Here is a 113,182-nt window from a genome sequence, read left to right as displayed (position 1 = left end):
GAATGTGGAAGAAAATCGCCCCCGCTCTCGTCGTCGCCGCGCTGACCGGCGCGACTGCGCTGCCGGCACTGGCAGGTGACATGAACAACGCGCTTGGCGGCGCGCTCGGCGGGGTAGCCGGCGCAGCGGTCGGCGGTGCGCTCGGCGGCAGCACGGGCTCGGTGATCGGCGGCGCCATCGGCGGCGGCGCGGGTGGCGCGGTGACGTCGAACCGTCGCGAGCGTACCGGCGCGATCATCGGCGGCGCCCTCGGCGGCGGCGCTGGCACGGCGGCAGGCAATGCGATGGGCGGCCGCACGGGCGGCCTGCTGGGTGCGGCGGTCGGCGGCGGCGCCGGCGCGGCGCTCGGCGGCAACATGTCGCGCAGCAACTCGTATGACGACGATCGCGGTGGCCGCCGTCACCACCACAAACATCATCGCCGCGACTGGGACTGATCGTCCCCGCGTGACACGCCGGCGTGAGCGGTGCGCGACCGGCGCGCCGCAATACGCGGCGGTCACGCTCGAGACCCGGCCGGGCGGCGCGCGCCGCCCGCGTCCGCCGGGCACTGCAGGTTTCCTCGCTGCACCCGATCTCCTGAATTTCTCCCGATCCGCACGCCGCGTGCGTGTGCCTGCCTGATTCCACGCATGTTTTTCGTACGCCGTTGCGCGCCGCGCGGGTAGTGGGAAATCGAATGGAATCCATCGCAACATTTAATTGGTGAATCGCGGGCGACTCCGATATCGTCAACCGTGCCCGTCGCCGTTGCGTCGCCGCAAGGCCGTGCGGGCCGGCGAGCGCAAGCCGAGCCGCTTTCACGTTTCCCCGGCAACGGCGTCACGCCGCCGCGGAACGGACCAACCCATTGCCTGGATGCACTATGTCTAAGACAACGTATTACGCGCCGCATGGCGGCCACCCGCCGCAGACCGATCTGCTGACCGATCGCGCGATGTTCACCGAGGCGTACGCGGTGATCCCGAAGGGGGTGATGCGCGACATCGTCACGAGCTGGCTGCCGTTCTGGACGAACACGCGCCTGTGGGTGATCGCCCGCCCGCTGTCGGGTTTCGCGGAAACCTTCTCGCAGTACATCGTCGAAGTGAACCCGGGCGGCGGCAGCGACAAGCCCGAGCAGGACAAGAACGCCGAAGCCGTGCTGTTCGTCGTCGAGGGCGAAGCCGAGCTGACGCTGCAGGGCACGAAGCACGTGCTGAAGCCGGGCGGCTACGCGTTCATTCCGCCGGGCGCGGACTGGACGCTGCACAACGTCAGCGATGCCGCGGTGCGTTTCCACTGGGTGCGCAAGCATTACCAGGCCGTCGACGGCATTCCGCTGCCGGAAGCATTCGTGACCAACGAGCAGGACGTCGAGCCGATCCCGATGCCGGGTACCGACGGCGCGTGGGTGACGACGCGCTTCGTCGACATGAGCGACATGCGCCACGACATGCACGTAAACATCGTGACGTTCCAGCCGGGCGGCGTGATTCCGTTCGCTGAAACGCACGTGATGGAGCACGGGCTGTACGTGCTCGAAGGCAAGGCGGTCTATCGCCTGAACCAGGACTGGGTCGAGGTCGAAGCGGGCGATTTCATGTGGCTGCGCGCGTTCTGCCCGCAGGCATGCTATTCGGGTGGCCCCGGCCGCTTCCGCTACCTGCTGTACAAGGACGTGAACCGTCACATGAACCTGACGCTGAACCCGGCGCGCTGAACGAAACGCGTGATCGCTGAATGGGCCCGCCGGTGCAAGCCGGCGGGCTTTTGATTGGGGCGTGGAGGATTGCCGGGGAACATGAAACGGAAGCGGAGAGTGACTTACTGAACGGCTGTTCGTTGGTCAACCGGATTGACAGGCTCGTTCTTCGCAGTATCCCAGTATCGAAGTGCGGCCGGAATCTTCTTCGGTTGCCTGAAGTGGTCCCAAGCCATAAGGGCCATTGATTCACCTACTGCCAAAGCCACCATTGAAAGCCAGTATGTCCAGTCTCTGGTGGGGAGGAAATGATCGCCCTTGAATAGGACGTCAATGGCTGCCATGGTTATGGCAGCCACCATCAACAGTCCTCCGACCCATAGTCTTACAACTGCAGATCGTCGCTGCCGTAGTCGATGCTGGCTGCTTTCAATATCCACTTCAAACAGGACTTGTTGCTGAATCGAGCGTCGCATCCCGTTCACTGGTCCTGAAAGGCTAAAACTCACCGGACCTCGTGCACTGTATTCGATCTCCACGGCCACACCGTGACCGGGTGCCATGTATGAAAACGCAATGGCTCTCTCTTTCGAGTGGTTTTTGGGTCGACGCAAAAACGTTCTTTCCCCTGTCAATCTGATGTCAGCGGTCTGGTCGCTTTCGAAACGCATGCTGACGTCATTCAGTTCGCCACTGCCTGAGAGGACTAGTCTGAGTGGTTTGGATTTGAACAGATCATCTGCCTTGAGTGGAACCTGCCCGCTGTTGAAGATGAAACCAATGGCCTTGTTTGTTGAAAGAACCCCATGTGTCGGCCGGTTGCCCCGACTCTGAAAACAGTTCCTGATCTTCGAGGCAACAAATCTTATCCAGCCAGGCAAATTGAGCGGACGTCGCTGTGGTCCGTACCAGCATACAAATGCAAGTCCCTTCACGCCGCGTCTTTCCTTTCGAACGCCGTCAAAAAAATCAAAGGCATATTTGAGAGGCACAGCAAGAACTGCTGGGGCAATGAGAAGTTGGGCAAGTGCGTCGATATTCATTTTCGATCCCGTTCTATTTCATCTATATCGTTTCGGGTGTGAATGCGAACAGGCAACCTATTTGCATGCACCTCGATTCATTTTCGCTCAGAACAGCGAGCTTCGTGGGTCTCGCACATAAACGAGTGCCGCAAGCTGGCCACACTCTCATCCCTAAATAAAATTTAGCCTGCCAAACTTTGGCTAAAGAATGTTCCGGTTTCGCGCAATCCCTTCGACAATGCGCGCCTTTCGCGACGAGCGGCGACAGGTCGCGCGCCGCGGATTCACGGCATCGAAGAAGGAGCCCGACATGACCGACCCCCCCGCTTCCCCACCTCCCGCGCCGCCGCGCCGCCGTCGCGCATGGCGCACGCTCGCGGGCGCGCTGCTGGGCCTGACGCTCGCGTGCGCGGGCATCGGCGCATGGACGATCCATCGCATCTGGACGCAGCTGCCGTCCGTCGAGCACCTGGCCGTCTATCGTCCCGCGCTGCCGCTGCGGATCTTCTCGCGCGACGGCGATCTGCTCGCCGAATACGGCGTCGAGCGGCGCGAGTTCGTGCCGCTCGAACGCATCCCGCCGCTGATGCGGCACGCGCTGCTCGCGGCCGAGGACGCGAAGTTCTACCAGCACGGCGCGGTGGATGTCGGCGGCCTCGCGCGCGCGACGTTCGCGAACGTCGTGACCGGGCAGCCGGGGCAGGGCGGCAGCACGATCACGATGCAGGTCGCGCGCAACTTCTACCTGACGCGCGACAAGGTGCTGAGCCGCAAGCTCGCCGAGATCCTGATGGCGGCGAAGCTCGAACGCGAATACAGCAAGGACAAGCTGCTCGAGCTGTACATGAACGAGATCTATCTGGGCGAGCGCGCGTACGGTTTCGCGGCGGCGGCGAACGTGTATTTCGGCAAGCCGCTCGACGCGCTGAACGCGGGCGAGGCGGCCGTGCTCGCGGGGCTGCCGAAGGCGCCGTCCGCGTTCAACCCGGTCGTCAATCCGGCGCGCGCGACCGCGCGGCGCAACTACGTGCTCGGGCGGATGCATGCACTCGGCCAGCTCGACGACGCGACTTATCGCACGGCCGTCGACGCGCCGATCGCGCTGGCGACCACGCCGCCGCCCGGGATCGTCGCCGCGCCGTACGTCGCCGAACGCGCGCGCCGCATGATGGTCGAGCGCTTTCACGACGACGCCTATACGCTCGGCCTCGACGTGACGACGACGATCTCGATGCGCGACCAGCGCGCGGCCGAAGCCGCGCTCGCGCGCGGGCTGCGGCGCCAGCCGGCGGCGCGCGACGCGAAGCCCGCGCTCGAAGGCGCGCTCGTGTCGCTCGATGCGGCCACCGGCGACATGCTCGCGCTCGTCGGCGGCGCGGATTTCAATCGCAACGTGTTCGACCATGCGCTGCAGGCGTATCGCCAGCCGGGCTCGAGCTTCAAGCCGTTCGTCTATTCGGCCGCGCTGGAGAAGGGCTACTTCCCGGGCGTGCTCGTCGACGATACGCAGCGCACGCTCACCCATGCGGAAACCGGCGCGCGGCCGTGGCGTCCGCGCAATTTCGGCAACCGCTACGAGGGTTTCATCCCGGTGCGGCGCGGTCTCGTGCGCTCGAAGAACCTGGTCGCGGTCAGTCTGATGCAGGCCACCGATGCGCATTACGTGCAGCAGCACGCGGTGCATTTCGGCTTCGACGCACAGCGCAATCCGGCATCGCTGCCGCTCGCGCTCGGCGCGGGCGCGGTGACGCCGCTCGAACTCGCGAGCGCGTACAGCGTGTTCGCGAACGGCGGGACGCGGATGGAGCCGCGCCTGATCCTGTCGGTGAAGCAGCGCCACGGCGGCGCGATGTACGAAGCGTCGCCCGCGGCCGGCACGCGCGTGATCTCCGCGCGCAACGCGTTCATGATGGACAGCATGCTGCGCGACGTCGTGAAGGCCGGCACCGCACGCGGCGCGCTCGCCCTGCGCCGCGACGACGCCGCCGGCAAGACGGGCACGTCGAACGGGTCGAAGGATGTGTGGTTCGCCGGCTACTCGTCGGGGATCGTCGCGGTCGCGTGGCTCGGCTACGACACGCCGCGCCCGATGGGGCGCGCAACCGGCGCGACGCTGGCGCTGCCGGTCTGGCTCGACTACATGAAGACGGCCGTCGACGGACGCACGCCGGTCGATGCGACGCCGCCGCAGGACGTCGCGCTCGTCGACGGCGATTTCGTCTACGCCGAATACACGCGCGGCACGTGCACGGCCGACGTGCCGCCGTTCGTGCGCAGCGACTTCGCGTGCGCGGCCGTGCCTGCGCCGGCGGGCGCGTCCGCCGTGGCCGGACATGACGCGGCGGCGGGCGTCGCGATGCCCGCGGCCGTCGACGCGGCCGAGCGCGAACGCGTGCTCGACCTGTTCCGTACCGACGACTGACGCGCACCATGCATACGCTTTATCTGATTGCGATCGTCGCGGAAGCGATGTCGGGTGCGCTGATGGGCATGCGGCGCGGGATGGACCGCTTCGGGCTCGCGCTCGTCGGCGCGGTGACGGCGCTCGGCGGCGGCACCGTGCGCGACGTGCTGCTCGGCCACTATCCGCTCGGCTGGATCGCGCATCCCGAATACCTGGTGATCACGCTCGTCGCGGCAACCGTCGCATCGTGGGCCGCCCGCCGTCTCGCGCGCATGAAGACGCTGTTCGTCACCGTCGACGCGATCGGCCTCGCCGCGTTCACGATCATCGGCTGCGACATCGGCGCGTCGACCGGCGCCGCGCCGATCATCGTCGTGCTGGCCGGCGCGATCACCGGCGTGTGCGGCGGGATGCTGCGCGACCTGCTGTGCAACGAGATGCCGCTGATCCTGCGCGAGGAACTGTACGCGAGCGTAGCGTTCGTGACGGGCGCGTTGTACGTCGGGATGCAGTACCTGGGCATCGGCGCCGACGTGGCGACCGCGGTCGCGCTGGTGGCCGGCTTCTCGATGCGGATGCTGGCCGTGCGGCTCGGGTGGAAGATGCGCACTTTCGGCGCGGCCGACGTCGAGCGTTGAAGGTGGCGAAGCGCCGGGCGACGCCGGCGGCCGGCGTTCAGTCCGGCTGCATCACCTGGAAGACATTGCCTTCCGGATCGAGGCCGTCGAGCAGCCGGTACGGGAATCCGTCGAAGCGCTTGACGTCGCGCACGGCGACGCCGTCGCGCGCGAGACGGTCGCGATGCGCGTCGATGCCCGATGTGATCGAGAAGACGAGCTTGACGCGCGTCGCGTGCGGAGGTTCGGGCGCGGCCGCGCGCCGAAACGCCGGGCCGGCCAGATGCAGCGCCAGCTCGATGTTGCCCGCGTCGAGCACCGCCCATTCACCGTCGATCTCCTCGACGACGGGCAGGTCGAAGTAGCGCAGGTAAAACGATTTGATGGAAGCGACGTCGTGCACGTAGAGCAGCACGCGGGTCATCGGAAGCGGCATGCGAGTCTCCTGTTTCCGAGCGAAAGATTGGTGGGCCGGCGCACGCTCGCGATCGGCATGAACGGACCCTAAGCCGGCACCATGACCGGCGGCGCACCGTCGCCGGTTTCCACCATCTTCACCGAAAACCCGTAGCACTGCGCGACATGCGCGGGCGTCATCACGTCGCGCGGCGTGCCGTGTGCGACGATCGTGCCGTCGGCGAGCATCGCGATCGTATCCGCGTGCCGCGCGGCGAGGTTCGGATCGTGGACGATCGCGAGCACGCCGAGCCGCCATTCGCGCGCGACCGAGCGCACGGTGTCGAGCAGCCGGTGCTGGTGCGCGAGGTCGAGCGCGGCGGTCGGCTCGTCGAGCAGCAGGTAGCGGGGCTGCGCGGCATCGTCGCCGCCGTCGTCCGGCCAGAGCTGCGCGAGCACGCGCGCGAACTGCACGCGCGCGAGTTCGCCGCCCGACAGCGTCGTGACGTCGCGGCCGACGAGCGCGTCGGCGCCCGCGCGTTCGAGCGCGCGCCACGCGATGTCGCGATCGCGATGCGACGTCGCGCCGCTGCGCCGCGCATGCGGATAACGGCCGAGCAGCACGATTTCGTCGACGCTGAACGGAAAGGCCGGCTGCGCGGCCTGCGGCAGCACCGCGCGCAGGCACGCGAGGCGCGGCGCGTCGATGCGCGCGAGCGGTTCGCCGTTCAGCGTGATGTCGCCGGTCACGCGTGTGCCGGCCGCCGAGCCGCGCCCGGTCAGCTCGCCGGCGAAGGTCTTCAGCAGCGTGCTCTTGCCCGCGCCGTTGCGGCCGAGCAGCGCGGTCACGCGGCCCGGTTCGATCGACAGCGACAGGTCGCGGAGGATGGCGTTGTGGCGGCGCGCGACGTCGAGATGGTGAGCGGTCAGCATGGTCGTCGTGAAGAAAGGGCTCGCTGGCGTGGCAAACGGCGCGGCGTCAAACCGCGCCGGGCGCGGCCTCGGAGATATGCCACAGCACGCCGGCCGGGTCGAACAGAAAAGCGACGCGTCGTCCCCACGGCTGCATCTTCGGCTCGATCGGCGCGTTGACGGCATAACGTTCGGTCAGCCTGAGCGCATCGATGTGCCGCCACCATGCATCGAGATCGCTGACGACCATCTGCAGCATGCTGTTGTTCGCATGGGCAGGCTCGTAGAAATCCTGCAGCAGGATGCTGTGCCGGCCGAAGTGCAGTTCGGCAATGGCATCGCCGTCGAAGGTCAGCGTGAAGCCGAGTTCGACATAGAAGCGCTTGCTCGTGTCGAAATCCCGGGACGGTACGAACGGGCGCAATGCGTTGATCGTCGATGCGAGTGATGACAAGGCAATCTCCAGCGAGGTGGGGCGGATCGATCCGGCAGGCCGTCGAACGTCCGGCGCGCTCATCCGCCGAGCGCGCCGCGGCTTTTCCACAGCAGCGCGAGAAAGAACGGCGCGCCGAGCAGCGCGGTCAGCACGCCGAGCGGAACTTCCGCCGGTGCCGCGACCGTGCGCGCGGCGAGATCGGCGGCGAGCGTCAGCAACGCGCCGAGCAGCGCGGCGCCGGGCAGCACGACGCGCTGGTCGGGGCCGCACGCGAGGCGCACGCAATGCGGCGCGACGAGCCCGATGAAGCCGATGATGCCGGCGCACGACACCAACGCGCCGACCGCGAGCGCGACCGCGACGAGCACGCGCCGCTTCAGCCGCTGCACCGGCACGCCGAGGTGCAGCGCCTCGGTTTCGCCGAGCTGCAACGCGTTCAGCGCGTCGCGTTCGCGTGCGAGCAGCACGCAGCCGATCGCGACGCACGGCGCGACGGCCGCCAGCGCGGACCATTGCGCGCCGCCGAGGCTGCCGAGGCTCCAGAAGGTCAGCGAACGCAGTTGCGCATCGTCGGCGACGAACGTGAGCAGCCCGATCGCCGCGCCGGCCAGCGCATTGATCGCGATGCCGGCGAGCAGCAGCAGCGGCAACGCGAGCCGGCCGCGCGACGCGGCGAGCCGGTAGACGAGCGCGGCGACCGCGAGCGCGCCCGCGAACGCGGCGACAGGCAACGCGGCGGCACTCACGTGCGCGGCGAACAGCGCGGGGCCGAGCACGATCATCGTGGTCGCGCCGAGTGCCGCGCCGCTCGACACGCCGACGAGCCCCGGATCGGCGAGCGGGTTGCGGAACAGCGCCTGCATCGCGGCGCCGGCCGCGCCGAAGCCGCTGCCGACCAGCAGTGCGAGCGCGACGCGCGGCGCGCGGATGTCGAGCAGTACCGCGCGCGCCTGCTGCGCGGCGGCGTCGCCGGTCAGCGCGGCCCAGGCTTGCGTGAGCGGAATGCGGTACGCGCCGACGCACAGCGCGACGACGGACATCGCGCACACGAGAACGGCGAGCGCGGCCAGCGCGAACGGCGCGAAGCGGCGCGACGTACCGATGCGCGCGGCGCCGGAGCGCGACGCGGGCGACGGTGCGGGGAAGGGCGAAGCGTGAGCGGGCATCGGGGCGATCCGGAATCAGGCGAGCGCATCCGACAGCCGTCGGTGCAGGGTCGTGACGGCGAGCGGCAGGCGCGGGCCGAAGCCGAGCAGGAACAGCGCATCCAGCGACACGACGCGCTGCGCGCGGCCGGCCGGCGTCGCGCCGAAGCCGGGCGTGGCGAGCAGCGCCGCGCGCCCGCCGACTGCCGCGAGCCCTTCGTCGGAGATCAGCACGACGTCGGGCGCGGCGGCGGCGAGCGCCTCGGTCGTCAGCGGCTTGTAGTGATCGAAACCCTGCATCGCGTTGCGTGCGCCCGCGTAGCGGATCATCGCGTCGGCGGCCGTGCGCTGGCCGGCGACGAGCGCCTGGTTGCCGGTATGGTTCAGCACGAACAGCACGCGCGGCGGCTGCGCGCCGCCGGGCGCGCGGGCGGCGACCGCGGCACGCGCGGCCTGCCAGTCGCGATCGAAACGTTGCAGCAGCTCGGCGCCTGCGTCGCGTACGTCGAGCGCCTGCGCGACACCCGCGATCTTCGCGCGCACCGATTCGACGTCGTGCCGTTCGTCGAATGTCGTCACCGCGACGCCCGCGCCCTTCACCTGCGCGATCGCGGTGGGCGGGCCGGCTTCCGCCGACGCGAGCACGAGATCGGGCCGCAGCGACAGCAGCCCCTCGGCCGACAGCGCGCGCTGGTAGCCGACTTTCGGCAAACGCTTCGCGGCATCGGGATACGTGCAGGTCGTGTCGGCGCCGACGAGCCGGTAGCGCGGCGTCGGCGCCGCCGAGCGCGAACGCGGTTTCCGCGAGCGCGCCGCCGATCACGACCACGCGCTTCGCCGGCGTCTGCGCGCGCCCCCGGCCCGGCAGCGCGCCCGCGAGCGCACCGACCGCCGCGCTCGCGAGCAGGATGCGGCGCTGCCGGCTGAGCGGCCCGCGGCTCACCGTGCGTCTCCGTGCTCCGCCGGCGGCAGGCCCGCCACCAGCGCCCGCCAGTCGTCGCGTTCGACCTTGCCGGGCTTGCGCTCGCCGAACAGCAGCGCGACGTGGTCGCCCTGCCGGTCGAACAGCTCGAGCGACGTGACGATGCCGTCGCTCGTCGGTTTCTTCACGACCCACGCGGCGGCGATCAGATCCTCGCGCACGTGCAGGTTGAAGCCCGGGTCGAGCACGTTGATCCACGCGCCGACCTCGCGCACGTTCGCCACCGGGCCCGTATGAATCTGGATCATCCCCGCGTTGCCGACGAACACCATGATCGGCTGGCCGCTGCCGGCCGCGCGTTCGAGCGCGTGACGCAGCGCACGCGTGCCGACCGGATACGCGTATTGCGGATCGGCGAGGCGCAGCGCCTGCATGCGGCTCACGCCGAAGCGCTGCGTGATGCCGAAGAACTGGTGCGTGTCGGTCATCGCGTCCCACGCGGCGCGAAAGCCGGTGACGTCGATCTCGGTGTCGGCGCGTTCGGGCGTCTTCGGCGCGGCGGGCGCGACCTCGAGGCCCGGCTCCTGCGACGGCGCGCGCCAGCGTTCGACGAACGCGTCGTACGCGGCGTGGTCGCTGTGCGCGCGCAGGTAGACCTTGTGGATCGCATGCCCTTGCGCGTCGAAGAACTGCAGGCTTTTCAGCGGGCCATGCGCGGTCTCGTCGCGCACCGCGAACGCCGACACCCAGTGACGATAGAAGATGCGCAGGTCGATATCGCCGAGCGCGAGGCCGACGGGCCCGTCGTGGCTCATCTGCGCATACTCGCCGTCCTTCTCGTGGACGGCCGTATCGTTGCGCGTGAGCGCCATCACGCGGCCGAGGCGCGGCATTTCCTCGAACATCGCCGGAAAGCGCGCGTCGAGCCGCACGACGTGCTCGCCGACGAACGCGGCGAGCGCCTCGCCTTCGCTGACGCCGAGCGCCTGCGCGACGTCGCGGTTGCGCAGCTGGCGCTCGGTCTTGAGCTTGAGGAACGCGTCGCGCAGCGCGGCGGCCGCACGGGCCGGCGTGGCCGGTTGACCGGGAAGGGCGGATTGCATCATGTCGGACTCCTTCAAGTAACGGTTGGGGTGGGAGCGCGGGCGGCGCGCATCAGAAATCCACTTTCATGCTGACGGCGACCGTGCGTCCGGACGACGTATACGCATCGAGCACCTGCGAATCGGCTGCGATCCCGCGCACGTCCGACCAGTTCCAGTATTTGCGGTCGAACAGGTTGCGGATGCCGATCGTCGCGCTCACGTGCTTGTTGAAGCGGTAGCCGCCGCGCAGGTCGACGACGAACGACGACGGCGGCGAGAAGCACGCCTTGTTCGAGCAGTCGGACTTGTCGATGTCCTTGTCGCGTTTCGCGGCCTGGAACAGCAGGTCGGTCTGCACGAACCAGCGTTCGGTCGGCTCGTAGCGCACGCCGAACACGGCGGAGAACGGGTTGACGGTGTTGAGCGGCTGGCTCGCCGCGCCGTCGTTCTGCGTCGAACCCTTGGTGAACGCCATCGCCGTCTTCAGCGTGATGCCGTTCGGCATCACCCATTCGGCGCGGCCTTCGAGGCCGTGAATGCGTGCGTCGGCGAAGTTAACGTACTGGAACACGAACGGGTCGGCCGGCCGGCCGCTGCCGGCGATCGTCGTGCGCGAGATGAAGTTGCGGTAGCGGCCCGTGAACGCGGCCGCGCTGTAGCGCACGACGCCGTAGCCGGTGCCGGCTTTGCCGCGCAGGCCGGCTTCGAACGTATCGCTCGTCTCGGGCTTCAGGTTCGGATTGCCGATCGACGTGTAGCCGTACACCGGGTTCGAGAAACTGCTGTTTACCTGATCGGGCGTCGGTGCGCGGAAGCCGTGCGCGTACTGCACGTACGGAATGACCGCGGGTGTGATCTCGTAGAGCACGGCGACGCGCGGCGACAGTTCGTTCGCGCTGGTCGACACGGCCTTGCCGGTGAACAGCGGATCGTTTTCGGTCGGGCTCAGCCGGTACGTGTCGAAGCGCAGGCCCGGCGTGACGAGCAGGCGGCCGTAGCCGATCTGGTCCTGCAGGAACGCGCCGAACAACGTGTAGTCGGTGTCGGGGAACGCCTTGTTCGGGAACGCCTCGCCGACGCCCGGCACCGTGCCGTCGCGCATGTTCGTCACGCGCGACACGCTGCCGTCGACGCCGTACAGCAGCTTGTGCGCGAACGGCCCGGTCGCGAAGCCGCTTTCGGCGAACGCCGAGCCGCCGAACGTGCGTTCCTGGTACTGGTTGTCGCGCGAACGCGAAGGCTGCTTGCCGCGCGTCTCGAACGCGTACTGGTCCTGCTTCGCGCCCTGGTAGTAGAACTGCACGTGCGCGGTCTGGAACCAGCGGAACGCGTCGTCGCGGAAGTCGTAGTCGACGCTGAAGCGGTTGCGCTCGAGCCGGTCGTAGGTCGTGAGGCCGAGCGTGGTCGGCGCATTGATCGCGGACAGCACGTCGGTGCTCACGCGCCGCTGCACCGTTTCGGCGGTGAACCTGATCGTGTCGCGCGTGGTCGGCGTCAGCACGAGCTTGCCGAGCAGCGATTCCGAATAGACGTCCTGCGGATTCGACGTCGTGCGCAACGTGCTCGCCGAGTTGTTGCTGCCGCGCGTGTCGACCTCGTGGCCGCGCCGGCCGTCGGCGATGAGCATCCCCTGGATACGATCGTTGCCGCCCGCGGCCGATACGGTCGCGCCGATGCTGCGGTCGGCCGAGTCGTAGCTCGGCCGGAACGACAAGTAGTAGGGCTTGTTGTAGATCGACAGCAGGTCGTGCGGATCCTTCGTGATGAAGTTCACCGCGCCGGTCAGGCCGTCGCTGCCGTAGAGCGCCGACGCCGGCCCGCGCAGGATCTCGATGCGCTTGAGCGTGTCGAGATCGGCGTAGTCGCCGCGCCCCGCTTCGAGCGGGCCGAACGAGAACGCGTTCGGCAGGCGGATGCCGTCTTCCATCAGCAGCACGCGATTGCCTTCGAGGCCCCGGATGTTGATGCTCGAATCGCCGTCGCGGCCGCCGCCGAGCGCGGCGCTGCCGGGCCGGTACGCGGTGCGGCGCACCGTGATGCCCGGCTCGTAGCGCAGCGCGTCCTTGATGTTGGCGGCCTGCTGTTCTTCCAGATCCGCGTCGGTGATCACCGAGACGGACGCAGCCGTGCGGCTCGCGGCCGTTGCGGTGCGGTTGGCCGTGACGGTGACCGGGTCGAGCAGCGCCGCATCGCCGCGCGTGGCCGCGGCGAGCATGGTGGCAGGCGGGGTGGCGCCTTGCGGCGACGAATCGGCGTGAGCCGTGGCGGCGGACAGGCCGAACGCGCCGAACAGCGCGGCACAGATCGGCCGCCGCGCCAGCGTATAGCAATGCACAGGTGGTCTCCCATTGACGAAAACAAGCCCGAAGGCTGGCTGGGTGACGCGTTCACCTGGCTGGCCCGTTCGCGCATGCGAGGCGGCGAACGGCTGGAGGAAAGGAAAAGGGTAAAACGTGCCGAATTGTAAATGAGAATTATTATCAATTCAAGGTGGTTGAGCGCGCCGGGTGCCGCGAGGCGGCAATGACGCGCGGACGCCGCAAGCGCGGACGCCGCGTTACGACAGCGATTCGATGCGGATCAGCAGGTTGCGCGCATGCGCGATGAATGCGTCGTGCGTGTCGCGCTCGCTGCGGCCCTCGAGGTGGTGCTCTTCCGCGAACGCGATCTGCTCTGCGAAGATCTCGCCGAGCGTGTGGCGTGCGTCAGGGGGAAGCGCGCGGATCATCGACACGATCAGCAGTTCCTGCGCGCGAAGCGTGCCGGACAGCGATTGAGCGTTCATGCGGACCCCCTTGGTCGATGCGGCGCCGGGCGCCGGTCTTTCCATACTAGGCGGTCGGCGCGTGGGCGTCGCGGTGCGGCGCATTCGCGGGAGGGTGGGGAGGCCCGCGTCCGTCACGCGTAACGGAGTGAAGACGACAGAATTGATATCACTGGATTTTTTTTAAAATCATGGAGTTAATGGATTTATTGAGCGTGTTTCTTGCAGTCAATCTCGTTATCACAATTGCGCCGTCAGAGCTTTTTTGCTTGATTGTTATTGACGTTGCTTGTGATGAGTTGGGTGTTGATGATGTCGTTGGGGTTGAAATGATTTTATTGGGTCAAAGGTTTCTGCCGACAAGAGGGAAATTCGGTGGAGCAGTCAAGGGAATATCGGTAGCTTCCAGAGTTTCCCGAAAATTGCTGCCTTATGAGGTCAAGCACAAGACTCTGCCAACGGTAACGTCGTTCAAGAGTCTCATGCTTCTTAGGGTTAAGTTTACGAGGGAACTTGGCGTTTTTGTTGGACGGGCGATCCTGGTAGTCGGTTGGGTTATTACCGCGGTCGACATATCGATCATAATGCATCGGTCTGGAGTCAAGTACAATGGCTTGGTTAAACCGGAGGATCGCCTTTAATGGATGCTCGTCTAATAGAGATGGTGAGGGATGAGGCGGATTCGCCGTTGTGGGGAGAGCTTGAAATCACCTCGGAGACAGATCTCTGCATTGATCTGGAAATTTCCGATAGAGCCATGCTGAGGCTGATGAAGAAGTTCTCGGAAACTTTTGATGTTGATATCAGTGATTTCGATATAAATTATTATTACCCGTCAAGAAATTTAAAATTTGGGCGATTTGTTTTGGAAACATTGAAGTCGCCATTTAGTGCAGGCGCCAGAGATAAAGTGCTGGAACGCCCTCTCACAGTTGGGATGATGGAAGTTGCAATTAAAACTGGGCGGTGGGAAATGTAACGAATCCATGCGCATGACATGTCTCTATGCTTCCCTGACTGAACGGAACGAATGAGCAACAATGCTTGGAAATATTGGCGAGAAGCCGTCGATTCGGGTGTCATAAAACAGAAACCCCGTTAAATCAATGATTTACGGGGTTTTGTGCCATATGCGGCGGAGAGGGAGGGGAAAGCGGCCGGAAGCACTCAGCCGGCAGTGGCGGCCGCCGCCTGCGCATCGCGCACGACCTGCGCGACGCGTTCGACGAACGCGACGTCGACGCTCGACAGCGCTTCGCGCTTGCCGTCGGGCATCTCGACCATCAGGCGATACGTGACGTCCTGCGTGGTCCACGCGAGATAGCCGACGACGGCGAGCATCACGCCGACGACGAGCGCGGCGCTCGATCCGGCGATGCCGCCCGCGACGGCGGCGGCCGCGCCGATCAGCGAGATCAGCGACGGCACGAGACGGTTCTTCGGAATCTTGACGACATCGACGTGGCGGATGTCACGCAGCGCGAATACCTGCCCGGCGGCCGACAGGCCGTTGCGCGTGATCGTCACGCCGCGTTCGTTGAATGCGTTTTCCATCGTGTGTTGCGTGGACGAAAACGCGCAGCGTAGCAGACTTCAATGCCTCCTCAAACGGGGCCGAGTGCCGCACGCGAGGCGGCAGCGCGTCAGAACTGCAGCCGGCCGTCGCCGTAAAGCCGGCCCGGCACGTGCGAGGCGACGACCTCGGCGATCTCTTCGTCGGTCGATTCGGCCGGCACGATCTGGCGCCGCGCGGGTGCGTCGAGATGCATCGTCCATTCGACGAGACGATACGGACGCCCCCACGGGCGCTGCATTTCGACCGATACGCGGCAGCTCTGGACCGGCATCGAGTGTTGGCACGTCAGAATCGCGTGCAGATGGCTGAAAACGGTATCTTCGATCATCATGGCCTCCGATCCTGTCTCATGGTGGCCGGCAGCCGCGCCGCCGGAATCAAAAAAAAAGCCGCCGATGTTCAGGCGGCCAACAGGGGGGGTGAGAGCATCCTCTCAGCCCAGAATTAAGCGAAACTTAAAAGCCCATAAAAAAGCGCCCCGCGTGGAGCGGGGCGCTTCTTGCCGTCGTGATCCGCGAGTTAAGCGGATGCTTTAGAACTTGTGACGGATACCGATACGTGCGGCGATCTGGTTCTTCGAACCCGTGCCCGACGTGTTGAAGTAGCTCGTGCTCGAGCCGATCTGCGCGGCGACGTTCGTGGTCCCCGTGTTGCCCGATGCCTGCTGGTACACGACCAGGCCGTACACGTCCGTACGCTTGCTGAGTGCGTAGTCGAGCGCGAGGTCGCCCTGGTTCCAGTGAGCCGAACCGCCGTTTTGCGTCGCGTTCGTGTACGTGTAGCCTACGCCGCCCGACAGGGCCGGCGTGAACGCGTACTTCGCGCCTGCTTCATACGCGTTGTAGAACGTGCCGCCCGCGCCCGACACGGTCGAGAACTGCGTACGCGTCCACAGCAGCCATGCCGTTGCCGGGCCCCAGACGTAGCGGCCGCCCACACCGTAGGTGCGCAGGTCGCGGACGTTGCCCGTCGAGATGTTCGCGAGGCTCAGGTTGAAGTTGGACGAGCCGTTCGGCGCGATCGACTGGCTCGGGAAGCGGATGTCCGTGTACGCTGCGCCGACCGAGACCGGGCCGTTCGCGTAGTTCAGGCCGAAGCTGTATGCGCGCGACGAGCCTGCCGTCGTCGTCGTGCCCGACGTCGTTGCCGGTGCGCCGGCGAAGTCCGTCGAGTTCGAGAAGCCGTACAACGCGCCGAACGTGAAGCCCGAGTAGTTCGCGCTCTGGAACTTCACGGCGTTGTTGATGCGGCTCGACGTGAGCTGGTCGATGTCGTTCACGTGGTACGCGTAGTTGCCCGCGACCGTGTTGCCGCCCGTCGAGTAGTTCGAGCCGAGGATGTCGGTCGAGAACGAGTACTGGCGGCCGAACGTGACCGTGCCGTATTGCGACTGGCTCAGGCCGACGTAAGCCTGGCGACCGAAGATCGCGCCGCCCTGGCCGATCGTGCCGTTACCGCTGTTGAAGCCGTTTTCGAGCACGAAGATCGCCTTCAGGCCGCCACCGAGGTCTTCGGTGCCGCGCAGGCCCCAACGGCTGCCCTGGGCAACGCCGTCGTCATACTTGAACAGGCGGTCATTGCCGGTTGCCGTCTTCGAATGGTTTGCGAAGCTGATACCGGCATCGATGACGCCGTACAGCGTCACGCTGCTTTGTGCGTGCGCCGTGCCGGCCGTTGCTGCCAGGGCGGCGATGGTCAACAGTTTCTTGTTCAAAGGATTCTCCGAGCGAATGAATGGCGTGTCCAGTTGCGGTTCCGGCGCTCTTCAGGCGCGTTTGCGGACCGGTGGCAACATTAACGGCCGGCGGCGTAATGAATATGACAGCGACTGTCATATGAAGAATGTGTGGCGCCGATGCGACACCCAATCATGCCCGGTTGCGATCGCAGCGGTTATGCCGATTTCGGCTGAGGTTCGACCCGGATCGGGAATATGCACATGAAATAAGCTTGGTTGGTGACGTTCCGGCCCCGTGCCACGATGCGCGCTCTTACAACGACACGCGACGGAGGACACCCACATGCGACGCTCGAACTGGTTGACCGGCCTTGCCGCGCTCGGCGCGGCCCTGATGTTCGCGGCGCCCGGCGCGCACGCCGACCCGCAAACGCTGAAGATCGGCACGATGAGCGGCCCCGACGCGCAGATCTGGACCGAGGTGACGAAGGTCGCCGCGCGCGAGGGCCTCGCGATCAAGGTCATCGAATTCAACGACTACGTGCAGCCGAACGCGGCGCTCGATGCCGGCGACCTGGACGCGAACGGCTTCCAGCACCAGCCGTTCCTCGACAGCCAGATCAAGCAGCGCGGCTACAAGATCGTCAACGTCGGGCTCACGTACACGGCGCCGATGGGTTTCTATTCGAAGAAGATCAAGTCGCTGAAGGATTTGCCGGCGGGCGCGAAGGTCGGGATCCAGAACGATCCGTCGAACGGCAACCGCGCGTTGCTGCTGCTGCAGAAATACGGCGTGATCAAGCTGAAGCCGGGCGTCGGCGCCAACGGCGTGAACGCGACGCCGCTCGACGTTGCCGAGAACCCGAAGAAGATCAAGATCGTCGAACTCGACTCCGCGCAGTTGCCGCGCGCGCTGCCCGATCTCGACGCCGCGTCGATCAACACCGACTACGCGGTAAAGGCCGGGCTCACGCCGGTGAAGGACGCGATCGCGATCGAGGACCTGCGCGGGCCGTACGCGAACCTGATCGCCGTGCGTGCGCAGGACAAGGACAAGCCGTGGGTGAAGAAGCTCGTCGCGGCCTATGAATCGGACGACGTGCGCAAGTTCATCGACCAGAAGTTCGGCGGCGCGATCGTGCCGGCGTTCTGACGCAAACGGCCGGCGCACGTAACGTGGCCGCCCTGTGAAAACGACATCGCCCGCGCAAGCGGGCGATTTCGTTTGAAGCAGACCGTCCGGGTGATCAGGCCGACAGCAGCGAACCCGTGCGGATCGCGGTCGCGCCGGCGATGCGCGCGACTTCCATGCCGGCCGTCGCGAAGCGCACGATCTGGCGCGCGTACAGCACGCCCGACACGCTGCTCTTCAGCGTGACGACGCGATCGGTCAGCGGATCGACGATGTCGGCCACGGCCTGGCCGGCCTCGATCATCACGCCGACCGGCGTGCGGAACACGATCACGCCCGACACGGGCGCGACGAGCGGGTCGGTGCCCGCGAGCGGCGTGGCCGGATGCGCGAGCGGCGGCAGCGGCGCCGGCGTGCCTTCGACGACACCGCGTTCGGTCAGGTATTCGACGATCGCCTGCGCGTCCTTTTCGGCGAACTCGTACGACACGTCGCGTTCGCTGCGCAGTTCGACCGTGACGGAAATCGCGCCGTTCGGGATCGGGAAGCGGTCGCCGAAACGGCTGCGCAGATCCGACCAGCAGAAGCTGTGGATTTCGTCGAACGGGTTGCCGACCGAATTCAGCGCGAGCAGCGACGCCTTTGCATCGAGATAGCGCGCCAGCGGCTCGACATCCGCCCACAGATCGGGATTCGTGTAGAGGTGCATCACCGCATCGCTGTCGCAGTGAAGGTCGAGCACGATATCGGCGTCGAACGACAGCTTCTGCAGCGCGAGGCGCTGCGAGTCGAGTTCGGTGCGCGGCTTCTGTTCGTCGAGCGCTTCGCGCATCGCGGCGCGCACGGCCGCGACGTTGCGCGCCCCGTCCTTCGTCAGGCGTGCTTCGACGCGCGGCAGCACGAGCGCCGCGAGATCGTAGAAATTGCGGTTGAAGTTCTGCATCGAGCCGAGCTCGAAGCGGCCGAGGTGATCGCCGAACACGTGCTGTGACAGGCCGATGGGGTTCGGCACGGGCACGATGACGACTTCGCCGCGCAGCTTGCCGGCCGTTTCGAGTGCGGCGATCTTGCGGCGCAGCAGCGTGGCGACCAGCATGCCGGGCAGTTCGTCCGCGTGCAGCGACGACTGGATGTAGACCTTCTTGCCGCCGCGCGGGCCGTAGTGAAAGCTCGTGATCTGGCGTTCGGTACCGACGGCGGGGGAAATCAGCGGATGGGTCTGCGTTTGCATGATGGGGGAGTGCGGCGCAGCCGCGAATGATCCGGTGTGCGTGGAAGGTCGATTGTACGTTGCCTTACGCGAACCCATCAAACCGCTTCCGCCGCGCTGGTTTTTCCGTTGAGAATCATCCGTTTAATGCGAAAAAAAACGTGCATCCCGCCATCGGCGCCGGCATGTTTCGCACGATTCGTTGCGCGCGCGCATAAAAAAACGGGCTCCTCGCGGAGCCCGTCTGCATGCGCGCAAATCGCGCGCTGCTTACTTGCCGTAGACGTCGAAATCGAAGTACTTCTTCGCGATCTTCGCGTACGTGCCGTCCTTGCGCATGCCGGCGATCGCGCCGTCGATCTTCGCCTTCAGGTCGGTGTCTTCCTTGCGCAGGCCGATACCGGCGCCTTCGCCGAGCGTCTTCGGATCGTCGAGATCCTTGCCGGCGAAGTCGAAGTTCGCGCCGCGCGGGGTCTTCAGGAAGCCGATTTCAGCCTGCACCGCGTCCTGCAGCGCGCCGTCCAGACGGCCGGAGATCAGGTCGGCGTAGACCTGGTCCTGGTTCTGGTAAGGCACGACCGTCGCGCCGGCCGGCGCCCAGTAGGTCTTCGCGTACGTTTCCTGGATCGTGCCCTGCTCGACGCCGATGCGGTGGCCCTTCACCGACTTCACGTCCGGCAGCAGCGACGAACCCTTCTTCGTGACGAGGCGCGTCGGCGTGTTGAACAGCTTCGCCGAGAAGGCGATCTGTTCCTGACGCGCCGGCGTCATCGACATCGACGACAGCACGCCGTCGAACTTGCGGGCCTTCAGCGCCGGAATCATCCCGTCGAAGTCGTTTTCGATCCACACGCACTTCGCGTTCATGCGGCGGCAGATTTCGTTGCCGAGGTCGACGTCGAACCCGACCACCTTGCCGTCAGCGCCTTTCGATTCGAAAGGCGGGTAGCTTGCGTCGACGCCGAACCGCACGGTCGTCCAGTCCTTCGCATACGCGCTGCCGGCCGAAACGGCGAGCAGGGCGACGGTCACAGCCGCAAGAATCTTTTTCACTCGGTGACTCCTCGTTTTGTTCGATGGGTGCGCGGTTGTGCCGCGCCGTAAGCCTTCGGCCTGCCGCGGCTTCGCGTCAGGCTGTCCGTTTCGCCCACCCGATGCGGGCGCGCGACGTGCGCAAAGATTATCAAGACAAAATACCGGCAGGGCGCCTAGGACAAGCCCCGATATCGGGCCCGGCGGCGGCGCGTTGCGTGCGCTGCCGTTTCAGACACAGGAACGATTCAGCCGAGCGTTTCGTTGACCGCACGCTGCAGGCACGTGACGAATTGCGTGACGGCGGGCGTGGGCAGCAGGTCGCGCCGCGCGATGATCGACAGGTCGAAGCGCGGCATGCGCTCGTCGAGTTCGGCCGTGCGGATGCCGAGCGGCGCGACCGTCGCGGCGAGCGGGCGCGTGAAGCAGCCGATCACGTCCGAGCGCGCGACGAGCCCGAGCGTCACCGCGAACGACATCGGCGAGCGCAGCAGGCGCTTCGGCAGCGGCAGCCCGTGCGCCTCGAACATCCCGACCATCACGCTGTGCGGAAACTGCTCGGCGCCGACGGTGACGATCCACTCGGCGTCGAGCAATTCCTCTAACCGGCGCGCGTGCGCGAGCGGGTGGCCTTCGCGCATCACGACCGTGAATTCGGTCGACAACAGCGGCAACTGCGTGAAATCGCGATCGAGCGCGGGCACGTGGTGCATCGCAGCGATGTCGAGCGTGCCGTTGCGCAACTGCGCGAGCGCGTCGGGCACCGTCACTTCCTCGAGATGCAGGCTCACGTCCGGCATCGACCGGCGGAATGCCGTCACCGCGCGCGGCAGCGCCGTCAGCGCGATCGACGGCATCGTGCCGACCGCGACGCGCCCCGACATCTCGCCCTTCACCTGTTCGACGGCCTCGACCGTGCGGCGGATGTCGCCGAGCAGCTGCTCGGCGCGCGGCAGCAGCGCATGGCCGCACGCGGTCAGCTCGACGCCGCGCACGCTGCGCGCGAGCAGCTCCGCGTTGAGCGCCGTCTCGAGCTCGCGGATCGTATGCGTGATCGCGGGCTGCGTGACGCCGAGTTCGCGCGCCGCGGCGCGCAGGCTCTTGTGATGTGCGGCGGAGACGAACGCCTGGAGCTGCGCGATGTTCAGGGGATTGCGGATGCGGGTCATGGGGCGGGTCCGGGTGCATGGGGTGATGCCGGCGAATTCGCTTAGCGGTTCTTATTTGCATCGCGAGGCCGGGTTTGCAAAGCGGGACGGATTTGCGACGCAAACCGGATCTTTATCCGACAAAATCCGGCGCCGTTCGGGCAAGATAGCGACCGGAAGGCCGCACGCGACATGAATTCGGCCAATTCAAAAAAATATCCGGGAAAAACCATTTGATGCGTGACTGGCTCGATCGTGTTTCGGGGAAGGTGACGTCGGGGCTGCCGGCGGTCTGGCCGCTGATGGCCGTGGTCGCGCTGCTCGCGGCGCTCGGCTGCACGCCGGCCGCCGAGACGCTGTTGTCGCCGCTCGACCGCCTGTATTGGCATCTCGTCGCGACCGGCATGAATCATGGCACGCGCGACAAGGTCGCGGTGATCGTGGTCGACAGGAAGACGATCGCGGAACTGGGCGGCGGCGTCAGCTACGCGCGCGCGTCCTATGCGCAGGTGCTGGACCGCCTCGGCGGCGCGTCGAGCGTCGTGCTGGACATGACGATGATCAGCGCCGCGCAGGGCGACGCCGCGCTCGCGGCCGCGATCGCCCGGCATGGGCGCGTCGTGCTGCCCGCGCACGTGTCGCCCGAAGCGGCGCGCGCCGACACCGTGATGCCGCCCGCGCCGCCCTTGCTGCGCGCGGCGGCGGCCATCGGCCAGCGCAGCGTCGTGCTCGGCAGCGACCATCTGGTGCAGGGCATCGTGCCGTACGTCGCGGTCGGCGGCGCGGGCGAGGAGATTCCGCACGTCGCGCTGCAGGCGATCCGCGTCGCCGGCGCGTCGCTGCCGAGCGGCGACGTGCGCGGCTACGCGCAGGATCATGTGTCGAGGCTCGGCCATGTCGCAGCCGGCACGCTTTCGCTGTTCCTGCCGACGCGCTTCGACCTCGACCGCTATTCGTACGTCGACGTGCTGAAAGGGCGCGTTCCCGCATCCGCGTGGCGCGGCCGCATCGTCTACGTCGGCGACGGGACGTCGGATCTGTCGGGCGTCTTCGACCTGTCGTCGTCGTACGAGGACCGGCTGCGGCGCGTCGAGGTCGACGCGCTCGTGACCGCGGCGCTGCTCGACGGGCGCATCCTGCAGCGCCCGCCCGCGGCGATGCAGGTGGCCGTCAACGTCGCCGTCGCGACGGGCATGCTGCTGATCTGCCTGTTCGTGCCGGGGTGGCGCATGGTCGCGTTCGCGCTCGCGTGGCTGGCGGCGTTCGTCGGCGTCGAACTGGCGCTGCTCGCGTATGCGTCGTACTGGACGCCGGTCGGGCCGCCGCTCGCCGTATGCGTGCTCGTTTTCGCGATATGCGGCTGGCGGCGCGCGGGCAGTTTGCGCGGATTCCTGATGAAGGAATACGGAATGCTGCGCGGGCTCATCGGCCAGCACGCGCTCGCCGGCTTCGAGCGCGCGCCGGACGCGGGCGGCCCGATGCCGGCCGGGGATGACGTCGCGGTGGCGATGCAGCGCATCCGCGAATGGCAGACCGCCTATGTCTCGATGATCGAGACGCTGCCGTATCCGATCTTCGTCGAGCAGAACGGCAAGCTGATGATGTGCAACGAGCGCGGCAGGGCGATGCTGGAATCGGTCGATGTCGACGGCGACGCCGCCGCCCGGCAGGTGCTGGCCATCGCATACGACGAGATCCTCGCCGCGAAGGCGAGCGGGAAGATTCGCTCGGCGGAGCTGACGCTGAACGCGCGCACGCAGATGATGATGGTGACGCCGTTCGGCGACGGGCACGGCGCCACGGCGAGCATGGTGTGTCTCGTTGACATCCACAACATCAAGGCGGCGGTCGAAAGCGACCGGCTGACCCTGCGCCACATGGCGCACGACCTGCGCAATCCGCTGTCGACGGTGCTGTCGCTGCTCGAGCAGCGCGGCCACGCGGACGGCGCGGCCGATCCGGATTTCCTCGCGGACCTGCACAAGCTCGTCGACTACAGCCTGCGCGTCGCGCAGGATTTCACGCAGCTCTCGCGCGCCGAGCATCTCGACACCGGCGCATACGTGGCGGTGTCGGTGAACGACCTGGCGACGGAGGCGGTCGATCAGGTCTGGCACGGCGCGAACGCGAAGCGCATCCGGGTCGAGGGCCCGCATTACGACGGCGACGACGTGTTCGTGCTCGGCAATCGCGACATGCTGATGCGCGCGTTGACCAACCTGCTCGACAACGCGATCAAGTATTCGGACGAGGGCACCGCCGTCGACGTATGGATCGACGCCGACGACCGGCAGGTCGCGGTGAGCGTGCAGGACCAGGGCATCGGGATTCCCGCCGCGGCGATGCCGCGCCTGTTCGAGCCGTTCTTCCAGGTCGACGGAACGTATCGCGACGCGAGCCGCGGCGTCGGGCTCGGGCTGCCGTTCGTGAAGGCGGTGAGCGAGCGTCACGGCGGCTCGATCGACGTGACGTCGACGCCGGGGCAGGGCAGCCGCTTCACCGTGCGGCTGCCGAGAACCGCCGCGCAGACGCTCGACGAAGCGTGACGGACGCGTAAACGAAAAGGCCCTCGCGCGAGGCGAGGGCCTGGCCGGCATCAGCGGATGCCGGACGCGTGAGACGCGGGTTTCATGCCGGCCGCGGCGCGGCCGGACGTCGGCTTATTCCTTGTGCACCTCCCATGCCTGGTCCCATGCGGTGCCCTTGCCCGGCTCGTAGGCCCACGCAGCCATCGAACACCAGTTGGTGTACGGGAACGGCTTGCAGCGGTACAGCTTGCCGTTGTTCGACACGATGTCGCCGGCGTTGTACTTCGTGCCTTCCTTGTACTGCGGGTGGTCGCCGCCGCCGTTGCCGCCTTCGCCGCCGTTGCCACCGCCGCCGTTGCCGCCGCCTTCGCCGCCGCCGTTGCCGCCGTCATCGCCATAGAGCGTCCATGCGTCGCTCCATGCGAAGCCCTTGCCGGGCTCGTACGCGCTCGGCGCGCCGGAGCACCATCCGCTGTACGGGAACGGCTTGCACTGGTAAAGCTTGCCAAGGTTCGACACGATATCGCCGGCGTTGTACTGCGTGCCGGCCTTGTACGCCGGGTACTTGCCGCCTTCGCCGCCGCCGTTGCCGCCGCCCGCATCCTTCGCCTTCACGAGGACCGTATGCGTCGCGCTGGACGACAGCTTGCCGTCGCTGGCCTTGACCGCGAACGTGAACGACTGGTCCTTCGCCAGTTCGGGCGCGGTGAAGCTCAGCGTCGCGCCGGCCGGCTTCGCGTCGATGCCGGCCGGCACCGTCCACTGGAACGTCAGCTTGTCGCCGTCCGGGTCCGTCGACTTCTCGGCCGACAGCACCACGCCCTGGCCGGCCGACGCGCTTGCCGGGCCGGTGACGCGCGCGACCGGCGGACGGTTTTCCGCCGGCGGCGGCTCGACCGCGCCGTCCGCCTTCGCGGTCACGACGACCTGCGCGGCGTCGTTCAGGCCCGCCGGATCGGTCACGGTCACGCGGAACGTGTACTTCGTGTCCTGCTTCACGCCCGGGACGTCGACGGTTGCCTTCGCGCTCGCCGGATTGGCGATCTTCAGCGGGTCGCCGCCGACCTGCTCCCACTTGAACGTGAGCTTGTCGCCGTCGGGGTCGCGCGATTTCGACGCGTCGAGCGTGACCGTCTGCGGCCCGGTGACCGTCATGTCGGCGCCGGCGTTCGCGACCGGCGCATGGTTCTCCGCGCCGCCGCCGCCGTTGTCGTCGTGGCCGAGACCCTTGTGCATCGCGTTCAGGATGTCGCCGTTGTCCGCGTCGATTTCCCACGAGAACAGGCCGCCGAGCTGATGCTTGCGCACGTAGTCGCCCTTCGCGACGACGGAGCGCGGATCGTCGAACGTGAGCAGGTCGCCCGTGCTCTTGTTGAACACGTACGGCGCTTCCGCGGTCTGGTCGTAGTGGTACTCGTAGCCGTTGATGCCGGCGTTGTTCGGGCCGATCATCTCCGCCTTGAGCTTCTTGTAGTCGAGGATGCCCGGCTCCCATTGACCCTTGTGCGGCCCCTTCGCGGTGCCCGTGAACGGGTTGCCGTCCGCGTAGCCCGACACGCCGGTCCAGCCGCGGCCATAGGCGGCCGCGCCGACCACGAGCTTCTTCGGATCGACGCCTTGGGCGAGCAGCGCGTTGATCGAGTTGTCGGTCGTGTACTTTGTGTCCGGCGCCCACTTCGGCGCGTAGACCGCCGCCTGATGACCCAGATCCGTCAGACTGAACGCACCGTAGAAGTCGTACGTCATGTCGAAGATGTAGTCCATGTACTTCGTGGCGTCCTTGTAGTTCACCACGTCGATCTTGTCCTTGCCCGCGCCGATCGCCGACGTCAGCTGATAGGTCTTGCCGGTTTCCTTCGACAGGCCGTCGAGCATCTGGCGCAGCTCCTTCATCAGCGTGACGTACAGCTGGCCGTCCTTCTGCGGATCGCCGAGGTTCGGGTTCACGCCCTTGCCGCCCGGGAATTCCCAGTCGATGTCCACGCCGTCGAAGAATTTCCACGTGCGCAGCAGTTGCCCGACCGAATCGACGAACACCTTGCGCTTGCCCGCGTCGTGCATGAAGAAGAACGGGTCGGACAGCGTCCAGCCGCCGATCGACGGCAGGATCTTGAGGTCGGGATTGCGCTTCTTCGCGGCCATCATCTGGCCGAGCACGCCCTTGAGCTTCGAGTTCGCGCCCTGTCCAGGCAGCTGCTTGGACATCTCGCCGTAGATGTCGTGAATCGTCACGCTGAAGTCGGGCAGGCCCGCGCAGCTCTGCTGCAGCGTGTTGAACGAACCCGGCAGGTCCTTCGCGAGCGACGCGTTCACGTCCTTGCCGCCGCAGATCGGAACGAAGCCGTACAGCATGTGCGTGAGGTTCTCAACCGGCACGTTGTCCACGCTGAAGTTGCGCTCGTAGATCGACCACGTCGCGAAGTACGTGCCGACCACCGAGCCCGACTTGTTCGCATAGGGCTTGTGGTTCTTGTCCGCGTTGTTCGGCAGGTTGTCGGCGAGCTCGGGGATCGTGTCGAACACCATCACGTCCAGCGGCGCGCTGTCGGACGACGCGCCTTTCTCGTCGATCACGCGCACCTGCATCTTCTTCGAGCCCGGCGTTTTCACGTTGGCGACGACCTTGCCGCTTTGCGTGCCGCCCGGGGTCATGCTGATCTCGGACGTCGGATCGACGACGCCGTCGACCACCGCGACGGCCTTCACCGCGGTGCCGTTGCTCCAGATGTCGAACGGCAGCGGCACGTCGACCTTCTTGTTCAGCTTGACGACGTCCTTGTACGTCGGGGCGCCGCCGTTGGCCTTCTGCAGATCGATCTCGACGAAGCCGTGCGGCTGCGACGTGATTTCGTACTGCTTCAGGCTCGGCTTGCCGGGCGCGGCGAATGCGGCGTTCGCGAAGCACAGCGCGCTGGCGGCGGCGAGGGTCGCAAAGGCGAGATGCTCACGACGCAAAGAGCGGCCATGCGCCGCGATGCCGGGAATGCGTTTGTTCGATTTCAATTTGATTGCCATCCATCCTTGTGTTTGAAGAGGGGTGCCGGAAAAGCTCGCACATTCTTTTTCAGCCGCGGATCGACGACAACGAATCTGAAGACAATCTCAAGACCCGCGCGCGGCGCCCGCCGTTTCGCGGCGGGCGAGCGGGTTTCTTTGAGAGATCGTTTAGGAAGATTCGCCAATGCGTCGCGCATCGCGATACTGCGATCCGCGTCTCGTCGGCAGCGCCGTGCGGCGCGCGATTCGCGGCGAAACGCTCGCGATCCGTCAGCTGAACGAATTTCCGATCAACCCTCAATCAAACTCAACCAGATGAGAACCAGAACAGCGAAAAAGACCCTCTTCACCCTGTCGCCGCTCGTCGCGTGCGCATCGATGTTCTTCGCCCAGCATGCGTTTGCGCACGGCTACCTCGCCGATCCGCCGTCGCGCAACCTGCTGTGCAGCTCGAAGCAAGGCGCGGCCCAGAACTTCAACTGCGGCTCGGTCACGTGGGAGCCGCAAAGCATCGAAGGCAAGCAAGGCTTCCCGCAGGCCGGCGCGCCGGACGGCCAGATCGCGAGCGGCGGCGTCACGCAGTTCAGCGAGCTCAACGAGCAGACCGTCGATCGCTGGAAGATCAACGACATCAAGCCGGGCGCGCAGAAATTCAAGTGGACGTTCACCGCGCCGCACGTGACGAAGGAATTCAAGTACTACCTGACGAAGCAGGGCTGGAACCCGAACCAGGCGCTCACCCGCGACCAGTTCGACCTGACGCCGTTCTGCACGATCGACGGCGGCATGAAGAAAGCTGACGAAATCGGCCCGCATAGCTGCACGATCCCGTCGGATCGCACCGGCCATCACGTGATGCTGACCACGTGGCACGTCGGCGACACGGCCGGCATGTTCTACAACGTCGCCGACCTGAACATCAAGTCGGACGGCGGCCCGACCGATCCGGGCAAGCCGAGCTGGTCGTCGGTCGGCAGCATCGCGCCGACGATGGACCTGAAGGCCGGCGACAAGGTCACGAACCGCGTGTTCAAGTCGGGCGGCGAAGTGCCGTCGATGAAGTCGACCGTGACGATCGCGACGGCCGAGCAGGGCGAACGCAACATGTGGCCGATGCTGCTCGCGAAGGAAATCAACCGCGTGCAGTCGGCGAACCTGCTGGCGGGCATCGAGCGCGACGGCCGCATCGAGCCGTCGCTCGGCAAGAACGACGTGTACGCGAAGAGCGGCAGCGGCATCGTGCGCACCGAAACGACGATCGAGCAGAAGCCCGAGGGCGGCATCGACGAAGGCTTCAGCATCACCAGCAACCCGGAGTTCAAGATCCAGAACGGCAAGGCGACCGCGAAGTTCTTCCTGAAGTTCAACCACTCGAAGGACACCAGCGTCACCGTGAAGGTGTATGACGCGGCGAATTCGCTCGTCGGCTCGAAGTCGATGACGATGCGGATGCAGGGCGACGTGAACGTCGACATCGCGAACGCGAAGGCGGGCTCGCACACGGCCGTGGCGACGTCGCAGATCGACGGCGGCACGCTGAAGCAGGAAACCGCGACGTTCAAGCTCGTCGGCGAATCCGGCGGCGGCGAAGGCGCGCAGTGCCAGGCGGCGTGGAAGCAGGGCACGGCCTATACGGGCGGCGCGAAGGTGCAGCACAACGGCCGCACCTACGAGGCGCGCTGGTGGACCCAGAACGAAGTGCCGGGCACGCCGGCGACGACGGGCGCCGACCACACCGGCAAGGTGTGGAAGGACCTGGGCGCATGTAGCAAGTAACGACGCGAGGAGGACGTCACGCGAGCCGCACGCCGCAAGGCGTGCGGCTCGATCGTTTACGGCGCGTGCGTGACGTGCGTCTCGACGCGCGTTGAGACTTCGTTTATGAAAATTGCGACGCTCTCCTCACATTCGGAAAATGACGTCATCGATCGGCGCTTTCCCGCAGTCGAACACGTAATCCGAAAGCGCCCCATTCACCCGCCGTCTGCGACACGACGGCCCCCGGCAGCGAAGCACGCCGGGATCTCTACCGAGGGCATACAACGTGAAACCGAACTATCCGACATGGACCAAGCGGCGCGGCCAGAAGGGCTTCACCCTGCTGGAGCTGCTGGTCGTGCTGCTGATCATCGCGCTGCTGGCCGGCTACGTCGGGCCGAAGCTGTTCTCGCAGGTCGACAAGGCAAAGGTCAGGTCGACCGAAGCGCAAATGAAGACGCTCGGCGACGCCGTCACGCAATTCCGGCTCGACACCGGCCGCTATCCGAGCGCCGACGAGGGGCTCGACGCGCTCGTCAAGCAGCCGCAGAACGCAGACGGCTGGAACGGGCCGTATCTCGCGAAGGCGGTGCCGAAGGACGGCTGGGGCCGCGCATATCAATGGAACGTGCCGGGCCGCGACAGCGAGGCGGAGATCGTGTCGCTCGGCAAGGACGGACGGGTTGGCGGGAGCGGCAACGATGCGGACCTCGTCTACGGTATGTAAGGGCCTGCGTCGCTGGCTCGCCGCGGCGGCGCTGTTCGCCGCCGGCGTGTCCGGCGCCGCAGCCCAGGATTGCTTCACGAAGGCGGGGGAGCGGCACGGCATCGATCCGCTGCTGCTCGCCGCGATCGCGAAGGTGGAGTCGGCGATGAATCCCCGCGCGATGAACCACAACCGCAACGGCACCTACGACATCGGGCTGATGCAGATCAACAGCTCGCATCTGCCGCGCCTCATCAAGGTCGGTGTCACGCACAAGCGCCTGATCGACGAACCCTGCACGTCGATCGACACCGGTGCATCGATTCTCGCCGGATTCATCGACCGGCATGGCTACACGTGGAATGCGGTCGGCGCGTACAACGCCGGCTCCTCGCCGAAACGCGAGCCGGCGCGCAAGGCCTACGCGACCAAGGTCTGGCGCGAGTACCGACAGCTGACGACCGATCGCGACGCCAGCATCGCCATGCTCGACGCATGGCGGAGGTGACGATGGAGACCTTTCGCATACGCATGCTGGCCGACGGCCGGATCGTGCAGCAGACGGTGGAAGGCGCGAGCGCGGCGGAAGTGCGCGCCCGGTTCGCCGTGCAAGGCATCGCCGTGCTGGAGATTCGCCGCGACGCGCGCCTCGGGCGCCGCGGCCGCGCGCCGAAATTCGCGCTCGCGCTGTTCCTGCAGGAGCTGTCGACGCTGCTCGACGCGGGCCTCGTGCTGATCGAGGCGCTCGAGGCGCTGCGCGACAAGGCGGACGCGGGCAAGGCGGCGAAGCACGTGATCGACCGGATTCTCGCGGTGATGGTCGAAGGGCAGCCGCTGTCGAAGGCGCTCGCGCAGCAGCCGGACGTCTTTCCGCCGCTGCTCGTCGCGACGGTCGAATCGTCGGAAGGCAGCGGCCAGCTGCCCGTCGCGCTGAAGCGCTATCAGCAATACGAAGTGCGAATCGAACAGATTCGCAAGCGGGTCATGGGCGCATTGATCTACCCGGCCGTCGTGATCGGCGTGGGCGTCGCGATCCTGCTGTTCATGGCGTTCTTCGTGATTCCGCGCTTCGCGGTGGTGTTCGAGTCGCTGACCACGCTGCCGGCGACCGCGCAGGCGATGCTCTGGTGGGCGACGCTGCTGCGCGAGAACGGGATGGCGGTCGGCGCGGCGGTCGCGGCGTCGTTCGCCGGCGCGGCGCTGGCGGTGCGCTCGACGGCCGTCAGGCGGGCGGCGCAGCGGCTGATGTGGCGCGCGCCGAAAGTGCGCGACGTCTGCGCGCTGTTCGCGCTCACGCGGTTCTATCGGACGGTCGGCCTGCTGATCGCGGGCGGCACGCCGGTGATCGCGGCGCTGGAGCTGTCCGGCAAGACGCTGCCCGAGCATTTCCGGGCGCGGCTCGGCGCCGCGCTGACCGAGCTGCGCGCCGGGCGTCCGGTCGCGTCCGTGCTCGCCGCGCATGCGCTCACGACGTCGGTCGCCGAGCGGCTGCTGCGCGTCGGCGAGCAAAGCGGCGACCTCGGCGGGATGTGCGAGCACATCGCCCAGTTTCACGACGGCGCGCTCGACCGCTCGATCGAAATGCTCAGCAAGGTGTTCGAGCCGGTGCTGATGCTCGCGGTGGGCGCGACGGTCGGCGCGGTGGTCCTGCTGCTCTACATGCCGATCTTCGAATTGGCCGGCAGCATCGGATAGCGATCCGAAGGCGTTCGCGATTCCGCAACTAGGGCCTGTTCACGCTAATAACGGGCTTGCGCTGGCCGCCAGAAGGGCCGAGCGCAAGGAATGGGACGCAGCGAATACCGGGCGTATTCGCAAGGAGCATGACGCGGCGATCGGCCCTTCTGGCGGCCAGCCCCGAGAATGAATTTTTAAGATCAGGGGAACGTGCCTTGCCGGCCGCATTGCGGCGTCGCGCGTCGCTTGTTTGGCTCGGCCAAACGGCGCTCCGTGCTCCTTGCACTGCGACCGGCAAGGCACGTTCGCAAGCCCGTTATTAGCGTGAACAGGCCCTAACAGGAGAGTCAACCTTGAAAACAGAAAACATCGCTCAACACTGGCTGTCGGAATCGGGCGCGTCGGGCATCGGCCTCGCGCAATACGTCGACGGCCTGATGCGCGCCGATGCGACGCCGCTGGCCGACGTGGCCGCCTGCCTCGGCATCGGCGCGCTCGACGCGGACGCGCTGCGCGGCGCGCCGACGCGCTTCGACCTGCTGCCGCTGCCCGAGGCGCTGACCTGGCGCGTGCTGCCAGTCGAGATCGGCGGCGCGCCGTGCATCGTGCTGGCCGATCCGTTCGCGCGGGCCGTGCGCGACGAGCTGCTCGCGCGCTTCGGCGCGCGGCCGGTCGAACTGGCGATGAGCGCGCCGGGCGAAGTCGAGCGGCTGCTCGGCGACATCGAGTCGAACGAGCGCCTGATGGACGACGTGACGATCGATGCGCAGGGCGATTCGCTCGCGCAGGCGATCGAATCGATTTCGCTCGCGAGCATCGCGAAGGACGAGAGCCCGATCATCCGGCTCGTCAATACGACGCTGTACGACGCGTTGCAGAGCCGCGCCAGCGACATTCACCTCGAAGCCGTGCCGGACGGCCTGTCGATCCGCTACCGGATCGACGGCGTGCTGCAGTCGATCCGTCATATTCCGGGCCTCGAGGCGGCCGCGCAGACGATGTCGCGGCTCAAGGTGCTGGCGACGCTCGACATCGCGGAAAAGCGCGTGCCGCAGGACGGCCGCTTCAAGGTCGTGATGCAGGGCCGCGAGGTCGATTTCCGGGTGTCGATCATTCCCGGCACCTATGGCGAGAACGCGGTGATGCGCGTGCTCGACAAGTCGCAGCGCGGCGAGAGCGTGAGCCTCGACGTGCTCGGCTTCGACGCGCATACCGCGCGGCGCGTGCGCGCGCTCGCGCATCGGCCTTACGGGCTGATGCTCGTGACGGGGCCGACCGGCAGCGGCAAGTCGACGACGCTGTATGCGGTGCTGTCGGAGGTGAACACCGGCGACGACAAGATCATCACGATCGAGGACCCGGTCGAATACGAGCTGAGCGGCGTGCTGCAGATTCCGGTCAACGAGCGCAAGGGGCTCACCTTCGCGCGCGGCCTGCGCGCGATCCTGCGTCACGATCCGGACACGGTGATGGTCGGCGAGATCCGCGACGAGGAGACCGCGTCGATCGCGGTGCAATCGGCGCTCACCGGCCACCGCGTGCTGTCGACCGTGCACGCGAACGACGGGTTCAGCGTGATCGACCGCTTCATCTACATGGGCGTCGAGCCGTCGACGTTTCTCGAGGCGCTGAACGGCGTCGTGTCGCAGCGCCTCGTGCGGCGGATCTGCCCGCACTGCGGCGGCGCGGACGGCGCGGATCTCGCCGACGCGCCGGCGGACGAGCTCAAGCGCGTCGTGACGCCCGGCACGGGCTGCGACACGTGCCGCGGCACCGGGTATCACGGCCGGATCGGGCTTGCCGAAGTGCTGACGCTCGATGCGGCGATGAAGGCCGCGCTGCTCGAGCGCTCGATCGAGAAGCGCGCGCAGGCGCTCGCGGCCAATGCCGACCACCGGTCGATGCGCGATGCGGGGCTCGCGGCGATTCGCGCGCGGCTGACCACGTTCCAGGAGGTGCAGCGTGCGATCGCCGTGGAATGACGTCATCGTCGTGCTCGACGCCGACGCGCTGCGCATGTGGAAGTGCGCGGGCTGGCGCGTGCGGCGCGCGGGCGAACCGCACGTCGTCGTCGAGCACGACGGCCGGCCCGGCGATGCGCTCGCGCACGTGCTCGGCGATCTGCCGAAAGCGCGCGTGCCGATGCTGAACCGCGTGCACGTCGTCGCCGGGCATCCGTGGACGCACGGCGTCGTGCTGCCCTGGCAGGACGGGCTGGTGTCGGACGCCGCGTGGGACGCGTATGCGCGCGCGCTGTTCACCGCCCGCGCCCAGCGCGGCGCGTCGCGGATTCGCATCGAGGACGGGCGGCACGGCCGCGCGCGGCTCGCGGTGGCCGCTTGCGACGCATTGCTTGCGACGCTAGCCAACGTGAGCCGCGCAGCCGGCTGGCGGCTCGTGGGCTTTCGCGATGCGCTGTCGGCGTCCCTGTGCGCGCACGCGGATCGCCTGACCGGCGACGACTTCCGCTACGCGCTGCTGGAGCCGCGCGTCGTGACGTGCGTGTTCCGCCGGGCGGGCGAATGGGCCGACGTGGTCACGTTGCCGCGTGCGGGCGGCCGCCGGCTCGACGACTGGTTCGCCGCCGCGGCGCTGATGGCCGCGCAGCCGGCGATCGGCGACGCCTATGCGAGTGCGCTCGGCGGCTCGATTGCGGCCGGGGACGCGGACGGCGGCGTCGTGCTGCTCGACGACGATCCCGCCGCGACGGCGAACGGGCAGGAGCACGGCGCATGAAGCGGCTGAACGAACTGGACTTTGCCGCGCCGCGCGCGCGCATCACGCCGTGGGCCGCCGTCGCGCTGTGCTGCGCGCTGCTGACCGGTGCATTCGTCGCGAGCGAGTGGTCGCGCGTCGATCAGCTGCGCGACGACGTCGAACAGGCCGAACGCCGCATCGAGCAGCGCAAGCGCGCGACCGAGCGCGAGCAGCGCAGGCAGAAGACCATGACGCCGGAACAGCGGCGCATCGAGCGCGTGCTCGCCGAGCAGCGGATGAGCGCGAACGGCTCGGGCCTGTCGGTCGTCGACTGGATCGAGCACGCGTGGACGCCGCAGATCGCGCTGAAGTCGCTGACGGTCGACAAGGCCGGCCGCGAGGCGCGCATCGAGGGCGGCGCGGCGGACCTGTCGCACGTGTACATCTTCGTCGATCGCCTGAACGACCGGCATCCGGATCGCAAGATCGGCCTGCTGCAGCACCGGACCAAGGCCGAAGACGGCCGGAACATCTTTCATTTCAGCCTGAGCATCGAACATCCATGACACACCTGAAAGCAATCGACATGGCGTCGCTCGCCGCGCGGCTGCGCTGGGGCGCCTATGCGGCGGCTCGCAGGCTTGGCGTGCCGGGGCTGCTGGCGGGCGGGCTCGTCTGCGGGCTGCTCGGGGCGCATGCGTTGCACCTGCAGCCGGAGGGCGAGCGCCTCGACGCCGAGCGCGCGGCTCGCGCGCAGGAGCTGGCCGCGTTGCCGAAGCCGGGCGCGAAGACGCGCGACGGCGGCATGACCCTGCAGGAAGTCCAGCAATTGCGCAGCAGCGAGCAGGCGTATTCGGTGTTCCAGATCCTGGCGCAGCACGGCATGGAGCGCAAGCACGCGACCTACCGCCGCGAAGTCGAGGCGAAAGGCAAGCTGCGGCGGCTCACGATCGGCATCGCGATGACCGGCACCTATGCCGGGCTGCGCGAAGCGATGCGCGCGATCGCGAACCAGCCGATGGCGCGCATCGAGAGCGTGACGATCGAGCGCGAGCGGATCGACAGCCCGAACGTGAACGTCGAGTTGCGGGTCAGCCTGCTGGGGCCGGACACATGATGCGCGCGCCCATGATCCCGATCGCCGCGGCGCTGGCGTTGGCGGCCGCGGGCTTCGCGGGCGGCAGCGCCGCGCAGGAAGGCGCCGCGCCCCCGGCCGCGGAAGCGCCGCGCATCGTCGACGTCTTTCCCGCGCAGAACTGGGCGTCGCTCGGCGCCGAGGATGCGGGCGCGGCCGAGCCGGCGCCCGTCGCGGCGCCCGAGCCCGAACCCGAGCCGCCGGCGCTCGACGCGCCGATCGATGCGCGCCCGGTCGAGCCGATGCCGTTCGACATCGCCGGCGAATGGCGCGAGAACGGCAAGCGCATCGTCTTGCTGGAAGGCGGCGGCCGGACGTTCCTGCTGTGCGAATCCCGCTGCGGCGTGCGCGACGCGGTGCTGCCGGGCGGCGAGGTCGCCGACGGCTACCGGCTGAAGACGCTGGGCGCGCAAGGCCCGGTGATCGTGTCCCGCGGCAGCACGGATCACGAGCTGATCGTGCCCGCCGCGAATCCCTGAATCCCGAACCGAACATGTGCCGAAACCCATCATGAAACGTACCGTCAGTCTTTTGCTCGTGCTCTCGGCGCTCGCGCTGGCAGGATGCGCGAGCACCCCGTTCCAGGCCGCGCCGGCCGACGCCGGCGCGACGCCCGCCGAACGCCTCGAAACGCTGCAGCAGAAGCAGCAGGCCGCGCCGCGGGACATCCAGCTCACGACCGCCGTCGAATTCAGCCGGCAGGAGTACGTGCGCGCGGAACTCAAGGAAGCCGAGCGCCAGAGCGCGCAGGGCAACCATTCCGCCGCGATCGATCACCTGAACAACGTGCTCGCCGAGGACGCCGGCAACTTCAAGGCCAGCCAGGCGCTCGAGCAGGTCAAGCGCCGTCAGCAGATGGCGGTCGAGCTGGCGCGCGCGCAGCGCATCCGCGCCGAGAAGCCGCAGGAAGCGCTCGAGATTGCGCGGCGCATTCTCGCCGAGCAGCCGAACCACGCCGAGGCCGGCCGCTTGCGCGACACGCTGCTGCGCGAATCGCAGGCGAGCCGCCCGGTGCGTCCGCAACTGTCCGACGCGCTGCGCAAGCCGGTGTCGCTCAACTTCAAGCAGCAGCCGCTCTCGAACCTGTTCGACGTGATCTCGCGCGTGTCGGGCGTGAACTTCGTGTTCGACCGCGACGTCGACACGAGCCAGAGCGCGACGCTGCTCGCCGAGAAGACGACGGCCGAGGATGCGATCAACCTGCTGCTGCGCACGAACCAGCTCGAGAAGAAGGTGCTCGACCGGCACACGCTGCTCATTTATCCGTCGCAGCCGGACAAGGCGCGCAACTACACCGAGTTCGCGATCCGCACGTTCTTCCTGTCGCACGCGGACGCGAAGTCGGTGATGGCCGCGCTGCGCCAGATGATCAAGCCGAAGGACGTGTACGTGGACGAGCGCGTGAACGCCGTCGTGATGCGCGACACGCCGGAGACGATCCAGGTCGCGGAGCGCGTCGTGATGGGCCTCGACATTCCGCAGTCCGAGGTGACGCTCGACGTGCAGGTGCTCGAAGTCAACATGAACGACAGCCTCGATCTCGGCGTCCAGTATCCGGGCAAGGTGCAGTTCAGCGCGCTCGGCGGCGTCGAAGGCGGCGCGCTGACGCTCGGCGACCTGCTGCGCCTGAACCGCGACCGGGTCGGCGTATCCAGCGAATCGGGCGGGCTCGCGCTCGCGATCGACATGCTGCAGAAGCAGGGCAAGACCAAGACGCTCGCGAATCCGAAGATCCGCGTGCGCAACATGGAGAAGGCGAACATCAAGATCGGCGAGCGGGTGCCGATCGTCACCACGACCAACGCGAACGGCGTCGTGACCGAATCGGTCAGCTACCAGGACGTGGGCCTGATGCTGAAGGTCGAGCCGCGCATCAGCCTGAACGAGGAGGTGAGCGTCAAGGTGAACATGGAGGTCAGCAGCATCCTGTCGAAGGAGACCACGAAGACCGGGCTCGTCGCCTATGCGCTCGGCACGCGCAACGCCGAAACGCTGATGACCGCGAAGAACGGCGAAACGCAGATCCTCGCCGGCCTCGTCAAGCGCAACGAGAGCGAGAACATCGCGGGGCTGCCGGGCATGTCGGGCCTGCCGGTGATCGGCCGGCTGTTCGGCTCGAACGGCCGCAGCAACGAGCGCACCGAAATCGTGCTGCTGATCACGCCGCATATCGAGCGCAATCTCGACCTGCCGACGTCGGCGGTGACGACGTTCCTGTCGGGCACCGAATCGCGCGTGACGACCGAGGCGCTGACGCTCGAATCCGCCCGGGCCGTGCCGGCGCGGGCGGACTCGAAGGACGGCCCCGACCTCGACGCGCCGATCGAGCCCGCCACGCCCGCCGCGCCCGCGGCACGCGCGGAAGCGGCCGACGCAGCGGACGCAGCCGACGGCGCGCCGCAGACGGACGCCGAGGCGCCGAAGGCGGCGGGGAATCCGGCGGGCGGCGGCAACGCGCGCGGTGCAGGGATGATGCGCACGCATGCGGACGCAGGCCGCGAGCCGGCCGCGGCGATGAAGGCCGCGGCTGCGGTGGTCGCGCCGGCTGCCCGCCAGGTGCTTGCGGACATCGCGGCTGAGCGGATCGACCTGGACCGGGCAAGCGGCCGGGGCGAGGCGGCGCCGGTTGCGCGATCCGCTGCGCCGGTGACGGTTGCCGACGCCCGGGCGCCGGAATCGCGCGGCGCGCGACCGGACGGGCGCGGCCTGACCGCGATGGTGCGCTCGCTGTTCGGCGCGCTGCTGGCGTTTGCCGGCGGCGACGCGAGCGGGCGCCAGTCCGAGCCGCGCATGCACGCGGATGCGCCGCTGCTGTTCCCGCGCGGCCGGGGTTTCGCATGAGCGCGCGCAGGCCGATTCCGAACGGGCGCTTCCTGCGGAGTAGCGCCTTCGGCGCGCGCGGCTTCACGCTGATCGAGCTGCTGGTCGCGCTGACGCTGCTGGCGCTGCTGGCGACCGTCGCGCTGCCGCTGACCGATCTCGTCAAGCGCCGCAGCGACGAGGCCGAATTGCGGCGCGCGCTGGTCGTGATCCGCTCGGCGCTCGACGCGTACAAGGCGGCGTCCGACGACGGACGGGTCGAGCGCAGCGTCGACGCGAGCGGCTATCCGCCGGATTTGCGCACGCTCGTCGACGGCGTCGAGGACAAGAAGTCGCCGGACGGCGCGCGCCTCTATTTCCTGCGCAAGATTCCTGCCGATCCGATGTGCGAATGCGACGGCAAGGCGCCGGAGGACATGTGGGAGACGCGCAGCTACGCGAGCGACGCGGCGTCCTTCTCGTCCGGCGACGACGTATTCGACATCCGTTCGACCAACCGCAAGGAGGGCCTCGATGGCGTCCCGTACAACCAGTGGTAAACGCATGCGCCGCGCCGCCGGCTTCACGCTCGTCGAACTGCTCGTCGTGATGGCGATCATCGCGGCGCTCACCGCGTTCGTCGCGCCCGGCTACCTGAAGCAGGGCGACCGCGCGAAGGAGACGGTGCTGCGGCACAACCTGAACACGCTGCGGCAGTCGATCGACGACTATCGCGCGGATCATGGCCGCAATCCGGAATCGCTCGACGCGCTCGTCGAGCGCCGCTATCTGCGCGAGATGCCGCTCGACCCGGTGACGGGCAAGCGCGGCTCGTGGCTGCCGCGGGCGGACGAGGCGGGCGGCGTCGGCGACGTGAAAAGCGGCGCGAAAGGGCGTGCACTCGATGGGACCGCTTATGAGACGTGGTGACAGGCGGCGCGGCCCGCGCGCGCAGCGCGGCGTCGCGTATCTCGGCGTGCTGATGCTCGTCGCGGCGCTCGGCATCGGGATGACCCAGGCCGCGCGCATCTGGAAGACGGTTCAGCAACGCGATCGCGAGGCGCAGTTGCTGTTCGTCGGCGACCAGTTCCGCGCGGCGATCGCAAGCTACTACAATGCCGCGGGGGGCAGCCGTTATCCCGAGTCGCTCGACGCGCTGCTCGAGGATCGCCGGGCGCTGCCGACGCTGCGTCACCTGCGGCGCCTGTATGCCGACCCGCTGACCGGATCGGCGTCCTGGGGCCTCGTGAAAGCGCCGGACGGCGGGATCATGGGCGTATACAGCGAAGCGCCCGGGCGACCGCTGAAGCGCGGGAATTTCCCCGCGCGATACGATGCGTTCGAGGACAGCGCCGCGTACGGCGAATGGGCTTTCGTGTACCTGCCCCCGGCGCCGGCCGACGCAGCGGCGAACGCAGCGAATGCGCCGACGTCCGGCGCGGCACACTGACAGAGGAAGCGAACATGATCGTTGGAATTCTGGAAGACATCGTGACCCAGGCGGGCGTCGTCGCCGGCTGGCTCGGCAAGGCGGGCTACGACACCGAGGTGCGCCACGACGGCGCAAGCTTCGTCGAACTGGTGCGCACGCAGCGCGTCGACGTGCTGCTGCTCGACTGGGACGTGCCCGGGATGTCGGGGATCGACGTGATGCGCTGGGCGCGCGAGTCGTTCGCCGACGCGCTGCCGATCATCATGATGACGCAGCATGACGGCGAGGACGACATCGTGTTCGGTCTCAACAACGGCGCCGACGACTACCTGATCAAGCCGCTGCGCGAACGCGAGCTGATCGCGCGCGTGAACGCGCAGGCGCGCAAGTACTACCCTGAGACGCAGCGCGCGAAGATCGTCGAGGTCGGCAAGTTCGCGCTCGATGCGAGCGCGCACGTCGCGACCGTGGACGGGGTGCCGGTCGAACTGTCGCAGCGCGAGTTCGATCTCGCGCTGATGCTGTTCGAGAGCGTCGGGCGGATCGTGTCGAAGGACATGATGATCAAGCGCATCTGGGGCGTGGTCGACCGGAAGTACGACGCGACGCTCGCCACCTACGTGAGCAAGCTGCGCTCGAGCCTCGGGCTGCGGCCGAAGAACGGGCTCGCGATCACGACGATCTACAACTACGGGTATCGGCTCGAGCGGGCCTGACCGGTCGGCGCCGGGCGACGCGCATTTGGAAATCCTTGAGATTGCTTAGGAAAACGGAGTGCCGCTTCGATAATTTCATCCTCTTATCCCTGTCAATAATGAATCGACGATCGATAAAGGATGAATCATGGATGTGGCTTCGCGAATAAATTCACAAGGACCTTCTCCGGGCGGTGACCGATACGACCGCTGTTCCCGCGCACTGCACTGGATCTTCGCAGGCGTGATCCTGTACACGATGGCGGCGGGATTCTCGCTGCACTTCATCACGCATCAGGGCCTCTGGCGCTTCGTGTCGACGCTCAACATGTCGCTCGCGAGCTGCCTGATCGTGCTGTTTCCGCTGCGCTACGTCTGGTCGTTCTTTCGCCGCACGCCGCCCGACATCCAGTCGATTCCGCCGAAGCAGCGATCGATCGCGCACCTCGCGCATTCGCTGATCTACGCGCTCGTCGCATTCGTGCTGTTCAGCGGCTACGTGATGGTGCCGGACGGCTACTGGCTGTTCTGGGTGATTTACGTGAAGACGCCGTTCAGCGCGGGCCCGGTTACCGAGCACTGGTTCGCACTTCATCGGATCGCCTGCTATGCGCTGGCTTTCCTGGTGGCGGCGCATGTTGCCGCCGCACTCAAGCATCATTTCGTGTCGAGGAACGGCGTGCTGAAGCGGATGCTTTGACGATTGGTGGCGCAGACACCAACGGTGGGAAGCGTCGCAGCCGCTCCCGTGCTACGCGAGCGCCCGCAACTGGTCGCGCAGCCGATCCACCTCGTCCGGGGAGAACGGCTGCTCGATCTCGGCATGCGTCTGCTGCCACAGCGGAAACGCCTCGGCCAGCAGGTCGTGGCCGGCCTGCGTCAGTTCGAGCAGGCGGCTGCGCCGGTCGTCCGGATCCTGCGCGATCGTGACGAGGCCGCGCCGCTCGAGCGGCTTGAGCGCGGCCGTGAGCGTGGTGCGATCCATCGCGAGCAGCGACGCCACGTCCTTCATCGCGGGCGGATGAGGGCGATTGAGCGACATCAGCAGCGAAAACTGGCCGTTGGTGAGGTCCAGCGGGCGCAGCACGTCGTCGAAGATCCGCGCAAGGTTGCGCGCCGCGCGCTGCATGTGCAGGCACAGGCAGCAATCGCGCACCATCAGCGTCGTTTCGAAAGGGAGCTTTTCTTTTCGTGCCATGTTGCAATTGTGTTGATATCAACCTATCGTGTCAAGGGCGGGGAGCGACATCCCGTTGCTCCCTTCATCGGACGGAGGCGTCATGAGCGATCAACAGTTGTTTCTCGCGGTTTTCCTCGCCGGCAAGGACAGCCCGCGCATGAAGGCGTGGCAGGCGATGACGGAGCAGGAGCGGCATGCCAGGGAGCGGGAAGGCATCGCGGCCTGGAAGGCGTGGGTTGAAAGGCACCAGGCGTCGATTGTCGAGCTCGGCGGGCCGCTCGGCAAGACGAAGACGATCGGCGAGCATGGCATCGCCGATACGGCCAACGCGCTGACGGCCTTTACGGTCGTGCGCGCCGCTTCGCACGAAGACGCGGCCAGGATGTTCGAAGGCCATCCGCATTTCACGCTGTTCCCGGGCGTGGCGATCGACGTGATGCCGGTGCTGGCGATTCCCGCCGCGTGAACGTCGCCGGCAGGAGCTTTCCCCGACACTTTGGAGATTCGCCATGAAACTCTACGGATTTGCCGGCACCCGCTCGCAACGCGCGCTGTGGGGGCTGAAGGAGCTGGATGCCGACTTCGAGTTCGTCTCGGTGAACCTGCTCCAGGGCGAGCACAAGCGGCCCGAATTCCTGCGCCTCAATCCGGCCGGCAAGGTGCCCGTGCTGGTGGACGGCGACCTCGTGATTCCCGAATCGGCCGCGATCGTGCTGTATCTCGCGGACAAGTACCCGGAGAAGGCGTTGCTGCCGGTCGATCCGGCGCTGCGCGCGCAGGCCTACCGGTGGGTGATGTTCGCGGTGACGGAGCTCGAGCAGCCGCTGTGGCGGATCACGCGGCATTCGTTCCTCTATCCGCCGGAGAAGCGCTCGCCGGCCGACATCGAGCTGGCGCGCGAGGATTTCGTGAACATGGCGGCGATCCTCGACAGGCATCTCGACGGGCGTGCGTTCATCGTCGGCGACACGCTGACGGTGGCCGATTGCGTGACGGCTTACCTGATCGACTGGGCCAACGAACTCAAGCTGATCGACGCATTTCCGCAATTGCAGGCGTACCTCGAACGGCTGTATGCGCGGCCGAAGGCGCCGCAGCGGATCGCGGACGCGCGCAAGGCGGCGTGACGAAGCGGGCTGGCCGCCGGGGAGGGGGGCGATCCTGCGACGATTGCCCCCTTGTCGGCGCTTGCGTTGCGGAGAATGACATCGTGTCAGCCGAAACCGATACTGTCCGACGCGAGCACGGATACGCCGTACTGTGTCATCGCGGCCTCCCATGCGACATCGCGATGCGAGGCCATCACCTGTACATCGCGCCAATGACGCTGTACGGGGTTGCTCGAGGTGAATGCCGAAGCCCCGGCGCGCTGCACAATACGGGACATCACGTCGACGCACTGACTGGCCAGATAGGCACGGTCGCGTCGCAATGTACGAAGATGGAGCTCGTCGAGTGTGCGACCGGCAACGCCTGCTTCATGAAGGCGACCGATGAGCGATTGGTATAGAAGTCGGGTGGACGCCAGTTGCGCATCGATATGCGCGAGCCGTTCCGCCATGCGTGTTGTGCTGGCAGGATCAGCGGCTGCCTTCGTTCTTTGCTCGGCAAGCCACGCATCTCGGGCGCCTTCCGTCGCACCGATGAGCGGGCCGATGATAGACGTCGTGATGTACGGGACAATTGGAACATGGCGCAAGTAGTCCTTGTCCGCAGATGCTGGCCTCGCTTCAAACAATTCGGACAACGGCGTTGCACAGGGCAACGGCGCGATATGATCGATGTCGACATCGTGCGATCCGGTCGCGCACATGCCGCTCGCTTGCCACGACCCCAGTGGCAACACGTAGCGACGTTCGACGAGCACCAGCACTCGCTCGTCCGGTCCCAGACCCGGATAACCTTCGCAGGCGGCATTCACCATCAGCCACGTGGCATCTTCGATGCCCGAACTGAAGCGCCACCGGCCGTAGACATGTATGCCATCGGAAGTCCATCTCAGCCGGCTTTGTGGTCCCGCCGATGCGGACGCGAAACGCTGCTCCGGCCCGTTTGCGTACAGCGTACGCTTGCACGAATCGCTCGTGCGCATGGCGATTGCCGCGTGCCCACCGAGCATTGCAATGGCCCAGCCGGTCGACGCACAGCCACGTGCTGCGATCCGCGAAGCCTCGACAAGTGTGGGCCACGCAGAGGATCTCGGTGTCGTCGTACGGAACGGAGCAAAGAGATTCAGAGCGCCGCATGCGTGCAACTCGGCGTACGTATCGGAGCCGAGACGTCGAGCGGATTCGGCCGCCTGCGCTCTCTGCGTCCATGCAGTAGCGTACCGTTGGACGGCAGCACAAATCGACCAATGCTCGTCGCCGAGATAGGGCCATGATTCCGGTTCGCCCATGTCGACTCCTAGCAGATACGCTTGCCGATGCGTGCTGCTTCGAAGCAGTACACCGATGGCTGGTTGATGGGCCCGAGTTCGGCAACGAAGCGCTCGATCGTGTCCTGCGCGTTCGACGCAACGAATTCGTAGAAGTTGGTGCTGTTCCAGAGCAGATAGACATGCTCGAAGTGTTGGTGAAGTGCCGTTACAAAGGCATCGAAGGTAGTCTGGCCGTTTTCCATCTGTTCGAGCATCTGATGCCGCTTCCACGCGATCTCCTCCGGCGTGAAGTATTGCGACTTGAACAGATCGTCCTTGACATGTTCGCGGCGATCGTACTCGTTGATATCCGGCTGATTCAGCTTTTCCAGAAAAAACGCAAGGCCGTCCGGTTTCAGGAAGCGCTTTACATGTGCGATTTGATTGACACGGTCCTTCGTATAGAACTGGAAAGCGGCCATTTCATAGAGCCAGTCGAATCCGTCGTCGAAGAGCGTGCCCGCATGAGTGGACAGTGCCTCATCGTCGAGCGCGAATATCGATTCCGGAAAGAATCGGGATGATGCGCGGTCTGCGTCTCGGTCGAAATGTGGTCGATTCGCCGGATTGGGTGACGTCGTAAGCGTGCGGATTCTGCCGTTCGACAATCGGGCCAGCGTCCTGGCATTTGTACCGTCGAACGCATCGACTTCGAGCAGGCTGAAAATCCGGCCTTCGGGAGCGCGGCGTGCGATGCGGCTGAGTGCGACGCCGATCCTGGCTAGCTCGTCCAGCACGTGAGGTACGCTACCGGCGAAATGGCGAAACAGCGATCCTGCAGATTCGACCATCGCGTCGTGGTATGCCACCACATCAGGGTCTGCGATCTGATCGCGAATGGGACTCGCGATGGATTGCGATGGTACCTGTGTCGCGCCGGTAGCCAGCAGGTGGAAATGCTCGGCGAGCCGAATCATCGCGGTCTGTCGCCAGTCTCCGACGTCCCGCCGCGAGTTCGCGTCACGTTGGTCTGACATTTTGTTCTCCTGTATGGTGTTTATGCCAAGCCCTTGCGGGTCGATTTCCCGGACTGAGATCGGGGTAGTTGCCCGACAATCTCGAAGGCGATCGGAACCATATGCCAGTCGATGCGTTGGCGGCAATAGTCGGCGAGCTCGCCATCAGAAACTGACTGGCCCGGTTCGAGTACGACAAACGCCTTGGGCAGATGTCCGGCGCTCTCGTCGGGTACGGGCACGACGATCGCTTCCGCGACAGCGGGATGAGAAGCAAGACAGTGCTCGATATCGCGCGGGCTCACGTTCCATGCGCTTCGCACGAAGATGTCGTCACGTCGCGCGACATAGTGAAGGTCGCCGTCGGTGTCGAACCGGAACAGATCTCCCGTCCTGAGCATGGTCTGTCCGTCAGGTGCGACCGAAAATACCGCTGCCGTTTCGTCAGGCATTGCCCAGTATTCGAGCATGGTGAACGGTGCGCTTACCCAGAGTTCGCCGGGCCTATCGGCCTCGACGATCGGCGATCCGTTGTCGTCAACCAGGAGCACGGAAACGCCCGGTAGCGGCTTGCCAACCGATGTGGGTTTGCGAAGCAGTTCCTGCGGCGGCAGGAAGCTGATTCGCTTGCATTCCGTCATCCCGTAGTTGGAGTAGAAGAGCACGTTCGGCAGTGCGGCCCGAATCTTGTCGATATGTTTTGGATGGAGTGCCTGACCGCTGCTCGACAGATAACGAAGAGATTTGACGCGCGGGGCCCATGCCGGAGCCGCTCGGGATAGCACAAAAATGACGGGGGGAAAGACATGCAGGGCGGTTACCTCCTCGCGTTCGATTACGGCGAGCACGTCTTCCGGTGACTCCGGAGCCTTGAGCTCGACGACCGATGTCCCACCGCAATAAAGTGGCATCAACACGTTGTAAACGCCATAGTCCGAGGCGAGTGTCGAATAGCTCATGACGACGTCGTCGGAACCCATCTGCAGGTAGGAAGTCACGGCAGCACATGCCGACATCATGATCCGGTGGTTGACCAGGACACCCTTCGGAGCAGAGGTTGAACCGGTAGTGTAGAAAATCGATGTAGCTTGCTCAACGGAAAAGTCACGATCGGGTAGTGCGACATGTGACGGATCGATCGCATCGAAGCTCACGAGCCGTGCGTCTCGTTCTCGAGTTGAAGCGAGTGCGACCACGTGTGCTAGTGCGGCCGCGTCGGCGATTGAGGCGAGATTGTCGATGCGATCAGTCACCAGTACTCGAGCGCCGGCGTGCCGCAACTGATGAATCAGCTTGTCGTCGCTTAGCGTGTGATGCGTCGCTGCCGTAATTGCGCCGATGCGGAGGCACCCCAGATAGACTGCGACGATAGTCGGCGAGAACGACGCGAACAGGCCGACGCGATCCCCTGCACGAATACCCAGCGCAACGAGTATTCGGGCGGCATGGTCGACTTGCCGTTCGAGCACCTCGTACGATGTCGACTGCCCGTCGACGACGAGGGCGGACTTGTCGGGAAACCGCTGCGCTTGTTGCGTGATTGCTTCATCCAGGAACGTCGGCGCCATTTACCGGACCTCCCGTGTGCGCTTGTGTGCGCAAACCGATACGTAGGTGCCTTGCCATACATACGGGGGTATTGGCATGTCGATGGCGTCGGTCAGCGGCCAAGTTTGCTGGTCGAAGAAATGGCGCGTCCACGAAACATCGAAGTCCGTAAGCCATCGCTTGAAGAGGGTCTCTGCCTCCGGAACGGAAATTCCGGCTTCCTTGTCCCAAACGAAAGGTTCGCCCGTAGCGGCGAAGTGGCGTGTCAAATCGGACAGAAGATCGACAAACAACAAGCCGCCCGGCTTCACGGCATCGAGGATCTTCGGCATGACCTGAGCAAGCTCGTTCTTCGTGAAGAAGTGCAAGACCTCGGAACAGACAACAACATCGAACGCTTCACGTTCGGGCTCGTAGTCGAGGATGTCCGTCTGCACGAAGGTCATGTCCGACAATGCGCTAATCGACCTTCTCGTGACGGCGAGACTGTCTACCATGTCGACTCCCGTGAGGCGCAGTCCTTTGCCGGCCAGTGCCGCAAGATTGCGACCGTCGCCGCACCCCAGTTCAAGGGCACTTTCGGCGTCAGCGGGAATTGCATCAAGGAACGCAGCCATTTCGCGGCGTAATGAGCCGAATACGGGTTTTTCCCGGCCTGCACCGTATTCTTTGCTGTACCACTGTTTCAGTAACGACGTGTCGACTATCTTCATAAGCGATCCTGAATTAATGGGACAACTTCAACGCGTTGAATCACGTTGTGGCAGGCGACTTACTCGATCGAACGGGCTGTTGAGCGCGCTCGGGCTGCACTGGCACAGGCGACTATCGCTCCGAGAACTGCCATGGCGGCGGAAACTGCTGACACGACGAGGGCGACGCGCCCATGACCGGAAAAAAGTCCCACCAGCAATCCGGCGAGCGGCTGCGTTGCGTTATTCAGCAGGACGATGACGCCGGTCGTTTTTCCATAGTCATGTGGCGGAATGATCGCCTGTCGCGCGCTGCGGATGTACACATTGAACATCTTGTCGAACCCGATCACCGCCAGGAACCCTACTGCATATATCGCTATCGAGTTGGCCATTCCCATGCAGAGTCCGCCGATCGCGATTGTCGAGAATGAGAAGATTCCGAGCCGCACGCGCGATACCTCGATGCGGGCGATCAGCAGCAGGATAGTCACGGTCGCGATCGCGCCAGCAACCTGCAGTCCTGCATAGAAGCCGTCGGACTGCCCGAATTCGCCGGTCACCATTGCAGCCGATGTCGAGAGCGTCGTGCCGATCACGAGATTCTCTGCCGCCGCGAGGAGAACGAGGCGTGCAAGCCCCGGTAGGGTGGCGACGTGCGTGAGTGCTATCTTGAACGGCATATAAAACGGCCCGGCCGTATGCACAGGCGGCAGGATGCGTGCTGTTGTAGTGCGCTGCCACAGTACCGTTAGTCCGTCAGCTGCAGTAAACAGCAGTGCTGCGACGCCCACCGCCCATTCCCAATTGCGCCATCCGAGCAACCACGCAGCGACGATCGGCCCGAGCACCATGCCGAGTTGGTCCGCCAGTTGCGTATGCGACAAAACTCGTTCGAAACGCTGACCGGGAAAGATTTGCGGCAACAGGACTTCGCGAGCGACTAGTCCCTGACTCGTGAGTGCGCCGCATACCGCCGATAGCAAGATGAGCCATCCGATTCCGCTCCATGTGAGATAGCTGGCGATGCCGATCAGGCAGGCGAGGGCCCGGCTCGTCTGGCTGATGCGCAAGATCCGCACGGGCGACATGCGATCGCTCAGCGCGCCGCAGATCGGAAAAGCGAGAAATCGGGGCAGCGCCTCGACGAAAAAGGCGATGCCCGACCATGTCGCTTTCTGCGTGGTCTGAAAAACGACGAGCGGGACCAGGAAGAGCAGCATCTGGTCCGCGAGCCGCGACAGGAAAAGGGAACCGAAAAAGGCCGGCTGGTCGGCGCGCATCGCGCTGATGTCCTCGCAACGGTGAACGGAAGGCCTACAGGAAAGCGCCTGCTGCTGGCGTTCAGTATGCCGATCCCGACGCACCGTCGAGCTTATGCCGCTCGGTGCCTCGTAGTGGCGGATTGAACACGCTGACGAGTACGAGATCCGTATCCTTGCCGCCTCTCAAATAGTGCAGATCGTGCTGGTCAAGCGCATACATATCGCCGGGGCGAATTGGATACACATTTCCGTTTGCGTCTTCCACTTCACCGTAGCCGGCAATGCAATAGCACGCTTCGAGGTGGTTTTGGTATTGCAGCAGCGATTCGGTGCCAGCTCGCACCACGGTATGGCAGATCGTGTAACCAAAGCCGTCGCGTTCGGTCAGGAGACGATGACTCGTTCCCGCTCCCCATTCGACGAAGTACTCCGTTTTCTCGACGTCCGACAGACTGCGTACAAACATGATCACTCCATTTTCACGACGTGTTGGAAAAGCGACATGCGCGCAACGATCCACCGATCCCGACAGTAGTTGGGCGGCCCTCGTTTGTAGTTTTAGTACATTCGTCTCTCAACATTGAATGCTGGGCGAGAATTGGTGTGTAGTATAAGTACAAGTTGACGCGTATATCAACAGATTTTCCCGCGAATTTCCAATTATTTGCTACCTGGAAGCGGGGCGGGATTGTAGTTTGACTACTTGTCGACGGAGGGTAAATCAACCCGCAGCCAAGGAGGATGTGTAGTTTATCTACAGTTCGCGTGCGAACTTTCAACCCCATATCTCCGCTCGTCTGGCGCTTTCGTCGAGCCGGTTGAATTCGTCTCGAACTAATCGAAAGCTACACGTGCGGGGCTCACCCGGGATAACCCTGATTAAAAAACCTTATCGCGGTGAAAAATTCCGCATCTTATTGAACCGATATCGGCTCGATATAGTGGCTCGCCTTCATCGCCCCATCGACGCGGGCGCCACACAGGAACACGAGCCGGAGCCCGTTCATGACCGCCCCCCGCTTTACCGAAATCGAGGATCTGATGCCCGCCGCCGGCGGGTTGCGCGAGATCCGTCACCATATCCACCACCATCCCGAACTCGCGTACGAGGAAATCGAAACCGCCGGGCTCGTCGCCGAGAAGCTCGAACAGTGGGGCTGGCAGGTGACGCGCGGGGTCGGCAGGACGGGCGTGGTCGGCACGCTGCGGGTGGGCGACGGCACGCGCAGCATCGGCATTCGCGCGGACATGGATGCGCTGCCGATCGTCGAGGCGACGGGGCTGCCTTACGCGAGCGGCACGCACGGCAAGATGCACGCCTGCGGCCACGATGGCCACACGACGATGCTGCTCGGCGCCGCGCAGCATCTCGCGAAGACACGCAACTTCTCCGGCACCGTGCACCTGTATTTCCAGCCGGCGGAAGAGCACGGCGTCGACAGCGGCGCGAAGAAGATGATCGACGACGGCCTGTTCGAACGCTTCCCGTGCGACGCCGTGTTCGGCATGCACAACCATCCGGGCGCGGCGCCGGGCGTGTTCCTCACGCGGCGCGGCCCGTTCATGTCGGCCGGCGACAAGGCGATCGTCACGATCGAAGGCGTCGGCGGACACGCGGCACGGCCGCACCTGACGGTCGACCCGGTGGTCGTCGCGGCGAGCATCGTGATGGCGCTGCAGACGATCGTCGCGCGCAACGTCGACCCCGCGCAGCCGGCGGTCGTCACGGTCGGCTCGATGCACGCGGGCACCGCGAACAACGTGATCCCGAACGGCGCGCGCCTCGAACTCAGCGTGCGCTCGTTCAGCCCCGAAGTCCGCGCGCTGCTCAGGCGCCGCATCACCGAGCTGGCCGAATCGCAGGCCGCGAGCTACGGCGCGACGGCCAACGTCGAGTACATCGAAGGTTATCCGGTCGTCGTCAATACGGATGCCGAAACGGATTTCGCCGCGCAGGTGGCGCGTGAACTCGTCGGCGACGCGCACGTGGTCGAGCAGACCGACCTGCTGATGGGCAGCGAGGATTTCGCGTTCATGCTGCAGCAGCGGCCGGGCTCGTTCGTGCGCCTCGGCAACGGCGAAGGCGAGGACGGCTGCATGGTGCACAACCCGAAATACGACTTCAACGATCGCAACCTGCCGATCGGCGCCGCGTTCTGGACGCGTCTCGTGGAGCGTTTTCTGGGCCGCTGACACCGGCAGCGCGCGGCCGGCGGTTCCGGCCGATTCGATCGGAGACCTGAACGATGCAGAAAGATCCTCTCGCATTGCCCGCCGCCGCGTCTGCCGCCATCGCGGCCGACGCCCCGCCCGATTCCCCTGCGGTCACGCGGCGCGGCGCGATCGCGGCGGCCGTGATCGGCAACTGGCTGGAATTCTTCGATTTCACCGTGTACGGCTTCTTCGCGGTGCTGATCGGCAAGCTGTTCTTCCCGTCGAGCGAGGCGACCACGTCGCTGTTGCTGTCGGTCGCGACGTTCGCCGCCGGCTTCTTCACGCGGCCGCTCGGCAGCGTCGTGCTCGGCGTCTACGCGGACCGCAAGGGGCGCAAGGCCGCGCTGAACCTGACGATCATGCTGATGGCGCTCGGCACGGGCCTGATCGCGATCGCGCCGACGTATGCGCAGGTCGGCGTGGCCGCACCGCTGCTGGTCGTGTTCGCGCGGCTGATGCAGGGCTTCTCGCAGGGCGGCGAATTCGGTGCGGCGACGTCGACGCTGCTCGAACAGGGCGGCACATCGCGTCGCGCGTTCCGCGCGAGCTGGCAGCTTGCGACGCAGGGCGGCGCCGCGCTGATGGGCTCAGGGTTCGCGGCGTTGCTGTCGAACACGATGACGAAGGATGCGCTCGAAAGCTGGGGTTGGCGGCTGCCATTCTTCGTCGGCGTGCTGATTGCGCCGGTCGGCATGTACCTGCGCCGCCGGCTCGCCGACGATGCGCCCGGCGACACCCATCACGGGATCGAACGCGGCGTGCTGCACGAACTGTTCTCGAAGCACGCGCGCACGGTGCTGCTGCTGATGCTCACGGTGATGGGCGGCACGGTGTCGACCTACATCCTGACGTTCTACATGCCGACCTACGCGATCCATACGCTCGGCCTGCCGATGAAGCTGTCGATGTTCGTCGGCGTCGCATCGGGCTGCGTGATGCTGGTCACGTGCCCGCTGTTCGGCTGGCTGTCGGACCGGCTCGGCAGCCGGCGCCTGCCGATCTTCGTCGGCCGCGGCGTACTGGTCGCATTGCTGTTTCCGGCGTTCTGGCTGATGAACCACCACCCGACGCTGTCGGTGATCCTGCCGCTGACCGCGCTGATGCTGCTGTTCTATTCGCTCGGCTCGGCGTCGGAAATGGCGCTGATGTGCGAGTCGCTGCCGCGCCACGTGCGCGCGACCGGCATCTCGATCGCGTATGCGCTCGCGGTGACGCTCTTCGGCGGCACCGCGCAGCTGATCGCGACCTGGCTCGTGAAGACGACCGGCAGCAAGCTCGCACCGGCGGGTTACGTCGCGGTGTGCGTGCTGGTGTCGCTGGCGGCAGTGGCGATGCTGCGGGAGACGGCGGGGGAGCGGGGCGACTGACGGCGCAACGGCGCGTCCGATTTGCCGGTTGCCGACCCGTCACCCGCGCCGCGCCACCAGTTCCGACACCGTCTGCGCGGCCTGCTGCAGCGGCTCGAGAAACTCCTTCACCATCTGCTTCGCGGTGTGCCGCTGCGCGTTGCCGCTGATGTTCATCGCCGCGATGATCTGCCCGCGCCGGTTGCGAATCGGCGCCGACAGCGACATCAGGCCCACTTCGAGTTCCTGGTCGACCACGGCCCAGCCCTGCTGGCGCACCTGTGCGATTGCCGCCTTCAGTTCGCCGAGGTCGGTGATCGTGCGCGGCGTATGCGCGCGGATGCTGCTTTGCGCGAGCGTTTCGTCGAGCGCGGCGTCGTCGAGTGCGGACAGCAGCACGCGGCCCATCGACGTGCAGTACGCGGGCAGCCGGCTGCCGATCGACAGGTTGATCGTCATGATCTTGCGGGTCGGCACGCGCAGCACGTAGACGATCTCGGTGCGGTCGAGCACGGCCGCCGAGCAGCTTTCGTGGATCTGCTCGGACAGTTGCTCCATCACGGGATCGGCGAGATTCCAGAACGGCATCGACGTGAGGTACGCGAAGCCGAGCTCGAGGATCTTCGGCGTGAGCCGGAACAGCCGGCCGTCGGCCTCGACGTAGCCGAGCGTCTGCAGCGTGAGCAGGATCCGGCGCGCGCCCGCGCGCGTGAGGCCGGTGGCCGACGCGACCTCGGTGAGCGTCTGCTCCGGACGGGCCGCGTCGAACGCGCGGATCACCGCGAGGCCGCGCGCGAACGACTGGACGTAGGAGTCGCCGGGTTTCGTCTGAGTGTCTTCGGTTGTCATGAGCGCCTGGAATTTCGTGCAGCCGAGAAGATAGCGCATGGGGCCCGACACGCCAACCGCACGGCGGACCGGGCGCTTGACAGGTCGTCCCCGCACTCCCTATGATGCGTTGAACGTTCGATACACGATCTTATGTTCGTATATAGAACATTTAAGCGCATCCCGGCGGGCAATGCAAGGGGCGCGCCCATATCATTTCCTCCCGGAGACACTGATGACCGAAGCTTTTCTGTGTGATGCGATCCGTACGCCGATCGGGCGTTACGGCGGTGCACTGTCCGGCGTGCGCGCCGACGATCTGGGCGCGGTGCCGCTCAAGGCGCTCGTGGAGCGCAACCGCGACGTCGACTGGACGGCGATCGACGACGTGATCTACGGCTGCGCGAACCAGGCCGGCGAGGACAACCGCAACGTCGCGCGCATGTCGGCGCTGCTCGCGGGGCTGCCGCAGGGCGTGCCGGGTTCGACGATCAACCGCCTGTGCGGCTCCGGGATGGATGCGGTCGGCGTGGCCGCCCGTGCGATCAAGTCCGGCGAGGCCGCGCTGATGATCGCGGGCGGTGTCGAGAGCATGACGCGCGCGCCGTTCGTGATGGGCAAGGCCGCGAGCGCGTTCGCGCGCCAGGCCGACATCCACGATACGACGATCGGCTGGCGCTTCGTCAATCCGCTGATGAAACAGCTGTACGGCGTCGATTCGATGCCGGAGACGGCCGAGAACGTCGCGGTCGACTACAACATCAGCCGTGCCGACCAGGACCTGTTCGCGCTGCGCAGCCAGCAGAAGGCCGCGCGTGCGCAGCAGGACGGCACGCTCGCCGAGGAAATCGTCGCGGTCACGATTCCGCAGAAGAAGGGCGACCCGGTGGTCGTGTCGCGCGACGAGCATCCGCGCGAGACGTCGCTCGAAACGCTCGCGAAGCTGAAGGGCGTCGTGCGCCCGGACGGCACGGTGACGGCCGGCAACGCGTCGGGCGTCAACGACGGTGCCGCCGCGCTGCTGCTCGCGAACGAGGAAACCGCGAAGCGCTTCGGCCTGACGCCGCGCGCCCGCGTGCTGGGCATCGCGACGGCCGGCGTCGCGCCGCGCGTGATGGGCATCGGGCCCGCGCCCGCCACGCAGAAGCTGCTGGCGCGGCTCGGCATGACGATCGACCAGTTCGACGTGATCGAGCTGAACGAGGCATTCGCATCGCAAGGTCTCGCGGTGCTGCGCATGCTCGGCGTCGCCGACGACGATCCGCGCGTGAACCCGAACGGCGGCGCGATCGCACTGGGCCATCCGCTCGGCGCATCGGGCGCGCGGCTCGTGACGACCGCGATGTACCAGCTGCATCGCACGAACGGCCGCTTCGCGCTGTGCACGATGTGCATCGGCGTCGGCCAGGGCATCGCGATCGCGATCGAACGCGTCTGACGCCGCGGGTGCGGCGCGGCCGCACCCATCCCTTCCTTTCCGGTTGGCAACCGCCCGGTTCGCGCGCCTGTCGCGTGAAGCCGGGCGGTTTTGCTTTTGGGGCGGGCAACGCCGAAACCGAATTGCGGCGTCGTGCCGCTTCCTCGCGCTTCATGCCGGGAAATATCCGCAGGTTCATCGCAATTTATTTGTTGTTTCAAATACTGGAATAATCGCATTGATATTCAATTCGTTCGTGCCATTCATCGCGAGCCGGCATCGTCGACTTGACTGGCATGGATTTGCTTTGTCGCAAACGATCTTGTTGATTTAAATCATTGCGCGAGCTTTTTTGACATATTTTTTACACGCGGGGGGTAATGTTTTAGAGGGGTTTGTCGAAAATGGCAGAGGCACGATCATTCGCGAGCGGTGAAACCGGGCGCGAATGATCCGAGTCGTCAATCCTGAAGCGGGCGCAAGACCCGCCATTCGGAGCTCTGCTTGATGCGCAACAACCAGCCCGTTACCCAACACGAATTCGATTTTCCCGACGACGCGACGCTGATGTCGACCACCGACGCAGACAGCATCATCACCTATGCGAATGCGACGTTCATTCATATCAGCGGCTATTCCCGCGAGGAGATACAAGGCCAGCCGCACAACGTCGTGCGGCACCCGGACATGCCGAAGGAGGCGTTCGCCGACATGTGGGCGACGCTCAAGGGCGGCGAGCCGTGGACCGCGCTCGTGAAGAACCGCCGCAAGAACGGCGATCATTACTGGGTGCGCGCGAACGCGATACCGGTGATGCGCAACGGCCGCACGAAGGGCTACATGTCGGTGCGCACGAAGGCGCCGCGCGACGAGATCGCGGCCGCCGAGGCGCTGTATCGCGACTTTCGCGAAGGGCGGGCCGGCAACCGGCATTTTCACAAGGGGTTGATCGTCCGCAAGGGCGTGGTCGGTTTCACGTCGCTGTTCCAGACGATGTCGGTGCGCTGGCGTCTTCATTCGACGCTGCTCGCGCTTGCACCGGCGGTCGTCGGCGCGGGCTGGGCGTGCGGGCTCGCCGGTGGCGGGCTCGCGGCGTTCGCCGCGGTGACGGCCGGCGCCGCGGCGGCGGCCGGCCTGTGGCTCGATGCGCAGATCGCGCGTCCGCTGAAGCAGTTGCGCGACCAGGCGCTGAACGTCGCGACCGGCGAAAGCCGGCGCGGCGTGCGGATGAACCGCGTCGACGAGATCGGCATGACGCTGCGCACGATCAACCAGCTCGGGCTGATGTTCCGCTGGCTCGTCGACGACGTCAGCGAGCAGGTGCTCAACGTGCAGCGCGCGAGCAACGAGATCGCGCAGGGCAACAACGACCTGAGCGCGCGCACCGAGCAGGCGGCGTCGAGCGTGCAGCAGACGGCCGCATCGATGGCCGAGATGACGGCGACCGTCGACAGCAACGCGGAGACCGCGCTGCAGGCGAACCAGTTGTCCGTCTCGGCCAGCGAGGCGGCGGAACGCGGCGGGCACGCGATGTCCGAGATCGTCAATACGATGAACGACATCACGGCCAGCTCGCGGAAGATCTCGGACATCATCGGCGTGATCGACGGCATCGCGTTCCAGACCAACATCCTCGCGCTGAACGCGGCGGTGGAGGCGGCACGCGCCGGCGATCAGGGGCGCGGCTTCGCGGTGGTTGCCGGCGAGGTGCGGGCGCTCGCGCAGCGCAGCGCGAATGCGGCGAAGGAGATCAAGACGCTGATCGAGAACAGCGTGGCGCGCATTTCATCGGGCGCGCGGATCGTCGACGGCGCGGGCAAGACGATGGAGGACATCGTCACGCAGGTGAAGCGCGTGTCGGATCTGATCGCGGAGATCAGCTCGTCGACGGCCGAGCAGAGCACGGGCGTCGCGCAGGTCGATCAGGCGGTGGTGCATCTGGACAACATCACGCAGCAGAACGCGGCACTGGTCGAGCAGAGCACGGCGGCGTCGGAGAGCCTGAAGCAGCAGGCGACGCGGCTCGTGGAGGCGGTGAACGTGTTCCGGTGATTGGCCGGGCGCTGTCGTCGTCCGGCGCGCGTCCTCAGATGCGGAAATTGGCCGGGACATGGCGGACGTTCGCGGCCCGATGACGCCTCGGGCCGCGCGCCGCCTGTCAAAGCAGGGATGATTGCAGCGGCGCCCGGTGCTCGTGCACCTTGATGATGCGGTATTCGTTCTTGAGCCCGTCATCGCCGATGATCTGAATTTGACGAAGATCGACCACCAGCACGTCCCCTTTTCCGAATCGTTCGCCGGCATTGACCTTTGCAAGGAATTCCTCGTCATCCAGGGCAGCGAAGAACGGATATGTTCCATCGTGTACGCGCCACTTATTGCCGTCCTTGAACACAACGGATTCGAGGAGGAGTACCTTTCGGCCCACCACGTCCGAAACGACTTCGCCCGCTTCTTCGAAGATGGCGAATGTGCCGAGTTCATCGTTCTCGATTGCGAGTTCGACCTTGGTGCCTCGAACAATACCGAAGCTGGTAATTCCGTCCCGCTCCAATGGGGACAGGGTCTTCTGCAAACTGACCCGCACCGTTTTGCTTCGATAGAGGCGATATACCGCTTCTTCGACCTCGAGCGATTCCTTTTCCGTCACCCAGATTCTTACGTTCGAACCCGTCGGCTCGATTCGATGCGGTCGGTTGCCTCGCAATTTGCGAATGAGACCGATCAGTCCTCCGCTGCCGACGATGCCAAGTGCGCCAAGGATGGCAAGCGCATTGCTGAAGGCAGCGGCGTTTGGTCCAGCGAAGATGTCGCGAATCTGGTTGGCTAACGACTGGATGAAAATCAGCTCGGAATGAAACGAACCAGCTTTGAAGCTTCCTTTGACCTCCAGCCGAACCTCGGTATTGTCGCCATTGAGTTCCTTGTTGGCGAACGAGAATAGATCAGCGATCGCGACCAGCGCCGGGGCAAGGTCGCGCACATCCATGCGGTGCTCGGTCAGCGCTGGCCCGTCGTAGACGACATTGAACTGTTCGTGATTGCTCATATCGGCGAAGTGTACATCGGGCGGCCGCATTCCGTGATCGGTCGTTCGTGTCATTTCGAAGAAGGGAAGGTGATTGAATTGCGCGAGCCGGATGGGCGCCTGGGGTCCATTGTTGACCGACGCAAAGGGAATTCGAAAGGCGGGAGATTCATTCGTTGGCGATCAAGGTTGAGTAAGGACTATCAACCTAAATGGTTCCAACGATCAAAGGAATGAGACGTGACCGAAAATTGCGCGAAAGCCTGACAAAATCTCAAGCAGCGGGTAACGCGTCGCGTGAATGCGGTGAACGCGTTCAGGTGACGCGGGCGCGGCTGGAGGAGAGGATGCCGGCCCGCGTCGGACCGCCCGGTTCCGGCCGGGCGGTCAGGGCCTGTCACCGAAGCGGTGCCAAGCCCTGACCCGTCAGACGGCGAGGCAGAGGTACTTGATCACGACGTAGTCGTCGATGCCGTAGTGCGAGCCTTCGCGGCCGAGGCCCGATTGCTTCACGCCGCCGAACGGTGCGACTTCGTTCGAGATCAGGCCCGTGTTCACGCCGACCATCCCGTATTCGAGCGCTTCGGCGACCTTCCACACGCGGCCGATGTCGCGGCTGTAGAAGTAGGCGGCGAGGCCGAACTCGGTGTCGTTCGCGAGACGGATCACTTCATCGTCGCTGCCGAACTTGAACAGCGGCGCGAGCGGCCCGAACGTCTCTTCCTTCGCGACCTTCATCGCCGGCGTGACGCCCGTCAGCACGGTCGGCTCGAAGAAGCCGTGGCCGAGCGCGTGGCGCTTGCCGCCCGTCACGACGGTCGCGCCCTTCGCGAGCGCGTCCTCGATGTGCGCCTCGACCTTCAGCACCGCTGCTTCGTTGATCAGCGGGCCTTGCGTGACGCCCGGCTCGGTGCCGCGGCCCACCTTCAACTGGCCGACGGCCGCCGCGAGCTTCTGCGCGAACTGGTCGTACACGGCTTCATGCACGTAGAAGCGGTTCGTGCACACGCAGGTCTGGCCGCTGTTGCGGTACTTCGACGCGATCGCGCCCTGCACGGCCGCGTCGAGATCGGCGTCGTCGAACACGATGAACGGCGCGTTGCCGCCCAGCTCCAGCGACACCTTCTTGACCGTCGCCGCGCATTGCGACATCAGCAGGCGGCCGACCGGCGTCGAGCCGGTGAACGACAGCTTGCGCACGATCGGGTTCGACGTCAGCTCGCCGCCGATCGCCTTCGGGTCGCCCGTGACGACGCTGAACACGCCGGCCGGCACGCCCGCACGCTCGGCCAGCACGGCCATCGCGAGTGCCGAGAAAGGCGTCGCCTCGGCCGGCTTCACGACGATCGGACAGCCTGCGGCGAGCGCGGGGCCGACCTTGCGCGTGATCATCGCCGCCGGGAAGTTCCACGGCGTGATCGCCGCGCATACGCCGATCGCTTCCTTCGTCACGACGATGCGCTTGTCGCTCGCCGGCGTCGGGATCGTGTCGCCGTACACGCGCTTGCCTTCCTCCGCGAACCATTCGAGGAACGAGGCGGCATAGCCGATCTCGCCCTTCGCTTCAGCCAGCGACTTGCCCTGCTCGGTCGTGAGGATCAGCGCGAGGTCGTCGGCGTTTTCCATCATCAGGTCGTGCCACTTGCGCAGGACGACCGCGCGTTCCTTCGCGGTCTTCTTGCGCCACGCCGGCCATGCGGCGTTCGCGGCTTCGATCGCGTGACGCGTCTCGGCCGCGCCCATCGCCGGCACGGTGCCGAGCAGGCCGCCCGTCGCCGGGTTGCGGACTTCGAACGTCTCGCCGTTCGTCGCGCCTTGCCATTCGCCGTTGACGTACGCCTGCTGGCGGAACAGCGACGGATCTTTCAGTGCCAGGGTTTCCTGAACAGTGCTCATATGAATCGCCTGCTTTGAAGATGACGGATAAAAAGGCCGCCGCCGTCGTGACGACGGCGGCGGCGCATTCGGAAGGCAGGAACTCAGGCCGGCACGCCGACCGTTTCCTTCAGCACTTCCTCGAGGATCACGAGCGCTTCGTCGAACACGGCCTGCGGGATCGTCAGCGGGAACAGGAAGCGCACGACGTTCGAGTACACGCCGCACACGAGCAGCAGCAGGCCGCGCTCGAGCGCACGCGTCTGCACGCGCTTCGTGAACTCGGCATCCGGCTCGCCCGAACCCGGCTTCAGGAACTCGACCGCGATCATCGCGCCCGGGCCGCGCACGTCGGCGATCTGCGGCACGTCGGCCTGCAGCGCGTTCAGCTTCGCCTTCAGCACGTCGCCGAGTTGCGTTGCACGCTCGCACAGCTTCTCTTCGTCGATGATCTCGAGCACTGCATGCGCCGATGCGACGGCCAGCGGGTTGCCCGCATACGTGCCGCCGAGGCCGCCGGGCGCGGCCGCGTCCATCAGGTCGGCACGGCCGACGACGCCCGACAGCGGCATGCCGCCCGCGAGGCTCTTCGCCATCGTGATCAGGTCGGCCAGCACGTCGTAGTGCTGCATCGCGAACAGCTTGCCGGTACGCGCGAAGCCCGTCTGCACTTCGTCGGCGATCAGCAGGATGCCGTGTTCGTTACAGATCTTGCGCAGCGCACGCACGAATTCGGCCGGCGCCGGGTTGAAGCCGCCTTCGCCCTGGACCGGTTCGAAGATGATCGCGGCAACGCGCTTCGGATCGATGTCGGCCTTGAACAGCATCTCGATCGCCTTGATCGAGTCGGCCGTCGTCACGCCGTGCACGGCGTTCGGGTACGGCGCGTGGAACACGTCGCCCGGGAACGGGCCGAAGTTCAGCTTGTACGGGGCGACCTTGCCGGTCAGCGCCATGCCCATCATCGTGCGGCCGTGGAAACCGCCCGAGAAGGCGATGACGCCCGGCCGGCCGGTGGCCGCGCGTGCGATCTTGATCGCGTTCTCGACGGCTTCCGCGCCGGTCGTGAAGAACGCGGTCTTCTTCGGGAAATCGCCCGGCGCGCGTGCGTTGATCTTCTCGGCCAGCTCGACGTACGACGCGTACGGGACGATCTGGTAAGCGGTGTGCGTGAAGTTGTTCAGCTGATCCGCGATCGCCTTGACGATCTTCGGGTGGCGGTGGCCGGTGTTCAGCACCGCGATGCCGGCGGCGAAATCGATGAAGCGGCGGCCTTCGACGTCCCACAGCTCCGCGTTCTCGGCGCGGGCTGCGTAGAAATCGCACATCACGCCGACGCCGCGCGGGGTGGCGGCGTTCTTGCGGGCCTGCAGGTCGGCATTCTTCACGGTCATCTCCTTGATGTTCTTTCCGGTGAGGTGAAAATCGGGCGCTTCGACAGCCCATGGAGGCGACTATAATCACATTTGGCTCTGGCAATCAGAGCCATTTCAATAAATATTCAGGAGCCAATCATGCGCGCGAGCGTGTTGTCGGACTGGCTGGCGCAGCGTCTCGTGCGCGGCGGCGAACAGCCGATTTACCGGCAGCTTCACCGCCTGCTGCAACAGGCGATCCTGTCGCGCGAACTGCCGGCCGGCACGCGCGTGCCGTCGTCGCGGCTCCTCGCGGCCGAGCTCGGGATCGCGCGCAACACGGTCACGCAGGTTTACGAACAGCTTGCGCTCGAAGGTTATGTGAATTCGGCGACCGGCCGCGGCACGTTCGTGGCCGACAGCGCGCCGGACGAGATCGTCGGCGCGCCGCCCGACGCGGCCGCCGCCCACCCGGCGCTCGTGCAGCCGTCCGCGCGGCGGCTGTCGGCGCGCGGTACGCGGCTCGTCGAAGGGGCCGGTGTGTCGAAACGGCAGGGCGGCGCGTTCATGCCGGGCGTGCCCGATGTGTCGCGATTTCCCGCGCGCGTGTGGACACGGCTGCACAACAAATACTGGCGGCGGCTGCGCCCCGACCTGCTGACCTACGCACCCGGCGGCGGGCTCGCGCTGCTGCGCGAGGCGCTGGCCGACTACCTGCGCACGTCGCGCTCGGTGCGCTGCACGCCCGAGCAGATCGTGATCACGACCGGCATCCACCAGTCGATCGACCTCGCGGTACGGCTGCTGACCGACCCGGGCGACGCGATCTGGACCGAGGACCCGTGCTACTGGGGCGTGCGCAGCGTGCTGAACGTGTCGGGGCTGACGACGCGGCCGATCCCGGTCGACGACGAAGGCATCGCGCCGTCGGCCGCCGATCTCGCCGAACCGCCGAAGCTGATGCTCGTCACGCCGTCGCACCAGTATCCGCTGGGGATGGTGATGAGCCTCGCGCGGCGGCGGATGCTGCTCGAATACGCACGCCAGCACGGTTGCTGGATCATCGAGGACGACTACGACAGCGAATTCCGCTACGGCAGCCGCCCGCTTGCGTCGCTGCAGGGGCTCGACACGGCCGGTCAGGTGATCTATGTCGGCAGTTTCGGCAAGACGCTGTTCCCGGGGCTGCGGGTCGGCTACCTGGTCGCGCCCGAGCCGCTCGCGGAAAGTTTCGCGACCGCGAGCGCGGAGTTGTACCGCGAAGGTCAGTTGCTGCAGCAGGCGGTGCTGGCCGAATTCATCGCGGAAGGGCACTTCGTGTCGCATATCCGCAAGATGCGCACGCTGTACGGACAGCGCCGCGAGGTGCTGCTCGACGCGGTCGCGCAGCGCTATGGCGACACGCTGCACGCGCTCGGCAGCGATGCCGGGCTGCATCTGGTCACGCAGTTGCCGGACGGCGTCGACGATCGTGCGGTCGCGCAGGCCGCGCTCGAACGCAATATCGTCGTGCGACCGCTGTCGGGTTATTACGCGGATCGCGAACGCGCGGCGTCGGGGCTGCTGCTCGGTTATGCGTGCGTGCCGGAGGACGAGATCGCGACGGCGTTCGCGACGCTCGCCGAGGCGATCGACGAGCGGGCATTCGGGCGGACGGCGGTCGCGGCCGCGTGATTGTCGTGTTGCCCCGAATGAATCTCTCCGCATGGCGGAGAGAATTCCCGCGCGTGACCCGCTCGTTTCGTCAGGCGGCCGCGCGCGTGACGGCGGCGAGCGGCGCAGCCCCGGTCAATACCCGATCCACACCGCGAACGTCAGCACCACGCACGACAGCGCGAGCAGCGTCAGGAACAGCGGCAACACGAAGCGGATCCACGCGCCGAAATCGACGCGCGCCGTTGCCAGATACGCGAGCAGCATGCCGGACGTCGGCGTGACGAGGTTCGTCAGCCCGCCGCCGAGCACGAACGCGAGCACCGACGTCTGGCCGCTCACACCGGAGAGCTGGGCGATCGGCCCGATGATCGGCATGCTGACCGCGGCCTTGCCCGACACCGACGGAATGAACACGTCGAGCACCATCTGCACGCCCATCAGGCCGTTCGCGACCCACACCGGCGATTGCCCGTCCGCGAGCCGCGTGAAGAAGTTGATCAGCGTGTCGAGCACGAGGCTGTTCTGCAGCAGCAGCTCGACGGAAGCGGCGAGCCCCATCAGCAGCGCCGCGAGCATCATGTTCTTCATCCCGTCGACGAACGCGTCGGCCGCGCTGCGCGAATCGAGCCCGCCGATCGCCGCGGTGACGAGGCTGACGAACGCGTAGAACGCCGCCAGTTCGACGTTGCCCCACTTCAGTTCGCGCGTGCCGTAGATCAGCATCGCGACCGCCGCGGCGAACACGAGCAGCGTTGCCTTGTGGCGCGGCGGCAGCTTCGCGGGCGCATGCGCGCCCGCCGTGGTCTGCCCGGCCCGATAGCCGGTGTTGCGCACGTAGCGCAGCAGGTACAGGATGCCGATCGTCAGGAATGCGACGAATACGGCCGCGCGCAGCGCGACGCCGCTGAACAGCGGCACGCCGACGAGCGGCTGCGCGACCGCTAGCGCGAGCGGGTTCGTGACCGACGCGATATAGCCGATCTTCGCGGCGAGCGCGACGAGCGCGACCGCGAACAGGTCGGACAGGCCGAGGCGCCGGGCGATCACGACCACCATCGGAATGATCACGAGATACTCGGAGATGAAGCCGAGCAGCGTGCTGCCGAGCCCGATCAGGATCATCAGCAGCGGCGTCAGCAGGTATGCGTTGTTGCCGGTGAGTTGCAGCAGCCGGTCGATGCCCGCATCGACGACACCCGTGCGGCGCATCACGCCGAACATCCCGCCGACGAACATCACCATCACGATCAGCGGCGCGTTCTTCAGCAGCCCTTGCGGCACCGCGACGAACGCGGAGACGAGGCTCGCGGGCGTCGCTTTGTCGGGCGTGCTCCTGCTGACGGCCGGCGCGACGAGCGTCGTGAGCGCGGTCGCCTTCGGTACCACGTGATAGGTGCCGGGCACGACGAGTCGGCCGTTGCGCGCGAACTGGCCCGAGTCGACGAGCCACGTGAGCGCGATCGCGGCGGCGAGCACCCACAGCATCATCACGACCGGGTGCAGCATCTTGCCGTGCGGATGCGGCTCGCGGTTGGCGGGCTCGACGGCGGACCGCGCGTCGTCGTTCGGCGCGTGTGCGGCCGGGCCGTCGACGGGGGATTCGGCAGCGCGCGCGCTGGACGGATTCGGAATGGAAGCGGGCATCGGTTCCTCGCGGGTGACGGGGCCGTCAGGCCGGTTGCAGCGCGTCGCGCGCCGGGACGTAGCCGAGTTCGGCGGAAATGGCGAGGCTGCATGCCTGCAGGCGTTCGAGATAGTCGGGAATGTCGGCATGGCTTACGCGCACTTCCGGCCCCGTCACGCTCACCGAGGCGACCGTCGCGCCCGTCAGGTCGCGCACCGGCACCGCGATCCCGACCGCGCCGGGCGTTACCTCGCCACTGCTCACCGCGTAGCCCTTGCGCGCGACCGCATCGAGCTCGTCGGCGAACTTCGGCTGATCGGCCGCCTGCCCGCGCTTGCGCATCTGCACGAAAAACTCGTCGCGCACGGCATCCGGCGCGAACGCGAGCAGCACCTTGCCCGATGCGCCGAAATGGATCGGCCGGCGGTTGCCGACCGCGCCGACGGTGCGCACCGCGTGCGTGGTTTCGCAACGCGCGACGCACACCGATTCGAGCCCTTCGCGCACGCGCAGCACGACGGTCTCGTTGATCGCCTGGTTGAGCGCGAGCATGTGCCGGTGCGCGGCGCGCACGAGCGCGTTCTGCTGCGAAGCGGCCACACCGATCACGAACGCCTGCGGGCCGAGCGCATAGGTGGACGTGCGTGGGTCCTGCACGACGAAGCGGTGCAGTTCGAGCGTGCACAGCATCCGGTACGTGCGCGACTTGTTGATGCCGAGTTGCGACGCCAGTTCGGTCACGCCGAGGTTCGGGTGCTCGGCCACGTAGGTCAGCAGCTTCAGCGCGCTGTCGACGGCGTCGACGATGTACGTCATCGAGGGTCTCCGGATGGGGCGAGCTGCGTGCGCACGTAGCCGGCGAGCGCGTCGAGATACGCGTCGACCGTGCGCTTCAGCACGGCGAAGCCCGCGTGTTTCGCGAACGCGGCCTCGTCCATGTACAGCGCGCGGTTGAATTCGATCTGAATGCTGTGGCGTTGCCGTGCGGGATCGGCGAGCGCGGTCAACAGGTCGCCGCCCTGGTACGGATCGTTGACCTGCACGCGATAGCCGGCGCCGGCGAACCACTGCGCGGTCCACGCGGTGAAGGCCGGATCCGCGGTCGTGCCGCGCCGGTCGCTGACGACGACGTCCGGCCGCAACGCACCCGCGTCGACGTTCATCGCGTTGCCGCGCGACTTCATCGAGTGGCAGTCGATGTGCCACAGCGTGCCGTGCGCGGCATGCAGCGGCTCGGCCGCGTCGGCCAACGCGCGGCGGTACGGCAGGTAGTACGCGTCGATGCGCCGGCGCACCGCGTCGAGCGGCAGCTTGCGGTCGTACAGCGGCACGCCGGGCAGCGCGTCGCGCCGGATCAGCCCCATCCCGCGCTGCGTATACGGCTGCGGTGCAAGCGGCTCGGGCCACGGCTCGGCAAGCAGCGTTTCGTCGATGTCGGTTTCCGCGCGGTTCGGATCGATGTACGCGCGTGGAAACGCCGCGGCGAGCAGCGTGCCGCCGCGCGCGGGGGCGCCGGCCCACAGTTCGTCGATGTACGCGTCCCACGTCGTGCGGATCGCGTCGTCGGGCGCGACGGTGGCGAAGTCCGGCGGATACGCGATGCCGCTGTGCGGCGAGTCGACGACGATCGGCAGCGCGCCGGCCGACGGCTGCGCAACGAAGTACGCGGACGGTTCGCCGACGGCGCCGGTGTTGCAATTAAACGTCGGCATGGGGATCAGGTTCTTTACCTAGTTTCTCGATTTATTTTCGGTCGCTCGTTTTAATCATTAAAACATCGTATCAATATTTCACAACGACTGAAAATCACGGTCAAGCGCTTTTTTCGGCTTCGCGATTGAATCGCTGAATCCGGCGCTTTCCCTTGTCTGTATTGGGTTTGTTTCATTCATTGAAACGTCGTCGGAACGGGCTTTGGCGCGAGTATTCGTGTGATCTTTTGTCCATATTGACGCCAAAAACATCCGAAATCAAAAATTAATAAGACGATGTTTTATTCAATAAAACACGTTTGGGGCGAAATAAATCGCTCCCCATATACAACCGACAAAGGGGTCAGAGATATGAAACGGACGGAAATGGCGGCGGCGCTGATGGGAGTCGCGATCGGCGCGGGCGCGTCGCACGCGTGCGCGCAATCGAGCGTGACGCTGTATGGCGTGGTCGATTCAGGGATCACGTACACGAACAACCAGAACGGCCACGCTGCGTGGCAGGCGACCGGCGGCAACGAGCAGGGCACGCGATTCGGGCTGCTCGGCAAGGAGGAACTCGGTGGCGGCACGCGCGCGGTGTTCCGGCTCGAGAACGGCTTCAACATCGAGAGCGGCGCCGCGAGCCAGGGCGGACGGCTGTTCGGGCGCCGCGCATACGTGGGGTTGGAAAACGACCGCTGGGGCACGCTGACGATGGGCCGCCAGTACAACGCGGCGCAGGAGGTGCTGGAGCCGCTGCAGATCGGCGCGACCACCGCGCTCACGCAGTACGCGCTGCATCCGTTCGACACCGACGACCTGAACAACACGTTCCGCACCAACAACTCGGTGCAGTACCAGACGCCCACGTGGTACGGGCTGCGCGCCGTCGGCCTGTATGGCTTCTCGAATTCCACGTCGTTCGCGGAAAACCGCGTGTGGAGCCTCGGCGCGAGCTACGAGAACGGGCCGCTGCAACTGGGCGCAGCGTACGTGCGCGTCGATCATCCGGCACTCGACACGACCGGCGCGGCGGCGTCCGACAACTACTACACGTTCATCAAGGGCGTGACGCGCCAGCAGATCTGGGGCGCGGGCGGCGCGTATGCATGGGGCGCCGCGACGTTCGGGCTGCTGTACACGAGCTCGCTGTTCAACCTGCAGACGGGCGGCGCGATGCGCTTCAACAACTTCGAGGGCAGCGTGCGCTACCTGATGACGCCCGCGCTGCAGTTCTCGCTCGGCGAAACCTATACGCAGGTGCTCGCGTCGCAGGGGCCGAAGCCGAGTTCGCATTACCTGCAGACGAGCGTCGGCGCGCAGTATTTCCTGTCGAAGCGCGCCGACATCTACGTGAATGCGTTCTACCAGCGCGCTTCATCGAACACGGTGGCGGCGATCGAAGGGATCTCGAATCCGTCGAGCACGCGCACGCAGATCGTCGCGGTGACGGGCATCCGCCACCGGTTCTGATGCGGCGGGCGGCGCGCGCGTCCGGTTACAGGCGGATCAGTGCCGCGCCCGCGACCACCAGCGCGCACGCGGCGAGCCGCTGCGCGCCGGGCCGCTCGCGCATCACGAGCCAGCCGATCGCGACCGCGAAGATCGAACTCGTTTCACGCAGCGCCGACACCGTCCCGACCGGCAGGATCCGGTACGCGAGGATCACGATCCCGTAAGCGGCGAGGGAGATCGTGCCGGCCACGACGCCCTGCCGCACCGCGTCGCGCGACCCGAACACGCTGCGCGGGCCGCCACGCAGCGCGCAGACCAGCACGAACTGCGGCACGCTCCACAGCACGTACACCCACGCGATGTAGCCGAGCGCGCTGCCGGACACGCGCGAGCCGATGCCGTCGCAGATCGAATACGCGGCGATGAACACGCCCGTGAGCAGCGCGAACGGCACGCCTTCGCCGGAGAACCGGAAGCCGCGCCGCAGCGCGAGCGACATGATGCCGAACGACACGAGCGCGATGCCCGCGAAGCCGAACGGGGTCGGCTGCTCGTGGAGGAAGGCGAGCGCGAGCGCCGACACGAGCAGCGGCGAGATCCCGCGCGCGATCGGATAGATCTGCCCGAACTCGCCGCTGCGGTAGGCGCGCGCCAGCGTGAAGCAGTACGCGACCTCGAGCGCGGCCGACGCGGCGATGTACGGCCACGCGGCGCGCTCGGGCGCCGGCAGCAGCCACGCGCCGGCGACGCCGAACGCGAAATAGGGCAACGACATCGTGCCGAGCTGTACGAGGCGGTCTTCGCTGACGTGGAGGAAGGCATTCCAGATGGCGTGCAGCAACGCGGAGCACAGCACGAGGCCGATGAAGAGGTGATCCATGGCAGACGGTCAGGCGGTCGAGGGGGAGGGCGGATGCGGACGGCGCCGTCATTATGTGGGCGGCGGGCACGCCGGCGTGGAATTGTCGATAATGGCGTGTTGTTATTCACCGGATGCCGACGATGACCGAAGCCACCCAAGCCCAGCCTGCCGTTCCGCGCCTCACGAGCCTGTCGCACGGCGGCGGCTGCGGCTGCAAGATTGCGCCGGGCGTGCTGTCCGAGCTGCTGAAGCGCGCGACGCCGCCCGCGCTGTTCCCGGATCTGCTGGTCGGTACCGAGACGTCCGACGACGCGGCCGTCTACCGCCTCAACGACGAGCAGGCGATCGTCGCGACCACCGACTTCTTCATGCCGATCGTCGACGATCCGTTCGACTTCGGCCGCATCGCCGCGACCAACGCGCTGTCCGACGTCTACGCGATGGGCGGCAAGCCGATCCTCGCGCTCGCGCTGGTCGGGATGCCGATCAACGTGCTGCCGCACGAGACGATCGCGGCCGTGCTGCGCGGTGGCGAATCGGTGTGCGCGGATGCCGGCATTCCGGTGGCGGGCGGCCACTCGATCGATTCGGTCGAGCCGATCTACGGGCTCGCGGCGATCGGCGTCGTGCATCCGTCGCGCGTGAAGCGCAACGCGGCCGCGCGCGCGGGCGACGTGCTCGTGCTCGGCAAGCCGCTCGGCGTCGGCGTGCTGTCGGCCGCGCTGAAGAAGAACCAGCTCGACGCTGCCGGCTACGCGCAGATGGTGGCGACAACCACCAAGTTGAACCGGCCGGGCGCCGAACTCGCCGCGCTGCCGGGCGTGCATGCGCTGACCGACGTCACGGGCTTTGGGCTGCTCGGCCACACGCTCGAGCTCGCACGTGGCGCTCACCTCACCGCGCGTGTGCACTACGCGTCGCTGCCGTGGCTCGCGGGCGTCGAGGCGTTCGTGGCCGACGGCGTGTTCACCGGTGCGTCGGGCCGCAACTGGGCCGCGTACGGCGCGGACGTTCGACTGGCCGACACGCTGCCGCCGGTCGCGCAGGCGCTGCTGACCGATCCGCAGACGTCGGGCGGCCTGCTGGTCGCGTGCGCGCCCGAGGCCGTCGACGACGTGCTCGCGTGCTTCCGTGCCGACGGTTTCGACCGCGCGGGCGTGATCGGCGAGATGGTGGACGGGCCTGCGCGCGTCGATGTCGCCTGACGTACTTTCCCCGGACATTTTTGCGGTCGCTAGAATCGGCGTTTTCCATCGAAGACGTCGATTCCCGATGAACGATTTCCTGTTCGGGCTGATGATCGCGCTGTCGGTCGGGCCCGTTGCACTGATGATCGCGAACTACGGGATGCGCGCCGGCACCGCGAGCGGCGTGCGCGCGGCGGTGGGTGTTGCGGCGGCCGACGGCTGCTATGCGGTCGTCGCATTCACGCTCGGCGCGATGCTCGCGAGTACGCTCGCGGCGCATCTGCCGCTGTTTCGTCTGGTGGGTGCGCTCGTGCTGCTGGCGATGGGGACGCGGATGCTGTGGCAGGCGCTGCGGGATCGCCGCCGCACGCTCGACGGCGATGCGCGGCCGCCGGGCAGCCGCCCGTTTGCGTCGATGTTCTTCGTCACGCTGGCGAACCCGCTGACGATCCTGTTGTTCTACGGCTATGCAACGGCCGCCGCCGGCGCGCAGCGGCACTGGCTGCTCGGCGCCGCGTGCGTGTTTGCCGGCAGCCTCGCGGGGCAGCTCGTGTTCGCCTTCGGCGGCAGCGTGATCGGCCGGATCGTGAAGTCGCCGAGGCTGCTCGCGGCGAGCCACGTGGTCGCGGCGCTTGTCGTGCTGGGGTACGGGGTTGCGGGGCTCGCACGGTTGTAGCCGACACTCGCCTCGATAGCATTCCTCACGTTCTCGCGGAACCGGTCGCGCTGCGTCGGCGCGTGTTCGCCCCGCCATCGCGCATCGCAATCGGGTTCCGCATCGGGCACGCCCGTTCTATACTCCGTCGCGCAGTCTACGAGAGCCGTTCTCACCCAACATCATCGAAACAAGGAACGCCGATGCTGACTCGCTCGATTCTTTCCGCCGCTGCCTTCTCGCTCGCAGCCTGTGCGACCGCGCCGTCGATCGCGCAGGGCAACAATGCGGACCAGTCGTTTGCCGACGCCGGTGCACAGGGCCGCCCGGTCAAGGTCATGATCATCACGATGTTCGGTCCGGAGGGCCAGGCATGGCTCGACCGGCTCGGCCCGTGGCGCGACATCGCCGTGCCCGGCCTGTCGCCCGACTACCCGAACGTTCATTGCAACAAGCAGGACGTATGCGTGGTCACGACCGGCATGGGCTATGCGAACGCGTCGGCGACGATCATGGCGCTCACGTTCTCGCAGCGCTTCGATCTGCGCCGCACGTATTTCCTGATCTCCGGCATCGCGGGCGTCGACCCCGCGCAAGGCACCGTCGGCTCGGCCGCGTGGTCGAAGTACCTCGTCGATTTCAGCCTGCAGTGGGAGCTCGATGCACGCGAGATTCCGGCCGGCTGGAATACCGGCTTTCTCGGCATCAACACGAAGAGCCCGAACGACAAGCCGCCGCTCGACTATCGCACCGAGGTGTTCCAGCTCAACCCGCAGCTGACCGACGCCGCTGTCGCGCTGTCGCGCAACGTCGTGCTGGCCGACAGCGCGCAGGCGCAGGCCGCGCGCGCGAAGTTCACGTACGCGCCGGCGAACCGGCCGCCGACGGTGATCCAGTGCGATACGTCATCGGGCAACACGTGGTTCTCGGGCACGCTGATCGGCGAGCGCGCGCGCCAGTGGACGAAGATCCTGACCGACGGCAAGGGTACCTACTGCATGACCGCACAGGAAGACAACGCGACGTATGAAGCGCTCAAGCGTGCGGCGAGCGTGAAGCGGGTCGACCTGTCGCGCGTCGCGGTGCTGCGTACCGGGTCGGATTTCGACCGGCCGTACGCGGGGCAGACGAGTGCCGACAACCTGCTGAACTACGCGGACCAGGGCGGCTTCGCCCCGGCGACCGAAAACCTGTACCGCGCGGGCAATCCGCTGGTTCAGGACATCGTGACGCACTGGGGCGAATGGCGCGACGGGGTGCCGCGCCGTTGACCGTGCGTCAGCGCGATTGCGGGCGGAACGGCGTCCAGACCGGCGTATCGCTGTTCCAGTGATCGAGCGGCGAGGGCAGTTGATCGTTCATGATGCGCAACTCCTGCAAATAACCGATTGATGTGATTCATGACGCCGCGCACGGGGCAACCCGCTGCGCGGCGTTGTGCGTTTACCGGCCCCCGCCGGCGAGCTGGTTGCTTTCCGGCATCGAGCGATACGGGCGCGGCACGAGGTCGAGCCCTTGCGCGTATGACGTGGCCTTGCGGATGTACGCGACGGTCCCGTCGCGCTGCGCCTGTTCGAGTTCCGCGCGGACTTCGGCGCGCGTGCGCGGGCCGTTGCTTTGTGCGTACAGCGACGTATTGCCGTAATCGCCTGCGTGGCCCGTGTCGGTGTCGGCGAAGGCCGGCGCGGACACGACGAGTGCGAGGGCAAGGGTGGAGAGCAGACCGCGGCGTTTCATGATGGGACTCCTGTCGATTCGATGCGCATGCTGCTGCGCGACAGGATCTACTCTAAGAGCGCGAGCGCGGTCGATAAATGGCGTTGCGGTGAATTGAATTGTCGCCTCAATGGAACAATCGGAAGCCGCACCCTCGATAGGGATTTCGCTCGACGCCTTGCAGCGCGGGGCCAAGCAGGACAACGCACATGCCGTTTCGGGGGCGCCGCGTGCGCCGCGCAATTCGATTGGTGCTATCGGCGCAATGGTCTTCTGCGAATCATGGAGGGACGGCGCATGCTGCGATGCGCCGTCGTCAGTCGCTTCCGGGCGTATCAGCGCGTCGCGCGGCCTGATGCGCCCCTTATGCGACCCATTCGTTGATGACCGGCGTGTCGAGCACCGGCGCGCGTTCGGCTTCCTCGAACGTACGCTTGCTGCACGTCGCGTCGAGGCTGCCCTTGCCGCTCAGCAGCGGGCAACGATCGAACACCTCGGCGATCCAGTCGACGAAGACGCGCACTTTCGGCGACAGATGGCGGCTGTGCGGATACACGACGGAGATCGGCATCGGCAGCGGCTTGACGCCTGGCAGCACTTCCTTGAGCCGGCCTTCGCGCAGATGCGGCAGCACCATGAAGAGCGGCGGCTGGATCAGCCCGAAGCCTTCGATCCCGCAGGTCACGTAAGCATCCGCGTCGTTCACCGACAGGATGCCCTCCATCTTCATCTCGACTTCCTGGCCGTCGGTCAGGAACGTCCAGTCGATCGTGCGGCCGGTGCGGCTCGAGAAGTAGTTGACGGCCTTGTGCTGGCTCAGGTCGTCGATCGTCTTCGGCTCGCCGTGGCGCTCGAGATAGTCGGGCGACGCGACCGTCACGCATTCGAACAGGCCGACCCGCCGCGCGACGAGCGACGAGTCCTGCAGTGCGCCGACGCGGATCACGCAATCGACCCCTTCCTGCAGCAGGTCGACCGGCCGGTCGGACAGGCCGAGCTGCAGGTCGATGTCCGGGTAGCGCGTATGAAATTCGCACAGCGACGGAATCACGAGCAGCCGCCCGATCGAACCCGGCATGTCGATACGCAACTTTCCGTGCGGCTTCCGGTTGTTCGCCTGGAAGCTCGCCTCGGTTTCCTCGACGTCCGCGAGGATCCGCACGCATCGTTCGTAGTACGCGGCGCCGTCCGGCGTGAGCGACAGCCGGCGCGTGGTCCGGTGCATCAGCCGTACACCGAGGAAAGCCTCGAGATTCTGGATGATCGTCGTGACGGACGCCCGCGGCAAGCTGAGCGTTTCCGCTGCCTTGGTGAAGCTGCTCGTATCGACGACGCGAGTAAACACCTGCATGGCCTGAAGCCGGTCCATCACAACCTCCGCAATCTAATTTGCCGCCGGAACAAGAAGGCTGCGCTACCTCGTGGGTAAACGCAGCCTCGGATTGTTCGGGGGCGTTGAATTGTGTTGCCGGATTATAGGCATTTATCCCAATGTCTGCCGGACCCAGAATTCGTTCCATCTCGAAATGGATGCTGCATCGTCATGGACGCTTCTGAATTCAGCAAATTCCTGAAGGCCGCGTTGCCCGTGCAAGCCACGGCGGGCGCGGCGCTGACGGTCGCCGAAGTGGAAATTCCCGGCTACGCGCAGGACATCGTGCTGCGCCTGTACCGGCGCGCGGACAAGACCGGGTTGCCAGTAGTGCTTTATTTCCACGGCGGCGGCTTCGTCCGCGGTTCGCTCGAAGACGCCGATTTCGCCGCGCGCTTTTTAGCAGAACGCTTACCAGCGCTCGTAGTGTCGGTCGACTATTCGCTCGCGCCGGCCTTTCCCTTTCCGGCCGCGCCGGAGGATGCGTATCGCGCCGCCGTGTGGGCCGCGACGCGCGCCCGCGCGTTCGGCGGCAACCCGAAGAAGATCGGTGTCGCGGGGCACGACGCGGGTGGCCAGCTCGCGAACTGCCTCGCGTTCATCGCGCGCGATCGCGGCGAAGTGTCGATCGTCGCGCAGGCGCTGTTCGGGCCGATGCTCGACCCGAGCATGACGCGCATCGGCGACGCCGAGCGCCTCGCATCCGACATCACCGCGCGCGAATGCGCGGCCTGTTATCGCGCGTATCTGCCGCAGGCCGCGCAACGCATGCACCCGTATGCGGCTCCGCTCGAATCGGTGCGCCTCGCGGGCCTGCCGCCGACGCTCGTCGTCACCGCGCAGAACGACGTGCTGCACGTCGAGGCGGAGAAATATGCGGGCTGCCTGATCTCGTCGGGCGTGCTCACGCAGGTGATCCGCTATCCGGACATCACGCACGCCGCGCTCGCGACGCACGAAGCCGCCTTCGAGGAAGCCGTGCGCTTCTTCCAGTGCCGCTTCCAGGCGCGCCAGCCCAACCGTTCCGAATAACCAGAACCAATCCACGTTTACCTGGAGATCCACATGGCCATCCTACGCACCTCCCGTTCCCGAATCGCGACGACAGCGGCGATCGTGACGCTTGCCGTCGTCGGCCTCGGAACGTTCGGCGCGATGCGCGTGAACGCGAACGCACCCGAGAAGGCGGCCGCGCCGCTGCCCGAAGTCGATGTCGCGACCGTCGTGCCGCAGACCGTCACCGACTGGCAGAGTTATTCGGGCCGCCTCGAGGCGGTCGAGAAAGTCGACGTGCGCCCGCAGGTGTCCGGCACGATCGTCGCGGTGAACTTCAAGGACGGCGCGCTCGTGAAGAAGGGCGACGTGCTGTTCGTGATCGACCCGCGCCCGTACCAGGCCGAAACCGATCGCGCGGCCGCGCAGCTCGCGGCCGCGCAGGCGCGCAACGGCTATGCGCAGACCGACTGGCAGCGCGCGCAGCGGCTGATCGGCGACAACGCGATCGCGAAGCGCGATTACGACGAGAAGCAGAACGCCGCGCGCGAAGCGACCGCGAACCTGAAGGCCGCCGAAGCCGCGCTCGAAACGGCGCGCATCAACCTCGGCTATACGCGAATCACCGCGCCGGTGTCGGGCCGCGTGTCGCGTGCGGAAATCACGCTCGGCAACGTCGTGTCGGCCGGTGCGTCGGCCGCGCCGCTCACCACGCTGGTGTCGGTGTCGCCGATCTACGCGTCGTTCGACGCAGATGAACAGACCTACCTGCAATACATCAACGGCGCGCGCAACGGCCGCAAGGTGCCGGTCGAGCTCGGCCTCGCGAACGAAACCGGCTACTCGCGCAGCGGCGAGATCGACTCGGTCGACAACCGGCTCGACACGTCGTCGGGCACGATCCGGGTGCGCGCACGCTTCGACAACGCGGACGGTGCGCTCGTCCCGGGCCTGTACGCACGCGTGAAGGTGGGCGGCAGCGCGCCGCACGAGGCATTGCTCGTCGACGACGCGGCGATCAACACCGACCAGGACAAGAAGTTCGTGTTCGTCGTCGACCAGCAAGGCCGCGTGTCGTACCGCGAAGTGCAGCAGGGGCTGCAGCACGGCAACCGGCGCGTGATCGTGAGCGGCCTCGCGGCAGGCGATCGCGTGGTCGTGAACGGCACGCAGCGCGTGCGCCCCGGCGAACAGGTGAAGCCGCACATGGTCCCGATGACGGGCGGTGACGCGCCGTCCGCGCCGCTGGCGGACAACGCGAAGCCGGCCGCCCCGGCGAAGGCGGATTCGTAAGCGGGCCGCCGCTTCGTATCCGCGTTCAACCAGACAGAGCCACACATGAACATTTCAAAATTCTTTATCGACCGGCCGATCTTTGCAGGAGTCCTATCGGTGATCGTCCTGCTCGGCGGGGTGATCGCGATGTTCCTGCTGCCGATCTCGGAATATCCGGAAGTCGTGCCGCCTTCCGTGATCGTGAAGGCGCAGTATCCGGGCGCGAACCCGAAAGTGATCGCCGAGACGGTCGCATCGCCGCTCGAGGAGCAGATCAACGGCGTCGAGGACATGCTCTACATGCAGTCGCAGGCGAACAGCGACGGCAACATGACGATCACCGTCACGTTCAAGCTGGGTACCGATCCGGACAAGGCCACGCAGCTGGTGCAGAACCGCGTGAACCAGGCGCTGCCGCGCCTGCCGGAAGACGTGCAGCGGCTCGGCATCACGACGGTAAAGAGCTCGCCGACGCTGACGATGGTGGTCCACCTGATCTCGCCGGACAACCGCTACGACATGACCTACCTGCGCAACTACGCGCTGATCAACGTGAAGGATCGCCTGTCGCGGATCCAGGGCGTCGGCCAGGTGCAGCTGTGGGGTTCGGGCGACTACGCGATGCGCGTGTGGCTCGATCCGCAGAAGGTCGCGCAGCGCGGGCTGTCGGCCGAGGACGTCGTGCAGGCGATCCGCGAGCAGAACGTGCAGGTCGCGGCCGGCGTGATCGGCGCGTCGCCGTCGCTGCCCGGCACGCCGCTGCAGCTGTCGGTGAACGCGCGCGGCCGCCTGCAGACGGAAGACGAGTTCGGCGACATCGTCGTGAAGACCACGCCGGACGGCGGCGTCACGCACCTGCGCGACATCGCGCGCATCGAGCTCGACGCATCTGAATACGGGCTGCGCTCGCTGCTCGACAACAAGCCGGCCGTCGCGATGGCGATCAACCAGTCGCCGGGCGCGAACTCGCTGCAGATCTCGGACGAAGTGCGCAAGACGATGGCCGAGCTGAAGCAGGACATGCCGGCGGGCGTCGACTACAAGATCGTCTACGACCCGACGCAGTTCGTGCGTTCGTCGATCAAGGCCGTCGTGCACACGCTGCTCGAAGCGATCGCGCTGGTCGTGATCGTCGTGATCGTGTTCCTGCAGACCTGGCGCGCGTCGCTGATTCCGCTGATCGCGGTGCCGGTGTCGATCATCGGCACGTTCTCGCTGCTGCTCGCATTCGGCTACTCGATCAATGCGTTGTCACTGTTCGGGATGGTGCTCGCGATCGGGATCGTGGTTGACGATGCGATCGTGGTGGTCGAGAACGTCGAGCGCAACATCGAAAGCGGGATGAACGCGCGGCAGGCGACCTACAAGGCGATGCAGGAAGTGAGCGGGCCGATCATCGCGATCGCGCTGACGCTCGTCGCCGTGTTCGTGCCGCTCGCGTTCATGTCGGGCCTGACCGGCCAGTTCTACAAGCAGTTCGCGATGACCATCGCGATCTCGACGGTGATCTCGGCGTTCAACTCGCTGACGCTGTCGCCGGCGCTGTCCGCGATCCTGCTGAAAGGGCATGGCGACAAGGAAGACTGGCTCACGCGCGTGATGAACCGCGTGCTGGGCGGTTTCTTCAGGCGCTTCAACAAGGTGTTCCATCGCGGCGCGGAGAACTACGGCCGCGGCGTGCGCGGCGTGCTGTCGCGCAAGACGCTGATGCTCGGCGTGTACCTCGTGCTGGTGGGCGCGACCGTGCTGGTGTCGAAGGTCGTGCCGGGCGGCTTCGTGCCCGCGCAGGACAAGGAATACCTGATCGCGTTCGCGCAGCTGCCGAACGGTGCGTCGCTCGACCGCACCGAGAAGGTGATCCGCGACATGGGCTCGATCGCGCTGAAGCAGCCGGGCGTCGAGAGCGCGGTCGCGTTCCCGGGGCTGTCGGTGAACGGCTTCACGAACAGCTCGAGCGCGGGCATCGTGTTCGTCACGCTGAAGCCGTTCTCGGAGCGGCACGGCAAGGCGCTGTCGGCGGGCGCGATCGCGGGTGCGTTGAACCAGCAGTACGGTGCGATCAAGGATTCGTTCGTCGCGGTGTTCCCGCCGCCGCCGGTGCTCGGCCTCGGCACGCTCGGCGGGTTCAAGATGCAGATCGAGGATCGCGGCGCGGTCGGCTACGCGCGGCTCGCGGATGCGTCCAACGACTTCATCAAGCGCGCGCAGCAGGCGCCGGAACTCGGCCCGTTGTTCACGAGCTACCAGATCAACGTGCCGCAGCTCAACGTCGATCTCGATCGCGTGAAGGCGAAGCAGCTCGGCGTGCCGGTGACCGACGTGTTCAACACGATGCAGGTGTATCTCGGCTCGCTGTACGTGAACGACTTCAACCGCTTCGGGCGCGTGTACCAGGTGCGCGTGCAGGCCGATGCGCCGTTCCGCCAGCGCGCGGACGACATCCTGCAGTTGAAGACGCGTAACGACAAGGGCGAGATGGTGCCGCTGTCGTCGCTCGTCACGGTGACGCCGACGTTCGGCCCCGAAATGGTCGTGCGCTACAACGGCTACACGGCGGCCGACATCAACGGCGGCCCGGCGCCGGGCTTCTCGTCGGGCCAGGCGCAGGCCGCGATCGAGCGCATCGCGCACGAGACGCTGCCGCGCGGCGTGCGGTTCGAATGGACCGACCTCACGTACCAGCAGATCCTTGCCGGCGATTCGGCGATGTATGTGTTCCCGATCAGCGTGCTGCTCGTGTTCCTCGTGCTCGCCGCGCTGTATGAAAGCCTGACGCTGCCGCTCGCGGTGATCCTGATCGTGCCGATGAGCATTCTGTCGGCGCTGACGGGCGTGTGGCTCACGCAGGGCGACAACAACATCTTCACGCAGATCGGCTTGATGGTGCTGGTGGGGCTGTCGGCGAAGAACGCGATCCTGATCGTCGAATTCGCGCGTGAGCTCGAACACGACGGCAGGACGCCGCTCGAGGCGGCGATCGAGGCGAGCCGGCTGCGGCTGCGCCCGATCCTGATGACGTCGATCGCGTTCATCATGGGTGTCGTGCCGCTCGTCACGTCGACGGGGGCCGGTTCGGAAATGCGCCATGCGATGGGTGTCGCGGTGTTCTTCGGGATGCTCGGCGTGACGCTGTTCGGGCTGATGCTGACGCCGGTGTTCTACGTCGTGTTGCGTACGCTGGCAGGCGGCAAGATCCACGTCGCCGGCAAGGACTCGGCCGGCTACGGCGTGCCTGCGCCCGATGCTTGAGGACTACAAAATGGATAACTCGAAGACTCAATCCGGTTTGATGCGCGTGGCGAGGCTCGCGGCGGCGAGCGGCCTGCTCGTGTCTCTGCTCGCCGCGTGCGCGGTGGGCCCCGACTACAAGCGCCCGGATGCAGCGGCGCCCGCCGCGTTCAAGGAAGCGCCGACGCTCGCCGCCGGCGAGCAGGCCGGAACATGGAAGACGGCCGAGCCGGCGGACGGCGAACATCGCGGCGAATGGTGGAAGGTGTTCGGCGATCCGGTGCTCGATTCGCTCGAGACCCAGGCGCTCGCCGCGAACCAGAACCTGAAGGCCGCGGCGGCGCGGGTCGAGGAAGCACGCGCGGCGACGCGTTCGGCGCGTTCGCAATGGTTCCCGCAGGTCGGCGCCGGGTTCGGGCCGACGCGCGAAGGGCTGTCGTCGGCGTCGCAGTTCCAGCCGCAGGGCACGGGCCCGACCAACGCGACACTGTGGCGCGCGCAGGGGACGGTGTCGTACGAAGCCGACCTGTTCGGCCGTGTCGGCCGCAACGTCGAGGCGTCGCGTGCCGACCAGGCGCAGAGCGAAGCGCTGTTCCGTTCGGTGCAGCTCGCGCTGCAGGCGGACGTCGCACAGAACTACTTCGAACTGCGCCAGCTCGATTCCGACCAGGACCTGTACCGCCGCACGGTGGAGTTGCGCGAGCAGGCACTGAAGCTCGTGCAGCGCCGCTTCAACGAAGGCGACATCAGCGAGCTCGACGTGTCGCGCGCGAAGAACGAGCTGGCCAGCGCGCAGGCCGATGCGGTCGGTGTCGCGCGCCGGCGCGCGGCATCCGAGCATGCGCTCGCGATCCTGCTCGGCAAGGCCCCCGCGGATTTCGCGTTCAAGGAAACGCCGATCGTCCCGGTCGCGGTGAAGGTGCCGCCGGGCCTGCCGTCCGCGTTGCTCGAACGCCGTCCGGACGTATCGGCGGCCGAGCGCGCGATGGCGGCCGCGAACGCGCGGATCGGCCTCGCGAAGTCGGCGTACTTCCCGAAGCTCGACATCACGGGATCGTTCGGCTATGAGGCGTCGACGCTCGGCAACCTGTTCCTGTGGTCGAGCCGCACGTTCCTGCTCGGGCCGTTCGCGGGCACCGCGCTGACGCTGCCGCTGTTCGACGGCGGGCGTCGCGCGGCCGGCGTGCAGCAGGCGCGCGCGCAGTACGACGAGCAGGTCGCGAATTACCGGCAGCAGGTGCTCGTCGCGTTCCGCGAGGTCGAGGACAATCTCGCCGACCTGCGCCTGCTCGACGACCAGATCCGCGCGCAGGATGCGGCCGTCAATGCGTCACGGCGCGCGGCGACGTTGTCGCGCACGCAGTATCAGGAAGGTGAGGTCGCCTATCTCGACGTGATCGACAGCGAGCGCTCGGTGCTGCAGTCGCAACTGCAGGCGAATCAGCTCACCGGCGCGCAGGCCGTGTCGACCGTCAACCTGATCCGTGCGCTCGGCGGCGGATGGGGTGATGTGCCGGCGGCGGTGGGTGATGCGGCGCGCAAGGAGGATGTTGCGGCGCGTTGAGCGGCGATACGCGTAGCGGCTCGTGACGGGCCGCCGCGGCTGGTGCGTACCGAAGAACCCCGATTCGTGGCGACGCGGATCGGGGCTTTTTGTCGGGTCGTCGAGGATTAGCGGGGAATGCGGGGCAGGCTGTCGGCGTTCGGCTGCGGATTCAACCGGCCACTCGAGTGCTCGAACTGCACTTGCGTGGACCGTTATCGTTTATTGGGCCATTCACCAGACGACTCGAGTGTTTGGCAAGGCCGCTTTGAGCTCATCGACGTTGCTGGCCATGGTGCCATAGAGAACGAGCTCTCGCAGTCCGGTCAGGCCTTTCAGTACTTCGACGTTCTGGACCGGCGTGTTCGCGAGATAGAGCTCTTGCAGACCGGTCAGACCCTTTAGCGCGTCGATATTCCGAACCCTGGTGCGAAAGAGATTGAGCATCTGGAGCCCCGTCAGGCCGCTCAGCGCATCGATGTTTTCGACCCTGGTGTCGGCGAGGTTGAGTCTTCTCAGGCCCGTCAGGCTCTTCAGCGCATCGATGTTCGTGACTTGCGTGCGCGCAAGAACGAGTGTTTCCAGTTGAACCAATCCCCGCGTCGCAGCGACGTTCTCGACTTTGGAGCCGTCGAGCACGAGCGTGGTCAGCTTGGGCATTTCCCTTAGCAAATCGATGTTCCGGACGGGCGTGTTTGCCAGATAGAGTGCTTGCAGATCGTGCAACTTCTTCAACGCATCGATGCTCTCGACCTGGGTCTCGTTAAGGTCGAGCGTCTTAAGGGTGGTGAGCCGGCCGAGTGGCTCGATGTCGCGGACGTTCCTGGCACCGCCCAGTTTGAGTGTTTCCAGGTGAGGCAATTTCCCGAGCGCGTCGAGATCCCGAACCTGCGTGCCGCGAATGTCGAGTTGCCGCAGGTCGGTCAGGTTCTTCAACGCATCGAGATTGGAGATCCGGGTCTCCCAGAGATTGAGCGATTGCAGGCCGGTCAATCCTTTTAGCGCATCGATGTTCTCGACTTTGGTGCGGTGGAGTACAAGATTCTTAAGGGAATGCATTCCCTTCAGCGCCTCGATGTTCCAGACCGGGGTGCCCGTGAGGTCGAGAGATTCCAGGCGATTCAGTCCATTCAGCGAGTCGATGCTGTCGACCTCGGTGTCTGCCAGATTCAGCTCGAGCCTCAGGCCGAGCTTTCTTAGACGTGGCATCGCGGCCGCGACCTGCGCCGTCGTCAATTCCGGTTTTGCCCGCAAAGCCAGGCAGCCTGAATCGGGTGTGATACCTGAACCATTGCTGTCATTGCAGGTGCCCCTGGAAAATCCCAGGTCGGTCAGCGCCCGTTCATCCGCTTTTTCCCGCAAAGGGCTTAAGACCGCCAGCAAGCTTGCGAGCAGAAGGCCGATGCCGCCGCCGATGGCCCATGGCCTGGCACGACGCCAACCCGATTTGCGCAAGCCTTCCGCAGCCGGCTTTGTATTCGAGGGTGGGGTTTCGGCCACACCGGCCTCCGCATGTCCAAGGTGCCTCCTTTATACACGAACAGCGAGGCCGTCCTGCGATGCAGGCATCTACAGGGAGCACCGCACTGCCAGGTCGACGTAGAGGCGGCGCCAAGTCGACGCCCGGCGTGGGGCAACCGCGGAAGTCGGCGATCGAGGCGTCAGCGCACGACCGGTAGTCGGTTTCGAGCTTCCGGGTTCGGCCACAAAGAGACATTCGACGATTTTGCTCGGATCGTCGACAATTGCATATATTTTAGGCAACTGAACAGGCCCATTTATGCGGACAACCGTGTGGATTCTTCTCGCGCTAGCCATCGCCTCATGGGGAGCATGCGTGGCACATCTAACCGATACCATCCACTTCGGATGGATCGGAACGTTGTTTGCGTCAGCAGCCGGCTTGGTGGCAACGCTGTCGAGCTATTTGACGGAAGACGAAGTCTGTACTCGTGGTGGAGCGACCATATACAAAGCCGAATCGCCCATCAAATTTCTCTCCGCCTACGCATTGGTCGGGGGGCTTCTCGCCGTTGTTGCGCTGATAAGCATCTTTGGCTGTCTGGGCCGATTTGGCCAGTGACAGCCTCGGCCAGGAGCGGACGGTCGACATAGGGGCGTAGACGTAGATTGTTGTTAATCCGAGCTATCGCTAGCGCGGAGTTGTACGCACTTACGGACCGTCATATCGGTTAAGAGAATCGCTCACTATCTATCGATAGCGACGCTGAGTTGCCCGAACCTGTTGCGGACGACGTACACGTGATACGGATCAGGTAATTCTGGTAGCAACACAGGTTCTTCGTTCCAGTAATCGTCCTTGAAAAAAGTCGGTGACGAATAATCGAAGTTGTAATTGCGAGAAATATCGAACCACGCCTCCCCAAGGTCAGGCGTAATGGTTATACCCCACACGTCCAAGCGAGTCCCTTCCCGTTTAGACATATCGTGCATACTCCAGAAGTCGGGGATCTTTGTCCTGGAATAGTCCTCGGCGATGGCGATGGTATGGGGCATAGTGGCCCATATATCGGGCAAGATTTCGTCGGCCTTACCTATGCATTCCAAGCAATCGAGGCGATGACGGCATCTCACCCAGATCAACCTCATGCCGATCTGATATTCCGACCGAAAGTAGCCTCCACCATCGGAAAAGACGCCTAGTGGCCGGTGGTCCCTTAGTTTCTCCATGCAAATTATCGTTCCTGGATTCCGGTCGCCGCATCTAGCGGATGGGGGAAGTGCCATGGTAGCAAGTCTGCGTCGCATGTTCGAATGGCTGTTTCGGAGAATGCCGAGCGACCGCTTAGGGTCGGCAAGCGACACCCACGGAATTCCACGAATCCCCTTTTTGTCCGCAGTCCACTATTCCCGCCGCTTCTCCGGCTGCACCTCCATGCATTCCGCAATCACCACCGCATACTGCCCGACCGCATCGGCGATGCGTTGCGCCAGGTCGGGATCGCGCACCGCGCGCGCAAGCGTGACGCCGCCCGACAGCAATGCGAGAAATGCGATCGCGCGGTCGTCGTCGGGCGTGTCGCCGAGCCCGGAGGACACTTCGTCGACGATCTGCCGCAACGCCTGTTCATACGCGTCGCGCGTGTCGTCGTCGGCGCGCATCACCTCGGGCGACAGGCTCGGCAGCGCACAGCTCTCGCCGAGTGCGCAGGTGCGCCGCGGACCGAGGTAGAACGACACGAACGGGCGGCGCCAGCGCGCGCCATGCTCGGCCTTGAACGTCGCGACGCCTTGCCGGAGCTGGTCGAGGCCGTCGAGCACGACGCTGCGGAACGCCTCGCCTTTCGATTTGAAATGCCCGTAGAACGCGCCGTTGGTGACGCCGGCCGCCTTCGTCAGTGGACCGATGCCGGAGCCGCCATAGCCCTCCTGGCGGAACAGGCGGCTCGCGGCCTCGAGGATGCGCGTGCGGGTTTCGTGCTTGTGCTCGACGGAATAACGCATGACAGGCTCGCTTCAGAGCGATCGCTCTTTATCGCTTGCATAGAGAGCGATCGGTGTCTAATGTATAGAGAGTGACTGATCTTTATATCACGTCACGATTCCGATGACCTGACCAGGAGAACGTGCGATGCCGATTACGCTGACAGTATCCGAAGGGGTTTTCACGCCGGACGACGAAGGGCCGGTGTTTGCCGAGTTGACCGATGCGCTGCTGGATGTCGAAGGATTGACCGGGAACGGGTTCCTGGCGCCGAACGTGGTCGGCACGCTCAACGTGCTGCCGCGGCACCGGACTTTCGTGCAGGGTCGTGCGGAGCCCGCCGCGTTCGTGGAGCTGAAGCTGCCGGCGGTGGCGCTCGCGGCGCCCGACAAGCAGCGGCAATTCGTCGAACGGGCGACCGAGATCGTGCTGCATCGAGCGGGCGGGCGGCTGACGCCCGCGCAAGTGTGGGTGAACGTCGTGCATGCGGTCGATGGCGGATGGGGCATTGCCGGGCGGCGGTACGACAACGCGTCGCTCGTCGATTCGATCCGGAGCGCCGCGGCGGCGCCGTGACCGCAACTAACGGTCAGCCCCGTCCGGCCCCGACCGATGGTGCGGCTGTATCCCGCCGCACCGGTTACACCTCGTCGCCGGCAGCCCGCAGTGCGCGCACCAGTTCGCTCGCCGCCTTGCCGAGCCCCGTGTGTTTCGGCCGGCGCAGGTACACGGGCAGCGGCAGCCCGTTGCGGATGTTGGCGAACGTCAGCGGCGCAAGTTCGCCGTCGGCAACCTGACGCCCGATGACGGAGGCCGGCAGGTTCGCCCAGCCGTGCCCGGCCTTCACCAGCGCGATCGCGGTGGCCATGTCGGTCACCTTCCAAGTGCGGTTGCCGATCAGCGGCCGCATGTCGGTGAGCGGCCGCTCGGGATCGGCGATCACGATCTGGCGGAAGCCCGACAGCCGCTCGATCGCCCCGGGTTGCGCGCATTCGGCGATCGCCGGATGGCTCGGCGCGGCGACCGCGACGAGCGTCTCGGTCCACAGCGCGTGGATCTGTTCCTGCGGATGAAGATCGAGCCCGCCGTACGCGACACAGAGATCGATGGCGCCGCGATGCAGCGCGTCGACGGTCACGTCCTGTGGCGCGGTGACGATGCTGATCGCGAGCGCCGGATATTTCGCCGCGACCGCGGTGAGCGCCCGCGCGACGGGGCCGCCGTCGATCTCGGCCGCGAGCCCGAGCCGCAACGTATCTTCGACGCCTTCCGACAAATGCTGCGCATGCGCGCGCAGCGCGTGCAGCCGCTCGGCGATCGAGCGCGCATCGGGCAGCAGCGCGGCCATCGCGGCGGTCGGCGTCGGCTCGCGCGTGCCGCGGTCGAACAGCACGAGGTCGAGTTCGGCCTCGAGGTTCGCGATCGCCATGCTGATCGCCGACGGCGTGCGACCGAGCGCGCGCGCGGCCGCCGAGAACGAGCCCTGGTCGACGACGGTCAGCAGCATGTCGATGTGGTCGCTGGTCAGCATGCGCCGCCTCCTGTCAGAAAAATTGAAAGGACCTGACTTTTGCGGACCGCGGGGCCGCTGCTAGTCTCGACGCCTTGTCAGATTCGAAGGTGGATGGTCATGCAAGGGTGGAAGAGACGCATAGTCTACGTCGTGATGTTCGAGGTGCTCGGCATCCTGATCGCGTCCGCGACGCTGGGCGTGCTGAGCGGCGCGGACGCCGCGAAAAGCGGCGTGCTGGGGGTGATGATCTCGACGACGGGCGTCACCGTCAATTTCCTGTACAACCTCGCGTTCGAGGCGTGGGAGCGGCGCAGCGCGGCGACGACGCGCACGGTCGGCCGCCGCGTGCTGCATGCGGTCGGCTTCCAGGTCGCGCTCGTGACGTTCCTGATCCCGCTGATCGCGTGGCGGCTCGACGTGTCGCTGCTGCAGGCGTTCCTGTACGACGCGGTGCTGATCGTGTTCTTCCCGATCTTCACGTTCGCGTACAACTGGGCGTTCGACAGCGTGTTCGGGCTGCCGGATGCGGTCACGCGGAAGGTCGAGCCGCAGGTGTAGGCGGCGTATCTCCGGTGGGCCGCGTGCCAGCCGGCCGGCCGAACTGCGCAAGCAGATCTACAGGACCGCGGCACCGGCGCCGCATGGCGGGAGAGAGAGCGGGCGCGCCGTTCGAACGCGCCGCCCGAACGATTACGCCGCGATGAACTCGTGAACGTAGCGATTGAACGCGCCGGGCGCCGCGGCATTCATCCCGTGCGATGCGCCGGCGACGGTCTGCCGTTGCGCATTGCCGATCCACTGCGTCAGCGTATCGACGTTGTGGCGGAACATCTTCGGGCTGCGCTGGCCGTCGATCAGCAGCGTGGGGCATGCGACATCCGCAGCCGCATCGCGCGAATACGCGGGCAGCGGGTCGCGCAGCTGCTTCGGCAGCGTGCTTGCGTTGTCGATCGCCATCGTGCGGAAACGCGACGTGCTTTTCTTCCACGCGCCGGGCAGGCTCACGGAATCGACGAACATCTCGAGGCCCGCTTCGACGTCGCCTTGCCCGATCAGGCTCACGGCCTTCGTGCGCAGTGCGATCGCGGCGGCCGGCAGCGCGGCTTCGCGCACGCCCGGCTGTTGCAGCGGGCCGCCCGGATCGGCGAGCGTCAGCGATTCGACGAGGTGCGGATGCTGGCGCGCGACGTTGAACGCGACGCTGCCGCCGCGCGAATGGCCGACCAGATGCACGGGCCCCAGATCGAGCGCGTCGATGAACTCGGCGAGCTCGTCGACGTGGTTCTGCCAGCTGAACTCGTCCTGGATGCCCGCTTCGACGGCCGGCCAGTAATGGCTGAGGCTCGGCGCGATGCAGCGGTAGTGGGCCGACAGCGACGCGAGCTGCGGATCCCAGTAGCGGTAGTCGCACAGCGAGCCGTGCACGAACACCATCGGCGCGCCGCTGCCCCGCTCGACATACGGCAGGCTGATGCCTGACGAAAGCGTCGCAAATTGCAGGTCGGGGTTCGCGAGCACGGACGGCTCGATTCGCATGTTCATGACTGAAAGACTCGAAGGTGCGTCAACACGACGCAACTATGCCCGACCGCGGCGTTTAAGCAAAACGCATAATTTTCATCGTGACGATCAATTTTATTGATGGCGAGCCCGCAAAGCCCGATCAGGGCGAGCGCGCTCGATCGGGCGGGGCATTTGTCCGATGGTTGTATGCGAAACGAAAGGCGGGGCGCCGCCCGCCGTCAGCGCACCGCGAAGCCGGGTGCCGAGCGTACGTCGACCGGCAGGTCGTTGTCGTCGGCGAACCGCATCGCGAACTCGAATGCGTCGGGGCACACGGCCCGCAATTCGTCCGACACGAACAGGCATTTGACGCCGCCGTCGACGACCGGCATCGCGAGCCGCGACAGCGCGCTCGGGAAGCCCGGCCGCTTTTCGCCGACGAACAGCGTGATGACGCCCGCGAGGCGCTCGGGCCAGTCGCTCGGGCGGAAGGTTTTCCGCGCGCGCGTGACGCCGCGGATCAGATAGCCGTCGGTCACGCCCTGCTCGGTGAGGTTGAAGCGATCCATGCCTGTACGATCCTCGTTCGCCGTCCGTATGCCGCCGTCCATATGCATTACGCGTTGCCGCCTTCAGCCGGCGCATCGCCGCGCAGGTTGCGCAGCTTGTGATAGAGCGTCTTCTTCGGCATGCCGAGCGCTTCGCTCGCGTCCGCGACGTTGCCGTTGTGACGCTGCAGCATGTCCTCGATCAGCATCCGCTCGAAGTACGCGAGCTGTTCCGCGAGCGTGCCGCCCGCGGCCGGCGTGCCGCCGGACGACAGCAGGCTGTCGCCGGTCAGCCCGAGCACGAAGCGGTCGGCCACGTTCTGCAGCTCGCGCACGTTGCCGGGCCATGCGTGCGTCATCAGTTCGGATACCTGCGCAGCCGTGACGACCGGCGCCGGCTGCCCGAAGCGCCGCGCGGCCGCGAGCACGAAATGCTCGAACAGCAGCGGCACGTCTTCGCGCCGCTCGCGCAGCGGCGGCAGTTCGATCTGCGCGACGTTGAGGCGATACAGAAGGTCGGCGCGAAAGCGGCCGTCGGCCGCGAGCTCGGCAAGATCGGCCTTCGACGCGGCGATCACGCGGCAGTCCACCGGAATCAGCTCGTTTGCGCCGAGCCGTTCGACCACGCGCTCCTGCAGCACGCGCAGCATCTTGACCTGCAGCGGAACCGGCATCGTCTCGATCTCGTCGAGGAACAGCGTGCCGCCGTCCGCCCATTCGATCTTGCCGATGCGTTTCTTGATCGCGCCGGTGAACGCGCCGGCCTCGTGGCCGAACAGCTCGCTCTCGAACACCTGCTCGGGCAGGCCGCCACAGTTCAGCGCGACGAAATGCGCGTCGCGCCGGCCGCCGAAGTCGTGCAGGCTGCGCGCGATCAGTTCCTTGCCGGTGCCCGTTTCGCCGGTGATCAGCACCGACACCGACGTATCGGCCAGACGCAGGATCTTCTTGCGCACGTCGGCCATCGCGGGCGACTTGCCGAGCACGAACGCCTCGATGCCCTGCCAGTTGTTCAGCGCCGCGCGCAGGCCCTGCACCTCGAGCGTCAGGCGGCGCTTCTCGACCGCGCGCGCGACACGCCCCGCGATCACGTCCGACGAGAACGGCTTCTCGATGAAATCGTACGCGCCGACCTGCATCGCGCCGACGGCCGTCGAGATATCGGCATGGCCGCTGATCAGCACGACCGGGATCTGCGCGTCGATGGCCATCACGCGATCGAGCAGCTGCAGCCCGTCGATGCCCGGCATCCGCACGTCCGACACGATCACGACCGGCGCGCCGGGCGCGACGTGGTGAAGCGCGTCGGCGGCCGACGCGAAGGCATCGACCGCGAAGCCGGCCAGCGCCACCGCCTGCTCGACGCCGATCCGGACGTTTTCATCGTCCTCGACGACCAGCACCCGAATCTCATCTTCCATGCTCTGTCCTTTGCAGCGTTGCCGCCGCGAATTCGATACTGAACTGCGCGCCGCCTTCGTCGCCGTCGCGGCGATCTTCGCGCCGAACGCCTCGACGATGCGCGACGTGATCGCGAGGCCGAGCCCGAGGCCCTGGCCGCGCGGCTTGGTCGTGACGAACGGCTCGAACAGGTGCGGCAGCACCTCGGGCGCGATGCCCGCGCCGCTGTCGGCGACCGTGAAGCGCACGCGGCCTTGCGGATCGGGCTCGCCGGCTTCGATGACGATCGTGCGCGCGGCGGCGTCGTGCACCGCGTCGAGCGCGTTGCCGAGCAGGTTCACGATCACCTGCTGCAACTGGCTCGATTCCGCGTACACGGTCGTGCCGGGCGGAATCCGCACGTCGAGCGTCACGCCTTCGTCGCGGATCCGCGCATCGTAGATGAGCCGCGCATGCGCGACGGCCTCGTTCAGCGAGACCGCGACGCGCTCGACGTCGGGCTTGCGCGCGAAGGTCTTCAGCTCGCCGGTGAGCACGGCCATGCTGTCGACGAGCTTGCCGATCCGTTCGAGATTGGCGAGCGCCGGTGCCGGCTGGCCGCGCTCGAAGAACGTGCGCGCGTTGTCGCACAGCGTGCGGATCGCGACGAGCGGCTGGTTCAGCTCGTGCGTCAGGCCGGCGGCCATCTGCCCGAGCACCGCGAGCTTGCCCGCATGCACGACCTCCTGCTGCGACGCGCGCAGCCGCTGCTCGGTGCGCTCGCGCTCGACGATCTCGCGCTGCATCCGTTCGTTCGCGGCCGTCAGCGCGGCCGTGCGCTGCGCGACGGTCAGCTCGAGCCGGTCGTTCGCGCGCCGCAGCGCGTCCTGCGCGTTCAGCCGCGCGACGATCGCGCGGCGGCGCTGGATCGCGTAACCGGCCAGCAGCGCGGCGATCAGGAACGCGCCGGTGACGAACACGAAGGCCGTCTGCTGCTGGCGCCGCGCTCCCGCGATGTCGAGCAGCACCATCAGCGAATCGCCGGCCTGCGGCGCGGGGCGCGACATCACGAGATAGCGCGTGGTGCGTCCCGGGCGATGCAGGTCGGGAAACTCGCCGAGCCACGCGGCGGCGTTCCAGCCGCCGATGCGGCGGTACGGCAGCGCGTCGACCGTGCGGCCCGCATACTGTCGCGACGCCTGGATGTCGCGCTGCTGCTGCGCGGTGATCGGGCGCAGCGCGGTGAATTTCCAGGCGGGTTCGGTCGAGATCACGACCACGCCGTTGCCGTCGACGACCATCGCGGCGACGCCCGGCGCGCGCCACGCCGATTCGAGCGGATCGACGCTGACCTTGACGGCTGCAGCTCCAAGCGTCCGGCCGTCGTCGCGGACCGCGCTCGCGAAATACAGCCCGGGAATGCCGGTATTGGTGCCGATGCCGAAGAAGCGGCCGCTGCCGCGCGCGAGCGCGTCCTTGAAATACGGCCGGTACGACACGTTGGTGCCGACGAAGCTGAGCGTTTCGTTCCAGTTGCTGGCGGCGATCACGTCGCCCTGCAGGTCGATCACGTCGACCGCGCCGCTGCCCGCGTCGCGGTTCACGGCTTCGAGGTAGGTGTCGACCGTGTGCAGCAGGTCGGGAGATTCATCCGGCGCCGCTTTCAGCATCGTGCGCACGCGGTCCTGCCGCGCGACCAGGCCGGGCAGGATCTCGAAGCGGCCGAGCTCGCTCTTCAGGCTCGATGCATACAGGTCGAGCCGGTGCGCGCCGGTTTCCTCGAGCGCGTCGATCGCGCGTTCCCATGCGAAATCGACGGCCGCGGCCGCCACGCCGACATACAGCGCGACCGCCGCCGCCCAGCCCCACCACGGGATTCCCTTGAAGCTCTTCTGCACGTTCGCCCTCATCGAAGCCCGCCGCCGGCGCTACCGGATGCACGCGCGCCGCGCGCCGGGCGAACCGGCGGCGGCGCTGCGCATCACGTGGCCGTCGCGAGCGGACGCGCGGCGGCGCGTCATCCGAAGTGTGCGATCAGGATCAGCGTGACCGTGACGACGATCGCGCCGCCGATGCGCGTCGCGATCTGCGCGAACGGCATCAGCTGCATCCGGTTCGCGGCAGTCAGGATCGCGACGTCGCCGGTGCCGCCTTGCCCGCTGTGGCACGCGTTCACGATTGCGGTGTCGATAGGGTACATCTTCATCAGGCGGCCGACCACGAAACCGGTGCCCATCAGCGTCGCGACGGTCGACACGATCGTGACGACATTGACGATCGTGAACGCGGCGGTCAGCTTGTCCCACGGCGTCATCGCGACGCCGATCGCGAACAGCAGCGGATACGTGACGGCGGTCGAGAAGAACTTGTAGACGACGAACGCGCCTTCCTGCAGCGGCGGCGACACCGCGCGCGCGAGCTTCACGAGCACCGCGAGGAACAGCATCGCGACCGGCGCGGGCAGGCCGAACAGCTTGTGCGCCATCAGGCCGACCAGGTACAGCGTGATCGCCGTGATGCCGGCGCCCGCGATGTGCGACACGTCGACGTGGCCGCGGATTTCCTCGTTCTCGGGCGTCATGTCGCCCGATTCGCCGACCTGCAGGCGGCCGTTGCCCGTCAGGTGCGGGAAGCGCTTGCCGAGCATGTCGAGCGCGCCCGACAGGATGATCGCGGTCAGGCTGCCGAGCATCACCGGCGGCAGCACCATCGCGAACATCTCGCCCTGCGGCAGGTGCATCAGTTCCGAATAGCCGATCGACAGCGGAATCGCGCCTTCGCCGACGCCGCCCGCCATGATCGGCACGACGATGTACAGCAGCGTGTGGCGTGCGCCGAGGCCGAGCGCGGTGCCGACCGCCGTGCCGACGATCGCGGCCGCGACCGAGCCGGCCGCGAGCGGGATGAAGATCTTCACGAAGCCCTGGATCAGCACGCGCCGGTCCATGCTCAGGATGCTGCCGACGATGATCGACGCGATGAACAGGTACAGGAAGTTGGTCGACTTCGTGAACTCGACCGTCAGGTTCAGCACCGGCTTCGGCAGCACGTGGTAGTACGTGAGCGCCGACGGCACGAAGGTCGCGAAGATCGCGGCCGCGCCGATGTTGCGCAGCAGCGGCAGGCGCTTGCCCAGTTCCGCGCAGGTGAAGCCGAAGAACGCGAGCACCGCGATCGCCATCGAGATCTCGCCGGGCACCTTGCCGGTGACGGAGAAGCCGACGATCAGCGCGAGCAGGATGAAGTAGACGGGCAGCGGAATGATGCCGATGCGGATTTCCATCAGCTTCCACCAGCCTTGCGGCCAGAAACGGGTGCGCGTGTCGGAACGGGGCGCGGCGCTCGGCTCCGCGTGGATCGGGGTGGACGTAGAGGTCTGCAAGACGTGTCTCCTTGGATTTGGAATGCCGGCGCTGCTTCGCGGCATGTGTGCGGACTATTACGCAACGTCCGTGCCAGAAACGGGACTGCCGGCGCGTCTGCAGATCATTGATTTTTAAAGGAATTGTTTTGTCTGCGGAAAGGGGTGCAGGGTGGTCGTTCCGATGTTTCGGAATTCCGCCAGTCGGCCGGGCCGAGATTTCAGCCTGATGTCGGTCGCCGCTATGGCGTCGCTTGCCACGGATACGTAGCCCCCGGCATGAATGAGGCGACAACTACCTTGGGGCGCGGCAGTTCATCGTGCTTGTTTTTTTGAGAGGCATCTCATATCAGATCAGATAACCTTGTGTTATTAATTTGAAAGGAAAGGGGGCCATGCCAATGTCAAATCCACCCGGAGTCATCGATTCTGGCGACAGCAAATCTCTCGAAATCGCACTAGCTGAGCTACAAGCAACGGCAGCCCAGTTCTCGGCAACATGTATCAGCGATGCACGCGCTCGCACGCGGTATGCAAAAGACATTGCCGCCGCCGCCAACGAGTTCCGGCTAGCGGCCTACTCTGGTCGACTTTCGATGCGGGATGCGGCAGAACAGGCTCGCGCGATGCGGAACCAGATCATGGAGTTATCGCGCCTTCGCAGCAGTCCTGTGATTCGCGCCTATGCGACCCGTATCAAAGGAAAGGGGCGCTCCCTTTCATTTCTCGCCGAGAAATATGCGCAGGTTCGGTACAGCATCCCTTTCGGTGCGTTATCTGAACAGCAACAAGCCAGCGTCTATGCGGACATCATTCGCGCCTCGGGCAGGCCAGACCAAAACATCATGAAACTGGCTGAGAAAATGGGGAGTGCCGGTCGGCGTGCGCTGCTCGTATCGCTGGCGATCGCCGCTTATGAAGTCGCGGAATCGGACAACAAGCCGCGCGAAGTTGCTCGACAAGGAACCTTGGCCGGCGCCGGAATTGTCGGTGGCTGGGCAACTGGCGCGGCTGCGGTGGCTGGTGGCCTATGCGCTGCTACCGCACCGGTATGTGTCGCCGTTGTCGGGTTCGTGGGAGGCATGCTGGCAGCTTATGGTGCGGACGCTGCCTTTGGTACGCTATACCCACGAACCCGGCCGATAACACCGTGATGGAACCATTTGACACGAAGCGCCGCGCCCCCGTGTGGCAAGCGCTAGCCGAACTCTTCGTCGGCCGCGAATTGCAGGACCACGACTATAAGTGGGTCGCGGGCATTCTGCAGACCTCCGGATATTCGCTTGACGAGCTTGAACACATACTCAGGGAAGAGGTCGCGCCAGTCTATCGGCATAACATTTCTGCTTTGGCGATGCCTTATGAAATGGATGGCTGGACCCTGGACGAAGTGACCACCGACATTCGCGCTTACCTGGTGCACCCGCGCAACGGTTTGCAGATGCTATTGAAGCGCTTCGTGACACGTAAGCTTCCGGTGCCCGTCGATATCCGGTGGGACAAGGTCCGGTCGCTACTCCCCTGACAGCATGAATGAGGCGGCAGCTACCTTGACGCGCGCCGCCCATATCTCCTGGTGCGATTTTCTTCGCACAATCGCTTCGTAGACCGTCCCCGCTCCGCTCTCTATCATCGGCTGATCCTTTTCCGACGCGCTTGACCCTTGTCCGGAGAACGCCCGCGCGTTCGCCGCGGCTTCGCTCATCCGTCGATACCGTCTTTGGACAGGAGAGTGGTTCCCATGCTGCATGCCGTTTTTTCCGCCCGCTTTTCTTTCCGGTCGTTCGCGCGCTTCGTCCGCCTGCTGGCCGCCGCGCTGCTCGGCGCGGCCCTGCTGGCCGGCGCGCAGGCCGAACCCGCGCCGCTGAAGGTCGGCATTTCGACGAGCCCGCAGATCGAGGCGCTGAAGGTCGCCGCCAGGGAGGCGAAGGCGCAGGGGCTCGACGTGAAGATCGTCGAATTCACCGACTGGAATACGCCGAACGCGGCGCTCGCGAACAAGGACATCGACGTCAACTACTTCCAGCACATCCCGTTCCTCGAGAACGCGAACAAGCAGGGCGGCTACAACTTCGTGTCGATCGCGCCCGGCACGATCATGAAGATCGGCCTCTATTCGAAGAAGGTCAAAAGCTTCAGCGAGCTGAAGGACGGCGCGAAGGTCGCGATCGCGAACGATCCGGTGAACGGCGGGCGCGGGTTGCTGCTGCTGCAGCGCGCGGGGCTCATCACGCTGAAGCCGGGCGCCGACTACCGCGCGACGACGCACGACATCGTGTCGAACCCGAAGCACCTGAAGATCATCCCGCTCGAGGCGTCGCAGCTCGCGCGTTCGCTCGACGACGTCGATCTCGCGCAGGGCTACCCGAGCTTCATCAAGCTCGCCGGCACGACCGACCCGAACAGCGCGCTGCTGTTCGACGGCACCGAGAACAAGATCTTCGCGATCCAGTGGGTCGTGCGGCCGGACAGCGTGAACGATCCGCGCATCCGCAAGTTCATCGCGATCTACCAGCAGTCGCCGGCCGTGCGCCGTGCGCTCGACAACGCGTTCGGCTCGCTGTACGCGATCGCGTGGTGACGGAGGCGCGTATACATGACGACGGCGAACCGCAAGAAGATCCTGCTCAACGCGTTCAACATGAACTGCGTCGGGCACATCAACCACGGGCTGTGGACGCATCCGCGCGACCGCTCCGCGCACTACACCGATCTCGACTACTGGGCCGACCTCGCGAAGACGCTCGAACGCGGCAAGTTCGACGGGATCTTCCTCGCGGACATCGTCGGCGTGTACGACGTGTTCGGCGGCGGCCCCGATGCCGCGCTGCGCGAATCGGTGCAGGTGCCCGTCAACGATCCGCTGCTGCTGGTGCCCGCGATGGCGCAGGTCACGAAGCATCTCGGCTTCGGCGTGACCGCGAACCTCACCTACGAGCCGCCTTACCTGTTCGCGCGCCGCATGTCGACGCTCGATCACCTGACGAAAGGGCGCGTGGGCTGGAACATCGTCACCGGCTATCTCGACAGCGCCGCACGCGGGATGGGCCTCGCGCAGCAGATCGGCCACGACGACCGCTACGAGCGCGCGGACGACTACATGGACGTCGTCTACAAGCTGTGGGAGCAGAGCTGGGACGACGACGCGGTGATCCGCGATGCGCAGGCGCGCGTGTTCGCGCAGCCGGGCAAGGTGCGGCGCGTGAAGCACGACGGGCCGTTCTATTCGATCGATGCGATCCACCTGAGCGAGCCGTCGCTGCAGCGCACGCCGGTGCTGTACCAGGCCGGCTCGTCCGCGCGCGGCGTCGAGTTCGCGGGCCGTCACGCCGAATGCGTGTTCGTGAACGGGCAGAGCAAGGCCGCCGCGCGTGCGGCGGCGCTCGACATCCGTGCGGCTGCCGCGCGGCAGGGGCGCGACCCGGCGTCGATCAGGATCTTCGCGGGCGTGAGCGTCGTGACGGCGGAGACCGAACTTCTCGCACGAGAGAAGTTCGACGAATACCGGCGCTACGCGAGCCCCGAAGCCGGCCTCGCGCATTTCGCGAGCTCGACCGGCATCGACTTCGCGAAGTACGGCCTCGACGAGCCGATCTCGTACGTGAAGACCGACTCGATCCAGTCGGCCGTCGACGCGATCTCGCGCAAGAGCACGACCGGCACGTGGACCGTGCGGCGGATGCTCGAACAGATGTCGCTCGGCGGCCGGTATGCGCCGATCGTCGGCTCGCCGTCGCAGGTCGCGGACGAGCTGCAGTCGTGGATCGACGAGACGGGCATCGACGGCTTCAACCTCACACGCACCGTGATGCCCGAGTCGTTCGAGGATTTCGTCGACTGGGTCGTGCCCGAGTTGCAGAACCGCGGCGTCTACAAGGAAGACTACGATCCCGCGCCGACGCTGCGCGAGAAGCTGTTCGGCGCGGGCCCGCGCCTGCCCGCGTGGCATACGGGCGCGCAGCACCGGCCGGCGGCCGCGCACGAGCCGGCGCATGCCTGAACGAGACGGAGCGAAGCGATGACGCAATTGTTCGATACGCTGGGTTTCGTCGACGCATCGGCCGTGCGTGCCGGCCGTGACGCGCATGCGCGCGCGGCCGATCGGGCCGACGCTGAGGCCACGAACGGCGTCGCCGTGTCGCTGGAGCAGGTCGGCAAGGTGTTCGCGACGCCGCGCGGCCAGGCCGCCGCGCTGCGCGACGTGACGCTCGACGTGCGTCGCGGCGAGGTATTCGGGATCATCGGCCGCAGCGGCGCCGGGAAGTCGACGTTGCTGCGGCTCGTGAACGGGCTCGAACGGCCGAGCTCGGGCCGCGTGCGCGTGCAGGGCGTCGACGTCGGCGCGCTCGACGAGGACGGGCTCGTCGCGCTGCGGCGCCGCACCGGCATGGTGTTCCAGCATTTCAACCTGCTGTCCGCGAAGACGGTGTTCGAGAACGTCGCGCTGCCGCTGAAGATCGCCGGCGTGCCGAAGGCCGAGCGCGTGCGCAAGGTCGAGGCGCTGCTCGAACTCGTCGGGCTCGCCGCGAAACGCGACGCGTATCCGGCCAGCCTGTCGGGCGGGCAGAAGCAGCGCGTCGGCATTGCCCGCGCGCTCGTGCACGATCCCGAGGTGCTGCTGTGCGACGAGGCGACGTCGGCACTCGATCCCGAGACGACGCAGTCGATTCTCGCGCTGCTCGCCGACATCAACCGCCGCCTCGGGCTGACGATCGTGCTGATCACGCACGAGATGGAAGTGATCCGCGCGGTGTGCGACACGGTCGCGGTGATCGAACAGGGCGAAGTCGTCGAAACGGGCCCCGTGTGGCGCGTGTTCGGCGATCCGCGCCACGGCGCGACGCGCGCGCTGCTCAGCACGCTCGTGCACGACCTGCCGGCCGAACTGGCCGCGCGCGTGCGGCCGCTGCCCGAGCAGGCCGCGCTGCCCGACGGTGCGCAGGTCGTGCTCGACGTCCGTTATACGGGCGAGAGCGGCGGCGAGCCGGATGTCGGCGCGCTCGCGGCGGCGCTCGGCGGCTCGGTGCGGTTCCTGCACGGCGGGATCGAGCGGATCCAGGGGCATGCGCAAGGGCGGCTCGTGATCGCGGCGGCGGCCGACGCGCACGCGCCCGGCGCGCTCGCCGCGCTGCTCGAACGCGCGCGCCGCCATGCGAATCACGCGGAGGTGCTCGGCTATGTTTGACCTCTGGTGGCCCGAACTGCTCGACGCGATCCGCGACACGCTGTCGATGGTCGCCGCGTCGGCCGCGATCGCGGCGCTGATCGGCATCCCGCTCGCGGTGATCCTCGTGACGACCGCGCCCGGCGGCATCTACGAGCGGCGCGGCGCGAACGCGGTGCTCGGCGCGCTCGTCAACGTGTTCCGCTCGACGCCGTTCATCATCCTGCTGGTCGCGCTGCTGCCGTTCACGCGCATGCTGATCGGCACGACGATCGGCGTATGGGCGGCCGTCGTGCCGCTGTCGATCGCCGCAATCCCGTTCTTCGCGCGGATCGCCGAGGTGAGCCTGCGCGAAGTCGATCGCGGGCTGATCGAGGCCGCGCTCGCGATGGGCGCGAAGCGCCGCCACATCGTCTGGCACGTGCTGCTGCCCGAGGCGCTGCCCGGCATGCTCGGCGGCTTCACGATCACCGTCGTCGCGCTGATCGGCTCGACCGCGATGGCGGGGGCCGTCGGCGCGGGCGGGCTCGGCGATCTCGCGATCCGCTACGGCTATCAGCGTTTCGACACGACCGTCATGGCGACCGTGATCGTGATCCTGATCGCACTCGTTTCGGCCGTGCAAATCACGGGCGACCGCCTGGTCCGACGCGTGACCCGGCGTACCTGAGCGACGCCACGAGCGTCCGCTCGCCTTTTCAACGATCCTGAGAGACCGATACATCATGACCTTGCCCATCGGCGCGCCGCGCGAATGGAACGGACAATTCGAGGAAGCGCTGTTTCTCGACGTGGCGCGACGCCATCGTCCGGGCTTCCCGGCCAAGCTGGCCGTGCCGCCGCGCGAGCCGCGCAATGACGACGAACTGGCCGCCGTCGCCGATTACTACACGAAGATGGCGTCGCACGACCTGTTCATCGTGCAGGTCGTCGCGAAGGCGATCGACACGCTGTTCCGCGACGATCCGCATTTCCAGCTGATCCTGTCGCGCCAGCTCGGCGACGACGGCGCGCACGCGGTGATCGGCCGCGAGCGCGTGACCGAACTGACGGGGCGCGATCCGCTGCCGGAAATCGACCGGCTCGTCGCCGCGCACTGGGCGCGCATCGGCGACATCGCGGTGCGCGACGTCGCGGGCTTTCTCGCGTTCGAGTGGCACTACGAGCTGCACATCCTCGCGAAGCTGTGGATCCAGCGCAAGACCGGCCGTATCGCCGACGGCGCGATGCGCGAGCACGGCGAGAACCGCATCCGTCCGGACGAGGAGTGGCATCGCGTGCAGATCGTCCAGTGGTGGTTCGACACGTTGAAGGCGCTGCCGACGGCCGAACGCGACGCGCTGATCGATCGCGTGATCGCGGCCGACGAGGAAACGCAGGCGCGGCTCGACGGTTACCTGCACGACGAGTACGCGCACACCGCGCACGTGTTCGGCGCGGATATCGCCGAATACCGCGCGATCTACGACGACTGGCGGCGCGAGATCCTCGCGCGGTTGACCGGCAGGCGCGAACTCGGGAAACTCGTGCCGTTGTCGGACGCTGTCTCGACCCACGAACAGGAAGCCGTCGCATGAACGATCCACGCGGCCCGGCGACGCTCGCCGCTGCAACGGAGGTGTCAGCCGTCGATCCGGACGCACTGGCGCGCGTCATCGAAACGCTGCGCGAAACCGCCGCCGCGCGCGATCGCGCGGGCGGCCACGCCGCGCACGAAAAGCAGTGGCTCGCCGACGCGGGCCTGCTGACGCTCGCGGTGCCGCGTGCGTTCGGCGGGCGGGAAGCCGCGTGGCCCGAGATCTACGACACGATCCGGCGGATCGCGCGCGTCGACAGCGCGCTCGCGCATCTGGTCGGGTTCCAGATCCTGCAGGTGGTGAGCGTCGACGTGTGGGGCAGCGCGGCACAGCGCGAACGCTATCTGCGCGGCACGGTCGAGCATGGCTGGTGGTGGGGCAATGCGGTCAACCCGCTCGACACGCGGCTGGTGGCCACGGCGACGCCCGACGGCGGCTACCGGCTCGACGGCGTGAAGGGTTTCTGTTCGGGCACGCGCGGCTCGCAGCGCATGACGGTGTCCGCGCACGATCCGCAACAAGCGGGCCGTACCGTGTTCGGCGTGGTGCCGACCGATCGCGCGGGGATCACGGTCAACGAAGACTGGGATCCGATCGGCCAGCGCCAGACCGACAGCGGCAGCGTGAACTTCGACGGCGTGACGCTCGCGCCGGACGAGGTGCTGCACCGCTCCGAGGCACCGCCGACACCGCGCGCGACGCTGCGCACGCTCGTGTCGCAGCTGGTGCTGACGAACCTGTTCGTCGGGCTCGCGGAAGGTGCGCTGGCGGAAGCGCGCGACTACGTGCTCAAGCATGGCCGCCCATGGATACAGTCGGACGTCGCGCAGGCGAGCGACGATCCGTACACGCTGCAGCGCTTCGGCGACATGCGCGTGCGGGCGATCGCCGCGGCGGCGCTGGCCGACCGCGCGGCCACCGCGTTGCAGCATGCGTGGGCGCGGCGGGATGCGCTGACGGCGGACGAGCGCGCCGAGGCGGCGCTCGCGGTATCGGAGGCGAAGATCGTCGCGCAGCGCGCGGCGCTCGACAACGGCGAGGCGCTGTTCGACGCATGCGGCGCACGCGCGACGGCCGCGTCGCTCGGCCTCGACCGCTTCTGGCGGAACGCGCGCACGCATACGCTGCACGATCCGCTCGACTACCGGCTGCGTGACGTCGGCCGGTTCGCGTTGACGGGGGCGTTGCCCGAAGCGTCGCTGTATACGTGACCGTGACGAACGCGTGCGGCGTTCGACGTATCCGCTTCTAGATCGGAAGACGGGTCGTCTGCTTGATCCGCTTCAGCGGAATCTCGGTCTCGACGTTGCGCACGCCTTCGATCTGCGTGAGCGTTTCCATCTGGAAGCGCTGGTAGTCGTCGAGATCGCGGGCGATCACGCGCAGCAGATAGTCGTAGCTGCCGGCCATCAGGTGGCATTCGAGCACTTCGGGCGCTTTTTCGATTTCCCGCGCGAAGCGTTCGACCGTCGTCTTGTCCTGGCGCTCGAGCGTGACGCGCACGAAGGCCGTCAACCTCAACTCGACGGCCGCGGGATTCAGCAGCGCGACATACGCGTCGATCACGCCCTGTTCCTCGAGCAGGTGAACGCGGCGCAGGCAGGGCGTGGCGGACAGCCCGGCCCGCTGCGCGAGTTCGGCATTCGTCTGGTTCGAATTCTGTTGCAATGCACGCAGAATGCGCCGGTCGATCGCATCGAGCTTGATTGGCATGATTCACTACCATGATCGTGAATATTGGAGAATAGCGCCAAATTCGTAGCCGATCATGGCCAAGATTGCATCCAATCGCTCCGGGAGGATGGCCATAATCTGACGACTGTCCACCCTTTCAGGAGTCGTCCGATGCTGCACGTCTCGTGGTTGCCGTTCCTGGCCACCTCCCTTTTGATCATCGTCACGCCGGGCCAGGACATGGTGCTCGTGATGTCTCGTACGCTGTCCGGCGGTACGCGCGCGGGCCTCGTGACGGCCGCGGGCGTCAGCGTCGGGCTGCTCGTGCATACGATGCTCGCGACGCTCGGGCTGGGCGCGCTTCTTAAGGCATCCGAATGGCTGTTCACGGCGCTGAAAGTGATCGGCGCGCTGTACCTGCTGTACCTCGGCATCACGTTGCTGCGTTCGTCGGGAGAGCTGACGTTGTCCAGCGGCGGCCGCGCGCAGGCATCGCGGCTGCGTACGTTCGCACAAGGCGCGCTGTCCAACGTGTCGAATCCGAAGGTCGCGCTGTTCTACCTGGCGTTCCTGCCGCAGTTCGTGCCGGCGGGCGCTGCGCATCCGATGCTGTCGCTGTTCGAGCTGGGCGCGACGTTTGCCGGCCTGACGTTCCTCGTCAAGGGGCCCGTTGCGGTATTCGCCGGCCTGCTGTCCGCATCGATCCGCCGCAACCCGCGGATCCTGACGCGCATGCACCGCGTCAGCGGGGTGGTGCTGTTGGGGCTTGGTGTGAAGCTGGCGCTCGAGCGGCGGTGACGCGTACTCCGGGGGCAAGCGCCGTGCCGCGGCCGGGCGCTGCGGTACCATTGCGCCGTGCAACCTGAGAGGCGGTGCCGCACCGGCAGCCGCGCACATCGACGACAAGCCATTCCCGGGGGAATTGAAGAATGAAAAAGACAGTCGCACTGATCGCCTGCACGGCGTTCCTCGCGCTCGCCGCCACGACCGGCCGCGCCCAGACCGAAGCCGCGCAGGTGGAAATGAGGGCCGCGTCGGCGGCCTTGAACAAGGCCGTCGTGAAGGGGCCGGCCGATATCGACCTGAAGCACCAGGCGGTGCTGAAGCTGACGCAGGGCGAAGCATTCGTGCCGGCCGCCGAAGCCGGCCGCTACCTGCGCTCGATGGGCAACACCGTCGACGAGTCGAAGCTGGTCGGCCTCGTGCTGCCCGACGATCCCGACGCCGACTGGATCTCGGTCGTGTCGTTCGAACCGAGCGGCTATATCCGCGACGACGACGCGAAGGACTGGAAACCCGACGAGCTGCTCGCGAGCCTGAAGGAGGGCACCGAGGAGGGCAACGCGTCGCGCAAGGAACGCGGCCTGCCCGAAACCGAGGTGGTCGGCTGGGCGCAGCCTCCGGCGTACGACGCCAACAAGCACCGGCTCGTATGGTCCGCGATCATCCGTGACAAGGGCGCGGCCCCGAACGCCGGGAACGACGGCGTGAACTACCGGACGCTCGTGCTCGGCCGCGACGGCTACCTGTCGCTGACGATGGCGTCGACGCTCGCCGATCTGCCGAAATACAAGGCGTCGGCGGACGAGTTGCTGTCGAACATCCGCTTCAACGACGGCAAGCGCTACGCGGATTTCAACAAGTCGACCGACCACGTCGCCGAGTATGGCCTCGCGGCGCTGATCGTCGGCGTCGGCGCGAAGAAGCTCGGCCTGCTCGCGCTGATCGGCGCGTTCGCGGTGAAGTTCTTCAAGGTCGGCGCGGTTGCGCTGCTGGCCGGCGGCGCCGCGCTGAAACGCTTCTTCGGGCGCAAGCCGAAGGCCGCCGCCGCCCCCGCGATTGCCGACGCGGCCGACGCGGAGCGCAAGGAATGACGAAGCTGTTGCTGCTGATCTTCGGCGGCCTCAAGCTCGGCAAGGTGCTCGTGTCGGCGGGCACCATGCTCGCGTCGATCGCGGTCTACGCGCTGTTCTACGGCTGGCGTTTCGCGGCCGGTTTCGTGGCACTGCTGCTGGTGCACGAGGCCGGCCACTACGTGGCCGCGCAGCGGCGCGGGCTCGACGTCGGGCTGCCGACCTTCATCCCGTTCGTCGGCGCGTGGATCCAGCTGAAGGAGATGCCGCACGACGCGGAAACCGACGCGTATGTCGGGCTCGCCGGGCCGTTCGTCGGCACGCTCGGTGCGCTGGCCTGCTACGCGGCCGCGCGCCACTACGACAGCAACCTGCTGCTCGCGCTGTCGTACACGGGCTTCTTTTTGAACCTGTTCAACATGATTCCGCTGTCGCCGTTCGACGGCGGGCGGATCACCGCGGTGCTGTCGCCGCGCATCTGGTTCGCGGGCGTGCCCGTGCTGATCGCGCTGTTCGTGTATCGCCCGAGCCCGCTGCTGATCGTGATGGCGATCCTCGCGCTGCCGCAGCTCAAGCGCGCGTGGCGCTACGATCCCGACGCGCCGGAGAACCGCGTGTACTACGCGACGTCGATCGAGACGAAGACGACCTACGCGCTCTGCTACGTCGGCCTGCTCGCGTTCCTCGCGCTGATGACGTCCGGCGTGCACGACATGCTGCGCGCCGTGCGTTCCGCGAGCTGATGCAGGCGGCGGCCGCGCATGGCGGCCGCCGAACCTTCACGCGTCGCGATGACGCAGCTCGACGCGCCGGATGTCCTTCACGATCACGAGATAGCTGAACACGGTGACGAGCGCATTCAGCCCGACGAACACGAGTGCGCCGTTGAACGAGCCGCTCGCGCCGACGAGGTAGCCGATCGCGATCGGCGCGACGATGCCGGCCGTGTTGCCGAACATGTTGAACAGGCTGCCCGACAGGCCGATCGCTTCCTTCGGCGCGGTATCCGCGACGACCGCCCAGCCGAGCGAGCCGATGCCCTTGCCGAAGAACGACACGGCCATCAGCACGATCACGAGCGCTTCGCTGTCGACGTAGTTGCAGCCGATGATGACCATCGACAGCGCCATCCCGCCGACGATCGGGATCTTGCGTGCGAGCGTGAGCGACACGCCGCGGCGGATCAGCCCGTCCGACAGCATCCCGCCGAGCACCCCGCCGAGGAACCCGCAGATCGCGGGCAGCGACGTCATGAAGCCGGCCTTCAGCAGCGACATCCCGCGCGCCTGCACGAGATAGATCGGGAACCACGTGAGGAAGAAATAGGTGAGCACGTTCACGCAGTACTGGCCGAGATACACGCCGATCAGCATCCGGTTCGACAGCAGCTGGCGCACGTAGTACCAGCCCGCGACCTTGTTGCGCTCGACAGGCGCGCCGTTGCCGCGTGCGTTCGTGCGCACGAGGCCGCCGCCCTGCTCGATGTGCTCGAGTTCCGCGCGGTTCACGGCCGGATGGTCGGCCGGATCCTTCACGACCCGCAGCCACAGGAACGCGAGCGCGATGCCCGCGAGGCCGAGCCAAAGATACACGTGGTGCCAGCCGTACGCATGCGTGAGCCACGCCATCAGCGGCGAGAACACGACCGCCGCGAAGTACTGCGCGGCGTTGAAGATCGCCGACGCGGTGCCGCGCTCGGCGGTCGGGAACCAGCTCGCGACGACTTTCGCGTTCGCGGGAAAGGCGGGCGCCTCGGCGATACCGACCGCGAAGCGCATCGCGAACAGCGCGGCGACCGCGAACGCGGCGCTGCCGCCGAGCCCGATCGTGCTCTGCAGCAGCGTGAACGCTGACCACAGGAAGATGCTGGCCGCGTACACGCGGCGCGCGCCGAAGCGGTCGAGCAGCCAGCCGCTCGGCAGTTGCGCGAGCACGTACGCCCAGCTGAACGCCGAGAAGATGTAGCCCATCGTCACCGGATCGATGCCGAATGCCTTGCGGATCGGCGTGCCGGTGATCGACAGCGTCGCGCGGTCCGCATAGTTGAGCGTCGTGACGACGAACAGCATCGCCAGGATCCAGTAGCGCACGGCGGTCCGGCGCGCGGTGCGCGAGAGGTCGAGCGGAAGATCGCGAGAGGTGGTCTGATTAGGCACTTTAATGTACGTCGTCGTATGACATGGCGTGCAGTTTAGTGACGAGCGGCCGCGCGGCGTAACCCGGGTTTTCCCTCTCGCTGGCGCCGCGAAATCCCACTATTTAGACGGCTCTTCAGTCGCGGCATGGCTCGCGGTTCGAACGCGATACGCCAAAATCTAGTCGGCAGACATCGTATCTGTTGGGCTACAATGAACCCATCATTCCCGAACCACGGAGTACACCCATGCAACTGACAGGAGAGATGCTGATCGGCGCCGAAGCGGTCGCCGGCTCGGCCGGTACCTTGCGCGCGTTCGACCCGTCGAAGGGCGCGCCGATCGACGCGCCGGCGTTCGGCGTCGCGGCGCAGGCCGACATCGAGCGCGCATGCGAACTCGCGCGCGACGCGTTCGACGCGTACCGTGCGCAGCCGCTCGCGGCCCGCGCGGCGTTTCTCGACGCGATCGCGGACGAAATCGTCGCGCTCGGCGACACGCTGATCGAGCGCGCGCACGCCGAAACGGGCCTGCCCGTCGCGCGGCTGCAGGGTGAGCGCGGCCGCACCGTCGGCCAGCTCCGGCTGTTCGCGCGTGTCGTGCGCGACGGCCGCTTCCTCGCCGCGTCGATCGATCCTGCGCAGCCTGCCCGCACGCCGCTGCCGCGCGCGGACCTGCGGCTGCAGAAAGTCGGGCTCGGGCCGGTCGTCGTGTTCGGTGCGAGCAATTTCCCGCTCGCGTTCTCGGTGGCCGGCGGCGATACGGCGTCGGCGCTCGCGGCCGGCTGCCCGGTGATCGTGAAGGCGCACGAGGCGCACCTCGGCACGTCCGAACTGGTCGGCCGCGCGATTCGCGCCGCCGTCGCGAAAACCGGGATGCCGGCCGGCGTGTTCTCGCTGCTGATCGGCCCCGGCCGCGTGATTGGCGCGGCGCTCGTCGGCCATCCGGCGGTCCAGGCCGTCGGCTTCACGGGGTCGCGGCAGGGCGGCATGGCGCTCGTGCAGCTCGCGAACGCCCGCCCGCAGCCGATTCCCGTCTACGCGGAAATGAGCAGCATCAACCCTGTCGTGCTGTTCCCGGCGGCGCTCGCCGCGCGCGGCGACGCGATCGCGACGGGTTTCGTCGATTCGCTGACGCTCGGCGTCGGCCAGTTCTGTACCAACCCGGGCCTCGTGCTGGCGATCGACGGCCCCGACCTCGACCGCTTTGCCGCGACCGCCGCGCAGGCGCTCGCGAAGAAGCCGGCCGGCGTGATGCTCACGCCCGGGATCGCCGATGCGTATCGCAACGGCCGCGGCAAGCTGGCCGAGCTGCCGGGTGTGCGCGAAATCGGCGCGGGCGAGGCCGCGCAGGGCGCCTGCGACGTGAGCGGCGCGCTGTTCGAGGTGTCCGCGCAGGCGTTCCTGGCCGAGCCGGCGTTCAGCCACGAGGTGTTCGGGCCGGCGTCGCTCATCGTGCGCTGCCGCGATCTCGACGAAGTCGCGCGCGTGCTCGACGCGCTCGAGGGCCAGCTCACGGCCACGCTGCAGATGGACGCCGACGACAAGCCGCTCGCCCGCCGGCTGCTGCCGATCCTCGAACGCAAGGCCGGGCGCCTGCTCGTGAACGGCTACCCGACCGGCGTCGAGGTGTGTGACGCGATGGTGCACGGCGGGCCGTTCCCCGCGACGTCGAACCCGGCCGTCACGTCGGTCGGTGCGACGGCGATCGATCGTTTCCTGCGCCCGGTGTGCTACCAGGATTTTCCGGACGATCTGCTGCCGGAAGGGTTGCAGGAGAAGAATCCGCTCGCGATTCCGCGGCTGCGGGACGGCAGCGCGGCGTGAGCGCGGACCGGCGAAAACCTTGAAGACGACGGCGCCCGCTCGCGGGCGCTATCGTGCCGTTCCCCGTATCACGATCAAGACAAGTCGACCGGTCCGCCGAGGGCCCGACACAGCATCGACAAGTCGTGAATGGTGAGGTGCGGGGAGCGGGTGTCGGGCTGCAGGCGCTCCATCTCGGGATGATTCCGGCGAACCAGCCACGCAGCCTGCAGCCCGGCGTTCAATGCCCCGAGAACGTCGAGATGAAAATCGTCGCCCACGTGAAGCAACTCCGCGGGATGCACGTTCGCCGCCTTCGCGGCCGCATGGAATATTTCGGGCTCGGGCTTCGCGGTGCCCAGCGCGCCCGCACTGAACGTTTCACGAAAGAACTCGCTGCCGCCGGTCAGCCGGAGGTCCGCGTTGCCGTTCGTCACGGCGATGAGCGGAAACCTGGCGCTCAGCCACGCCAGCGCCGGCCGGACGTCGTCGTAAAACTCGACCTGCTGCCGGGCGGAAAAGAACACGCGGTATGCGTGTTCGGCCAGGTCGACATCTTCCCTCGCCCGCTCCAGCGCGAGCCTGATCGAACCGATTCGCAGCGCACGATAGTCGTTGACGAGGTCGGGGCGCGAGCGCTCGTACTCGGTGCGCAACTGGCTCAGCGCTTGCCGCGTCGGCAGGATGCGCGCCGTATTGGGCGCGTGCTCGAGCAGCCATGCATGCAGCGTCGCTTCGGCCCGCTCGACGGCCGGCCCGAACGGCCACAGGGTGTCGTCGAGGTCGAACGAGATGGCGGATACCTTGCCTAGACGCATAGCGGCTGAAGGAGCGGATTGGCGATCCGGACGTAATCGGCCGAACTGAGCACGATGGATCGGTCGAGCCGGCCGGCGTTGAACGCGATCTCGTCGAAGCTGCCGATCAGATCCGGATCGACGATCAGCTTGATGGCCGACGAGAACGAGAACGGCGGGATCGCCCCGATCGCGCATCCGGTTTCGTGCTGCGCTTCGTCGGCTGACGCGAGCGTGGCCTTCTTGAGCCCGGCCGCTGCGGCGACCTTCTTGAAGTCCAGCTTCCTGTCGCCGGGAAGGATCGCGAGAATCAACGCCTGCCCGGCATCCTTGCCCCTGCACAGCATCGCTTTCGCGCCTTGCCCCGGTGATGTCCCGCGAATGGCCGCAACCAGGTCGGAGCGTCCCTCCGCCGGGTGTTCGATCACCCGATACCTGGCGCCTTCACGGTCGAGCAACGCGACCAGCTTTTCGTAAATGGATGACATGCTATTCAATTGTCCCGACACATTGCAGGTTGCGTCACCAGAATCGCACCGCCCGGCGCCGTCGCTTACGACGTGACGAGCGAGCAGAATCGTTCGAGGTCGATATTGCCGCCGCTGACGATGATGCCGACGCGCTTGCCCTTGAGCGATTCCTTCGCATTCAGCGCGGCGGCCAGTCCGAGGCATCCGGTCGGCTCCACGATCATCTTCACGCGCGTCGCGAAAAACTTCATCGCGTTCACCAGATCGGCATCCGACGCGGTGAGGATATCGTTCACATCGCGCTTGATGATGGCGAACGTGTAGTTCCCGATGTGCTGGGTTTGCGCGCCATCGGCGATCGTCTTGGGCGTATCGATGTGCACGATTTGTCCGCTGCGCAGCGAGCGCTGACCATCGTTCCCGGCTTCCGGTTCGACGCCGTACAACTCGCATTGCGGCGCGAGCGCCCGGGTCGACAGCGCAGTGCCGGAGAGCAGCCCGCCGCCGCCCATCGGCACGAACAGCGCATCGAGCGCGCCCACCTCGTCGAACAACTCCTTCGCGGCCGTGCCTTGTCCGGCGAGCACGTCCGGGTGGTCGTAAGGCGGAATCAGCGTGAGGCCCTGCTCGTCGGCGAGGCGGCGGCCGATTGCTTCGCGATCCTCTGCATAGCGGTCGTAAACGACGACGTCGGCGCCGTATCCTTTGGTCGCCGCGATCTTCGACGCAGGCGCATCGTGCGGCATCACGATCGTTGCCGGGATGCCCAGGATCTGCGCGGAAAGGGCGATGCCCTGCGCGTGGTTCCCGGAGGAGAACGCGACGACGCCGGCCTTGCGCTGTTCCGGCGAAAATTTCGACAGCGCGTTGAAGGCGCCCCGAAACTTGAAGGCGCCCATGCGCTGAAAATTCTCGCACTTGACGAACACCTCCGCGCCGATCAGTTGGTTCAGCGTGCGCGACGTGTGAACGGGCGTGCGATGTGCAATGCCGGCGATGCGCGTTGCCGCTGCCTCGACGTCGGCGAAGGTGGGAAGTTCGAAAGTCGTGGTCATGTGAGATTCGCTGGTCAGATGTTTTCACCAAGGCCATGGAACGGAGATGCCGGCTCCGTTTTCGATGGCCTGATCATAAAGGAAACGCGCGACCGTCAAGTCCTGCAGCGCGAGCCCAGTCATGTCGAATACCGTGATATCGCTCGACGAGCGATCGATGGACGCCGTTCCCGCCAGAAGGTCGCCGATTTCGGTGCACGGCAGCGCCGGCGCCCACTGGCACTCGCCGATGCTGCGCGCCTGCTCCCGGTCGTCGACGACAATGCGCGCACGCGCCAGCACGCCTGCCGGAAGCTCGCGCTTGCCGGCCGTGTCGGCGCCGACGCAGGTCAGGTGGGTGCCCGGCTGCACCGCACCCGCGTCGAACAGCGCGCCGCCGCCCGGCGTCGCGGTGATGACCACGTCGCTGTTCGCCACCGCATCGTGGCGGTCCCGTGCCGCGCGGATCGCGCATTGGCCCCGGAATGCCGCTTCGAACCCCGGCTCCGGCTCGCCGCCGACGTTCACGTACCGCACCGTGCACCGTTGCGGCAGCCGCCCGAGCGCGTAGTCGAGCTGGACGCGCGCCTGCACGCCCGTGCCGAACACGCAGATTCGCGTGCTGTCGCGACGCGCGAGCAGTTGCAGCCCGAGGCCGCCGGCGGCACCGGTTCGCGCAGTGGTGATCGCATTGCCGTCCATGATGCACAGCGGGCGGCCCGTGGCCGGATCGAACAGCGCGACGGTGGCCTGATGCGGTTCGCCGCCGCGCGCCCGGTTGCCGGGCCAGAACCCGGCCGCCTTGAAGCCGAGCAGATCCTGGCGCGCAACGTCGCCCGACTTGATCCCGAACACGCCGCCCGTGTGCAGCTTCTCGCGAACCACCGGAAACACGCGCCCGGCCCGTTGACTGTGCAGCACGAAGGCTTCGCGAACCGCGGCCGTCACTTGCGCGGCCTCGAGGGCGGGTTCGACGGCATCGCGGTCGAGAAGCAGGAGTCGGGCGTCTGTCGGCATCGTCAGGTCAGCTTCTCTGGCGCAATGCCAGTCGAGAGTTTTGGCAGTGTGTCTAAACTTAGACGAACAGTCAAGTCGTGCGGTGCTGCGCAGAACCTATACAATGCGACCAAAATTAGTTGAAGAGTCCAGGATGGCTAAGAAACGACTGACCGGCGAACAGCAGGTCATTCTCGAGCAGGTCAAGCAAATCGCAGCGGGGCTGGGCGAGACGCTGGCGCCGTTTACGGAGGTGGTGGTTCACGACCTGCGCTCGCCGAAGCATGCGATTCTCGCCATCCACAACAACCTGTCGGGACGCGCAGTCGGCGATCCCGCGACCGAGCTCGGCCTCGCCCGCATCGCGGACGACGATTTCCCGCAAGTGCTCGCGAACTATGCGAATCGGTTCAGCGACGGGCGCCAGGCCAAGAGCACGTCGATCGGCATCAAGGATTCGGAAGGGCATTACTTCGCCGCACTCTGCCTGAACGTCGACGTGACGCTGTTCCGCAGCATCGCGACTCTGCTGGAACAGTTTTCGGTTCCCAGCGGGGAGGTGGTCAAGGAATCGCTGGACCCGTCGACCGCCGACTCGCTTCGCGAACGGATCGACCGGTTCGCGGTCAGCCTGGCGACCACGCCGCAAGCGCTGCGTACCGACCAGCGCAGGGCGCTGATGCAGGCGCTCAAGGAAGAGGGCTATCTGGACTTGCGGCGGTCGATGGAGACGATTGCGCAACACCTGGGCGTCTCGCGCGCGACCGTCTACAACGACGCCAAGTAACTGGGCACGCCGCGTGTCGCGGCATTCGCCCCCACCAGGTGCTCGCTCACCATCCATAGAATCGCGGCCAGGTCTGTACCGAGCCATCGTCGCCCACGGCGTGATACTCGGGATGTTGCGCACCGGTGGCGCACGCGTGATTCGGCAGGATGCGCAGGCGGGTGCCGATCGGAAACCGATGCGCGATGCCGGAGTCGGGCGCGCCCGCGCGCGACACGATCCCGTGCTCCTGGTTGGCGGCGCTCACGACGTACTCGCCGAGCACTTCACCGTCTTCCGCGCATACCAGTCCGTAGCCGAAATCGTGTGCCTGACGCTGCGTGCCGCGGTCGCGGCTCATTGCCATCCAGCCCGCGTCGATGATCGCCCAGCCTTTCTCTTCCTGGTGTCCGATGACGGTGGTCAGCACCGACAGCGCGATGTCGGACAGGTCGCATACGCCGATGTTGTGCATCACGAGGTCGAACATCGCGTACACGCCCGCCCGAACTTCCGTGACGCCCTCGAGGGTTTCGGCCGAAAGTGCGGTTGGCGTCGAGCCGATACTCACGACCGGGCAGGGCAGCCCGGCGGCCCGGAGGCGCTCTGCCGCCCGCACGGTGCGGCTGCGCTCCTGTTCGGCGATCTTCACCAACGCTTCCCGGGTGTCGTATTCGTAGCTGGAGCCGGCGTGAGCCAGGACCCCGCCGAGGATCATTCCGCCATCGACGAGCACCCGCCCCACGTCGATCAGCAACGCGTCCTCCGGCTGGATGCCTGAGCGATGACCATCGACGTCGATCTCGATCCACACTTCGAAGCGCTCGCCATGCGCGCGCCCGAATTCGACGATCGCGTGCGCGGCGGGCAGGCTGTCCGCGACCAGCTTCAGGTCGCAGCCCTGCCGGCGCAGCGCGAGCGCCTGGCCGAGCTTCGCGGGCACCATGCCGACCGCGTAGACGATGTCGCGGATACCGTGCGCGAAAAACTGTTCGGCTTCCTTGAGCGTCGACACCGTGACGCCTTGCGCGCCCGCGGCGATCTGGGCGTCGACGACGTGCGCGCATTTGGTGGTCTTGACGTGCGGCCGGAACCTGACGCCGAGCGCGTCCAGATGGGCCTGCATGCGGCCGATGTTGTGACGCATGCGACCGGCATCGATCAATGCGGCGGGGGTGTCGAGCGTCTGAATGCCCATGATGCGTTTGCCTCGATGTGTTATCGATGCGAACACTGTAGGCCCGACGACTGCCCGTGTGCTTAACGGCCGCCTAATCCATCATTAAGCGACGTTTAATCCTTCATGCGTTGTTGCGCCAGGGCGGCGGACTGAGGAATTGCTTCGCGGTTTCGAGAAAAATCCGCTGCCGGACGGACCTGCCTGTTCGCGACGGCAAGAGCGCGGTCACCGGCGCGGACGGCAACCGCCAGTCGGGCAGCAACCGGACGAGCCTGCCGTTCGCCAGCAGCGGAGCGACGTCCCACTCGGAGCGCTCGACGATCCCGAGCCCGGCCAGCGCCCATTCCGTGATGACGGTGCCGTCGTTGGAGGACAACGGGCCGGTGACGCGGATCACGGTGGACCGTCGAGGGTCGCCTTCCTGCGAGAAGCGCCATCGCGGGATGTCCTCGTCGTTCTCGCGCAGGCACAGGCAGTCGTATCGGGCCAGGTCGGACGGATGGTTCAATGCCTTGATGCGACGCGCATACGCGGGGCTCGCGCACAGAAAGCGCTCGTTGGGCGCGAGCGGATAGCCGATCCACGACGACGACTTGAGGCTGCCGACGTGCACGACCACGTCGGCCCCCGACGCACTGGTCAACGGGCTGTCCGACAGGTGCAGCGATATTTCGAGCTTCGGATGAGCCAGTTGCACGTCGCGCACGATCCGCGCGACGTACTTTCGCCCGAAGCCGAGCGGGGCGACGACGCGGAGCGTGCCTTGCACTTCCCCGTGCTCCCCCGAGATATGGATCGGCAAAGCCTCCACGCGCTCGAGAATGTCGAGCGCTTCCTGGTACAGCCGCTGCCCCTCGTCGGTCAAGGAAATCCCGTTCGATTTCCGCACGGCGAGCCTTGCGCCCAGCCGCTCCTCCATTCTCTGCAGGCGGATCGTGACGGCAGGCGGCGTGAGATCGAGCAGCCGGGCGGCGGAGGCCAGCGAGCGCGACGTACCGATCGCGCGTACGAGCCGAAGGTCGTCGAGGTCGAGCATTTCGCGTACCTTAATGCGAGCTTTGCCGCGCATTATGCGTTGCCGGCTTTCGCGTCGCCGGATTTTCTCCTACAGTAGCGGAGCTTCGGGCCGTCAGGCCCGCGAGCGGAGCCTGAGAGATTGAGAAAAATCAGAACGAGGGAACAGACGCAATGAATATCAACAAGCGTGGCGATCACCTGTTCGCGGCCGGATTGTGGAAAGCGATCGGCGACGTCGCACGATCGGTCCGCAGCCAGGTCGGCGAATACAGCGAAGGGCGCGTCCTCAGCAACGAACTGTTCGCGCTGCAGCGTGAACTGGGCGGCAGCGAATTCGACGTGACGATCAACCAGGGGCGCGTCGTCACGGGCGCCGACGCGCATTCGCTCGCCTTCGGCGCGGCCGTGCGCCGATTCAGGCTGGATATGGAAGCGCTGGTGTTCGCGCTCCAGTACCGGCGCGGCATCGACGACACCGATCCGGCTGCCCGCTTCGCCGCACTGACCCAGGCCAACGAGCAGCTCGCGCGCGCGAAGCAATACGCGATGCTGACCGTGCGGCAGTTCTTCGATACGGTCGTCGACCCGAGCGTGCGGGATCAACTCCTGCGCGACAAGCCGGGTGGCGGCGACAGCACCCGGTTCGCCGTGGCCAGCGCGAAGCTGGAGCGGGTGCGCCGCGCGATCGTCGAGAGCATTTCGAAGATGTGACGGCGGCGGCCGGCCGCGCCGTCATGCCCGACCGCGAACCGCTTACTGCGGGCCCATCTTCTTGATCAGCACGTCGAGCTGCGCGACTTCCTCGTCGTTCAGGTCGACGAGCGGCGCCCGCACGGGGCCCGCGTCGTGGCCGACGAGCTTCGCGCCCGCCTTCACGATGCTGACCGCATAACCCGCGCGGCGGTTGCGGATCTTCAGGTACGGCAGGAAGAACGTGTCGATCAGGCGGCCGACCGTGGCGTGGTCGTCCTTCGCGATCGCTTCGTTGAATTCCATCGCGGTCTTCGGGATGAAGTTGAACACGGCCGACGAATACACCGGCACGCCGAGCGCCTTGTACGCGGCGGCATAGACTTCGGCCGTCGGCAGGCCGCCGAGATACGCGAAGCGGTCGCCAAGGCGGCGGCGGATCGTCACCATGCTTTCGATCTCGCCGACACCGTCCTTGAAGCCGATCAGGTTCGGGCAACGATCGGCGAGGCGCTCGAGCATGTCGGCGTTCAGCTTCGAATTCGCGCGGTTGTACACCACGACGCCGATCTTCAGTGCGCGACACACCTGCTCGACGTGCTCGGCGATCCCTTCCTGGCTGGCTTCGGTCAGGTAATGCGGCATCAGCAGCACGCCGCTCGCGCCGAGGCGCTCGGCCTCCTGCGCATATTCGATCGCGACGCGCGTCGCGCCGCCCGCGCCGGCGAGGATCGGCACCTTGCCCTTGCAGGTTTCCGTCGCGACGCGGATCACGTCCGAGTACTCGCGCTGCGTGAGCGAGAAGAATTCACCGGTGCCGCCGGCCGCGAACAGCGCGCTCGCACCGTACGGCGCGAGCCATTCCAGGCGCTCGGCATAGGTGGACGGGCGGAAGCTGCCGTCGGCGTCGAAGTCCGTCAGCGGAAAGGACAGCAGGCCGTGAGAGATGATCTGTTTGAGTTCTTGCGGTGAAGTCATGGTTGGGTCGTCCGTCTAGCGCGAGTGCTGGGTTCGTCGGGAACGGCATACGAGCCACATTGGCGATGTCGTTGTATGTCATCGTACAACAACGGGAAGAGAGGGTGCAAGCGGTTTGCTGTCGTCATGGTGATAGGGTCTTTCCGGATAAGGGTTTACGTACGATGCTCCGGTGGTGTTCAATGTCATATGATGACTAACGATTTGTCCGGTGGCCTCCAGGAATTCCGATGACTGCTTCCCCGCTCTACATCCGTGTGCATCCGGACGACAACGTCGCGATCGTCGTCAACGACGGCGGCCTGCCCGAGGGCGCGACGTTC

The 113,182-nt window shown here is 66.4% G+C and carries 103 protein-coding genes and 2 pseudogenes (1 of these 105 cut by a window edge); 55 read left to right on the top strand and 50 right to left on the bottom strand.

The features are described 5' to 3' along the window. The first annotated feature begins 2 nt into the window (after positions 1–2). The gene (locus WT26_RS33855; RefSeq protein WP_069274988.1) at positions 3–437 is read left to right on the top strand and encodes a hypothetical protein; all 435 of its coding nucleotides are present in this window, start codon (positions 3–5) and stop codon (positions 435–437) included. Positions 438–865: 428 nt separating this feature from the next. Further along, on the top strand, positions 866–1,702 hold the full coding sequence (locus WT26_RS33850) for a bifunctional allantoicase/(S)-ureidoglycine aminohydrolase (RefSeq protein WP_059523261.1): 837 nt from the start codon (positions 866–868) through the stop codon (positions 1,700–1,702). Positions 1,703–1,806: 104 nt separating this feature from the next. On the opposite strand, the gene WT26_RS37885 is transcribed toward WT26_RS33850, so the two are convergent. Further along, positions 1,807–2,727, bottom strand: a complete 921-nt coding sequence (locus WT26_RS37885) for a hypothetical protein (protein ID WP_155123285.1) — start codon at positions 2,725–2,727, stop codon at positions 1,807–1,809. A gap of 292 nt (positions 2,728–3,019) precedes the next feature. Here WT26_RS37885 and WT26_RS33845 point away from each other — a divergent pair, with 292 nt between their 5' ends. Next, the gene (locus WT26_RS33845) at positions 3,020–5,131 is read left to right on the top strand and encodes a penicillin-binding protein 1A (protein ID WP_069275231.1); all 2,112 of its coding nucleotides are present in this window, start codon (positions 3,020–3,022) and stop codon (positions 5,129–5,131) included. Between the two features lie 8 nt (positions 5,132–5,139). After that, entirely contained in the window at positions 5,140–5,751 is a 612-nt protein-coding gene (locus WT26_RS33840; RefSeq protein WP_069274987.1) for a trimeric intracellular cation channel family protein, read from the top strand. A 37-nt stretch (positions 5,752–5,788) separates the two neighbouring features. On the opposite strand, the gene WT26_RS33835 is transcribed toward WT26_RS33840, so the two are convergent. The 8 genes and pseudogenes from WT26_RS33835 to WT26_RS33800 all read right to left on the bottom strand — a co-directional run bounded on the left by WT26_RS33835 (position 5,789) and on the right by WT26_RS33800 (position 13,411). Then, on the bottom strand, positions 5,789–6,166 hold the full coding sequence (locus tag WT26_RS33835; protein WP_069274986.1) for a VOC family protein: 378 nt from the start codon (positions 6,164–6,166) through the stop codon (positions 5,789–5,791). A gap of 68 nt (positions 6,167–6,234) precedes the next feature. Beyond that, a complete protein-coding gene (locus WT26_RS33830; protein ID WP_069274985.1) occupies positions 6,235–7,059 on the bottom strand; it encodes a heme ABC transporter ATP-binding protein in 825 nt (274 codons plus the stop codon). A gap of 46 nt (positions 7,060–7,105) precedes the next feature. Then, the gene (locus WT26_RS33825) at positions 7,106–7,492 is read right to left on the bottom strand and encodes a VOC family protein (protein ID WP_059634790.1); all 387 of its coding nucleotides are present in this window, start codon (positions 7,490–7,492) and stop codon (positions 7,106–7,108) included. A gap of 59 nt (positions 7,493–7,551) precedes the next feature. Then, positions 7,552–8,640 (bottom strand): FecCD family ABC transporter permease, encoded by a 1,089-nt coding sequence (locus WT26_RS33820; RefSeq protein WP_069274984.1) that lies wholly within the window; start codon positions 8,638–8,640, stop codon positions 7,552–7,554. 15 nt (positions 8,641–8,655) lie between these two features. Next, a pseudogene (locus WT26_RS33815) lies at positions 8,656–9,562 on the bottom strand (heme/hemin ABC transporter substrate-binding protein). Further along, positions 9,559–10,647 (bottom strand): hemin-degrading factor, encoded by a 1,089-nt coding sequence (locus tag WT26_RS33810; protein WP_069274983.1) that lies wholly within the window; start codon positions 10,645–10,647, stop codon positions 9,559–9,561. The pseudogene WT26_RS33815 and the gene WT26_RS33810 overlap by 4 nt, the downstream one beginning before the upstream one ends. 49 nt (positions 10,648–10,696) lie before the next feature. Continuing rightward, entirely contained in the window at positions 10,697–12,961 is a 2,265-nt protein-coding gene (locus WT26_RS33805; protein WP_069274982.1) for a TonB-dependent hemoglobin/transferrin/lactoferrin family receptor, read from the bottom strand. A 222-nt stretch (positions 12,962–13,183) separates the two neighbouring features. Next, positions 13,184–13,411: a hypothetical protein gene (locus tag WT26_RS33800; RefSeq protein WP_069274981.1), complete on the bottom strand. Its 228-nt coding sequence runs from the start codon at positions 13,409–13,411 to the stop codon at positions 13,184–13,186. 179 nt (positions 13,412–13,590) lie between these two features. On the opposite strand from WT26_RS33800, the gene WT26_RS33795 reads away from it, so the two are divergent. After that, the gene (locus WT26_RS33795) at positions 13,591–14,031 is read left to right on the top strand and encodes an STM2901 family protein (protein ID WP_069271930.1); all 441 of its coding nucleotides are present in this window, start codon (positions 13,591–13,593) and stop codon (positions 14,029–14,031) included. Beyond that, positions 14,031–14,369 carry a DUF1493 family protein gene (locus WT26_RS33790; protein WP_069274980.1) on the top strand — a complete coding sequence of 113 codons (339 nt, stop codon included), beginning with the start codon at positions 14,031–14,033 and terminating at the stop codon, positions 14,367–14,369. The genes WT26_RS33795 and WT26_RS33790 overlap by 1 nt, the downstream gene beginning before the upstream one ends. Before the next feature lie 188 nt (positions 14,370–14,557). On the opposite strand, the gene WT26_RS33785 is transcribed toward WT26_RS33790, so the two are convergent. The 3 genes from WT26_RS33785 to WT26_RS33775 all read right to left on the bottom strand — a co-directional run bounded on the left by WT26_RS33785 (position 14,558) and on the right by WT26_RS33775 (position 16,680). Beyond that, complete coding sequence (locus WT26_RS33785) at positions 14,558–14,944, bottom strand: DUF6232 family protein (RefSeq protein WP_069274979.1); 387 nt, start codon at positions 14,942–14,944, stop codon at positions 14,558–14,560. A gap of 89 nt (positions 14,945–15,033) precedes the next feature. Further along, the gene (locus WT26_RS33780) at positions 15,034–15,294 is read right to left on the bottom strand and encodes a DUF2866 domain-containing protein (protein ID WP_011353838.1); all 261 of its coding nucleotides are present in this window, start codon (positions 15,292–15,294) and stop codon (positions 15,034–15,036) included. A gap of 204 nt (positions 15,295–15,498) precedes the next feature. After that, positions 15,499–16,680, bottom strand: a complete 1,182-nt coding sequence (locus WT26_RS33775) for a porin (RefSeq protein ID WP_069274978.1) — start codon at positions 16,678–16,680, stop codon at positions 15,499–15,501. Between the two features lie 307 nt (positions 16,681–16,987). Here WT26_RS33775 and WT26_RS33770 point away from each other — a divergent pair, with 307 nt between their 5' ends. Beyond that, the gene (locus WT26_RS33770; protein ID WP_069274977.1) at positions 16,988–17,797 is read left to right on the top strand and encodes a MetQ/NlpA family ABC transporter substrate-binding protein; all 810 of its coding nucleotides are present in this window, start codon (positions 16,988–16,990) and stop codon (positions 17,795–17,797) included. A 94-nt stretch (positions 17,798–17,891) separates the two neighbouring features. Here the strand turns inward: WT26_RS33770 and WT26_RS33765 are convergent, their stop codons facing one another. The 3 genes from WT26_RS33765 to WT26_RS33755 all read right to left on the bottom strand — a co-directional run bounded on the left by WT26_RS33765 (position 17,892) and on the right by WT26_RS33755 (position 21,187). Beyond that, complete coding sequence (locus WT26_RS33765) at positions 17,892–19,007, bottom strand: succinylglutamate desuccinylase/aspartoacylase family protein (protein WP_069274976.1); 1,116 nt, start codon at positions 19,005–19,007, stop codon at positions 17,892–17,894. A 249-nt stretch (positions 19,008–19,256) separates the two neighbouring features. Further along, complete coding sequence (locus tag WT26_RS33760; RefSeq protein WP_069274975.1) at positions 19,257–20,039, bottom strand: ABC transporter substrate-binding protein; 783 nt, start codon at positions 20,037–20,039, stop codon at positions 19,257–19,259. A 227-nt stretch (positions 20,040–20,266) separates the two neighbouring features. Then, positions 20,267–21,187 carry a LysR substrate-binding domain-containing protein gene (locus WT26_RS33755; RefSeq protein ID WP_059523279.1) on the bottom strand — a complete coding sequence of 307 codons (921 nt, stop codon included), beginning with the start codon at positions 21,185–21,187 and terminating at the stop codon, positions 20,267–20,269. Positions 21,188–21,402: 215 nt separating this feature from the next. Between WT26_RS33755 and WT26_RS33750 the strand changes: the two genes are divergently transcribed. Next, a complete protein-coding gene (locus WT26_RS33750; RefSeq protein ID WP_069271725.1) occupies positions 21,403–23,712 on the top strand; it encodes an ATP-binding protein in 2,310 nt (769 codons plus the stop codon). A 114-nt stretch (positions 23,713–23,826) separates the two neighbouring features. Here WT26_RS33750 and WT26_RS33745 read toward each other — a convergent pair whose 3' ends face one another. Further along, positions 23,827–26,697 carry a glycosyl hydrolase family 18 protein gene (locus WT26_RS33745; RefSeq protein WP_269466178.1) on the bottom strand — a complete coding sequence of 957 codons (2,871 nt, stop codon included), beginning with the start codon at positions 26,695–26,697 and terminating at the stop codon, positions 23,827–23,829. Between the two features lie 309 nt (positions 26,698–27,006). On the opposite strand from WT26_RS33745, the gene gbpA reads away from it, so the two are divergent. From gbpA to WT26_RS33670, 15 genes are all read left to right on the top strand, one after another. Then, complete coding sequence (gene gbpA, locus WT26_RS33740) at positions 27,007–28,467, top strand: N-acetylglucosamine-binding protein GbpA (protein ID WP_059876634.1); 1,461 nt, start codon at positions 27,007–27,009, stop codon at positions 28,465–28,467. 268 nt (positions 28,468–28,735) lie between these two features. Beyond that, on the top strand, positions 28,736–29,176 hold the full coding sequence (gspG, locus tag WT26_RS33735; protein WP_010090091.1) for a type II secretion system major pseudopilin GspG: 441 nt from the start codon (positions 28,736–28,738) through the stop codon (positions 29,174–29,176). Continuing rightward, the gene (locus tag WT26_RS33730) at positions 29,151–29,663 is read left to right on the top strand and encodes a transglycosylase SLT domain-containing protein (RefSeq protein WP_059823657.1); all 513 of its coding nucleotides are present in this window, start codon (positions 29,151–29,153) and stop codon (positions 29,661–29,663) included. Before gspG ends, WT26_RS33730 begins: the two co-directional genes overlap by 26 nt. A 2-nt stretch (positions 29,664–29,665) precedes the next feature. Beyond that, on the top strand, positions 29,666–30,850 hold the full coding sequence (locus WT26_RS33725; RefSeq protein WP_069271929.1) for a type II secretion system F family protein: 1,185 nt from the start codon (positions 29,666–29,668) through the stop codon (positions 30,848–30,850). Positions 30,851–31,185: 335 nt separating this feature from the next. Continuing rightward, positions 31,186–32,814 (top strand): GspE/PulE family protein, encoded by a 1,629-nt coding sequence (locus tag WT26_RS33720; RefSeq protein ID WP_069271723.1) that lies wholly within the window; start codon positions 31,186–31,188, stop codon positions 32,812–32,814. Beyond that, positions 32,795–33,568, top strand: coding sequence for a hypothetical protein (locus WT26_RS38735; protein ID WP_230461681.1), 774 nt, complete (start codon positions 32,795–32,797; stop codon positions 33,566–33,568). The genes WT26_RS33720 and WT26_RS38735 overlap by 20 nt, the downstream gene beginning before the upstream one ends. Beyond that, on the top strand, positions 33,565–34,095 hold the full coding sequence (locus WT26_RS33710; RefSeq protein ID WP_059533970.1) for a hypothetical protein: 531 nt from the start codon (positions 33,565–33,567) through the stop codon (positions 34,093–34,095). The genes WT26_RS38735 and WT26_RS33710 overlap by 4 nt, the downstream gene beginning before the upstream one ends. Then, positions 34,092–34,646 carry a hypothetical protein gene (locus WT26_RS33705; protein ID WP_059853492.1) on the top strand — a complete coding sequence of 185 codons (555 nt, stop codon included), beginning with the start codon at positions 34,092–34,094 and terminating at the stop codon, positions 34,644–34,646. Before WT26_RS33710 ends, WT26_RS33705 begins: the two co-directional genes overlap by 4 nt. Positions 34,647–34,657: 11 nt before the next feature. Then, complete coding sequence (locus WT26_RS33700; RefSeq protein ID WP_230461680.1) at positions 34,658–35,143, top strand: hypothetical protein; 486 nt, start codon at positions 34,658–34,660, stop codon at positions 35,141–35,143. 31 nt (positions 35,144–35,174) lie between these two features. Beyond that, entirely contained in the window at positions 35,175–37,505 is a 2,331-nt protein-coding gene (locus WT26_RS33695) for a secretin N-terminal domain-containing protein (protein WP_060139386.1), read from the top strand. Continuing rightward, the gene (locus WT26_RS33690) at positions 37,502–38,023 is read left to right on the top strand and encodes a prepilin-type N-terminal cleavage/methylation domain-containing protein (RefSeq protein WP_080406022.1); all 522 of its coding nucleotides are present in this window, start codon (positions 37,502–37,504) and stop codon (positions 38,021–38,023) included. The genes WT26_RS33695 and WT26_RS33690 overlap by 4 nt, the downstream gene beginning before the upstream one ends. Beyond that, on the top strand, positions 37,998–38,393 hold the full coding sequence (locus tag WT26_RS33685) for a type II secretion system protein (protein WP_029226971.1): 396 nt from the start codon (positions 37,998–38,000) through the stop codon (positions 38,391–38,393). The genes WT26_RS33690 and WT26_RS33685 overlap by 26 nt, the downstream gene beginning before the upstream one ends. Continuing rightward, positions 38,380–38,913: a type II secretion system protein gene (locus WT26_RS33680; protein ID WP_059853498.1), complete on the top strand. Its 534-nt coding sequence runs from the start codon at positions 38,380–38,382 to the stop codon at positions 38,911–38,913. The genes WT26_RS33685 and WT26_RS33680 overlap by 14 nt, the downstream gene beginning before the upstream one ends. A 14-nt stretch (positions 38,914–38,927) precedes the next feature. Further along, positions 38,928–39,611, top strand: a complete 684-nt coding sequence (locus WT26_RS33675) for a response regulator transcription factor (protein ID WP_010098171.1) — start codon at positions 38,928–38,930, stop codon at positions 39,609–39,611. Between the two features lie 127 nt (positions 39,612–39,738). Further along, positions 39,739–40,290 (top strand): cytochrome b, encoded by a 552-nt coding sequence (locus WT26_RS33670; protein WP_059823672.1) that lies wholly within the window; start codon positions 39,739–39,741, stop codon positions 40,288–40,290. Between the two features lie 51 nt (positions 40,291–40,341). Here the strand turns inward: WT26_RS33670 and WT26_RS33665 are convergent, their stop codons facing one another. Further along, a complete protein-coding gene (locus tag WT26_RS33665; RefSeq protein WP_069274974.1) occupies positions 40,342–40,788 on the bottom strand; it encodes a MarR family winged helix-turn-helix transcriptional regulator in 447 nt (148 codons plus the stop codon). An 82-nt stretch (positions 40,789–40,870) separates the two neighbouring features. Between WT26_RS33665 and WT26_RS33660 the strand changes: the two genes are divergently transcribed. Together WT26_RS33660 and WT26_RS33655 are read left to right on the top strand one after the other, a co-directional pair. Beyond that, on the top strand, positions 40,871–41,236 hold the full coding sequence (locus tag WT26_RS33660) for a hypothetical protein (RefSeq protein ID WP_069274973.1): 366 nt from the start codon (positions 40,871–40,873) through the stop codon (positions 41,234–41,236). Between the two features lie 43 nt (positions 41,237–41,279). Beyond that, positions 41,280–41,897: a glutathione S-transferase family protein gene (locus tag WT26_RS33655; protein WP_069274972.1), complete on the top strand. Its 618-nt coding sequence runs from the start codon at positions 41,280–41,282 to the stop codon at positions 41,895–41,897. Between the two features lie 86 nt (positions 41,898–41,983). Here WT26_RS33655 and WT26_RS33650 read toward each other — a convergent pair whose 3' ends face one another. The 6 genes from WT26_RS33650 to WT26_RS33625 form a co-directional block, all read right to left on the bottom strand. Next, positions 41,984–43,168 (bottom strand): hypothetical protein, encoded by a 1,185-nt coding sequence (locus WT26_RS33650; RefSeq protein WP_063801388.1) that lies wholly within the window; start codon positions 43,166–43,168, stop codon positions 41,984–41,986. Positions 43,169–43,176: 8 nt separating this feature from the next. Then, positions 43,177–44,166, bottom strand: a complete 990-nt coding sequence (locus WT26_RS37880) for a hypothetical protein (protein WP_059954585.1) — start codon at positions 44,164–44,166, stop codon at positions 43,177–43,179. A gap of 20 nt (positions 44,167–44,186) precedes the next feature. Beyond that, entirely contained in the window at positions 44,187–45,713 is a 1,527-nt protein-coding gene (locus WT26_RS37875; protein ID WP_155123284.1) for a class I adenylate-forming enzyme family protein, read from the bottom strand. After that, positions 45,714–46,406 (bottom strand): class I SAM-dependent methyltransferase, encoded by a 693-nt coding sequence (locus WT26_RS33635; RefSeq protein ID WP_010093834.1) that lies wholly within the window; start codon positions 46,404–46,406, stop codon positions 45,714–45,716. 59 nt (positions 46,407–46,465) lie between these two features. Next, positions 46,466–47,668 carry an MFS transporter gene (locus tag WT26_RS33630; RefSeq protein WP_059954584.1) on the bottom strand — a complete coding sequence of 401 codons (1,203 nt, stop codon included), beginning with the start codon at positions 47,666–47,668 and terminating at the stop codon, positions 46,466–46,468. 61 nt (positions 47,669–47,729) lie between these two features. After that, positions 47,730–48,116, bottom strand: a complete 387-nt coding sequence (locus tag WT26_RS33625; protein ID WP_010093828.1) for an ectoine synthase — start codon at positions 48,114–48,116, stop codon at positions 47,730–47,732. Between the two features lie 539 nt (positions 48,117–48,655). On the opposite strand from WT26_RS33625, the gene WT26_RS33620 reads away from it, so the two are divergent. Together WT26_RS33620 and WT26_RS33615 are read left to right on the top strand one after the other, a co-directional pair. Then, entirely contained in the window at positions 48,656–49,843 is a 1,188-nt protein-coding gene (locus tag WT26_RS33620) for a M20 aminoacylase family protein (RefSeq protein WP_069274971.1), read from the top strand. Positions 49,844–49,896: 53 nt separating this feature from the next. After that, a complete protein-coding gene (locus WT26_RS33615; RefSeq protein WP_069274970.1) occupies positions 49,897–51,231 on the top strand; it encodes an MFS transporter in 1,335 nt (444 codons plus the stop codon). A 39-nt stretch (positions 51,232–51,270) separates the two neighbouring features. On the opposite strand, the gene WT26_RS33610 is transcribed toward WT26_RS33615, so the two are convergent. Then, on the bottom strand, positions 51,271–52,059 hold the full coding sequence (locus WT26_RS33610; RefSeq protein WP_059523368.1) for an IclR family transcriptional regulator: 789 nt from the start codon (positions 52,057–52,059) through the stop codon (positions 51,271–51,273). Between the two features lie 214 nt (positions 52,060–52,273). On the opposite strand from WT26_RS33610, the gene pcaF reads away from it, so the two are divergent. Both pcaF and WT26_RS33600 read left to right on the top strand, forming a co-directional pair. Further along, the gene (pcaF, locus tag WT26_RS33605) at positions 52,274–53,476 is read left to right on the top strand and encodes a 3-oxoadipyl-CoA thiolase (RefSeq protein ID WP_069274969.1); all 1,203 of its coding nucleotides are present in this window, start codon (positions 52,274–52,276) and stop codon (positions 53,474–53,476) included. 486 nt (positions 53,477–53,962) lie between these two features. Next, the gene (locus WT26_RS33600) at positions 53,963–55,507 is read left to right on the top strand and encodes a PAS domain-containing methyl-accepting chemotaxis protein (RefSeq protein WP_069274968.1); all 1,545 of its coding nucleotides are present in this window, start codon (positions 53,963–53,965) and stop codon (positions 55,505–55,507) included. Positions 55,508–55,613: 106 nt separating this feature from the next. Here WT26_RS33600 and WT26_RS33595 read toward each other — a convergent pair whose 3' ends face one another. The 3 genes from WT26_RS33595 to WT26_RS33585 all read right to left on the bottom strand — a co-directional run bounded on the left by WT26_RS33595 (position 55,614) and on the right by WT26_RS33585 (position 59,746). Then, complete coding sequence (locus WT26_RS33595; RefSeq protein ID WP_069271718.1) at positions 55,614–56,534, bottom strand: hypothetical protein; 921 nt, start codon at positions 56,532–56,534, stop codon at positions 55,614–55,616. A 375-nt stretch (positions 56,535–56,909) separates the two neighbouring features. Further along, the gene (gabD, locus tag WT26_RS33590) at positions 56,910–58,379 is read right to left on the bottom strand and encodes an NADP-dependent succinate-semialdehyde dehydrogenase (protein WP_059665218.1); all 1,470 of its coding nucleotides are present in this window, start codon (positions 58,377–58,379) and stop codon (positions 56,910–56,912) included. An 83-nt stretch (positions 58,380–58,462) separates the two neighbouring features. Continuing rightward, entirely contained in the window at positions 58,463–59,746 is a 1,284-nt protein-coding gene (locus WT26_RS33585) for a 4-aminobutyrate--2-oxoglutarate transaminase (protein WP_059523374.1), read from the bottom strand. 126 nt (positions 59,747–59,872) lie between these two features. Here WT26_RS33585 and WT26_RS33580 point away from each other — a divergent pair, with 126 nt between their 5' ends. Then, a complete protein-coding gene (locus WT26_RS33580; protein WP_069274967.1) occupies positions 59,873–61,387 on the top strand; it encodes a PLP-dependent aminotransferase family protein in 1,515 nt (504 codons plus the stop codon). Between the two features lie 114 nt (positions 61,388–61,501). Here WT26_RS33580 and WT26_RS33575 read toward each other — a convergent pair whose 3' ends face one another. Genes WT26_RS33575 through WT26_RS33565 form a run of 3 tightly spaced genes read right to left on the bottom strand, consistent with a single transcriptional unit; the run spans position 61,502 to position 64,705 of the window. Further along, positions 61,502–63,013 (bottom strand): SLC13 family permease, encoded by a 1,512-nt coding sequence (locus tag WT26_RS33575; RefSeq protein ID WP_069274966.1) that lies wholly within the window; start codon positions 63,011–63,013, stop codon positions 61,502–61,504. Positions 63,014–63,038: 25 nt separating this feature from the next. Continuing rightward, complete coding sequence (locus WT26_RS33570; RefSeq protein WP_069274965.1) at positions 63,039–63,809, bottom strand: IclR family transcriptional regulator; 771 nt, start codon at positions 63,807–63,809, stop codon at positions 63,039–63,041. Continuing rightward, positions 63,806–64,705, bottom strand: coding sequence for an N-formylglutamate amidohydrolase (locus tag WT26_RS33565; RefSeq protein WP_069274964.1), 900 nt, complete (start codon positions 64,703–64,705; stop codon positions 63,806–63,808). Before WT26_RS33565 ends, WT26_RS33570 begins: the two co-directional genes overlap by 4 nt. A gap of 351 nt (positions 64,706–65,056) precedes the next feature. Here WT26_RS33565 and WT26_RS33560 point away from each other — a divergent pair, with 351 nt between their 5' ends. Continuing rightward, complete coding sequence (locus tag WT26_RS33560; RefSeq protein WP_069274963.1) at positions 65,057–66,160, top strand: porin; 1,104 nt, start codon at positions 65,057–65,059, stop codon at positions 66,158–66,160. A gap of 25 nt (positions 66,161–66,185) precedes the next feature. On the opposite strand, the gene WT26_RS33555 is transcribed toward WT26_RS33560, so the two are convergent. After that, the gene (locus tag WT26_RS33555) at positions 66,186–67,022 is read right to left on the bottom strand and encodes a DMT family transporter (RefSeq protein ID WP_069274962.1); all 837 of its coding nucleotides are present in this window, start codon (positions 67,020–67,022) and stop codon (positions 66,186–66,188) included. 122 nt (positions 67,023–67,144) lie between these two features. Here WT26_RS33555 and selD point away from each other — a divergent pair, with 122 nt between their 5' ends. From selD to WT26_RS33540, 3 genes are all read left to right on the top strand, one after another. Further along, entirely contained in the window at positions 67,145–68,209 is a 1,065-nt protein-coding gene (selD, locus tag WT26_RS33550) for a selenide, water dikinase SelD (protein ID WP_081072082.1), read from the top strand. 67 nt (positions 68,210–68,276) lie between these two features. Next, positions 68,277–68,867 (top strand): LysE family translocator, encoded by a 591-nt coding sequence (locus tag WT26_RS33545; RefSeq protein WP_059526773.1) that lies wholly within the window; start codon positions 68,277–68,279, stop codon positions 68,865–68,867. Positions 68,868–69,049: 182 nt separating this feature from the next. Continuing rightward, positions 69,050–70,117 carry a purine-nucleoside phosphorylase gene (locus tag WT26_RS33540; RefSeq protein ID WP_069274961.1) on the top strand — a complete coding sequence of 356 codons (1,068 nt, stop codon included), beginning with the start codon at positions 69,050–69,052 and terminating at the stop codon, positions 70,115–70,117. A gap of 172 nt (positions 70,118–70,289) precedes the next feature. On the opposite strand, the gene WT26_RS33535 is transcribed toward WT26_RS33540, so the two are convergent. Next, on the bottom strand, positions 70,290–70,583 hold the full coding sequence (locus WT26_RS33535) for a DUF4148 domain-containing protein (RefSeq protein ID WP_069274960.1): 294 nt from the start codon (positions 70,581–70,583) through the stop codon (positions 70,290–70,292). A gap of 343 nt (positions 70,584–70,926) precedes the next feature. Beyond that, on the bottom strand, positions 70,927–71,931 hold the full coding sequence (gene ceoR, locus WT26_RS33530; RefSeq protein WP_059526767.1) for a putative multidrug efflux transcriptional regulator CeoR: 1,005 nt from the start codon (positions 71,929–71,931) through the stop codon (positions 70,927–70,929). 174 nt (positions 71,932–72,105) lie between these two features. Between ceoR and WT26_RS33525 the strand changes: the two genes are divergently transcribed. Genes WT26_RS33525 through opcM form a run of 4 tightly spaced genes read left to right on the top strand, consistent with a single transcriptional unit; the run spans position 72,106 to position 78,994 of the window. After that, on the top strand, positions 72,106–72,966 hold the full coding sequence (locus WT26_RS33525; protein ID WP_059526763.1) for an alpha/beta hydrolase: 861 nt from the start codon (positions 72,106–72,108) through the stop codon (positions 72,964–72,966). A gap of 33 nt (positions 72,967–72,999) precedes the next feature. Next, a complete protein-coding gene (ceoA, locus tag WT26_RS33520) occupies positions 73,000–74,220 on the top strand; it encodes a multidrug efflux RND transporter periplasmic adaptor subunit CeoA (RefSeq protein WP_069274959.1) in 1,221 nt (406 codons plus the stop codon). 45 nt (positions 74,221–74,265) lie between these two features. Further along, the gene (ceoB, locus tag WT26_RS33515; protein ID WP_069274958.1) at positions 74,266–77,451 is read left to right on the top strand and encodes a multidrug efflux RND transporter permease subunit CeoB; all 3,186 of its coding nucleotides are present in this window, start codon (positions 74,266–74,268) and stop codon (positions 77,449–77,451) included. A gap of 10 nt (positions 77,452–77,461) precedes the next feature. Further along, positions 77,462–78,994, top strand: coding sequence for a multidrug efflux transporter outer membrane subunit OpcM (gene opcM / locus WT26_RS33510; protein WP_069274957.1), 1,533 nt, complete (start codon positions 77,462–77,464; stop codon positions 78,992–78,994). Between the two features lie 213 nt (positions 78,995–79,207). Here opcM and WT26_RS33505 read toward each other — a convergent pair whose 3' ends face one another. Both WT26_RS33505 and WT26_RS33490 read right to left on the bottom strand, forming a co-directional pair. After that, positions 79,208–80,473 carry a leucine-rich repeat domain-containing protein gene (locus WT26_RS33505; protein ID WP_069271713.1) on the bottom strand — a complete coding sequence of 422 codons (1,266 nt, stop codon included), beginning with the start codon at positions 80,471–80,473 and terminating at the stop codon, positions 79,208–79,210. A 1,365-nt stretch (positions 80,474–81,838) separates the two neighbouring features. Then, positions 81,839–82,438: a TetR/AcrR family transcriptional regulator gene (locus WT26_RS33490; protein ID WP_069274955.1), complete on the bottom strand. Its 600-nt coding sequence runs from the start codon at positions 82,436–82,438 to the stop codon at positions 81,839–81,841. 127 nt (positions 82,439–82,565) lie between these two features. Between WT26_RS33490 and WT26_RS33485 the strand changes: the two genes are divergently transcribed. Further along, positions 82,566–82,994 (top strand): Tautomerase enzyme, encoded by a 429-nt coding sequence (locus tag WT26_RS33485; protein ID WP_069274954.1) that lies wholly within the window; start codon positions 82,566–82,568, stop codon positions 82,992–82,994. Between the two features lie 64 nt (positions 82,995–83,058). Here the strand turns inward: WT26_RS33485 and WT26_RS33480 are convergent, their stop codons facing one another. Further along, positions 83,059–83,949 carry a LysR family transcriptional regulator gene (locus WT26_RS33480; RefSeq protein WP_069274953.1) on the bottom strand — a complete coding sequence of 297 codons (891 nt, stop codon included), beginning with the start codon at positions 83,947–83,949 and terminating at the stop codon, positions 83,059–83,061. Between the two features lie 99 nt (positions 83,950–84,048). On the opposite strand from WT26_RS33480, the gene WT26_RS33475 reads away from it, so the two are divergent. Then, positions 84,049–84,489 carry a PACE efflux transporter gene (locus tag WT26_RS33475; RefSeq protein ID WP_069275230.1) on the top strand — a complete coding sequence of 147 codons (441 nt, stop codon included), beginning with the start codon at positions 84,049–84,051 and terminating at the stop codon, positions 84,487–84,489. Between the two features lie 132 nt (positions 84,490–84,621). Here WT26_RS33475 and WT26_RS33470 read toward each other — a convergent pair whose 3' ends face one another. From WT26_RS33470 to WT26_RS33450, 5 genes and pseudogenes are all read right to left on the bottom strand, one after another. Continuing rightward, positions 84,622–85,473: an alpha/beta fold hydrolase gene (locus WT26_RS33470; RefSeq protein ID WP_069274952.1), complete on the bottom strand. Its 852-nt coding sequence runs from the start codon at positions 85,471–85,473 to the stop codon at positions 84,622–84,624. Positions 85,474–85,673: 200 nt separating this feature from the next. Beyond that, complete coding sequence (locus tag WT26_RS33465; protein ID WP_069274951.1) at positions 85,674–86,003, bottom strand: DUF3579 domain-containing protein; 330 nt, start codon at positions 86,001–86,003, stop codon at positions 85,674–85,676. A 47-nt stretch (positions 86,004–86,050) separates the two neighbouring features. Further along, a complete protein-coding gene (locus WT26_RS33460) occupies positions 86,051–87,403 on the bottom strand; it encodes a sigma-54-dependent transcriptional regulator (RefSeq protein ID WP_069274950.1) in 1,353 nt (450 codons plus the stop codon). Continuing rightward, positions 87,393–89,272: pseudogene (locus WT26_RS33455) on the bottom strand (sensor histidine kinase). Before WT26_RS33455 ends, WT26_RS33460 begins: the two are co-directional and overlap by 11 nt. Positions 89,273–89,379: 107 nt before the next feature. After that, entirely contained in the window at positions 89,380–90,744 is a 1,365-nt protein-coding gene (locus WT26_RS33450; RefSeq protein ID WP_069274949.1) for a 2-hydroxycarboxylate transporter family protein, read from the bottom strand. Positions 90,745–91,118: 374 nt separating this feature from the next. Here WT26_RS33450 and WT26_RS37870 point away from each other — a divergent pair, with 374 nt between their 5' ends. From WT26_RS37870 to WT26_RS33410, 8 genes are all read left to right on the top strand, one after another. Beyond that, entirely contained in the window at positions 91,119–91,877 is a 759-nt protein-coding gene (locus WT26_RS37870) for a hypothetical protein (protein WP_155123283.1), read from the top strand. After that, positions 91,877–92,248 (top strand): DUF7079 family protein, encoded by a 372-nt coding sequence (locus WT26_RS33445; protein WP_155123282.1) that lies wholly within the window; start codon positions 91,877–91,879, stop codon positions 92,246–92,248. Before WT26_RS37870 ends, WT26_RS33445 begins: the two co-directional genes overlap by 1 nt. Before the next feature lie 216 nt (positions 92,249–92,464). Next, complete coding sequence (locus tag WT26_RS33435; RefSeq protein WP_069274947.1) at positions 92,465–93,304, top strand: MetQ/NlpA family ABC transporter substrate-binding protein; 840 nt, start codon at positions 92,465–92,467, stop codon at positions 93,302–93,304. A 15-nt stretch (positions 93,305–93,319) separates the two neighbouring features. Next, on the top strand, positions 93,320–94,723 hold the full coding sequence (locus WT26_RS33430; protein WP_069274946.1) for an LLM class flavin-dependent oxidoreductase: 1,404 nt from the start codon (positions 93,320–93,322) through the stop codon (positions 94,721–94,723). Between the two features lie 18 nt (positions 94,724–94,741). Beyond that, on the top strand, positions 94,742–95,908 hold the full coding sequence (locus tag WT26_RS33425; protein ID WP_069274945.1) for a methionine ABC transporter ATP-binding protein: 1,167 nt from the start codon (positions 94,742–94,744) through the stop codon (positions 95,906–95,908). Further along, the gene (locus tag WT26_RS33420; protein WP_069274944.1) at positions 95,901–96,557 is read left to right on the top strand and encodes a methionine ABC transporter permease; all 657 of its coding nucleotides are present in this window, start codon (positions 95,901–95,903) and stop codon (positions 96,555–96,557) included. Before WT26_RS33425 ends, WT26_RS33420 begins: the two co-directional genes overlap by 8 nt. A gap of 55 nt (positions 96,558–96,612) precedes the next feature. Beyond that, entirely contained in the window at positions 96,613–97,464 is an 852-nt protein-coding gene (locus tag WT26_RS33415; protein WP_069274943.1) for a hypothetical protein, read from the top strand. After that, positions 97,461–98,675 (top strand): acyl-CoA dehydrogenase family protein, encoded by a 1,215-nt coding sequence (locus WT26_RS33410; RefSeq protein ID WP_069274942.1) that lies wholly within the window; start codon positions 97,461–97,463, stop codon positions 98,673–98,675. Before WT26_RS33415 ends, WT26_RS33410 begins: the two co-directional genes overlap by 4 nt. A gap of 37 nt (positions 98,676–98,712) precedes the next feature. On the opposite strand, the gene WT26_RS33405 is transcribed toward WT26_RS33410, so the two are convergent. After that, on the bottom strand, positions 98,713–99,177 hold the full coding sequence (locus tag WT26_RS33405) for an Lrp/AsnC family transcriptional regulator (RefSeq protein WP_069274941.1): 465 nt from the start codon (positions 99,175–99,177) through the stop codon (positions 98,713–98,715). Between the two features lie 132 nt (positions 99,178–99,309). Between WT26_RS33405 and WT26_RS33400 the strand changes: the two genes are divergently transcribed. From WT26_RS33400 to WT26_RS33390, 3 genes are all read left to right on the top strand, one after another. Beyond that, complete coding sequence (locus tag WT26_RS33400; RefSeq protein WP_069274940.1) at positions 99,310–99,936, top strand: LysE family translocator; 627 nt, start codon at positions 99,310–99,312, stop codon at positions 99,934–99,936. Positions 99,937–100,067: 131 nt separating this feature from the next. Next, positions 100,068–101,012: a DUF2167 domain-containing protein gene (locus WT26_RS33395; RefSeq protein WP_069274939.1), complete on the top strand. Its 945-nt coding sequence runs from the start codon at positions 100,068–100,070 to the stop codon at positions 101,010–101,012. Further along, positions 101,009–101,734 carry a site-2 protease family protein gene (locus WT26_RS33390; RefSeq protein WP_069274938.1) on the top strand — a complete coding sequence of 242 codons (726 nt, stop codon included), beginning with the start codon at positions 101,009–101,011 and terminating at the stop codon, positions 101,732–101,734. Before WT26_RS33395 ends, WT26_RS33390 begins: the two co-directional genes overlap by 4 nt. 36 nt (positions 101,735–101,770) lie before the next feature. Here WT26_RS33390 and WT26_RS33385 read toward each other — a convergent pair whose 3' ends face one another. After that, complete coding sequence (locus WT26_RS33385) at positions 101,771–103,147, bottom strand: MFS transporter (RefSeq protein WP_069274937.1); 1,377 nt, start codon at positions 103,145–103,147, stop codon at positions 101,771–101,773. Between the two features lie 227 nt (positions 103,148–103,374). Here WT26_RS33385 and WT26_RS33380 point away from each other — a divergent pair, with 227 nt between their 5' ends. After that, positions 103,375–104,952 (top strand): aldehyde dehydrogenase (NADP(+)), encoded by a 1,578-nt coding sequence (locus tag WT26_RS33380; protein WP_069274936.1) that lies wholly within the window; start codon positions 103,375–103,377, stop codon positions 104,950–104,952. Positions 104,953–105,026: 74 nt separating this feature from the next. Here the strand turns inward: WT26_RS33380 and WT26_RS33375 are convergent, their stop codons facing one another. The 4 genes from WT26_RS33375 to WT26_RS33360 all read right to left on the bottom strand — a co-directional run bounded on the left by WT26_RS33375 (position 105,027) and on the right by WT26_RS33360 (position 108,249). After that, positions 105,027–105,749 carry an HAD family hydrolase gene (locus WT26_RS33375; protein WP_059917614.1) on the bottom strand — a complete coding sequence of 241 codons (723 nt, stop codon included), beginning with the start codon at positions 105,747–105,749 and terminating at the stop codon, positions 105,027–105,029. Continuing rightward, positions 105,740–106,216, bottom strand: a complete 477-nt coding sequence (locus tag WT26_RS33370) for a YbaK/prolyl-tRNA synthetase associated domain-containing protein (protein ID WP_177313466.1) — start codon at positions 106,214–106,216, stop codon at positions 105,740–105,742. Before WT26_RS33370 ends, WT26_RS33375 begins: the two co-directional genes overlap by 10 nt. 65 nt (positions 106,217–106,281) lie before the next feature. Then, positions 106,282–107,253, bottom strand: coding sequence for a threo-3-hydroxy-L-aspartate ammonia-lyase (locus WT26_RS33365; RefSeq protein ID WP_069271699.1), 972 nt, complete (start codon positions 107,251–107,253; stop codon positions 106,282–106,284). Positions 107,254–107,277: 24 nt separating this feature from the next. Further along, on the bottom strand, positions 107,278–108,249 hold the full coding sequence (locus WT26_RS33360; RefSeq protein WP_069274935.1) for an ornithine cyclodeaminase family protein: 972 nt from the start codon (positions 108,247–108,249) through the stop codon (positions 107,278–107,280). Positions 108,250–108,382: 133 nt separating this feature from the next. Here WT26_RS33360 and WT26_RS33355 point away from each other — a divergent pair, with 133 nt between their 5' ends. Next, a complete protein-coding gene (locus WT26_RS33355; protein WP_069274934.1) occupies positions 108,383–109,015 on the top strand; it encodes a helix-turn-helix transcriptional regulator in 633 nt (210 codons plus the stop codon). 46 nt (positions 109,016–109,061) lie between these two features. On the opposite strand, the gene WT26_RS33350 is transcribed toward WT26_RS33355, so the two are convergent. Both WT26_RS33350 and WT26_RS33345 read right to left on the bottom strand, forming a co-directional pair. Beyond that, positions 109,062–110,192 carry a DSD1 family PLP-dependent enzyme gene (locus WT26_RS33350; RefSeq protein ID WP_069274933.1) on the bottom strand — a complete coding sequence of 377 codons (1,131 nt, stop codon included), beginning with the start codon at positions 110,190–110,192 and terminating at the stop codon, positions 109,062–109,064. A 103-nt stretch (positions 110,193–110,295) separates the two neighbouring features. Beyond that, complete coding sequence (locus WT26_RS33345) at positions 110,296–111,210, bottom strand: LysR family transcriptional regulator (protein ID WP_069274932.1); 915 nt, start codon at positions 111,208–111,210, stop codon at positions 110,296–110,298. Positions 111,211–111,362: 152 nt separating this feature from the next. Between WT26_RS33345 and WT26_RS33340 the strand changes: the two genes are divergently transcribed. Next, positions 111,363–111,902 (top strand): hypothetical protein, encoded by a 540-nt coding sequence (locus tag WT26_RS33340; protein ID WP_069274931.1) that lies wholly within the window; start codon positions 111,363–111,365, stop codon positions 111,900–111,902. A gap of 42 nt (positions 111,903–111,944) precedes the next feature. Here the strand turns inward: WT26_RS33340 and kdgD are convergent, their stop codons facing one another. Next, positions 111,945–112,859 (bottom strand): 5-dehydro-4-deoxyglucarate dehydratase, encoded by a 915-nt coding sequence (kdgD, locus tag WT26_RS33335; protein ID WP_069274930.1) that lies wholly within the window; start codon positions 112,857–112,859, stop codon positions 111,945–111,947. 230 nt (positions 112,860–113,089) lie between these two features. Between kdgD and garD the strand changes: the two genes are divergently transcribed. Beyond that, a protein-coding gene (gene garD / locus WT26_RS33330) for a galactarate dehydratase (RefSeq protein WP_027790501.1) crosses the window boundary here: on the top strand, positions 113,090–113,182 show its start. 1,461 nt of this gene lie beyond the right edge of the window; the window shows 93 of its 1,554 coding nt (coding positions 1–93); it begins with the start codon at positions 113,090–113,092; its stop codon lies beyond the right edge, outside the window.

Origin of the sequence: Burkholderia cepacia (assembly GCF_001718835.1) — a bacterium.
Classification (GTDB): Bacteria; Pseudomonadota; Gammaproteobacteria; order Burkholderiales; family Burkholderiaceae; genus Burkholderia; species Burkholderia cepacia_F.
This window is presented reverse-complemented; position numbering and strand designations above follow the sequence as displayed.

Excerpts from the sequence above, each read along its gene's own strand:
- WT26_RS33750 (WP_069271725.1), top strand. The coding sequence starts at position 21,403 with ATGCGTGACTGGCTCGATCGTGTTTCGGGGAAGGTGACGTCGGGGCTG.
- WT26_RS33415 (WP_069274943.1), top strand. The coding sequence starts at position 96,613 with ATGACCTTGCCCATCGGCGCGCCGCGCGAATGGAACGGACAATTCGAG.
- WT26_RS33780 (WP_011353838.1), bottom strand. The coding sequence starts at position 15,294 with ATGATCGAAGATACCGTTTTCAGCCATCTGCACGCGATTCTGACGTGC.
- WT26_RS33845 (WP_069275231.1), top strand. The coding sequence starts at position 3,020 with ATGACCGACCCCCCCGCTTCCCCACCTCCCGCGCCGCCGCGCCGCCGT.
- gabD (WP_059665218.1), bottom strand. The coding sequence starts at position 58,379 with ATGAGCACTGTTCAGGAAACCCTGGCACTGAAAGATCCGTCGCTGTTC.
- WT26_RS33340 (WP_069274931.1), top strand. The coding sequence starts at position 111,363 with ATGAATATCAACAAGCGTGGCGATCACCTGTTCGCGGCCGGATTGTGG.
- WT26_RS33345 (WP_069274932.1), bottom strand. The coding sequence starts at position 111,210 with ATGCTCGACCTCGACGACCTTCGGCTCGTACGCGCGATCGGTACGTCG.
- WT26_RS33680 (WP_059853498.1), top strand. The coding sequence starts at position 38,380 with ATGAGACGTGGTGACAGGCGGCGCGGCCCGCGCGCGCAGCGCGGCGTC.
- WT26_RS33700 (WP_230461680.1), top strand. The coding sequence starts at position 34,658 with ATGATCCCGATCGCCGCGGCGCTGGCGTTGGCGGCCGCGGGCTTCGCG.
- gbpA (WP_059876634.1), top strand. The coding sequence starts at position 27,007 with ATGAGAACCAGAACAGCGAAAAAGACCCTCTTCACCCTGTCGCCGCTC.
- WT26_RS33425 (WP_069274945.1), top strand. The coding sequence starts at position 94,742 with ATGACGCAATTGTTCGATACGCTGGGTTTCGTCGACGCATCGGCCGTG.
- WT26_RS33435 (WP_069274947.1), top strand. The coding sequence starts at position 92,465 with ATGCTGCATGCCGTTTTTTCCGCCCGCTTTTCTTTCCGGTCGTTCGCG.
- WT26_RS33390 (WP_069274938.1), top strand. The coding sequence starts at position 101,009 with ATGACGAAGCTGTTGCTGCTGATCTTCGGCGGCCTCAAGCTCGGCAAG.
- WT26_RS33470 (WP_069274952.1), bottom strand. The coding sequence starts at position 85,473 with ATGAACATGCGAATCGAGCCGTCCGTGCTCGCGAACCCCGACCTGCAA.
- WT26_RS33810 (WP_069274983.1), bottom strand. The coding sequence starts at position 10,647 with ATGATGCAATCCGCCCTTCCCGGTCAACCGGCCACGCCGGCCCGTGCG.
- kdgD (WP_069274930.1), bottom strand. The coding sequence starts at position 112,859 with ATGACTTCACCGCAAGAACTCAAACAGATCATCTCTCACGGCCTGCTG.
- WT26_RS33770 (WP_069274977.1), top strand. The coding sequence starts at position 16,988 with ATGCGACGCTCGAACTGGTTGACCGGCCTTGCCGCGCTCGGCGCGGCC.
- WT26_RS33580 (WP_069274967.1), top strand. The coding sequence starts at position 59,873 with ATGCGCGCGAGCGTGTTGTCGGACTGGCTGGCGCAGCGTCTCGTGCGC.
- WT26_RS33650 (WP_063801388.1), bottom strand. The coding sequence starts at position 43,168 with ATGGGCGAACCGGAATCATGGCCCTATCTCGGCGACGAGCATTGGTCG.
- WT26_RS33695 (WP_060139386.1), top strand. The coding sequence starts at position 35,175 with ATGAAACGTACCGTCAGTCTTTTGCTCGTGCTCTCGGCGCTCGCGCTG.
- WT26_RS33655 (WP_069274972.1), top strand. The coding sequence starts at position 41,280 with ATGAAACTCTACGGATTTGCCGGCACCCGCTCGCAACGCGCGCTGTGG.
- WT26_RS33355 (WP_069274934.1), top strand. The coding sequence starts at position 108,383 with ATGGCTAAGAAACGACTGACCGGCGAACAGCAGGTCATTCTCGAGCAG.
- ceoB (WP_069274958.1), top strand. The coding sequence starts at position 74,266 with ATGAACATTTCAAAATTCTTTATCGACCGGCCGATCTTTGCAGGAGTC.
- WT26_RS33370 (WP_177313466.1), bottom strand. The coding sequence starts at position 106,216 with ATGTCATCCATTTACGAAAAGCTGGTCGCGTTGCTCGACCGTGAAGGC.
- WT26_RS33785 (WP_069274979.1), bottom strand. The coding sequence starts at position 14,944 with ATGGAAAACGCATTCAACGAACGCGGCGTGACGATCACGCGCAACGGC.
- WT26_RS33730 (WP_059823657.1), top strand. The coding sequence starts at position 29,151 with ATGCGGACCTCGTCTACGGTATGTAAGGGCCTGCGTCGCTGGCTCGCC.
- WT26_RS33670 (WP_059823672.1), top strand. The coding sequence starts at position 39,739 with ATGGATGTGGCTTCGCGAATAAATTCACAAGGACCTTCTCCGGGCGGT.
- WT26_RS33480 (WP_069274953.1), bottom strand. The coding sequence starts at position 83,949 with ATGCTGACCAGCGACCACATCGACATGCTGCTGACCGTCGTCGACCAG.
- WT26_RS33490 (WP_069274955.1), bottom strand. The coding sequence starts at position 82,438 with ATGCGTTATTCCGTCGAGCACAAGCACGAAACCCGCACGCGCATCCTC.
- WT26_RS37885 (WP_155123285.1), bottom strand. The coding sequence starts at position 2,727 with ATGAATATCGACGCACTTGCCCAACTTCTCATTGCCCCAGCAGTTCTT.
- WT26_RS33375 (WP_059917614.1), bottom strand. The coding sequence starts at position 105,749 with ATGCGTCTAGGCAAGGTATCCGCCATCTCGTTCGACCTCGACGACACC.
- WT26_RS33800 (WP_069274981.1), bottom strand. The coding sequence starts at position 13,411 with ATGAACGCTCAATCGCTGTCCGGCACGCTTCGCGCGCAGGAACTGCTG.
- WT26_RS33635 (WP_010093834.1), bottom strand. The coding sequence starts at position 46,406 with ATGAAGATAGTCGACACGTCGTTACTGAAACAGTGGTACAGCAAAGAA.
- WT26_RS33690 (WP_080406022.1), top strand. The coding sequence starts at position 37,502 with ATGAGCGCGCGCAGGCCGATTCCGAACGGGCGCTTCCTGCGGAGTAGC.
- WT26_RS33410 (WP_069274942.1), top strand. The coding sequence starts at position 97,461 with ATGAACGATCCACGCGGCCCGGCGACGCTCGCCGCTGCAACGGAGGTG.
- WT26_RS33525 (WP_059526763.1), top strand. The coding sequence starts at position 72,106 with ATGGACGCTTCTGAATTCAGCAAATTCCTGAAGGCCGCGTTGCCCGTG.
- WT26_RS33765 (WP_069274976.1), bottom strand. The coding sequence starts at position 19,007 with ATGCAAACGCAGACCCATCCGCTGATTTCCCCCGCCGTCGGTACCGAA.
- WT26_RS33710 (WP_059533970.1), top strand. The coding sequence starts at position 33,565 with ATGAAGCGGCTGAACGAACTGGACTTTGCCGCGCCGCGCGCGCGCATC.
- WT26_RS33570 (WP_069274965.1), bottom strand. The coding sequence starts at position 63,809 with ATGACGTACATCGTCGACGCCGTCGACAGCGCGCTGAAGCTGCTGACC.
- WT26_RS33630 (WP_059954584.1), bottom strand. The coding sequence starts at position 47,668 with ATGCGCGCCGACCAGCCGGCCTTTTTCGGTTCCCTTTTCCTGTCGCGG.
- WT26_RS33595 (WP_069271718.1), bottom strand. The coding sequence starts at position 56,534 with ATGCGGCCGCCCGATGTACACTTCGCCGATATGAGCAATCACGAACAG.
- WT26_RS33660 (WP_069274973.1), top strand. The coding sequence starts at position 40,871 with ATGAGCGATCAACAGTTGTTTCTCGCGGTTTTCCTCGCCGGCAAGGAC.
- opcM (WP_069274957.1), top strand. The coding sequence starts at position 77,462 with ATGGATAACTCGAAGACTCAATCCGGTTTGATGCGCGTGGCGAGGCTC.
- WT26_RS37880 (WP_059954585.1), bottom strand. The coding sequence starts at position 44,166 with ATGTCAGACCAACGTGACGCGAACTCGCGGCGGGACGTCGGAGACTGG.
- WT26_RS33665 (WP_069274974.1), bottom strand. The coding sequence starts at position 40,788 with ATGGCACGAAAAGAAAAGCTCCCTTTCGAAACGACGCTGATGGTGCGC.
- WT26_RS37875 (WP_155123284.1), bottom strand. The coding sequence starts at position 45,713 with ATGGCGCCGACGTTCCTGGATGAAGCAATCACGCAACAAGCGCAGCGG.
- WT26_RS33790 (WP_069274980.1), top strand. The coding sequence starts at position 14,031 with ATGGATGCTCGTCTAATAGAGATGGTGAGGGATGAGGCGGATTCGCCG.
- WT26_RS33365 (WP_069271699.1), bottom strand. The coding sequence starts at position 107,253 with ATGACCACGACTTTCGAACTTCCCACCTTCGCCGACGTCGAGGCAGCG.
- WT26_RS33475 (WP_069275230.1), top strand. The coding sequence starts at position 84,049 with ATGCAAGGGTGGAAGAGACGCATAGTCTACGTCGTGATGTTCGAGGTG.
- WT26_RS33350 (WP_069274933.1), bottom strand. The coding sequence starts at position 110,192 with ATGGGCATTCAGACGCTCGACACCCCCGCCGCATTGATCGATGCCGGT.
- WT26_RS33620 (WP_069274971.1), top strand. The coding sequence starts at position 48,656 with ATGACCGCCCCCCGCTTTACCGAAATCGAGGATCTGATGCCCGCCGCC.
- WT26_RS33460 (WP_069274950.1), bottom strand. The coding sequence starts at position 87,403 with ATGGAAGATGAGATTCGGGTGCTGGTCGTCGAGGACGATGAAAACGTC.
- WT26_RS33545 (WP_059526773.1), top strand. The coding sequence starts at position 68,277 with ATGAACGATTTCCTGTTCGGGCTGATGATCGCGCTGTCGGTCGGGCCC.
- WT26_RS33565 (WP_069274964.1), bottom strand. The coding sequence starts at position 64,705 with ATGCCGACGTTTAATTGCAACACCGGCGCCGTCGGCGAACCGTCCGCG.
- WT26_RS33535 (WP_069274960.1), bottom strand. The coding sequence starts at position 70,583 with ATGAAACGCCGCGGTCTGCTCTCCACCCTTGCCCTCGCACTCGTCGTG.
- WT26_RS33610 (WP_059523368.1), bottom strand. The coding sequence starts at position 52,059 with ATGACAACCGAAGACACTCAGACGAAACCCGGCGACTCCTACGTCCAG.
- selD (WP_081072082.1), top strand. The coding sequence starts at position 67,145 with ATGACCGAAGCCACCCAAGCCCAGCCTGCCGTTCCGCGCCTCACGAGC.
- WT26_RS33625 (WP_010093828.1), bottom strand. The coding sequence starts at position 48,116 with ATGTTTGTACGCAGTCTGTCGGACGTCGAGAAAACGGAGTACTTCGTC.
- WT26_RS33400 (WP_069274940.1), top strand. The coding sequence starts at position 99,310 with ATGCTGCACGTCTCGTGGTTGCCGTTCCTGGCCACCTCCCTTTTGATC.
- ceoR (WP_059526767.1), bottom strand. The coding sequence starts at position 71,931 with ATGGACCGGCTTCAGGCCATGCAGGTGTTTACTCGCGTCGTCGATACG.
- WT26_RS33830 (WP_069274985.1), bottom strand. The coding sequence starts at position 7,059 with ATGCTGACCGCTCACCATCTCGACGTCGCGCGCCGCCACAACGCCATC.
- WT26_RS33380 (WP_069274936.1), top strand. The coding sequence starts at position 103,375 with ATGCAACTGACAGGAGAGATGCTGATCGGCGCCGAAGCGGTCGCCGGC.
- WT26_RS33820 (WP_069274984.1), bottom strand. The coding sequence starts at position 8,640 with ATGCCCGCTCACGCTTCGCCCTTCCCCGCACCGTCGCCCGCGTCGCGC.
- WT26_RS33600 (WP_069274968.1), top strand. The coding sequence starts at position 53,963 with ATGCGCAACAACCAGCCCGTTACCCAACACGAATTCGATTTTCCCGAC.
- WT26_RS33465 (WP_069274951.1), bottom strand. The coding sequence starts at position 86,003 with ATGGATCGCTTCAACCTCACCGAGCAGGGCGTGACCGACGGCTATCTG.
- WT26_RS33615 (WP_069274970.1), top strand. The coding sequence starts at position 49,897 with ATGCAGAAAGATCCTCTCGCATTGCCCGCCGCCGCGTCTGCCGCCATC.
- WT26_RS33555 (WP_069274962.1), bottom strand. The coding sequence starts at position 67,022 with ATGGATCACCTCTTCATCGGCCTCGTGCTGTGCTCCGCGTTGCTGCAC.
- WT26_RS33685 (WP_029226971.1), top strand. The coding sequence starts at position 37,998 with ATGGCGTCCCGTACAACCAGTGGTAAACGCATGCGCCGCGCCGCCGGC.
- WT26_RS33575 (WP_069274966.1), bottom strand. The coding sequence starts at position 63,013 with ATGCCCGCTTCCATTCCGAATCCGTCCAGCGCGCGCGCTGCCGAATCC.
- ceoA (WP_069274959.1), top strand. The coding sequence starts at position 73,000 with ATGGCCATCCTACGCACCTCCCGTTCCCGAATCGCGACGACAGCGGCG.
- WT26_RS33675 (WP_010098171.1), top strand. The coding sequence starts at position 38,928 with ATGATCGTTGGAATTCTGGAAGACATCGTGACCCAGGCGGGCGTCGTC.
- WT26_RS33795 (WP_069271930.1), top strand. The coding sequence starts at position 13,591 with ATGGATTTATTGAGCGTGTTTCTTGCAGTCAATCTCGTTATCACAATT.
- WT26_RS33755 (WP_059523279.1), bottom strand. The coding sequence starts at position 21,187 with ATGACCCGCATCCGCAATCCCCTGAACATCGCGCAGCTCCAGGCGTTC.
- WT26_RS33835 (WP_069274986.1), bottom strand. The coding sequence starts at position 6,166 with ATGCCGCTTCCGATGACCCGCGTGCTGCTCTACGTGCACGACGTCGCT.
- WT26_RS33850 (WP_059523261.1), top strand. The coding sequence starts at position 866 with ATGTCTAAGACAACGTATTACGCGCCGCATGGCGGCCACCCGCCGCAG.
- WT26_RS33445 (WP_155123282.1), top strand. The coding sequence starts at position 91,877 with ATGGAACCATTTGACACGAAGCGCCGCGCCCCCGTGTGGCAAGCGCTA.
- WT26_RS33840 (WP_069274987.1), top strand. The coding sequence starts at position 5,140 with ATGCATACGCTTTATCTGATTGCGATCGTCGCGGAAGCGATGTCGGGT.
- WT26_RS33725 (WP_069271929.1), top strand. The coding sequence starts at position 29,666 with ATGGAGACCTTTCGCATACGCATGCTGGCCGACGGCCGGATCGTGCAG.
- WT26_RS33405 (WP_069274941.1), bottom strand. The coding sequence starts at position 99,177 with ATGCCAATCAAGCTCGATGCGATCGACCGGCGCATTCTGCGTGCATTG.
- pcaF (WP_069274969.1), top strand. The coding sequence starts at position 52,274 with ATGACCGAAGCTTTTCTGTGTGATGCGATCCGTACGCCGATCGGGCGT.
- WT26_RS33705 (WP_059853492.1), top strand. The coding sequence starts at position 34,092 with ATGACACACCTGAAAGCAATCGACATGGCGTCGCTCGCCGCGCGGCTG.
- WT26_RS33420 (WP_069274944.1), top strand. The coding sequence starts at position 95,901 with ATGTTTGACCTCTGGTGGCCCGAACTGCTCGACGCGATCCGCGACACG.
- WT26_RS33430 (WP_069274946.1), top strand. The coding sequence starts at position 93,320 with ATGACGACGGCGAACCGCAAGAAGATCCTGCTCAACGCGTTCAACATG.
- WT26_RS33485 (WP_069274954.1), top strand. The coding sequence starts at position 82,566 with ATGCCGATTACGCTGACAGTATCCGAAGGGGTTTTCACGCCGGACGAC.
- WT26_RS33395 (WP_069274939.1), top strand. The coding sequence starts at position 100,068 with ATGAAAAAGACAGTCGCACTGATCGCCTGCACGGCGTTCCTCGCGCTC.
- WT26_RS37870 (WP_155123283.1), top strand. The coding sequence starts at position 91,119 with ATGCCAATGTCAAATCCACCCGGAGTCATCGATTCTGGCGACAGCAAA.
- WT26_RS33855 (WP_069274988.1), top strand. The coding sequence starts at position 3 with ATGTGGAAGAAAATCGCCCCCGCTCTCGTCGTCGCCGCGCTGACCGGC.
- WT26_RS33560 (WP_069274963.1), top strand. The coding sequence starts at position 65,057 with ATGAAACGGACGGAAATGGCGGCGGCGCTGATGGGAGTCGCGATCGGC.
- WT26_RS33540 (WP_069274961.1), top strand. The coding sequence starts at position 69,050 with ATGCTGACTCGCTCGATTCTTTCCGCCGCTGCCTTCTCGCTCGCAGCC.
- WT26_RS33360 (WP_069274935.1), bottom strand. The coding sequence starts at position 108,249 with ATGCCGACAGACGCCCGACTCCTGCTTCTCGACCGCGATGCCGTCGAA.